This is a genomic window from Rhodococcus sp. P4_F3_2, assembly GCF_056401335.1.
This window is the reverse complement of the sequence record NZ_JBFUJN010000005.1, coordinates 1-115,343: the sequence shown is the minus strand read 5'-3', so window position 1 is coordinate 115,343 and position 115,343 is coordinate 1. Positions and strand designations below refer to the sequence as shown.

The 115,343-nt window shown below is 63.3% G+C and carries 97 protein-coding genes, 1 tRNA gene and 1 pseudogene (1 of these 99 running past the window's edge); 54 read left to right on the top strand and 45 right to left on the bottom strand.

What is annotated here, in order from left to right:
* Both AC1DWA_RS06885 and AC1DWA_RS06880 read right to left on the bottom strand, forming a co-directional pair.
* A protein-coding gene (locus tag AC1DWA_RS06885) for a ferritin (RefSeq protein WP_024487904.1) crosses the window boundary here: on the bottom strand, positions 1 to 370 show its 5' portion. 176 nt of this gene lie to the left of the window's left edge; only the first 370 of its 546 coding nucleotides appear in the window; the start codon lies at positions 368 to 370; its stop codon lies beyond the left edge, outside the window.
* Between the two features lie 154 nt (positions 371 to 524).
* Positions 525 to 1,451 carry a cation diffusion facilitator family transporter gene (locus tag AC1DWA_RS06880; protein WP_029254183.1) on the bottom strand — a complete coding sequence of 309 codons (927 nt, stop codon included), beginning with the start codon at positions 1,449 to 1,451 and terminating at the stop codon, positions 525 to 527.
* A gap of 179 nt (positions 1,452 to 1,630) precedes the next feature.
* Here AC1DWA_RS06880 and AC1DWA_RS06875 point away from each other — a divergent pair, with 179 nt between their 5' ends.
* The 3 genes from AC1DWA_RS06875 to AC1DWA_RS06865 are packed head-to-tail and all read left to right on the top strand — an operon-like array spanning position 1,631 to position 3,592.
* A complete protein-coding gene (locus AC1DWA_RS06875) occupies positions 1,631 to 2,260 on the top strand; it encodes a M23 family metallopeptidase (protein WP_477846177.1) in 630 nt (209 codons plus the stop codon).
* Positions 2,261 to 2,288: 28 nt separating this feature from the next.
* Complete coding sequence (locus tag AC1DWA_RS06870) at positions 2,289 to 2,648, top strand: BlaI/MecI/CopY family transcriptional regulator (RefSeq protein WP_019746375.1); 360 nt, start codon at positions 2,289 to 2,291, stop codon at positions 2,646 to 2,648.
* Positions 2,645 to 3,592, top strand: a complete 948-nt coding sequence (locus tag AC1DWA_RS06865) for a M56 family metallopeptidase (RefSeq protein ID WP_477846176.1) — start codon at positions 2,645 to 2,647, stop codon at positions 3,590 to 3,592. Before AC1DWA_RS06870 ends, AC1DWA_RS06865 begins: the two co-directional genes overlap by 4 nt.
* Here AC1DWA_RS06865 and AC1DWA_RS06860 read toward each other — a convergent pair whose 3' ends face one another.
* Positions 3,593 to 4,237, bottom strand: coding sequence for a DsbA family protein (locus AC1DWA_RS06860; RefSeq protein WP_021342427.1), 645 nt, complete (start codon positions 4,235 to 4,237; stop codon positions 3,593 to 3,595).
* 126 nt (positions 4,238 to 4,363) lie between these two features.
* On the opposite strand from AC1DWA_RS06860, the gene AC1DWA_RS06855 reads away from it, so the two are divergent.
* Positions 4,364 to 5,305: a cytochrome c oxidase assembly protein gene (locus AC1DWA_RS06855; RefSeq protein ID WP_283310317.1), complete on the top strand. Its 942-nt coding sequence runs from the start codon at positions 4,364 to 4,366 to the stop codon at positions 5,303 to 5,305.
* A gap of 11 nt (positions 5,306 to 5,316) precedes the next feature.
* Here the strand turns inward: AC1DWA_RS06855 and AC1DWA_RS06850 are convergent, their stop codons facing one another.
* The 5 genes from AC1DWA_RS06850 to AC1DWA_RS06830 all read right to left on the bottom strand — a co-directional run bounded on the left by AC1DWA_RS06850 (position 5,317) and on the right by AC1DWA_RS06830 (position 9,465).
* Positions 5,317 to 5,862: a ferritin gene (locus AC1DWA_RS06850; protein WP_020905744.1), complete on the bottom strand. Its 546-nt coding sequence runs from the start codon at positions 5,860 to 5,862 to the stop codon at positions 5,317 to 5,319.
* A 37-nt stretch (positions 5,863 to 5,899) separates the two neighbouring features.
* Positions 5,900 to 6,370: a hypothetical protein gene (locus AC1DWA_RS06845; RefSeq protein WP_019746380.1), complete on the bottom strand. Its 471-nt coding sequence runs from the start codon at positions 6,368 to 6,370 to the stop codon at positions 5,900 to 5,902.
* A gap of 99 nt (positions 6,371 to 6,469) precedes the next feature.
* A complete protein-coding gene (locus AC1DWA_RS06840; RefSeq protein WP_020968096.1) occupies positions 6,470 to 7,705 on the bottom strand; it encodes an LCP family glycopolymer transferase in 1,236 nt (411 codons plus the stop codon).
* A gap of 148 nt (positions 7,706 to 7,853) precedes the next feature.
* Positions 7,854 to 8,675, bottom strand: a complete 822-nt coding sequence (locus tag AC1DWA_RS06835; RefSeq protein WP_020905746.1) for a CPBP family intramembrane glutamic endopeptidase — start codon at positions 8,673 to 8,675, stop codon at positions 7,854 to 7,856.
* A 10-nt stretch (positions 8,676 to 8,685) separates the two neighbouring features.
* Positions 8,686 to 9,465, bottom strand: coding sequence for a DUF2470 domain-containing protein (locus tag AC1DWA_RS06830; RefSeq protein ID WP_019746383.1), 780 nt, complete (start codon positions 9,463 to 9,465; stop codon positions 8,686 to 8,688).
* Between the two features lie 139 nt (positions 9,466 to 9,604).
* Between AC1DWA_RS06830 and AC1DWA_RS06825 the strand changes: the two genes are divergently transcribed.
* Genes AC1DWA_RS06825 through AC1DWA_RS06815 form a run of 3 tightly spaced genes read left to right on the top strand, consistent with a single transcriptional unit; the run spans position 9,605 to position 11,854 of the window.
* The gene (locus AC1DWA_RS06825) at positions 9,605 to 10,243 is read left to right on the top strand and encodes a hypothetical protein (RefSeq protein ID WP_046377726.1); all 639 of its coding nucleotides are present in this window, start codon (positions 9,605 to 9,607) and stop codon (positions 10,241 to 10,243) included.
* 13 nt (positions 10,244 to 10,256) lie between these two features.
* Positions 10,257 to 11,189 carry a prephenate dehydratase gene (pheA, locus tag AC1DWA_RS06820; RefSeq protein WP_029254189.1) on the top strand — a complete coding sequence of 311 codons (933 nt, stop codon included), beginning with the start codon at positions 10,257 to 10,259 and terminating at the stop codon, positions 11,187 to 11,189.
* Positions 11,186 to 11,854: a histidine phosphatase family protein gene (locus tag AC1DWA_RS06815; protein WP_019746386.1), complete on the top strand. Its 669-nt coding sequence runs from the start codon at positions 11,186 to 11,188 to the stop codon at positions 11,852 to 11,854. The genes pheA and AC1DWA_RS06815 overlap by 4 nt, the downstream gene beginning before the upstream one ends.
* A gap of 9 nt (positions 11,855 to 11,863) precedes the next feature.
* Here AC1DWA_RS06815 and AC1DWA_RS06810 read toward each other — a convergent pair whose 3' ends face one another.
* From AC1DWA_RS06810 to AC1DWA_RS06785, 6 genes are all read right to left on the bottom strand, one after another.
* A complete protein-coding gene (locus AC1DWA_RS06810) occupies positions 11,864 to 13,966 on the bottom strand; it encodes an acyltransferase family protein (RefSeq protein ID WP_477846175.1) in 2,103 nt (700 codons plus the stop codon).
* 40 nt (positions 13,967 to 14,006) lie between these two features.
* Positions 14,007 to 14,825, bottom strand: coding sequence for an ESX secretion-associated protein EspG (locus AC1DWA_RS06805; RefSeq protein ID WP_020905749.1), 819 nt, complete (start codon positions 14,823 to 14,825; stop codon positions 14,007 to 14,009).
* The gene (locus AC1DWA_RS06800) at positions 14,825 to 16,093 is read right to left on the bottom strand and encodes a PPE domain-containing protein (protein ID WP_477846174.1); all 1,269 of its coding nucleotides are present in this window, start codon (positions 16,091 to 16,093) and stop codon (positions 14,825 to 14,827) included. Before AC1DWA_RS06800 ends, AC1DWA_RS06805 begins: the two co-directional genes overlap by 1 nt.
* A gap of 84 nt (positions 16,094 to 16,177) precedes the next feature.
* Positions 16,178 to 16,477 (bottom strand): PE family protein, encoded by a 300-nt coding sequence (locus tag AC1DWA_RS06795; RefSeq protein WP_029254193.1) that lies wholly within the window; start codon positions 16,475 to 16,477, stop codon positions 16,178 to 16,180.
* A 134-nt stretch (positions 16,478 to 16,611) separates the two neighbouring features.
* Entirely contained in the window at positions 16,612 to 16,962 is a 351-nt protein-coding gene (locus tag AC1DWA_RS06790; RefSeq protein ID WP_007736028.1) for a metallopeptidase family protein, read from the bottom strand.
* 3 nt (positions 16,963 to 16,965) lie between these two features.
* Positions 16,966 to 18,072, bottom strand: a complete 1,107-nt coding sequence (locus tag AC1DWA_RS06785; RefSeq protein WP_019746391.1) for a septum formation family protein — start codon at positions 18,070 to 18,072, stop codon at positions 16,966 to 16,968.
* Positions 18,073 to 18,142: 70 nt separating this feature from the next.
* On the opposite strand from AC1DWA_RS06785, the gene AC1DWA_RS06780 reads away from it, so the two are divergent.
* From AC1DWA_RS06780 to AC1DWA_RS06765, 4 genes are all read left to right on the top strand, one after another.
* On the top strand, positions 18,143 to 18,538 hold the full coding sequence (locus AC1DWA_RS06780; RefSeq protein ID WP_003945404.1) for an ankyrin repeat domain-containing protein: 396 nt from the start codon (positions 18,143 to 18,145) through the stop codon (positions 18,536 to 18,538).
* 65 nt (positions 18,539 to 18,603) lie between these two features.
* Positions 18,604 to 19,857 carry a serine--tRNA ligase gene (serS, locus tag AC1DWA_RS06775; RefSeq protein WP_007736032.1) on the top strand — a complete coding sequence of 418 codons (1,254 nt, stop codon included), beginning with the start codon at positions 18,604 to 18,606 and terminating at the stop codon, positions 19,855 to 19,857.
* Positions 19,858 to 20,221: 364 nt separating this feature from the next.
* Positions 20,222 to 23,146, top strand: a complete 2,925-nt coding sequence (locus tag AC1DWA_RS06770; RefSeq protein ID WP_477846173.1) for a beta strand repeat-containing protein — start codon at positions 20,222 to 20,224, stop codon at positions 23,144 to 23,146.
* Positions 23,147 to 23,397: 251 nt separating this feature from the next.
* Positions 23,398 to 26,589: a beta strand repeat-containing protein gene (locus tag AC1DWA_RS06765; protein ID WP_477846172.1), complete on the top strand. Its 3,192-nt coding sequence runs from the start codon at positions 23,398 to 23,400 to the stop codon at positions 26,587 to 26,589.
* 10 nt (positions 26,590 to 26,599) lie between these two features.
* On the opposite strand, the gene AC1DWA_RS06760 is transcribed toward AC1DWA_RS06765, so the two are convergent.
* On the bottom strand, positions 26,600 to 27,439 hold the full coding sequence (locus tag AC1DWA_RS06760) for a hypothetical protein (RefSeq protein WP_060939538.1): 840 nt from the start codon (positions 27,437 to 27,439) through the stop codon (positions 26,600 to 26,602).
* A 93-nt stretch (positions 27,440 to 27,532) separates the two neighbouring features.
* Here AC1DWA_RS06760 and AC1DWA_RS06755 point away from each other — a divergent pair, with 93 nt between their 5' ends.
* The 3 genes from AC1DWA_RS06755 to AC1DWA_RS06745 are packed head-to-tail and all read left to right on the top strand — an operon-like array spanning position 27,533 to position 29,901.
* Complete coding sequence (locus AC1DWA_RS06755) at positions 27,533 to 28,288, top strand: lysophospholipid acyltransferase family protein (RefSeq protein WP_020905757.1); 756 nt, start codon at positions 27,533 to 27,535, stop codon at positions 28,286 to 28,288.
* A gap of 3 nt (positions 28,289 to 28,291) precedes the next feature.
* Entirely contained in the window at positions 28,292 to 29,026 is a 735-nt protein-coding gene (locus tag AC1DWA_RS06750) for a lysophospholipid acyltransferase family protein (RefSeq protein WP_029254200.1), read from the top strand.
* Positions 29,027 to 29,079: 53 nt separating this feature from the next.
* Positions 29,080 to 29,901 carry a Cof-type HAD-IIB family hydrolase gene (locus AC1DWA_RS06745; protein WP_024488043.1) on the top strand — a complete coding sequence of 274 codons (822 nt, stop codon included), beginning with the start codon at positions 29,080 to 29,082 and terminating at the stop codon, positions 29,899 to 29,901.
* A gap of 37 nt (positions 29,902 to 29,938) precedes the next feature.
* Here the strand turns inward: AC1DWA_RS06745 and AC1DWA_RS06740 are convergent, their stop codons facing one another.
* Positions 29,939 to 31,948, bottom strand: a complete 2,010-nt coding sequence (locus tag AC1DWA_RS06740) for an N-acetylmuramoyl-L-alanine amidase (protein WP_477846171.1) — start codon at positions 31,946 to 31,948, stop codon at positions 29,939 to 29,941.
* A gap of 331 nt (positions 31,949 to 32,279) precedes the next feature.
* Between AC1DWA_RS06740 and AC1DWA_RS06735 the strand changes: the two genes are divergently transcribed.
* Positions 32,280 to 33,842 (top strand): SpoIID/LytB domain-containing protein, encoded by a 1,563-nt coding sequence (locus tag AC1DWA_RS06735; protein WP_264613756.1) that lies wholly within the window; start codon positions 32,280 to 32,282, stop codon positions 33,840 to 33,842.
* Positions 33,843 to 33,944: 102 nt separating this feature from the next.
* Here AC1DWA_RS06735 and AC1DWA_RS06730 read toward each other — a convergent pair whose 3' ends face one another.
* Positions 33,945 to 35,438, bottom strand: coding sequence for a PucR family transcriptional regulator (locus AC1DWA_RS06730; protein ID WP_019746400.1), 1,494 nt, complete (start codon positions 35,436 to 35,438; stop codon positions 33,945 to 33,947).
* Between the two features lie 170 nt (positions 35,439 to 35,608).
* Here AC1DWA_RS06730 and AC1DWA_RS06725 point away from each other — a divergent pair, with 170 nt between their 5' ends.
* The 17 genes from AC1DWA_RS06725 to AC1DWA_RS06645 all read left to right on the top strand — a co-directional run bounded on the left by AC1DWA_RS06725 (position 35,609) and on the right by AC1DWA_RS06645 (position 61,897).
* Complete coding sequence (locus AC1DWA_RS06725; protein WP_019746401.1) at positions 35,609 to 37,030, top strand: amino acid permease; 1,422 nt, start codon at positions 35,609 to 35,611, stop codon at positions 37,028 to 37,030.
* Between the two features lie 90 nt (positions 37,031 to 37,120).
* Complete coding sequence (locus AC1DWA_RS06720) at positions 37,121 to 38,302, top strand: thiolase family protein (RefSeq protein ID WP_007731825.1); 1,182 nt, start codon at positions 37,121 to 37,123, stop codon at positions 38,300 to 38,302.
* A gap of 2 nt (positions 38,303 to 38,304) precedes the next feature.
* Complete coding sequence (locus AC1DWA_RS06715; RefSeq protein WP_069146666.1) at positions 38,305 to 39,456, top strand: acyl-CoA dehydrogenase family protein; 1,152 nt, start codon at positions 38,305 to 38,307, stop codon at positions 39,454 to 39,456.
* Between the two features lie 108 nt (positions 39,457 to 39,564).
* Positions 39,565 to 40,488: an MBL fold metallo-hydrolase gene (locus AC1DWA_RS06710; RefSeq protein WP_092765755.1), complete on the top strand. Its 924-nt coding sequence runs from the start codon at positions 39,565 to 39,567 to the stop codon at positions 40,486 to 40,488.
* Positions 40,489 to 40,557: 69 nt separating this feature from the next.
* Complete coding sequence (gene glf / locus AC1DWA_RS06705) at positions 40,558 to 41,772, top strand: UDP-galactopyranose mutase (protein ID WP_007731822.1); 1,215 nt, start codon at positions 40,558 to 40,560, stop codon at positions 41,770 to 41,772.
* On the top strand, positions 41,769 to 43,682 hold the full coding sequence (locus AC1DWA_RS06700; protein ID WP_477846170.1) for a glycosyltransferase: 1,914 nt from the start codon (positions 41,769 to 41,771) through the stop codon (positions 43,680 to 43,682). The genes glf and AC1DWA_RS06700 overlap by 4 nt, the downstream gene beginning before the upstream one ends.
* Complete coding sequence (locus AC1DWA_RS06695) at positions 43,663 to 44,196, top strand: phosphatase PAP2 family protein (protein ID WP_003943893.1); 534 nt, start codon at positions 43,663 to 43,665, stop codon at positions 44,194 to 44,196. The genes AC1DWA_RS06700 and AC1DWA_RS06695 overlap by 20 nt, the downstream gene beginning before the upstream one ends.
* Positions 44,193 to 45,098 carry a decaprenyl-phosphate phosphoribosyltransferase gene (locus AC1DWA_RS06690; protein WP_003943808.1) on the top strand — a complete coding sequence of 302 codons (906 nt, stop codon included), beginning with the start codon at positions 44,193 to 44,195 and terminating at the stop codon, positions 45,096 to 45,098. Before AC1DWA_RS06695 ends, AC1DWA_RS06690 begins: the two co-directional genes overlap by 4 nt.
* The gene (locus AC1DWA_RS06685) at positions 45,076 to 46,995 is read left to right on the top strand and encodes an arabinofuranosyltransferase AftB family protein (protein WP_477846169.1); all 1,920 of its coding nucleotides are present in this window, start codon (positions 45,076 to 45,078) and stop codon (positions 46,993 to 46,995) included. The genes AC1DWA_RS06690 and AC1DWA_RS06685 overlap by 23 nt, the downstream gene beginning before the upstream one ends.
* Before the next feature lie 331 nt (positions 46,996 to 47,326).
* Positions 47,327 to 48,337: an alpha/beta hydrolase gene (locus tag AC1DWA_RS06680; protein ID WP_020905770.1), complete on the top strand. Its 1,011-nt coding sequence runs from the start codon at positions 47,327 to 47,329 to the stop codon at positions 48,335 to 48,337.
* 253 nt (positions 48,338 to 48,590) lie between these two features.
* Positions 48,591 to 50,474: an alpha/beta hydrolase-fold protein gene (locus AC1DWA_RS06675; RefSeq protein ID WP_020905771.1), complete on the top strand. Its 1,884-nt coding sequence runs from the start codon at positions 48,591 to 48,593 to the stop codon at positions 50,472 to 50,474.
* 106 nt (positions 50,475 to 50,580) lie between these two features.
* Complete coding sequence (locus AC1DWA_RS06670) at positions 50,581 to 51,132, top strand: DUF732 domain-containing protein (protein WP_019746408.1); 552 nt, start codon at positions 50,581 to 50,583, stop codon at positions 51,130 to 51,132.
* A gap of 9 nt (positions 51,133 to 51,141) precedes the next feature.
* A complete protein-coding gene (locus AC1DWA_RS06665; RefSeq protein ID WP_019746409.1) occupies positions 51,142 to 52,095 on the top strand; it encodes a cutinase family protein in 954 nt (317 codons plus the stop codon).
* A gap of 206 nt (positions 52,096 to 52,301) precedes the next feature.
* Positions 52,302 to 53,297 carry an LLM class F420-dependent oxidoreductase gene (locus AC1DWA_RS06660; protein WP_019746410.1) on the top strand — a complete coding sequence of 332 codons (996 nt, stop codon included), beginning with the start codon at positions 52,302 to 52,304 and terminating at the stop codon, positions 53,295 to 53,297.
* A 182-nt stretch (positions 53,298 to 53,479) separates the two neighbouring features.
* Entirely contained in the window at positions 53,480 to 55,369 is a 1,890-nt protein-coding gene (gene fadD32 / locus AC1DWA_RS06655; protein WP_003943899.1) for a long-chain-fatty-acid--AMP ligase FadD32, read from the top strand.
* Between the two features lie 37 nt (positions 55,370 to 55,406).
* A complete protein-coding gene (gene pks13, locus AC1DWA_RS06650; protein WP_477846168.1) occupies positions 55,407 to 60,359 on the top strand; it encodes a polyketide synthase Pks13 in 4,953 nt (1,650 codons plus the stop codon).
* Complete coding sequence (locus tag AC1DWA_RS06645) at positions 60,356 to 61,897, top strand: acyl-CoA carboxylase subunit beta (RefSeq protein WP_019746413.1); 1,542 nt, start codon at positions 60,356 to 60,358, stop codon at positions 61,895 to 61,897. The genes pks13 and AC1DWA_RS06645 overlap by 4 nt, the downstream gene beginning before the upstream one ends.
* On the opposite strand, the gene AC1DWA_RS06640 is transcribed toward AC1DWA_RS06645, so the two are convergent.
* On the bottom strand, positions 61,894 to 62,805 hold the full coding sequence (locus AC1DWA_RS06640) for a LysR family transcriptional regulator (protein WP_020968113.1): 912 nt from the start codon (positions 62,803 to 62,805) through the stop codon (positions 61,894 to 61,896). The genes AC1DWA_RS06645 and AC1DWA_RS06640 overlap by 4 nt on opposite strands.
* Positions 62,806 to 62,878: 73 nt before the next feature.
* Here AC1DWA_RS06640 and AC1DWA_RS06635 point away from each other — a divergent pair, with 73 nt between their 5' ends.
* The gene (locus AC1DWA_RS06635) at positions 62,879 to 63,829 is read left to right on the top strand and encodes a DMT family transporter (RefSeq protein WP_477846167.1); all 951 of its coding nucleotides are present in this window, start codon (positions 62,879 to 62,881) and stop codon (positions 63,827 to 63,829) included.
* On the opposite strand, the gene AC1DWA_RS06630 is transcribed toward AC1DWA_RS06635, so the two are convergent.
* The 3 genes from AC1DWA_RS06630 to AC1DWA_RS06620 all read right to left on the bottom strand — a co-directional run bounded on the left by AC1DWA_RS06630 (position 63,826) and on the right by AC1DWA_RS06620 (position 70,811).
* The gene (locus tag AC1DWA_RS06630; protein ID WP_477846166.1) at positions 63,826 to 67,128 is read right to left on the bottom strand and encodes an arabinosyltransferase domain-containing protein; all 3,303 of its coding nucleotides are present in this window, start codon (positions 67,126 to 67,128) and stop codon (positions 63,826 to 63,828) included. The genes AC1DWA_RS06635 and AC1DWA_RS06630 overlap by 4 nt on opposite strands.
* A gap of 73 nt (positions 67,129 to 67,201) precedes the next feature.
* Positions 67,202 to 70,492, bottom strand: a complete 3,291-nt coding sequence (locus AC1DWA_RS06625) for an arabinosyltransferase domain-containing protein (protein ID WP_477846165.1) — start codon at positions 70,490 to 70,492, stop codon at positions 67,202 to 67,204.
* Between the two features lie 49 nt (positions 70,493 to 70,541).
* The gene (locus AC1DWA_RS06620) at positions 70,542 to 70,811 is read right to left on the bottom strand and encodes a helix-turn-helix domain-containing protein (protein WP_003943854.1); all 270 of its coding nucleotides are present in this window, start codon (positions 70,809 to 70,811) and stop codon (positions 70,542 to 70,544) included.
* A 49-nt stretch (positions 70,812 to 70,860) separates the two neighbouring features.
* On the opposite strand from AC1DWA_RS06620, the gene map reads away from it, so the two are divergent.
* Entirely contained in the window at positions 70,861 to 71,625 is a 765-nt protein-coding gene (gene map, locus AC1DWA_RS06615) for a type I methionyl aminopeptidase (RefSeq protein ID WP_020905776.1), read from the top strand.
* Between the two features lie 9 nt (positions 71,626 to 71,634).
* On the opposite strand, the gene AC1DWA_RS06610 is transcribed toward map, so the two are convergent.
* Positions 71,635 to 73,467, bottom strand: a complete 1,833-nt coding sequence (locus tag AC1DWA_RS06610; protein ID WP_019746419.1) for a glycosyl transferase — start codon at positions 73,465 to 73,467, stop codon at positions 71,635 to 71,637.
* 335 nt (positions 73,468 to 73,802) lie between these two features.
* On the opposite strand from AC1DWA_RS06610, the gene AC1DWA_RS06605 reads away from it, so the two are divergent.
* Positions 73,803 to 74,474 carry an MspA family porin gene (locus tag AC1DWA_RS06605; protein ID WP_020968119.1) on the top strand — a complete coding sequence of 224 codons (672 nt, stop codon included), beginning with the start codon at positions 73,803 to 73,805 and terminating at the stop codon, positions 74,472 to 74,474.
* Positions 74,475 to 74,496: 22 nt separating this feature from the next.
* On the opposite strand, the gene AC1DWA_RS06600 is transcribed toward AC1DWA_RS06605, so the two are convergent.
* The 5 genes from AC1DWA_RS06600 to AC1DWA_RS06580 all read right to left on the bottom strand — a co-directional run bounded on the left by AC1DWA_RS06600 (position 74,497) and on the right by AC1DWA_RS06580 (position 80,046).
* Positions 74,497 to 75,129, bottom strand: coding sequence for a hypothetical protein (locus AC1DWA_RS06600; protein WP_019746421.1), 633 nt, complete (start codon positions 75,127 to 75,129; stop codon positions 74,497 to 74,499).
* Between the two features lie 99 nt (positions 75,130 to 75,228).
* Positions 75,229 to 75,837 (bottom strand): TetR family transcriptional regulator, encoded by a 609-nt coding sequence (locus AC1DWA_RS06595; protein ID WP_024487671.1) that lies wholly within the window; start codon positions 75,835 to 75,837, stop codon positions 75,229 to 75,231.
* Between the two features lie 73 nt (positions 75,838 to 75,910).
* Positions 75,911 to 77,764: a galactan 5-O-arabinofuranosyltransferase gene (locus tag AC1DWA_RS06590; RefSeq protein ID WP_477846200.1), complete on the bottom strand. Its 1,854-nt coding sequence runs from the start codon at positions 77,762 to 77,764 to the stop codon at positions 75,911 to 75,913.
* A 90-nt stretch (positions 77,765 to 77,854) separates the two neighbouring features.
* Complete coding sequence (locus AC1DWA_RS06585; RefSeq protein WP_019746424.1) at positions 77,855 to 78,616, bottom strand: decaprenylphospho-beta-D-erythro-pentofuranosid-2-ulose 2-reductase; 762 nt, start codon at positions 78,614 to 78,616, stop codon at positions 77,855 to 77,857.
* Positions 78,613 to 80,046 (bottom strand): FAD-binding oxidoreductase, encoded by a 1,434-nt coding sequence (locus AC1DWA_RS06580; protein WP_003943934.1) that lies wholly within the window; start codon positions 80,044 to 80,046, stop codon positions 78,613 to 78,615. The genes AC1DWA_RS06585 and AC1DWA_RS06580 overlap by 4 nt, the downstream gene beginning before the upstream one ends.
* Before the next feature lie 63 nt (positions 80,047 to 80,109).
* Here AC1DWA_RS06580 and AC1DWA_RS06575 point away from each other — a divergent pair, with 63 nt between their 5' ends.
* Genes AC1DWA_RS06575 through AC1DWA_RS06565 form a run of 3 tightly spaced genes read left to right on the top strand, consistent with a single transcriptional unit; the run spans position 80,110 to position 82,570 of the window.
* A complete protein-coding gene (locus AC1DWA_RS06575; RefSeq protein ID WP_073513418.1) occupies positions 80,110 to 80,586 on the top strand; it encodes a GtrA family protein in 477 nt (158 codons plus the stop codon).
* 54 nt (positions 80,587 to 80,640) lie between these two features.
* Positions 80,641 to 81,567: a PIN domain-containing protein gene (locus tag AC1DWA_RS06570; RefSeq protein ID WP_428690171.1), complete on the top strand. Its 927-nt coding sequence runs from the start codon at positions 80,641 to 80,643 to the stop codon at positions 81,565 to 81,567.
* A 19-nt stretch (positions 81,568 to 81,586) separates the two neighbouring features.
* Positions 81,587 to 82,570: an alpha/beta hydrolase gene (locus AC1DWA_RS06565; RefSeq protein ID WP_477846164.1), complete on the top strand. Its 984-nt coding sequence runs from the start codon at positions 81,587 to 81,589 to the stop codon at positions 82,568 to 82,570.
* Between the two features lie 13 nt (positions 82,571 to 82,583).
* On the opposite strand, the gene AC1DWA_RS06560 is transcribed toward AC1DWA_RS06565, so the two are convergent.
* Positions 82,584 to 83,210, bottom strand: coding sequence for a TetR/AcrR family transcriptional regulator (locus tag AC1DWA_RS06560; protein WP_124566830.1), 627 nt, complete (start codon positions 83,208 to 83,210; stop codon positions 82,584 to 82,586).
* 211 nt (positions 83,211 to 83,421) lie between these two features.
* Here AC1DWA_RS06560 and AC1DWA_RS06555 point away from each other — a divergent pair, with 211 nt between their 5' ends.
* The 4 genes from AC1DWA_RS06555 to AC1DWA_RS06540 are packed head-to-tail and all read left to right on the top strand — an operon-like array spanning position 83,422 to position 87,978.
* Complete coding sequence (locus AC1DWA_RS06555) at positions 83,422 to 84,213, top strand: cyclase family protein (protein WP_052740903.1); 792 nt, start codon at positions 83,422 to 83,424, stop codon at positions 84,211 to 84,213.
* Between the two features lie 53 nt (positions 84,214 to 84,266).
* Positions 84,267 to 85,199 carry a fumarylacetoacetate hydrolase family protein gene (locus AC1DWA_RS06550; RefSeq protein WP_019746428.1) on the top strand — a complete coding sequence of 311 codons (933 nt, stop codon included), beginning with the start codon at positions 84,267 to 84,269 and terminating at the stop codon, positions 85,197 to 85,199.
* The gene (locus AC1DWA_RS06545) at positions 85,196 to 86,434 is read left to right on the top strand and encodes a thiolase family protein (RefSeq protein WP_133728293.1); all 1,239 of its coding nucleotides are present in this window, start codon (positions 85,196 to 85,198) and stop codon (positions 86,432 to 86,434) included. The genes AC1DWA_RS06550 and AC1DWA_RS06545 overlap by 4 nt, the downstream gene beginning before the upstream one ends.
* A complete protein-coding gene (locus tag AC1DWA_RS06540; RefSeq protein ID WP_477846163.1) occupies positions 86,431 to 87,978 on the top strand; it encodes an AMP-binding protein in 1,548 nt (515 codons plus the stop codon). Before AC1DWA_RS06545 ends, AC1DWA_RS06540 begins: the two co-directional genes overlap by 4 nt.
* Here the strand turns inward: AC1DWA_RS06540 and AC1DWA_RS06535 are convergent.
* The 6 genes from AC1DWA_RS06535 to rfbA form a co-directional block, all read right to left on the bottom strand.
* Positions 87,967 to 88,827, bottom strand: a complete 861-nt coding sequence (locus AC1DWA_RS06535) for an ATP-grasp domain-containing protein (RefSeq protein ID WP_477846162.1) — start codon at positions 88,825 to 88,827, stop codon at positions 87,967 to 87,969. The genes AC1DWA_RS06540 and AC1DWA_RS06535 overlap by 12 nt on opposite strands.
* A 34-nt stretch (positions 88,828 to 88,861) precedes the next feature.
* A complete protein-coding gene (locus AC1DWA_RS06530) occupies positions 88,862 to 89,953 on the bottom strand; it encodes a S1C family serine protease (protein ID WP_387404082.1) in 1,092 nt (363 codons plus the stop codon).
* A gap of 69 nt (positions 89,954 to 90,022) precedes the next feature.
* The gene (locus AC1DWA_RS06525) at positions 90,023 to 90,853 is read right to left on the bottom strand and encodes a glycosyltransferase family 2 protein (RefSeq protein WP_046377751.1); all 831 of its coding nucleotides are present in this window, start codon (positions 90,851 to 90,853) and stop codon (positions 90,023 to 90,025) included.
* A complete protein-coding gene (locus AC1DWA_RS06520; RefSeq protein WP_020905791.1) occupies positions 90,850 to 91,320 on the bottom strand; it encodes a GtrA family protein in 471 nt (156 codons plus the stop codon). Before AC1DWA_RS06520 ends, AC1DWA_RS06525 begins: the two co-directional genes overlap by 4 nt.
* Complete coding sequence (locus AC1DWA_RS06515; RefSeq protein WP_223257871.1) at positions 91,320 to 91,931, bottom strand: dTDP-4-dehydrorhamnose 3,5-epimerase family protein; 612 nt, start codon at positions 91,929 to 91,931, stop codon at positions 91,320 to 91,322. Before AC1DWA_RS06515 ends, AC1DWA_RS06520 begins: the two co-directional genes overlap by 1 nt.
* Position 91,932: 1 nt before the next feature.
* Complete coding sequence (gene rfbA, locus AC1DWA_RS06510) at positions 91,933 to 92,808, bottom strand: glucose-1-phosphate thymidylyltransferase RfbA (protein ID WP_020905793.1); 876 nt, start codon at positions 92,806 to 92,808, stop codon at positions 91,933 to 91,935.
* Positions 92,809 to 92,915: 107 nt separating this feature from the next.
* Between rfbA and rfbB the strand changes: the two genes are divergently transcribed.
* Positions 92,916 to 93,923 carry a dTDP-glucose 4,6-dehydratase gene (gene rfbB, locus AC1DWA_RS06505; protein WP_024488303.1) on the top strand — a complete coding sequence of 336 codons (1,008 nt, stop codon included), beginning with the start codon at positions 92,916 to 92,918 and terminating at the stop codon, positions 93,921 to 93,923.
* Here the strand turns inward: rfbB and AC1DWA_RS06500 are convergent.
* Both AC1DWA_RS06500 and AC1DWA_RS06495 read right to left on the bottom strand, forming a co-directional pair.
* The gene (locus tag AC1DWA_RS06500) at positions 93,920 to 94,846 is read right to left on the bottom strand and encodes an NAD-dependent epimerase/dehydratase family protein (RefSeq protein WP_020905795.1); all 927 of its coding nucleotides are present in this window, start codon (positions 94,844 to 94,846) and stop codon (positions 93,920 to 93,922) included. The genes rfbB and AC1DWA_RS06500 overlap by 4 nt on opposite strands.
* A 2-nt stretch (positions 94,847 to 94,848) precedes the next feature.
* Positions 94,849 to 95,877 (bottom strand): glycosyltransferase, encoded by a 1,029-nt coding sequence (locus AC1DWA_RS06495; protein WP_223257872.1) that lies wholly within the window; start codon positions 95,875 to 95,877, stop codon positions 94,849 to 94,851.
* Positions 95,878 to 95,985: 108 nt separating this feature from the next.
* On the opposite strand from AC1DWA_RS06495, the gene AC1DWA_RS06490 reads away from it, so the two are divergent.
* Positions 95,986 to 96,666, top strand: coding sequence for a class I SAM-dependent methyltransferase (locus tag AC1DWA_RS06490; protein WP_078377455.1), 681 nt, complete (start codon positions 95,986 to 95,988; stop codon positions 96,664 to 96,666).
* Here the strand turns inward: AC1DWA_RS06490 and AC1DWA_RS06485 are convergent.
* Positions 96,621 to 98,840, bottom strand: coding sequence for a hypothetical protein (locus AC1DWA_RS06485; RefSeq protein ID WP_054188737.1), 2,220 nt, complete (start codon positions 98,838 to 98,840; stop codon positions 96,621 to 96,623). The two genes, AC1DWA_RS06490 and AC1DWA_RS06485, sit on opposite strands and share 46 nt — an antisense overlap.
* A 135-nt stretch (positions 98,841 to 98,975) precedes the next feature.
* Between AC1DWA_RS06485 and AC1DWA_RS06480 the strand changes: the two genes are divergently transcribed.
* On the top strand, positions 98,976 to 100,829 hold the full coding sequence (locus AC1DWA_RS06480) for a glycosyltransferase (RefSeq protein ID WP_092765768.1): 1,854 nt from the start codon (positions 98,976 to 98,978) through the stop codon (positions 100,827 to 100,829).
* 3 nt (positions 100,830 to 100,832) lie between these two features.
* On the opposite strand, the gene AC1DWA_RS06475 is transcribed toward AC1DWA_RS06480, so the two are convergent.
* The 6 genes from AC1DWA_RS06475 to AC1DWA_RS06450 all read right to left on the bottom strand — a co-directional run bounded on the left by AC1DWA_RS06475 (position 100,833) and on the right by AC1DWA_RS06450 (position 106,164).
* Positions 100,833 to 101,660 (bottom strand): TylF/MycF/NovP-related O-methyltransferase, encoded by an 828-nt coding sequence (locus tag AC1DWA_RS06475; RefSeq protein ID WP_279219039.1) that lies wholly within the window; start codon positions 101,658 to 101,660, stop codon positions 100,833 to 100,835.
* Between the two features lie 46 nt (positions 101,661 to 101,706).
* The gene (gene rsgA, locus AC1DWA_RS06470; protein WP_279219040.1) at positions 101,707 to 102,792 is read right to left on the bottom strand and encodes a ribosome small subunit-dependent GTPase A; all 1,086 of its coding nucleotides are present in this window, start codon (positions 102,790 to 102,792) and stop codon (positions 101,707 to 101,709) included.
* 155 nt (positions 102,793 to 102,947) lie between these two features.
* Positions 102,948 to 103,844 carry a galactofuranosyltransferase GlfT1 gene (gene glfT1 / locus AC1DWA_RS06465; RefSeq protein ID WP_069146654.1) on the bottom strand — a complete coding sequence of 299 codons (897 nt, stop codon included), beginning with the start codon at positions 103,842 to 103,844 and terminating at the stop codon, positions 102,948 to 102,950.
* On the bottom strand, positions 103,841 to 104,647 hold the full coding sequence (gene wzt / locus AC1DWA_RS06460) for a galactan export ABC transporter ATP-binding subunit Wzt/RfbE (RefSeq protein ID WP_020905803.1): 807 nt from the start codon (positions 104,645 to 104,647) through the stop codon (positions 103,841 to 103,843). The genes glfT1 and wzt overlap by 4 nt, the downstream gene beginning before the upstream one ends.
* A 10-nt stretch (positions 104,648 to 104,657) precedes the next feature.
* Positions 104,658 to 105,530, bottom strand: a complete 873-nt coding sequence (wzm, locus tag AC1DWA_RS06455; protein WP_020905804.1) for a galactan export ABC transporter permease subunit Wzm/RfbD — start codon at positions 105,528 to 105,530, stop codon at positions 104,658 to 104,660.
* 64 nt (positions 105,531 to 105,594) lie between these two features.
* Positions 105,595 to 106,164 (bottom strand): bacterial proteasome activator family protein, encoded by a 570-nt coding sequence (locus AC1DWA_RS06450; RefSeq protein ID WP_021342495.1) that lies wholly within the window; start codon positions 106,162 to 106,164, stop codon positions 105,595 to 105,597.
* Between the two features lie 132 nt (positions 106,165 to 106,296).
* Between AC1DWA_RS06450 and AC1DWA_RS06445 the strand changes: the two genes are divergently transcribed.
* Positions 106,297 to 107,499 carry a cysteine desulfurase-like protein gene (locus AC1DWA_RS06445; RefSeq protein ID WP_007731767.1) on the top strand — a complete coding sequence of 401 codons (1,203 nt, stop codon included), beginning with the start codon at positions 106,297 to 106,299 and terminating at the stop codon, positions 107,497 to 107,499.
* A gap of 15 nt (positions 107,500 to 107,514) precedes the next feature.
* Here AC1DWA_RS06445 and AC1DWA_RS06440 read toward each other — a convergent pair whose 3' ends face one another.
* A complete protein-coding gene (locus AC1DWA_RS06440; RefSeq protein ID WP_134998578.1) occupies positions 107,515 to 108,504 on the bottom strand; it encodes an NAD(P)H-quinone oxidoreductase in 990 nt (329 codons plus the stop codon).
* Between AC1DWA_RS06440 and AC1DWA_RS06435 the strand changes: the two genes are divergently transcribed.
* The 3 genes from AC1DWA_RS06435 (at position 108,503) to AC1DWA_RS06425 (ending at position 110,435) form a co-directional block, all read left to right on the top strand.
* On the top strand, positions 108,503 to 109,741 hold the full coding sequence (locus AC1DWA_RS06435; RefSeq protein ID WP_477846161.1) for a lactate 2-monooxygenase: 1,239 nt from the start codon (positions 108,503 to 108,505) through the stop codon (positions 109,739 to 109,741). The two genes, AC1DWA_RS06440 and AC1DWA_RS06435, sit on opposite strands and share 2 nt — an antisense overlap.
* 128 nt (positions 109,742 to 109,869) lie before the next feature.
* Positions 109,870 to 110,295 carry a MarR family winged helix-turn-helix transcriptional regulator gene (locus AC1DWA_RS06430; RefSeq protein WP_020968140.1) on the top strand — a complete coding sequence of 142 codons (426 nt, stop codon included), beginning with the start codon at positions 109,870 to 109,872 and terminating at the stop codon, positions 110,293 to 110,295.
* A gap of 50 nt (positions 110,296 to 110,345) precedes the next feature.
* Positions 110,346 to 110,435: transfer RNA gene (locus AC1DWA_RS06425), tRNA-Ser, on the top strand.
* An 81-nt stretch (positions 110,436 to 110,516) separates the two neighbouring features.
* Here AC1DWA_RS06425 and AC1DWA_RS06420 read toward each other — a convergent pair.
* Positions 110,517 to 111,011 carry a DUF1877 family protein gene (locus AC1DWA_RS06420; protein ID WP_477846160.1) on the bottom strand — a complete coding sequence of 165 codons (495 nt, stop codon included), beginning with the start codon at positions 111,009 to 111,011 and terminating at the stop codon, positions 110,517 to 110,519.
* A 252-nt stretch (positions 111,012 to 111,263) separates the two neighbouring features.
* Between AC1DWA_RS06420 and AC1DWA_RS06415 the strand changes: the two genes are divergently transcribed.
* The 5 genes and pseudogenes from AC1DWA_RS06415 to AC1DWA_RS06395 all read left to right on the top strand — a co-directional run.
* Complete coding sequence (locus AC1DWA_RS06415; RefSeq protein WP_223257880.1) at positions 111,264 to 112,115, top strand: glycoside hydrolase family 43 protein; 852 nt, start codon at positions 111,264 to 111,266, stop codon at positions 112,113 to 112,115.
* A 589-nt stretch (positions 112,116 to 112,704) separates the two neighbouring features.
* Complete coding sequence (locus AC1DWA_RS06410) at positions 112,705 to 113,388, top strand: MspA family porin (protein ID WP_029537404.1); 684 nt, start codon at positions 112,705 to 112,707, stop codon at positions 113,386 to 113,388.
* Between the two features lie 91 nt (positions 113,389 to 113,479).
* Positions 113,480 to 113,878 carry a hypothetical protein gene (locus AC1DWA_RS06405; protein WP_019746452.1) on the top strand — a complete coding sequence of 133 codons (399 nt, stop codon included), beginning with the start codon at positions 113,480 to 113,482 and terminating at the stop codon, positions 113,876 to 113,878.
* 62 nt (positions 113,879 to 113,940) lie between these two features.
* Entirely contained in the window at positions 113,941 to 114,279 is a 339-nt protein-coding gene (locus AC1DWA_RS06400; RefSeq protein WP_019746453.1) for a hypothetical protein, read from the top strand.
* A pseudogene (locus tag AC1DWA_RS06395) lies at positions 114,276 to 115,343 on the top strand (hypothetical protein); the annotation flags it as partial. The gene AC1DWA_RS06400 and the pseudogene AC1DWA_RS06395, both read left to right, overlap by 4 nt.

Below are 115,343 nucleotides of genomic sequence, written 5' to 3'. Positions count from 1 at the left end.
ACTGCTCGCCGAGGTAGTCGCCTTCTTCGCGGGCAGTGCTCGCGAGCTGGACGATCTGCTCGGTGACCGTCTTCTCCTGCGTCAGCGCGAGAGCGATGGGCTCACGGGCATCCTTGAAGTCGGCCTTCGCGGCGTCGACGCCGGTGAGTTCGACGTTGATGTCGCGATCGAGGAAATACTGAACGATCATCATGGCGTGGTTACGCTCTTCCACAGCCTGCTTGTAGAAGTGCTTTGCCAGCTGTGGCAGGTCCGCATTGTCGAAGTAAACCGCTGTCGCGATGTACTGATGCGAAGCGTTGAACTCGTTGCGAATCTGGTCTCGGAGTAGTGCGTGGAATTTGGTCATGTGAGTCTCCCCAGAAGTCATGAATTCCAAGATAGTGCAGGTCAGAGGCCCTGTCATCCCAGTCTGACCTTATTGTGGTAAGCGTTCCCAAACTAAAGAAGACCTAATTTCTTTTCGAATTCGGTGCGGTTATCCATTGGCCCGAAAGCGAATGTTTCATTTAGGAATGTCCTTTTCACCAGGCGAGTTCCGTGCATTTACCGTCACTTCCCTGGAGTTCCACCTGCACGGTGGCGTGCTCCAGGTCGAATACCTCGGCCAGCAAGGTTTGGGTGGCCGCGAGCACCGTAGTGGGATCGGCGTCACTGGCCGCGGTGACGTGAACGGAAGCAACTTCCATCCCCGAGGTGAGTGTCCAGACGTGCAGATCGTGCGCGTCGACGACTCCCGGGAGTGTGTTGATCTTCTCGAGTATCGAGGTGACGTCGATGCGATCGGGAGCCTGCTGGAGCAAGATGCGGACGGCATGGCGGCCCAGGTTGAAGGCGCGCGGCAAGACGAAAAGGCCGATGGCGACGCCGATGACGGGGTCGGCGTAGCGCCAACCGAAAGCGAGCGTGACCAAGCCGCTGACGAGGACGCCGATGGACCCGATCATGTCCGCCATGACTTCGAGGTAGGCGCCGCGGATGTTGATGCTTTCCTTCGCGCCGCTGCGGAGCATCAGGAAGGCGATGACGTTCATCGCCAAACCGACGACGGCGACTATCGCGACGGGGAGGCCCGGAACCTCGGGCGGATCCGAGAATCGGCTGGCAGCCTCGTAGAGCACCCACCCGGCGACTGCGAAGAGCAGGATCGCATTGGCCAGTGCCGCAAACACTTCCGTGCGGTACATGCCGAAAGTGCGATCCGGGCGCCGTGCTGCGCGCTGTGCGACGAGGATCGCGGCGAGCGCCATGAAGATGCCGAAGATGTCGGTGAACACGTGCGCCGAGTCCGAAAGCAGCGCCAGCGACGAGGTGAAGAAGCCGACCGTCACCTGCAGCACGAACGTCACCAACCCGAGGCCGGCGGCGATCCACAGTTTGTTGACATGCTTGCCGCTGTTGCTGGTCGCAGCCTCGGCGGGAGAGATTCCGTGCCCGTGTCCGTGTGACATCGAAGGTCCTTTCGTCGACGTCAGCCTAGACACATATGCATATATGCGCAATAGTGCATGTCTTAAAAACTATGCAACATAGTTGTAAGGTGGCGGCGTAGACCTTCATTTGTCATCGACGCGAGGACCGAGAAGTGGGAAGACATCGAAAATCCGAGCCGATCAGACCCGGCGGGCGCATGGCCGCGGTTTCCGTGGCGACGGGTGCAATCCTGGCGTCCGGCACTTCCATCGGGCACGCATCGCCGCTTCCAGTTGCAGCGGAAGGTCCAGCGCTGGTGTCGGTGCCGGAGATACTCGACCTTGTTCGGACGACGGATCTTGCCGGGATAGCCGAACAACTCGGTAAGACGAGACAACTCGAAGCCGAACGGGCGGCGTTGGCGTACGAGGCAGAAAAGCCGCTGGTGATGGCCCCCGTCAGCGGGACGATGACGTCCAACTTCGGTCCACGCTGGGGAACAACCCATTACGGTCTCGACATCGCAAACTCGATCGGTACGCCCATCGTCTCGGCGACCGACGGTGTTGTGCTCGAATCCGGTCCCGCCGCGGGATTCGGGCTCTGGGTCCGCATCCAGCAGGACGACGGGACCGTCGGCGTCTACGGGCACATCAACGAGGCGCTCGTGGTTGCCGGTCAGAAGGTGCGGGCGGGTGAACTGATCGCGACCGTCGGCAATCGTGGACAATCGACGGGACCGCACCTGCACTACGAGGTGTGGCAATCTGACGGGCAGAAGACGGATCCGCTCGCGTATCTGAATTCCCGGGGCGTGTCGTTCGGGGAGAAGGCCGCGAGCGGCTGAAGTTCTGTCACGACGCGATGGAGGAGCAATGCAGGGGCTGGGCGGACTCGAAGCCGAGGTCATGGATGTGCTCTGGCAGTCCGACGACGCGCTCTCGGTCAAGGATCTGGTCGAGATCTTGGGTGAGCGTCGACAACTCGCGTACACCACCATCCTGACCGTCGTGACTCATCTCTACGACAAGGGCTGGGTGAGTCGTGAGAAGAAGAGTCGCGCCTACTTCTATCGGCCGAGTCGCAGCCGTGAAGAGGCCACATCCAGGGCACTGCGCGAATTGTTGGACAGCAGTTCCGATTCCGCTGCCGTGCTGTTGCACTTCGCGAAGACAATGACGGACGCTGAGAACGAGGCCCTGCGCCGAGGACTTTCCGGGGAAGGCGCGCAATGACACTGGCCTTGCCGATGCTTCTCGGTGCGGTATTCGTCGGATTTTTGGTTCCGAGAGCGTTACGGGCCGTTTCCTCGACGTTGTCACCGACGGTGATGCTCGCGGCGTGGCTCGGCAGTATGGCGTCGGCTCTGTATCTCGCTCTCTCCGCGGTCTTGGTTCTGGTGTGGCCGAGCCACGCGCCGGTCGAGGGGCTGGTCGACGGTATCGCTCGGTGTTTCAGCGCCTTCGCGCACGGCACGAGTTCATGGGTGGGTGAACTGATCACCGGTACAGCCGTTGGTGTGGTGGGTTTGATCGCTGTTCGGATCGTGCTGGCCGGCCGCAAACAGGCACGTGAGCACGCGAGAGTCCGAGATTTCCATCGTGATGTTCTCTCGATCGTCGCGCGCCGCGACAACTCGGAGTCCGACGTGTTGTGGTTGGATCATCCGCTGCCGATGGCCTACAGTGTCGCCGGAAAGCCTGGATTTGTTGTTGCGACACAAGGCTTGTCATCCGCTCTTACCGGGGGCGAGCGTGACGCGGTCCTCGCGCACGAGCGTGCGCACCTGAGCGGCGGTCATCACCGAATCGTCGGTGCCTGTGAAGTCTTGGCCGCTGTTCTGCCGGGAGTGCCGTTGTTCGCGGCGGCACCTGCTGCCGTCGGCGCGATCGTGGAACTGTCGGCGGACCGGCACGCCGCTCGCGTCACCAGCCCGGCTGCAGTGCGTTCCGCCCTTGCCGTGGTGTCGAAATCGCCGCTGCCTCAGCCGGACTGGAGCTTGGGCGATCGGGGCGGCGCGACCGCAGTGCGATTGCGTTCCCTGGTCGACGGCGACGTGGCGTCGCCTCGGCGACTGACCTGCGCGGTTGCGGCGTGCGTGCCGGCGGCCATCACGACGGCCGTTGCCGCAGCCGTGACGGTGGCCGTCTCCGCCGGTATCTGCGCTGTTCTGACCTGATCATTGCTCCAAGGCTGAGTCGATCTGGGCTTTCAGATCTTCGTAGCTCGGCATCTGGGCCAGCTTCACGTCGTTGAGGAACAGCGTCGGGGTGCCCTGGACGCCAAGGCGTTTGCCCTCGTTGAAGTCGCGCTCGACCCGCTCGCGGACGCCGCGGCTGCTGAGGTCGGATTCGAATCGGGTCATGTCCAGGCCGAGATCTTGTGCGTAGGAGCGAAACAGTGCCTCCTGCGATTCGGCGGATTCACCCCACTGCGACTGAGTCTCGTACATCCGTTGATACATCTCGACGAACTTGCCCTGGCGAGATGCGGATTCGACGACCTGCGCCGCGAGAGTGCTGTTGGTGTGACTCGGAATCGGAAAGTATCTGATGCCGAATGTGATTCGATCCTCGTACTCGGCTCTGATTCGCTCCATCGTCGGGTACAGCGCGAGGCAGGCCTCACATTCGAAGTCGAGGAACTCGACAAGATTCACTTTGTCGTCAGCGGCCGAGGTCAATCGGTACGCGTCGTCGGTCAGGACGGCGGTGGATTGTGCTGCCCGATCGGTGCTCTCGTTGTCCGCCCTGATCGGATCGACGGTGATGAACGTGATCAGTGCTACCGCGAACAACGCGATCAGGGCGGCGGATATCTTCATGCTTCTGGACACTGCTGTGTACCTTGACCTTCCGTCGAATACTTAAATACTATTCAACATAGTATTTAGGTGTAGAGTCGACGGTACCCGAAAGGATTCGAAGGAGGGTTCGCCCGTGAATCGGAGGTGAACGGTCTGGCGCCGCCGTCGATCGGACAGATGTTGACCTGGGACTTCTCGTCCCTGTCGCCTATTGTTCTGCTGGGAGCTGTTCTGGCGCTTTGGTATTGGTGGTCAATGCACCGTGTGCGTGCGCGGGGACGGCTATGGCCCTGGTATCGAACTGCGTGTTTTCTGGCCGGATGCTTGCTGTTGATCGCCGTGACCGGTTCGAAGGTCGAAAGTTACGGGAACGAACTCTTCAGTGTCTGGATGTTCCAACATTTGACGCTCTCGATGGCGATCCCGCCGCTGTGGGTGCTGGGCTCGCCAGGACTGTTGCTACTGCGTTCGACGTCGCATCGAGGTCCCGGGAGAAATGTTCTGGCGCTTGCACTGTCGGCATTGCGCAGCCGTCCGGCACGGTGGATGTTGCACCCCGGGTTCACGATCCCGGTCTTTCTGTTCAGCTACTACGGGATCTACCTGTCGCCGATCTTCGACGCCGTCTCGGGATTGCCGGCCGGACACGTCTTTCTCGAAATCTTCTTTCTCGCCAGCGGTCTGCTCTTCATCATGCCCGTGCTCGCCACCGGACCACTGCCGGTGCGGCAAAGCTATCTCGGCCGGTGTTTCGACCTTTTCGTGGAGATGCCGCTGCACGTGTTCATCGGAGTCGTCCTCATGATGGCGACAAAGCCGCTGCTGACCACGTTCGTGAATCCGCCTCCCGAGTGGGGCGTGGACGTGATGCAGGACCAGCAGTTGGCCGGTGCCCTTGCGTGGTCGTACGGTGAGCCCGTCGCGCTGGTGGTGGTCGTGATCTTCGCGATGCGCTGGAACCGGGACGACAAACGGATGAATGCCGCCCAGGACCGCCGCGCCGAGATCGACGGCGACAGTGATCTGGAGGCATACAACAACTTCCTCAGATCACTGAGCGCCGCCGAGCGGCCGGAGACTCGGTAGACCGGTGGCCCTCAGACGCCGCCGCCGGCGGGTGTCGGCGCCATTGCGTCGGCAGCTGCCGGTGTGTTCATCTCGCGTGCGACAAACGTTTCGAGGTGGAAGAGGTTGTCGCCGGCGCGGTCGACGATGGTGAGAAGTGTTGTCATGCTTGCAACTTCCTCGACCTGCTCCTTGAGGAACCACTGCATGAACTGCTCGCCCAGGTAGTCGCCGGTATCGCGCGCGGTGCGCGCCAACTGCGTGATCTGCTCGGTGACCGTCTTCTCCTGCTCGAGTGCCAATTCGACCGGGGCACGGACGCTGTCGAACTTCGTCACGACGTCGTCGACACCCGGTACGTCCACGTCGAGGTCGTTGTCGAGCAGGTACTGGATCATCATCATCGCGTGACCGCGTTCCTCGGTGGCCTGGCTGTAGAAGCGCGCGGCCATCTGCGGAAGATCGTGTGCATCGAAGTACACCGCTACCGCGATGTACTGCTGCGATGCAGTGAACTCGTTACGGATCTGCTGACGCAGCAGAGTGGTGAATTCGCTCGAGTTCTTCGCCTGTGTCATCCCAACAGATTACTGGGTCGGCGGCACGGACAGGGAGCTACTTGTTGTCGAGCTGATCGATGATGAAGTCGAGAGTTTCCGGCCGGTATCCGTAGACGAACGAGTCCTTTTCGCCGACGTACCAGTCGCCGCACTGAAAAGAACTGCCCTTCTCGACCCCCGTCGGCCACCACTGTGCGGACAGCGATGCCGGACGAGTTTCGACGGTAGGTCGTGCGATGCAGCTGTTGTGATCTATCTCCGTGATGTTCGCAGTCATGCGCAGGATGCGTTCGTTGCCGGTGGTGCGGATGACCTCGTCGATACCCGTCGCGCCGGCGGGAACCCAACTCGGCAGTGTGTCGATTCCGTTGGATGCTTGTGCAAAAGAGAAGGTTTCGGTTTTCTTGTATGCCTTCGACTCGTCGAACTTGTCGAAGGTGCCCGAGCAGGACGTGGCCAGTAAAGCCGCTCCGGCCGAGGCGGCGATGACGGCGGCAGTGCGGAATCGGCGGTGTGCTGTGTTCATACCTTCACGGTATTTTTCCGCCGGCCGTTCCGCGTCCTGCCGGAAAGCGATTTGTTCGCTCGGCCTGTCCTCCCGGGGTACTACCGAAACTCAGGGCAATCACCCCGTGGTGATCAGATCCTGCGGAATCTGCTGATCGTTGGCCAGGGCGTCGAAGAATTGCGAAGCGCGTGCCTTGTCCCACAACAACACGTTGCCCGACCCGTCCACGTCCTCGAAACCGGCGACGGGAACCGTCGTGGTGGTCATCCCGCCGCGAAGCGCCCAGGCGAGTGAGGCCAGATTCCAGATGTGATCGCCCTCGTCGACCTGCAAAGACTTGGCCGTATCGGAGACGAGCGGCCACAACCGGAACGGATTGAGGAACGTACTCGGACTCGTCGCCTTCGACAGCAACGCCGACATGAACTGGCGCTGGTTGTTCATGCGGTCGAGGTCTGCGAGCGCGGTTGCTCGGGTCCGTACGAACCCGAGTGCATCCGAACCCTTCAAGTCTTGGCATCCGGCGGGGAGGTTGATTCCGGCCAGCGGATCGTCGATCGCCTGCGTCAGGCATACATTGACGCCACCGACGGCGTCGACGATGCCGGCGAACCCGCTGAATCCGATCTCGGCATAGTGGTCGATGCGAAGTCCGGTTGCCTCCTCGACGGTCTGCACCAGCAAGGGGGCACCACCGAAAGCGAAGGCGGCGTTGATCTTGTCCGAGCCGTAGCCGGGAATCGGAACGTACGAATCGCGAGGGATGCTGACCATGGTCGTCTTCCCGCTCTTGGGAACGTGGACCAAGATGACCGTGTCAGTGCGCTTGGGGCCGGTGTCACCACCTGTCGCAAGCGCTTGCTCCTGCTCGGGTGTGAGTCCCTCACGACTGTCGGAGCCGACGATGAGCCAGTTCGTGCCCGGAGTATCGGCGACGCGTCCCGCGTAGTCGGGCAGCGCGTCGATTCGATTGAGCGAACTGTCGACGTAATAGACCGCGCCGGCCAGCGCGAGCAGCAAGACCAACAACGTGATGCCGATACGTTTACCCCAGCTGCGACGCTTGCGTGGGCGTCGCTGCTTCGGGGGTTCAGGAGGGCGAGGCGGGGCGTTCGGCGGGGTTCGGCGCGGCGGCGCGGGTGCGTACTTCGCCTGGCGTTGCGGATCCTGACGCGGCGGCCCCTGCCTGCGGGGGTCGTCCTGGAACGGCTGCGGGCGTTGGGTCGGCGCCCAGTCCTCACGCCTGGGTTGCTGCGGCGCTTCTGGTGGGACCTGTGACCAGGCCTGATTGGCCGGATTCTGCTGCGGTGGACGTCCGTCGCGGCGAATGACCGTCGGCCCTTCGGGCGGCATCGGTGGGCGCCGCTGCGGGGGTGGGCCCTGACGGGGTGGCATCGGTCCACGCGGGGGCGGCTGGCGCCGCGGAGGTGGCCCTGGCGGCTGGCGCCGCGGAGGGCGCTGAGGATATTCGGAGTCGCCGGTCACCAGTTCACGGTACCGGTCACGGCAGCCAGGAGACGTGATCGCGCAGGAGGGCGTAACCGATGAACGCCACCATGTCGATGAGCGCGTGGGCGATGATCAGCGGCCACAGCTTGCCGGTGCGCTGCCAGTATCGACCGAACACGAGCCCCATGATCACGTTTCCCACACCGCCGCCGAACCCTTGGTAGAGGTGATAACTACCGCGCAGGAGCGAGGACGCGAGCAGAGATTTGTTCTCGCTCCAGCCGAGTGTTCGGAGGCGAGTGATCAGGTAGGCGACGACCAGTACCTCTTCGGCGCCCGAGTTCGCGATCGCGGACAGTACGAGGATCGGCACCCGCCACCAGTGGTCGTCGAGCGCGCTGGCTTGGACGGTGAGGTTGATGCTCAGTGCCTGAGCGACGAGGTAGAACAAGAGTCCGGGGAGGCCGATCACAGCGGCGAGGCCGAATCCCGGAGCTATGTCGCGACCGAATCGAGGTTTGGGAGTCAGGCCCGCAGCACGTGGACCGATCCCCGAACGCCACAGTAGATAGAGTCCCAGCGCTGCCCACGCGAGAAGCTTTGCAACGCCGAGTAATTGGCGCGCCAGGTCGATCCAGTCGATGGCAGCGCGCGACGGGTTGAGTGCAACCGTCTGATCCGAGAGCGCAACCGGCGTCGCCAAGGATTCGGCGAGCGAAAGGATCCCGGACAATCCGCTGAGCCCGAAGGTGACCAGCAGAACGATAGTGATCTCGATCCGGATTCCGCGTCTGGCGGCGGGATCTAGTTCCGGGTCCGTTCGAACGGGAGACGGCGGCCGTAACCAGGTGCGGACGGTTTCGCGGGCATTCACCCGCGCAACGCTAGCCGTTTGCAGCGCCACCCGATCGGAGGCCGTTGAGGAAAGGGCACCCGACAAGCATTCGGATGGCACGGCTCAGCGCGGGAGCGTCGTCGACGGGGTTGGCGAACGGCATCCACACGTCGCGGTCACCGGTGTGATCCTCGACCCGCAGGCGCAGTCCGTAGCGGTCGATGCCGAGTGGGCGAACGCGTCCGGTGCGCATGTACGGGGGAAGCTTGCGCACGAGCAGGTCCACGAGATCGCGGTGGTCTTCGTCGAGATGCTGCAGCCACGCCGTCTCCATTTCCCAGAAGGGATCGGGGCTGGCGTTCAGCAACTCGTCCACGGCGACGGGCTCTGCCCCCGTCGAGTCGGCGACAACGGCCGAGGCCAGGCTCAGGCGAAGGAGGACCGAGGTGTGGCCGATGTCGAGGAGCCCCGGGTGGGGATGTTCGGATGCGACGTCGTCGGCGAGAACGCGTGCCTCGTAGTCGGGCACGGCGTGCAACGAGCCGCGAAGCCACACGAGGGAGCGCACGGGCTCACGCAGCCGCAGTGGTGCGTGATCGGTGATCTCGAGGACGGCAGGCAGTCCGCCGCCGCCGGAGTTCCAGGCCAGGGCCGCAGCTGCGGAGGCATGTGGGACTGCAACGACGACGTCACCGTTCGAACGCAGGTGATGCACCGACGTGACGGTGGGATCGCTGCCTTCGATGGCGAGAACTGCGTCCTGTGCGCGCACACAGGCGCTGCGGACGCGTTCGGCGGTGGACGGGCCGGTGCTGGTCTTCGTTGCCATGCTGCCCCCTTGGCGGGTGTTCTCTCGAACTCCATCGGATGATGAGGTAACCCTAACCTAAGGCGCTTCGGTGTGAATCGCAAGACTTTTGCGCAACTCGCGTGGAATCCGCCGCCTGCGCCGGGGTTACGGTTTGTCTGTGGCCATTCCTCTTTCACTCGGGCTGCCCGCCCCGAGAAACTCGCGCGGACTCCTCGAAGCACTCTTTCTCCCGGTCGTTCCGGCGTCGGCGCTGATCGGTGGCGAAGCAGCAGGCCGGGTTGTCGTTCGCCTCGATATCGATCCGGAAGAACTGCGCGCGGACACGGATGCGTCGTACGAGGCCGTCCGTTTCGACGTCGACGTCACCACCGACCAGATCGACGACGCGATCGCGCTACGTCTGCCCGCTCCGCTCGCGGTGTACGTCGACGGCGGCGAAGAGGATCTGACACCCGCCGAAGCGGCGCTGCGCCTGTGCGAAGGTGGACGGATCCCCGGACTCGCCGCCGGTCTCGCGCCCACCGAAGTGGCTGATTTCCTGGCGGTGCTCGCGCACGAGTCCGTCGGTTTCGTAGCCCGCGCAGCCGACGGCGACGAGGTGATCGCCCTACTGTGTGGCACCGTCGCTGCACTACGCGGCGACGACGTGCGCGCCGCGATAGTCGATCCGAAGCCCGAAAAACTCGCCGCGCTGATCCCGGAAGCCGCGTCCGCGATGCGCGAGGTGCTGCTCACGATCGAGGTCGCGGATCTGCCTGCGGTGGAAACGGCTCTGCGTGCCGCGGGTTTGCAGTGACCGGCGTGGGTCGATGCGTAATCTTTTAGGCGTGCCAAGAATCGCGTATTTCGGTCCGTCGGGAACCTTCACGGAGATAGCTCTCGCCCAGTTGGAGGCTGAGGGCGCGTTCGGCGAAACCGTCGAGCGAGTACCGGCCGGCAGTCCGCCGGCGACTCTCGACATGGTTCGCGACGGTTCCGTGGACGGGGCCGTAGTTCCCTTCGAGAACTCGGTGGAAGGCGGCGTAGCGCCGACGCTCGATTCACTCGCTCTCGGTTCGCCCCTGCAGATCGTTGCCGAAACCGATCTGGACGTGAGTTTCTCCATCCTGGTTCGCGCGGGGACCACCGCCGACCAGGTCCGCACGATCGGGGCCTATCCGCATGCGGGCGCACAGGTCCGCGGATGGATCGCCGAGAACCTGCCCCAGGCCGAGGTGGTGTTGGCCTCGTCCAACGCCGGTGCGGCGCTGGACGTGCAGGCCGGAACGGTCGACGCCGGTGTCTCCACGGCTTTGGCCGGTCAGATGCTCGGACTCGACAGCCTGGCGGACAACGTCGCCGATGTGGGCGGCGCCCGTACACGCTTCGTGCTGGTCACCAAGCCGGCTCCGGTTCCCGAACGGACCGGTGCCGATCGGACCGCGCTGGTGCTTCACCTCGACAACGCTCCCGGCTCCCTGGTGCGCGCACTCTCCGAATTCGCCGCTCGCGGTATCGATCTGACTCGGATCGAATCACGTCCGATGCGAACGGAATTGGGTACGTACCGGTTCTTCGTGGACTGCGTCGGACACGTCGAGGACTCGCTGGTGGCCGAGGCGATGCGTGCACTGCATCGCAAATCCGGAGTCCGCTTCCTGGGGTCGTGGGCGACAGCGAATTCGACCGGGCCACAACCTCCTTCGGACGAAGAAGCGATTCGGTGGATCGACCAGCTCAAGCATGGAGGGGGAGAACGATGACCGGAAGGCTCATCCTCGTTCGGCACGGTCAGACGGAGGCGAATGTCGCCAAACGTCTCGACACCGCTCTGCCCGGAGCAAAGCTCACGCCGGAAGGGTTGGCGCAGGCCGAGACGTTGGGCATCGGTCTGGCTTCGGCGCCTCCTCTGGCGCTCGTATCGTCCTTGGCTTTGCGTGCCCGGCAGACCGCAGGTTTTGTGGAGCAGGCCGCCGGCGTATCCCTGGATGTGCGGGACGGACTGCACGAGGTCCAGGCCGGTGACCTCGAGGATCGCACCGACGAGGCCGCGCACCGACTGTTCATGGAGACGTTCCATCACTGGCACACCGGCAACCTCGGCGCTCGCATTCCCGGCGGTGAAACGGGATACGACGTCCTGGAACGGTACGTCCCCGTCGTCAATGCGCTGCGCGAAGAATTTCTCGAAGGCTCACGAGACGGCGGCGACATCGTCGTGGTGAGTCATGGTGCTGCGATTCGTCTTGTCGCCGCCCAGCTTGCCGGTGTCCCCGGACTGTTCGCAGCCAACAACCACTTGGCCAACACCGAGACCGTCGAACTGTTGCCCTCAGCTGATGGCGGCTGGGAGTGCCTACGCTGGGGAGCCGTCAACCCGCCGTTCGAGCACCGACTCATCCCCGGCGCCGACGACGTGATGGGCTGACGGACTGCTTCACCACCAACCGGTCTGGACGCTCAGTTGGCGCCCGAGTTCAGCGGAAAGTGTGCTCACGTAGCTGGCTGTCAGGTGGTGGGAATCGTGATACACCAACACATTTCCCTCTACGACGCGGCACAACTCCGGTCCGCACACACCGTCGCTGAGATCGAGTAGGCGGACGTTGGTCAGATCGGCAATTGCCGACGGCGCCGGATTGACGTCGCTGAGCATTTCGGACCGTGGCATCGCGCAGTGATCGGGTGACGTGGTTGTCGCCAGACAGTCGATCGCGCGGTAGGCGACGCCGTCGTGGTGCAGCCAGGGGGTATCGCGAATGGCGAGTACGTCGATACCGTCGCGCTCCAGTTCCTGCCATACGTGAACGTACGATTCGGGCGTCACGTCACCAGGGCCGTCGGAACTCGGCCTGGTTGCCGTCGTGAACACGAAATCGGGTGAGGCGTCGGCCAACTCGGTCAGCACTCCACGCGACCAGTCGACACAATCCGGATAGTCGTTGTCCGACAACGTCTGCATGGAGTCGACGGTGAGCGGGCAGCCCATCTTCAGATACGTGTCGACGCGGAACCCGTGACTCTTGCCGAGTTCGTCGAGCGCAGTGAGCCAGTGCTCGGAGTGCGAACCACCCGCGAGCGCGATGGTTCTGTCTGCATCGGCGTCGCCATAGGTGCAGTGGACGACGTCCCGCTCGAGAAAATCGGCGATACAGCCGTCGAGCGTGCTGGCCGGAAGGTCCAGTGGCGCATCGAAGATCGAGGGAACCATCGACGCCTTGGGTACTTCGGCACCGTCGGTGAGCGCGAGTGCGCCGGGATGGGTCGGGAGGTCGAGGGTGTCGACCGCCCGCTGGCCCGTCGTCTGGCTGCTCGCGTACGACTGCCAGGCGACCGAAGCGGCGAGGACCGCGGCAGCGGTGACGACGCATGCCAGGACGGTATACCGGCGCGAGCGGCCTCCGCGCTCCACCGGAACCTCGACCAGGCGCCGGAGTGCAAGCGCCCCCGCGACGGAGAGGGCGATGATCAGTGCCCCGCCGAGCAGGCCGGCTTCGGGGCGTCCGGAGATCACGAGTGCAAACACCAGAATCGGCCAGTGAATCAGGTACAGCGCGAATGCGAACGAGCCGAGCCACGTCAGTGCCGGATGGGCGAGCGTCTTCGACGTCCAAGGTGTGTCGTCGCCGACTCCGGACAGTATCAACGCAAGAGTGGCCAGCACCGGTACCAGCGCCCACGGGCCGGGGAACTGCTGGGCGCCGTCGAGCACTATGCCGCACAACAGGATCGACGAAAGCCCCGCCCAGCCGATCGTCGCTCTGACCGAGAACGGCAGGGATGCGATCTGCCGACTGCGCGTGCTGGTCATCAGAACGGCCAGCAGACCACCGAGGGCCAATTCCCACAACCTGGCGCCGGAGTCGTAGTACGCCCAGGCTTGGTGACGCGAAGATTTGGCGAGTGCGTAGAGAAAAGATCCTGCGGTCAGAACCAGAAGGGTGACCGCGAGTGACGGGCGGAAATAGTTGGGATTCACGCGTGAAGCCACATAAGCGATCACGGAGACGAGTGCGATGGCCAGGAGATAGAACTGACCTTGCACGGCCATCGACCACAGGTGCTGCAGGGGAGTGACCGAGCCGTCGGCGGCCAGGTAGTCGCTTGCGGTGCTGGCGAGCTGCCAGTTCTGGAAGAACCCGAGCACCGCGATCAGTTGATCGCCCAGATCGGCCCAGCGTGTGCGTGGCAGCAGCAACGCGGTCCCCAGTGCGGTCAAAATGCTGACCACCGCGATCAGGGGGAACAGCCGCAGAAACACCCGCCGCAGTGCCGGGACCGGGTTGAGTGAACCCCCGGCTTCGGCGCGTCGAACCAGTGAGCCGACGAAGAAGTATCCGGACAGAACCAGGAAGACGTCCACCCCGCCCGATACCCGTCCGAACCACACGTGGAATACGACCACCAAACCGATGGCGAGGCCACGCAGTCCGTTCAGGTCTTGTCGGTGCGGTGTTGTTGCCCGTACTTCGTTCGGCCGGTCGATCGTGGCGACCGAGCCTTGTTCGCCCGGTGACGACGGTTGACGCGAGAACTGCATGCTGAAGTAAGGCTCCGGGCGTTGAAGGGACGCCCCGAGGTTACCCGGAAGTCTCCGGCGTCGATTCCTCGAGTTCGGTTACCAGCGCGTTCACGGCTTGTCGCAGGCGATGGAGTGTTCCGGAACTGATGGACGTCCACTCGGTGCCGTCGGCAGCCCGAGTAGTCGAACCCACGAGCCGGCCGGCCAAGGTGTCGTACACAGTCACTGCGCCGGTCATGAGCGTCGTCGCTCCCAAACTGTGTGGTATTCCAACCAATTCGGCGAAGGCGGTGCATGTGACGATTGCGCTACCCAGTTGGCGCGCGTCGTCTTCGGGTATCCCGGCGTTGATCAAGGCCGAGGTCACGCTGTCTGCATCCGGGCCGGCGCCGAATGCCAGGCTGAGCATCTCGGTCGGTGCGTTGATCACGGCAATCGGCATTGCTTCGGCGCTGCCGAGCGCGGTGACAACGGGTGCAGCTGGTTCGGCGGTGACGCTGCACAATGCGAACGAAGAATCGGTTGAAGTTGCTTCGACGCAAAGGAACTCGCCCTGTGCGACGCAGAGACGTGAAATCCTTCCACCGACATGCCGACGCAGCGCCAACTCCCACTTGGGGTGGGTCAGGACGCGCAGGCGGGCACTGAGTTCGTGATGGATCTCCCCGCCGGGGAGGAGATCGCGCTCGGAGAGCGAATCTGCCGCGGACTGCATCGCCGTATGGTGAGCGCTCGCACTGGCGTGAACCGTCGCGCCACCGAGAACCACGGGAAGCGCATCGAGCCCGAGTCGCTCACGTACATAGTCGATTTCGTCCTGTGAGAGGGCGACGACAGGCAAATTCCACCCATCAGGTGAGGTGCCGAGGTCCACCATCAACGCTCTGCAGTTTCGAGTGCGCCACCGATCACGGACGGGATGACTGTTCGGCCGTCGGCGAAGTGCTCGAAGTGCTTCAGATAATCAGGTGTGTCGTGCTCGGTCTCGTCTTCAGATTGGGCCGCATGACGGCCGCCGGCGATCGGCGCAGATCCGCCTGCGGTTCGGGCCGGATCCACTTTGACGGTATCGACGGTGCCCTGAACCGGCGAGGTCACGGGGTTCTGGCGCGCGGCGCTCTGGCCGGTGGAGGGATCCGGAAGAGCGTGCCGGCCGGTGCTGCTGCTCGACGACGAGCCCGCGAATGCTCCGGCTCCGGTGGTCGCGGAAGCTGCGCTGACCTGTGCCGTTGCCCGACTTGCCGAGGGGGCGCCGAACAGTGATGGTGTGGAAGCGCCGAGTCTCGCGCCGCCGAGTCCTGCGCCACCGAGCCCTGCGCCGCCCAGTCCGGTGAGTCCTGCTCCGGCCGTCGCGAGAGTTGATGCGGCAGTGGTGGCGCCCGTGACGGCGGTGGTCGCGGCACTGACGGCGGCCGACGCTCCACCGGAGATGGCACCGGCCTGTGAGGCAGCGGCGGCAAATACCGGGTTGGAAGCTACGGATGCGACAGCAGCGGTTGCGGCGCGCACGGGATCCGCGATTACGTCAGCGAGCGTTGATGCCGCTTGCACGACGGACTGTCGTGCGGCGTTGCCTGGGCTTTCGGCCGAAGCGGATGCCCCAGCTGTGGGTTCCGCGATGGACGGTGGTGAGTCGAAGTTCTGCTGCACGGCCAGATGCGTCGTTGCGGCGTCGTACGTTTCCATCGTCACCGCCGCTCGAATTTTGAGAGCTTCTTCGGCAGCCTCGGCGGCAGCGGCACCGCCGACCAGGGCCCCACCGATGGAGTACGCGGCGACCTTGGCCGCTTGAACCGCCGCGATCTCCGCCAGGGACGGCATGGCCAGGGTGGCGACGGTGTAGGAACCGAACTGCACTTGGGCTTTACCAGCGGTTTCTCCCGCGAGCAGCGCGGCCGAGGCAGCCCATTCCTGGAACGGTGCGAACTTGCTCAACGCGGCATCCGCGGCTTCTCCTGACCACCCGGTGCGAAGGTCCGCCATCACGCGAGAGATGGACGCAGCGGTGTCGGTCAGTCCGGACGACACGGTGGACCAGGCCCCGGCCGCCACACCGAGAGGGACCGGCCCGGCCCCGGCGACCAGTGCTGCAGAGTTGGGTGCTGCGCCCCGTGGATACCAGATGACGCCGGTGATGCCGACCATTGTTCTTCCCCCCAGGAAGTGTGACTGTGTTGCCGAGTTGCCGAGTTGCCGAGTTGCCGTGTTACCGAGTTCGATTTCTGTCGATCAGATCGGTGCGGCTGCCAGGCTGGACTTGGTGAGCTGGTCTTCGAGCTCGTAGGCAGCTGCATTCTTGCGCAGAGCTGCCGCAGCCGCGGTGAGCTCCTCGATTGCCCGATCGGTGGACGAGGCAAGGCTGCCCGAGATGGTGTTGAAGTAATTTGCCGCGCTACCGGACACTTCTTCGGATCCGGCTGGGAGAACGCGTAGCGTCGGCTGCGCAGTAGAGACGATTCCGCGCAATCGCGTCGCCGCAGACTCGAGTTCCATTGCGGCGGCAACTAGGGCTTGAGGGTCGACGTACATAGTGCCGACCTCCTTCCTGACCAGGGCGGATAAGTGGTCGGGAGGTCGTGCACACAGCCGTCGAAATCCCCCCCGCACATAGTTTGATGCATGCCGGCCGCTTTTGGTTCCCCCGGAATCGGACGACTTTGCCCTCAGCCCCAGCCGAGTTCGTGCAATCTGTCTTCTTCGATACCGAAGTAGTGCGCGATCTCGTGGATGACGGTCACGGCAACCTCGTGAACAACCTCGTCCTCGGATGCACAGATGTCGAGTATCGAATCGCGGAAAATAGTGACCGTGTCCGGCAGGTACCCACCGTAATGAGAATCCCGCTCGGTCAGAGCGACACCCTGATACAAACCGAGCAGCCCCGGTTCTTCCTCGTCACGCGCTTCGACAAGCACCACGACGTTGTCGATGGCCTTGGCAAGTTCGGGCGGAATCAGATCGAGCGCCTCGCCGACCAGTTCCTCGAACCGGTCGGGCGTCATAGTCACCGTCATGGCTTACGACGGCGGAGCTGCGCCGGGCAACGGCGTCGGCAACGACCGACCTTCCGGTGCAGCGGGTGGCGGGACCGGAGCGGCGCCGTTGATCAGGATTTCGCCCTTGGCGCTTCCGGTGATCGCGGCAAACCCGCCGGTTTCGACCTCTTTGCCGATCGAACAATTGACTCGGCGGCTACCGGCCAACCAGCTTTCCAGTGAAATGTTGTCCCAGAACAGCGTCAGTGTCTTGTCGCGAAGCGCGTCTGCGGAACCAAGGTACTCGTTGGACGCCTGAGTGCAGACGCCCTCGAGGTAACGGTCCTGATCTTCGACAGACGGCATTGCGCCCGGGAATTGAGTGCCGAGGTCGATCACCGAAATAACCTCGTATGCATGCGGTTTCGCGCAATCGACCGGATCGGTCGGGAGGTTCTGGTTGATGCCGATGCACGTGCCGACGTCCCACACGTTCGACTGGTCCTGGTCCGCCACGCGGCCCACGAACGGTTGTAGTTCGCCGGTCGTGGTCGAGAACTGCAAGCCGCAACGCAGTGCGCGCTCGCCCGAAGCCCAACCCGATTCGCTCGGGAACATCAGGCCGACGCTGAACTTGCCCTTGGGATCGAACTTCGAATCGAGGTAGGACATGACGATGGGTGTGCAGTGCTCGTCGCGGAGTTCGGCGAATCGAAGGGCGCCCGGGTACCGGGAACCGGGGCCGAACTCGGCGCCGGGGAACACCGACAGGTCGAGTGGTCCGGCAACCTCGAAGCGGTGTTCAGTTCCGCACTGAACCTTTGACATGTCCGTGCGGTCCCCGCCCGACTCGGTCGCAGGCGTCCAGTTGAGGCAGTCGCCGGCCGCAGCCGCGGTGAAGGCGTCGTCGCGAGTAGATCCCGTCGCTGCTGGACCGCCACCACTGACACTGACCGAGGACGAGTCGTCCTTGTTCAATCCACCGGAAATCGCGATCGTTGCGATCGCGGCGACCACCGCACCTACCGCCACAGCAGCCAGGACCCGACGGGTGCGACTCGCTGAGACAGTTTTCTTCGCCGGCGTCCCCTGGGGATCTGCCGGATCTGGCGACTTCTCGATCTTGTCTTCGGACATCGATTCCATCATGCCTGTTGCCGTGGCGATATCGAACCTTCACTACAAAACTCACAAACGCGTCTGTGAGTATTTTGTAATCATGAGCGAAAACACCCCACTCGATCCCGAGGCTGTCGAGCTGGCGGGCCGGCTCTTCGACATGGCACGAACCGGCGACGCGGCCGGGCTGGCGTCGTATGTCGATGCTGGAGTTCCCGTCAATCTGACCAACGAGAGTGGCGACACGCTCGTCATGTTGGCGGCGTATCACGGTCACGCTGACGCCGTCGTTGCCTTGATCGAGCGCGGCGCCGACGTCAACCGGCCCAACGACAAGAACCAGACACCCCTCGCCGGAGCCGTCTTCAAGGGCGAGGATGCGGTGGTGAAAGCGCTGGTGAGCGGGGGAGCCGACCCGAAAGGTGGACACCCGACTGCCGTCGACGCGGCTCGGATGTTCGGACGCGAGGACTACCTGAGTCTGCTCGAATCGTGATCTCTCCCTCTCCGACATGGACGTGACCGTCGGCGAGCTGCGGTGAGTGGGTAAAGTTCGAAGTCGTGATTGACCTCAAGTTTCTCCGTGAGAACCCCGAAATCGTCCGCGAGTCGCAGCGCACCCGTGGAGAAGATCCAGGACTGGTCGACGCTCTGCTCGAAGCCGACGCGTCCCGACGCGCTGCCGTTCTGACCGGAGACAACCTCCGCGCAGAGCAGAAGGCCTTCGGCAAGAAGGTCGGACAGGCATCTCCGGAGGAGCGTCCCGCGCTGCTCGAGGGTTCCAAGGAACTGGCGGCCAAGGTCAAGGAAGCCGAGGCCGCGCAACACGAGGCGCAGGCCGCGCTCGACGCCGCACACCGCGCGATTTCCAACGTCGTACAAGAAGGTGCGCCGGCCGGCGGCGAGGACGATTACATCGTGCTCGAACACGTCGGTGAGATTCCGAAGTTCGACTTCGAGCCGAAGGATCACCTCGAGCTGGGTGAGTCGCTCGGCCTGATCGACATGGAACGCGGCGCCAAGGTTTCGGGTTCGCGCTTCTACTTCATGACCGGCTACGGAGCCATGCTCCAGCTCGGACTGCTGCAGTTGGCTGCGCAGAAGGCGATCGCCAACGGATTCACGATGATGATTCCGCCGGTGCTCGTACGCCCGGAAATCATGGCGGGTACCGGCTTCCTCGGTGCTCACTCGGACGAGATCTACCACTTGCAGGATGACGACCTGTACCTTGTCGGAACTTCCGAGGTACCCATGGCCGGCTACCACTCGGGCGAGATCCTCGAACTGAACGAAGGCCCGAAGCGTTACGCCGGTTGGTCCTCGTGCTTCCGCCGTGAGGCCGGCAGCTACGGGAAGGACACCCGCGGCATCATCCGTGTCCATCAGTTCGACAAGGTAGAGATGTTCACGTACTGCCGTCCCGAGGATGCCGACGCCGAACACCAGCGTCTCCTCGGCTGGGAGCGAGACATGTTGGCCGCCATCGACGTTCCTTACCGCGTGATCGACGTCGCCGGCGGAGATCTCGGTTCTTCGGCTGCGCGTAAATTCGACTGCGAGGCATGGGTTCCGACGCAGGGCACCTACCGCGAGCTGACATCGACGTCCAACTGCACGACTTTCCAGGCCCGCCGCCTCGGAGTTCGGTACCGCGACGAGAACGGCAAGCCGCAGACGGCTGCCACTCTCAACGGCACCCTGGCAACGACGCGCTGGATCGTGTCGATTCTCGAGAACCATCAGCAGGCCGACGGCTCGGTGCGAGTGCCCGAGGCATTGGTGCCGTTCGTCGGCACGGATGTGCTTCGCTGACACACTGAACAAACACAATCAGGGCCGCGACGGACTCCGTCGCGGCCCTGATTCGTACTTTCGTACTGGTAGGTTTGGAACTTTTTCTGAACTGGCGGAATATCAAATTTTTCCCGCCGATTGACGAGTTGACCACCAAAAGCGTTGTCGATAGACCGCTTTGGCGTTAGTTTTGCGTTCAATCGGGCTTCCATACCCTGCTTTTCCATCCCCCGTCAGGTGATGTGAGGGTGAGTCCGGGGTGAATTGGACAAGTGTCTTGCCAAAAGTAGTACACGTACTAGTTTTTTCGTTATGTTGTGACGGCGCGCACACGTTTTGTCCGAATCCACTGCTTATGTTTGCCCTTCCGAAGGAAGTGCCCATGCCCCAAATCTCTCAGTTGCGGCGATTCGCCGTGCCCATAACCGGAACCGCCATGGTCGCGGGGATGCTGCTGATCGGCACGCCCGCATCCGCCGCGATCTCGACCACCGGTTTCAAAACAGCGTGTGTCGCAGGCTCCATCATCGGAGACGTCCACAAGGTCACCGACAACCTCATCACGGTCGACGCACCCGCTTCTGTCCAACCCGGCGAGACTTTCACCTACCGAATTCAGCCGAGCGGAACGTCGTATCCGGACAAGGATTCCGGCGCGACGACTACGAACCTGTCACGTCTCAAGGTCGACTACGCAATCCCGGCCAACGCGACGTTCGTTTCCGCGGCCGTCGTCGCGGGCACCTCGGTCGGACTCGACAGCGTCGCACCGAACGTTCTCAGGGTCAACGACTCTGGCAACGTCGACGGTAGCGGCGGGATCCTTCGGCTGTCCGGAAACAACCAGGTGATCGGCAACAGTCCGACGACGAGTACCAACTCGGAGGGAGGTATTCGAGTACCGAAGTCCAAGAAGAACCTCGATGGCTCGACAAACGGCAACGGAGACACCTGGTTCCGGCTTCCCGCAGTCGACGTGACAATGGTCGCTGGTGCGACGGGAGTGATCCAACCGAAGGTGAGGACCGCGGGTACGGCCGGCAACCTCGGTGCCAGCGAAAACTTCAGCACTCAGCTCGCAAAGGCGAGTTTCCTTGGTACACAGTGGGCGCCGACCCGTTGCTCGCCCCGCGAGAACAAGGACACCACACCGCTCAATGCCGGCGCGGGTCCGCTCGCGACAATCAGCATTGCTTCGGCTCCGGTCGATGTCGAGACGACGACGTCGTTGTCGGTTCCGGCGACGGCGATCACGGGCAGCGCGGTTGATCTGACCGCTACCGTGGCTCCGAACAACGCTGTCGGTACGGTGCAGTTCAAGTCGAACGGCACTGCGATCGGTTCGCCGGTGACGGTTTCCGGTGGAACCGCGACGCTGTCACATTCGTTCGATGCTGCTGGCGCGCAGAGCGTTACGGCTGACTACACCGCTGGTGCAGGGTTTGTCAGTTCGTCGGCGTCGGCTCAGACGGTGACCGTTTCGGATCCGGCTCCGGTGGATGTGGAGACGACGACGTCACTCTCGGTTCCGGCGACGGCGATCACGGGTGCGGCTGTTGATCTGACTGCGACCGTGGCTCCGAACAATGCGGTCGGTACGGTGCAGTTCAAGTCGAACGGCGCGGCGATCGGTTCGCCGGTGACAGTCTCCGCGGGTGTTGCGACGCTGTCGCATGCGTTCGATGCTGCTGGCGCGCAGAGTGTTACGGCTGACTACACCGCCGGTGCTGGCTTTGTGAGTTCGTCGGCGTCGGCTCAGACGGTGACGGTGTCGGATCCGGCTCCGGTGGATGTGGAGACGACGACGTCGCTCTCGGTTCCGGCGACGGCGATCACGGGTACGGCTGTTGATCTGACGGCAACGGTGGCTCCGAACAATGCTGTCGGGACGGTGCAGTTCAAGTCGAACGGTGCGGCGATCGGTTCCCCGGTGGCAGTCTCCGCGGGTGTTGCGACGCTGTCGCATTCCTTCGATGCTGCTGGCGCTCAGAGTGTTACGGCGGACTTCACCGCCGGTGCAGGGTTTGTCAGTTCGTCGGCATCGGCTCAGACGGTGACGGTCTCTGATCCGGCTCCGGTCGATGTGGAGACCACGACGTCGCTCTCGGTTCCGGCGACGGCGATCACGGGTACGGCGGTTGATCTGACGGCAACCGTGGCTCCGAACAATGCTGTCGGGACGGTGCAGTTCAAGTCGAACGGTGCGGCGATCGGTTCCCCGGTCACGGTGTCCGGTGGGACTGCGACGCTCTCGCATTCCTTCGATGCTGCTGGTGCACAAAGTGTTACCGCTGACTTCACCGCTGGTGCAGGGTTTGTCAGTTCCTCGGCGTCCGCTCAGACGGTGACCGTTTCGGATCCGGCTCCGGTCGATGTCGAGACCACGACGTCGCTCTCGGTTCCGGCGACGGCGATCACGGGTACGGCGGTTGATCTGACTGCGACGGTTGCTCCGAACAATGCTGTGGGTACGGTGCAGTTCAAGTCGAACGGCACGGCCATTGGTTCGCCGGTGGCAGTCTCCGCGGGTGTTGCGACGCTGTCGCATTCCTTCGATGCTGCTGGCGCTCAGAGTGTTACCGCTGACTTCACCGCTGGTGCAGGGTTTGTCAGTTCCTCGGCGTCTGCTCAGACGGTGACGGTCTCCGATCCGGCTCCGGTCGACAAGGCGACGAAGACGGTTCTGAGCGTTCAGGGTGAAGCCAAGGTCGGACTGCCTGTTGATCTCTTCGCGACAGTGTCCGAAGATCCCTCGGACGCCCTGGTGCCGTCCGGCGGAACGGTTCAGTTCAAGATCGGTGGAGTCGATCAGGGTGCCCCGGTCGCGGTTGTTGACGGAGTTGCCAAGCTGCCGCACGTGTTCGGAGCAGAAGGCACCTTTGTAGTCTCGGCTGTATTCAGTGGCTCCGGCGTGTTCACGTCGTCCACCGCGGAATCCGTCGACGTCAATGTCACGGTTCCGACCCCGTCGGATGTCGAAAGCTCTACGTCGTTGACGGCTCCGTCTTCGGCAAAGGTCGGCACGTCGGTGCAGCTGAAGGCTGTGGTCAGTTCTTCCGGCGCGACGTCGGGAACCGTCCAGTTCTTCGATGGAACGACTCCGATCGGAACGGCCGTCGATGTTGTCGGTGGGCAGGCTGTGTTGAGCCACACCTTCACCACGACCGGCAACCATTCGATCACCGCGGTCTACAGCGGAGCCCAGGGCGTCACGGGTTCCACGTCGACTGCATCGGTTGTGAACGTCGGTAACGGGGGCGGTGACTTCGGTTCGCTCGGATCGTTGTCGCTGCCGTTCGGGTCCTGATTCTCCGATGATGTGATGCCCCTTGCACCCGTCGGGTGCAAGGGGCATCACTCTTCGCGAATCGATGATTGGTCGTTAGCAGAACTATCGGCAATTCGTGAATATTTGTCTGAAATAACTGATACAAGTACTACTTTCGACGGGTACTGTACGAGCGTCCAGCTCCATTCTGATTTCCGCTCTGTTCGAGTGACCTCCTTCCGTGCGGATCCCGATCCACGTCTGTTGCTAGCTGAGGAGAGTTCGTGTTGGTGAGAAGAAGTTCCGCGGTTGTGGTGGCGGCGTTGGTCGGTGGCGTGCTGGTGGCAGGTGGTGTTGCTTCGGCTGCTCCGACGTCATCTCCCGCGGTGGAGAACACGATCGGGTTCAAACTGGGTTGCGATGGTTACGAGCACCCTGGCTTGGGCAGCATCTCCGACGAATTCCACTCCACGGGCGTGACCATCTCGGCTCCGGAGAAGGTCGCGGCGGGGTCGACGTTCACCTACCGAGTCCAGCCAGGTGCGATGACTGTTCCCACGAGTGGTCATGCGGGGCGTTCGGCGATCAGGTGGACACGGATGAAGTACGACTTCGACATTCCTGCGGGGGTGTCGTTGGTCGATGCTCAGGTAGTGGCGGGTACGTCGTCGAATTTGTCGGGTGCGGCGCCCTCGGTAATTCGAATCAACGACGGTGGTTCGCCGGATGCTGCGGGCACTCACTTGCGTATTTCGGGGAACAATCAGACTGCTGACTCCAATGGCGGTGGTGGAAACGGTCCGAGTACAAGTAAGAACGATGATGGCGGAATCGGCGCGGAGGCTGGAAAGACTTTCCGGTTGCCGGCGATCGATGTGACGGTGATTGCGGGTGGTGCGGGTAGCACTGTGCAGCCGAAGTTAAGGGTGACGGATGGCAATTCGGGATCCTTTGATTCTCCGAAAAATGCCTTCACCTTCTTGCAGCGCGAGAAGGACGTCTTCACCGTCGCATACTGGGAGAGGTACAACTGCTCTCCGCATGACTCACGCAGCGCGGGATTGAATGCGGGTGGTCAGGCATTGGCCACCGTCAACGTCGTCTCGCAGGTGGCGACCACGACCGCAGTGACGTCCGGCGCGTCGGCAACGATCGGTCAATCGACGGATTTGATTGCGCAGGTCTCCCCGGCGCCGACAGGCGGCACCGTTCAGTTCAAGGATGGCGGGACTGACATCAGCGCCCCGGTGGCCGTCGTCAATGGCGTTGCCACACTGCCACATACATTCACCGCGGCGGGAGATCACTCCATCACCGCTGTGTACGACGGAGTTCTCGAGTTCTTGACCTCAACGTCACCGGCGCGCACAGTGAGCGTGGCTGCTGCCGATGTACAGACGACCACGGCGCTGACAGTTCCGAGCAGCGCCGTCGAGCAGACCTCGGTCGCGCTGACCGCAAACATCTCTCCGGCAGCTGACGGCGGAACGGTCCAGTTCAAGGACGGTGGCACAGACATCGGCGGACCGATCGCGGTGACTGCCGGCGGAGCGACCCTGGATCACACGTTCACTACGACGGGATCGCACTCGATCACTGCGGTCTACTCAGGCACTGCAGGTTTTGGTGGTTCGACCGCGCAAGCTCAGACCATCGAGATCTCGAGCTCAGCGCTGAGTACGACTACAACGCTTCAAGTTCCGGCTGCTGCGATCACGGGTACTGCGGTTGATCTGACGGCGACGGTTGCTCCTTCCAACGCTGTCGGTACGGTGCAGTTCAAGTCGAACGGCACGGCGATCGGTTCCCCGGTCACGGTGTCCGGTGGGACTGCGACGCTCTCGCATTCGTTCGATGCTGCTGGCGCTCAGAGCATTACGGCTGACTTCACCGCTGGTGCAGGCTTCGTCAGCTCCTCGGCATCGGCCCAGACGGTGACGGTGTCCGATCCGGCTCCCATCGATGTGGAGACGACGACGTCGCTCTCGGTTCCGGCGACGGCGATCACGGGTGCGGCTGTTGATCTGACTGCGACGGTTGCTCCGAACAATGCGGTGGGCACTGTGCAGTTCAAGTCGAACGGCACAGCCATTGGTTCACCGGTGACAGTTTCCGGTGGAACCGCGACGCTGTCGCATTCGTTCGATGTTGTTGGTGCTCAGAGTGTTACGGCTGACTTCACCGCCGGTGCTGGCTTTGTGAGTTCGTCGGCGTCGGCTCAGACGGTGACCGTGTCCGATCCGGCTCCCATCGATGTCGAGACCACGACGTCGCTCTCGGTTCCCGCTACGGCAACTACGGGTGCGGCGGTTGATCTGACTGCGACGGTTGCTCCGAACAATGCTGTGGGCACGGTGCAGTTCAAGTCGAACGGCACGGCGATCGGTTCCCCGGTCACGGTGTCCGGTGGGACTGCGACGCTCTCGCATTCGTTCGATGCTGCTGGCGCGCAGAGCGTTACGGCGGACTTCACCGCTGGTGCAGGGTTTGTGAGTTCGTCGGCGTCGGCTCAGACGGTGACCGTTTCGGATCCGGCTCCGGTGGATGTCGAGACCACGACGTCGCTGTCGGTTCCGGCTACGGCAATCACGGGTACTGCGGTTGATCTGACGGCGACGGTTGCTCCGAACAATGTGGTGGGCACTGTGCAGTTCAAGTCGAACGGCACGGCCATTGGTTCACCGGTGACAGTTTCCGGTGGGGCCGCGACGCTCTCGCACATCTTCGATGCTGCTGGTGCTCAGAGCATTACCGCGGACTTCACCGCTGGTTCCGGATTCAAGAACTCGGTTGCGAGTGCGAAGTCAGTTCAGGTGAGTGTTGCCGACCAGGAATCCGTCGTCGAACTGAATATCCCCACCGACGCCAAAACTGGTGTGGCGACCGACTTGTGGGCAACAGTCCGAACGTCGTCGGATGACGCTGTCGGCGTCGGAACCGTGCAGTTCTACGACGGTGGCGTCGCGATCGGCGGTCCTGAAGCGGTTACGGCCGGCGCTGCTGGTCTGTCGCATACGTTTACCTCTGCGGGTGCGCACAGCATCACGGCGGTTTACTCGGGAGGAGCCGGTGTAGTCGGGTCCTCGGCCCAGGCGCGGACGGTGAATGTAACGGACCCTGCGCCTTCGGATGTCACCACGGAGACTGTGGTGACGGTGCCTGCCGATGGTGTGGTGAACAAGTCGGTGACCCTGTCGGCGACTGTCAGTTCGGTGCAGAACGGTGGAACGGTGCAGTTCATGGATGGGGACACCCCGGTCGGTGACGCTGTGCCAGTGGTCAACGGGATCGCGGCGCTGAACCACACCTTCACCACAACCGGCGCGCATTCGATTTCGGCAATCTACAGCGGCGCAGCCGGATTCACAGGCTCCACCTCGGCGGCCCACGCAATTCAGATCAAGGCTGCAACCGGCGGTGGCACGGGCAGCCTCGGTTCAGGCAGCGCTGGCTCGAGCGATTTCCTTCCCTTCGGTTCCTGACCGAAGCAGTTCAGGTCGCGGCCCCGAGGCAGTATCCCTCGGGGCCGATCGACAGGGTGAACTGCATCGACCGTGAGTTACCGGTTCCGTCGCTGACGGGCAGGGTGACACGGACGTAGTCGCCGCGAACCGGAGTGACTGTTGCAGCGTCGGCGTCGAAAGACTTGATACCGGCCAGCTGATTCGGATCGAGCTTGAGTGGCGGCTGGCCGGTGGCGCCGGTGCCGTCGGGATCCCACGGGCTGTTGCCGGGGCAGATCAGTGGATAGAACGTCTCGACGTCGCGGGTATTGACCGGCCGTCCCGTGGCGCGTGAGAGAAACCGGACGACGGCGTGGGAAGCGTCGGCCGCGGTGTAGAAGTTTGATTGCCCCGCAGGGAAGACGAACGGGCACGCATAGCCGGAAGCGATCTCCGAGCGCTTGGCGGCGACGGAGAGTCCGCCTCCACTCCAGGTGACCGCGTACTGGCCGTCGACGCCTGGTGCGGCGATGGCCGTCAAGATGGCGGGCACATCCGAGTATCGGTCGGCAATTGTTGTGGGCGGCATCGTCCAGCATGCGTTCGTGAGCGCGTCGACGTCCAAAGACACCAGGTCCGTTGCCCAGGCCGCCAAGGCCGGCGCAGCAGCCGGATTACCGGGCACGTCACCAACCGGAGGTGGCGCGACCGGCGTGGCGGGCGCAGTGGTGGTCGTGGGCGCGAGAGTGGTTGTCGTCGTGGTTTCCGTCGTAGGCGGAGACGGTTCGTCCGTCAGGATTCCTGTCCGTCCGTCGTCCTCACATGCGGTTATCGCCAACGTCATGGCGAGTGCGACTGCCCCCACTGCCGCTCGTCCTGCCGACTTCATTCGTTCTTACGCCCCTTTTGCGACATTCTGACCAACATCCACCCCATAACTGCTGCGGGTCAGATCACGGATTCCCGTCTACGCTAGCGAACTGTGGATCCCGTTTACAGAACAGTCATCGGCATCGCCCGTACCGTCTTCGCTTTCGAGGGCCTGAAGTTCTCCGTCAAGGGAGAGCAGAACATCCCGGCGTCCGGTGGCGCCGTGATCGCGATCAACCACACCGGATACATGGACTTCACGTATGCGGGACTGCCGGCGCGGACCCCCAAGCGCTACATCCGGTTCATGGCGAAGAAGGAGGTCTTCGACAACAAGATCTCCGGACCGATCATGCGGGCCCTCAAGCACATCCCGGTCGACCGCGGCGCGGGCGCCGACTCCTACAAGGCGGCCGTAGATTTCCTGAAGCGCGGCGAATTGGTGGGTGTGTACCCCGAAGCGACGATCAGTCGGAGCTTCGAGATCAAGGAATTCAAGTCCGGAGCCGCCCGGATGGCGATCGAGGCGGGCGTCCCGATCGTTCCCGTCGTCATCTGGGGCGCTCAGCGCGTGTGGACGAAGGGTTATCCGAAGCGGTTGGGCCGCACCAACACTCCCATCTCCATTGCCGTCGGCGAGCCGATTGCACCTTTCGAACCGGCGAGTGAGCTGACGGCGAAGCTACGGTCGACGATGCAGGAGTTGCTGCTCGATCTGCAGAAGGACTACGACCATCCCGCCGGCGAGTACTGGGTACCGGCCCGCCTCGGTGGCAGCGCGCCGACGCTCGAGCAGGCCGACAAGATGGATGCCGACGAGGCCGAGGCGAAAGCCAAAGCACGTGAGGCGCGGAAGTCCGAAGGCTGACCCATGTCCTTCGAACCCGTTTACACCGCCGTCGAGGTAGTCGCGCGTGGTCTGAGCGGTTTCCAGGGCGTGAAAGTCACCCGCACCGGGACGGAACACGTCCCGGTGTCCGGCGGTGCCGTCATCGCGATCAACCACACGAGTTACCTCGATTTCATACCGGCGGCCCTGGCGGTCGGCACCGCGAAACGCAAGCTCAGAGTGATGGCCAAGGCTGAGCTGGCGGACAACAAGGTCCTCGGCTTCCTCATGCGTGGATGCGGCGTCATCGAAGTGGACCGCTCCGCCGGAGCGCAGGCGTATCGAGCCGGAGTCGACGCCCTCGAGCGTGGCGAATTGGTGGGCGTCTACCCGGAAGCGACAATCAGCCGGAGCTTCGAGATCAAGGAAATGAAATCCGGAGCAGCTCGGATGGCCATCGACGCCGGCGTGCCGATAATTCCGCTGATCGTCTGGGGCGCCCAGCGGATCGTCACCAAAGGCGGACCGAAAAATCTGGGCCGCAATCATTTCCCGATCTCGGTGGAAGTGGGCGCACCGATCGATCCGGTCGAACCCGCCGAAGCGCTCAGCGAGATCCTGCGCATCGAGATGGATGCGATCCTGCGCCACGTTCAGGACGGGTTCGTGCACGAGCCCGGGGCGTACTGGGTGCCTCGCCGACTCGGCGGTGGCGCGCCGACGCCGGCGGAAGCCGCGGCCATGGACGCACAGGAACGCGCGAAGCGGGCGCGCTGAGCGAGACCGTCGTACCGGGCAGGCACAATGGCGGTGTGAGCCCAGACCGTCGTATCAGCCCTGACCGCCCAACCTTGGTTGCGACCGATGTCGACGGCACCCTCATCGATCACGACGAGTTGGTCAGTGCCCGCACCCGCGCCGCCGTGCATGCCGTCGTCGAATCCGGCACGCCGTTCCTGCTGGCAACCGGACGTCCTCCGCGTTGGATTTCGCCCGTCGTCGAAGGTTTGGGATACGCGCCACTCGCGGTCTGCGCCAACGGTGCTGTTGTCTACGACAGTTACGCCGACCGCGTCCTCAGCGCCGCGACCTTGTCGGTCGACGCACTCACCGAACTCTCCGAGCTGGCTCTGGTTGCACTTCCCGGGTCGGGATTGGCCGCGGAACGGGTGGGGGAGAGCGCACACGACGCCGCCACCCCACAGTTCGTCAGCTCACCAGATTACGAACACGCCTGGCTCAACCCGGACAACACCGAGATGTCCGAGGACGAAGTGCTTGCGGCGCCGGCCGTCAAACTCCTGATTCGCCGTCCAGGCATGACCAGCACGGCGATGTACGACACGCTCGCCCCGCACGTCGGTGCGCTCGCCGACATGACGTACTCCACCGAGAACGGACTGATCGAACTCTCGGCGCCGGGAATCACGAAAGCGTCCGGCCTGGTTGCCGCGGCCGAAAGGTTCGGCTTCGACCTGTCGGGTCTGGTTGCCTTCGGGGACATGCCCAACGACATCCCGATGCTGGGGATGGCACGCCTCGGCGTTGCCATGGGCAACGCTCACCCCGAAGCCAAAGCCGCAGCCGACGAGGTCACCGACACCAATTCGGCGCACGGGGTCGCAAAAGTCCTCGAGCGCTGGTGGTCGTAGAACCCACCAGCGCCCGAGGACGTGTACTGCGCGAGTGTCAGCCGACAGGCGCGCTGTTGGCCATTTCCTGGGCAAAGGTCTCGTTGTAGGTCTTGAGGACCTTCGTGACCATGCCGGTGATCTGGTTGAAGATCAGCGAACCGTTCTCGAAGTCGCTGCGCAGGCCGTCCGGGATCGAGTATTCGTCCGAGATCGGCAATCCGAGTTCACCCGCGTCGGAACCGAAGCTCTGCCACGACTTGAAGATCTCGCCGAGCACGGTGAACACTCCGCCGTTGGGTGAGGTGTAGACAGCGCCGTTCTGGAACAACGCACCCTGGTTGCCGAGCTTCGCCTGCAGGATTCCGGACAGCGCCTGGCCGAGGCGTCCGAGGTCACCACCTTCGGCGATCCACTTCTGCGCGAGCGGTGAATTGTCGGTGATCTTCAGAATCTGGGTGACCAGATCCGGGATCGACGATCCGGTGCCACCGGTGACCGTGTCGACCGGAGTGGTCGGCTTGGGCGCAGGCGTCGACGGATTGGAGGGGTTCGACGGGTTCAACGATCCGCCGATATTCGCGGCCGCGATGTTCCGGATGTCGTTCATGTGTGCGTATGCGGCATCACCAGGGCAAGCCGTGTTTCCGACGTCGCGGTGGGCGAAGATGATCGGCAGATCCACTGCTGCGCCCTGCGGGTACGGAGTGAACTCCGTGCCCTCGGAGTACATCGTCGTTCGGCCCTTCGGGTCGAGGCCGGCCAGGCCGAGCTTCCATCCGAGGAACTTGCCGACGGCGTTGAGCGTCGCCTGCGAAGGCTCGACGGTGGAGTAGTCACCCATCATCGCGATACCGGTGGTGTTCTCGTTGAAGCCGCCGGCGTGCGCGCCCTGAACTGCTTTGTCGAGTCCGCCTGCGCGGCCTTCGAAGGTCTGACCGTACTTGTCGACGAGGACGTTGTATCCGACGTCGCACCAGCCGAGAGTCCGTGCGTGGTAGGCGTAGATCGAGCGGACGATGCCGGCCGATTCTTCCTTGGTGTAGTTGTTGCTGCCCGCGGTGTGGTGAACGGTTGCTCCACCGGTGAAGTCGTCGTACGTGGGGGAGTCGCAGCGAAGTGACTCGTCGGCTCCCCACTGTGCGCGGGTGATGACGGAGGGTCCACTGCCGCCGAGCGGTGCCGCGACTGCCTGCAGATTGCTGTCCGCGTCGCTGGTACCCGGATCGATCAACACTGCGGTAACGGCATCTGCTGCCGTCGTCGCCTGGCGAAGCGGCTTGGACACCGAAGCCGGGGTGTACCCGAGTTCGCCGGTGGCTGCGGGTGCTTCCGCAGGCGCAGGTGCTTCGGCCGGCGCTTCGGCAGGCACAGGCGCTTCAGCAGGTGCTTCGACAGGTGCGGGTGCGGCTTCCGGAGCCGGCACAGCTTCGGCCGCGGGGGCAGCGACACCCTGCGGGGTGAGGATCTGGATGGACTTGGTGGCGCCGACGAAGACAGGTTCGGTGGCGGTACCGGCGTTGGTGGCCTGATCCGAACTGGCGGAGTCGATGGCGTCAGGGGTGAACCACGGACCCCAGGTGCCGTCCTCGGCCAGGGCGCGGACCTTGGACTGCGCCGAGGCGAGCGTGTCCGAGGTCAACGCGACCATGCTGAACGGAGTGTCGCGGGTGACTTCCTTGACCACGGCACCTGGCTCTTCCTCGGAGGGAACCGGAGCGGTTTCGGTCGGGGCCCCGGGAGCAGCGGGTGCCGGGAAGAGCTCGGTCGGCAACGTGATCCCTGGAGGTAGCGGGATTTCGGTCGGGAGCTTGAGGTTTCTGAGATCGCCCAGGTTGATGTCGGGGAGATCGAGACCGGTCAGCTCCTTGACCGGAATGATGATGTCGGGCACCGACGCGAGGAGCACCTCTGCGATCTGGGTCGGCACTGCTACTGACGTCGTTTCGTTCGCGGAACGTACATCGGACGTAGTGCTCGTGAAGCCGTAGACCGCAAAAGGACTTGCGACAGCCACTGCGGCTACAGCCCCGAGTACGAGCGAGGGCTTCGGTCGACGGTGTGGCAAGGGATTACTCCTCGGTTGTAGTTACTTGCGAGCGAACTTCAGGGCCGATGACGGCCGTGAACGGAATCCTTCAAAACCGGATCCGAGCAGGTCGGATGCCATGTTCTGGGGTTGAACTCCAGTTTTCGGACGCGTACGTCTGCAACTCGTGATGCTGATGTGACTCGTGTGACTGGTGTTGCTAACTCCAAACACTCTTGCCACACTAGTCACAAAAGTCCATAACGCTCAACCTTAGGGTGAGACTTTAGTTAAATCGTTGTGGACTGGCCTGCGCGCGAAGTACCGACTTCGCGGACTCGTGAGGCCGGTAGCGATGAGGAGAGCATTGATGGCGAGAAGCGGAAGAAGCGGAACTGCAGGTAAGAAGCCTGTGTCCGGTCGCGCAGGTCGCTTTCTGGTGGGCGGACCCGGGAGGCGAACCTCGCTGATGCGGGTCTCGGTCCTCGGTCTCGTTCCGGCTCTTGCGCTCGGCGTCGCGATCGGAGGTTTCACGCAAATCCGCGCTGACGAGCCGTCGATCCTGCACGCCGTCGCCGCCGATACACAATTCACGCTCTCCGGTCACGGCAACGGACACGGCCGCGGAATGGGGCAGTGGGGCGCTTACGGCTACGCCAAGAACGACGGCTGGTCCGGCGAGCGAATCCTCAGTCACTACTACGGCGGAACCGTCCTGGACTCCTTGCCGCCCGCCCAGATGAGTGTGCGGCTCACGGCCCAGGACAACTCGACGCTCGACGTCTACTCCGACGCCGGCCTCGTGGTCAACGGTCAGCGCACCGCGCCGGGCGAGGCTGCCCATCTCACTGCACTGCCCGGTGGCGGTGCGCAGGTGGTTGTCACCAGCGGGTGTGGTGGCGGGGTTGTCTGGGAAGCGGTCACCGAGCATCCGTGGGTGGATCCTGTGGATCTCAGTCCCGATCGACCCGCCGACCAGTTCCTGAAGCTGTGCAACAACGACGCGCCCTATCGCGGCGCCCTCGGCGTAGTGCTCGACAACGGCTCGGCTCGGACGGTCAATCTCCTCGACATGGAGGACTACCTGCTCGGCGTGGTGCCGGTCGAGGCGAAAGCCGAATGGGCCGATTCCGGTGGGGCCGAAGCACTACGGGCGCAAGCCGTGGCGGCGCGCTCGTACGCTGCGACCGAGCATCGCAGCTCGTACGCCGACACGTGCGACACTCAGGACTGCCAGGTCTACGGCGGAGCTGGCAAGGAAGATCCCCGGACCACTGAAGCCGTTCGGTCCACCGCCGGCGCCGTTCTGTCGCGTGACGGCAAGATTGTTGCCACCGAATTCTCTTCGTCCACAGGAGGTTACAGCTCCGGCGGTGAATTCCCGGCCGTCGAGGATCTCGGTGACGCCCTTTCGCCCAATCACGACTGGACAGTGAATCTGACCGCGGGTGAGATTGCGGACGCCTTCGATGTGGGCGAGCTGCAATCGCTCAAGATTCTCTCGCGCAACGGATTCGGTACCGACGGCGGGCGAGTGACGGCAGTCGAGGTGGTCGGAACAGATGCAACTGTTGGCGCCACCGGAATGCAGTTCCGTCAGAAACTCGGCCTGAAATCGGACTGGTTTACCGTCGGCGACGGCGCTGGTGTGGTAGTGGCACCGGATTCGGAATCGACAGTGCCGGAATCCAATTCGCCATTCGGCGATCCATCGGGTACGGTTACGGAGACGCAGATCGAGAAGAAGTATCGGGAGCTCGGCGGTGAAAGCGGCTCTCTCGGTGCTCCTGCCGGCCCGGAGATGCAGTTGCCCTCCGAAGCAGGCACTTTCCGTGTCTACGAAAACGGAACCATCATCTGGACAAAGGTTTTGGGTGCGCAGGTAGTTGATGCCAACGTGCTCCGCGAGTGGATACCGACGGGCGGAAGCTAGGGGAAGGTCGGTCGGTAGCGACTCGCACGTATCGACTCTGAAGGGTCTCTGCCGTAACCCGGCGGAGACCCTTCAGGTCGTTCAGGGTTCGTTGCTTGTCGGTCAGATGGTCGGAGCGTCGCCGAGCAAGCGGTACTCGAGCCACAACTCCGCACGTTCTGTGGGGGAGCCGAGGTCCAGTTGGAGAAGGCTCTCGATCCGAGCGAGTCTGCTGCGCAACGTATGCCGATGAATATTCAGGGCTGTGGCTGCGGCGTCGCCCACACCGTTGTGTGCCAACCACATGGCCAAGGTTCGGTAGAGATCGCTACCGCCCTTCGCTTCCAGAAGCGGGCGCAAGTGTGCCGCCGCGAATGCCGTCGAGCGATCCTGGTCGAGAAATGCGGACAATCCGCTCTCCGAGAGTTCGGCGAACCGCATCGAAGGCAGGTTGCGGGCGCCGGCCTCGGCTGCTGCCTGCGCGGCTTGGCGTCTGGCGCGTGAGAGATCGTCCCACCACAGCATGTCCGACACGCCGACGGTGACGTCGATTTCGTTGACGCGGGCGAGGATTCGCCCGCTGTCGGTAGCCGAGACGACGGCAATCAGTGCACCGTCGGTGATGCCGAACGCCAGATCGCGGCTGAGACCGTCGAGCAGTGAGACGGACACGCTCTCGAGCAGGCCACTCGGGCCCGCTACGTGGAAGACCTGGAAAGGTTCGACCGGAAATCCTCCCCACAGTTCCCCGGAGATGTTGCGGGCGAGCGCATTCTGTCCTTCGAACAGCTGATGCATCGCCACGGTACGCAAATGGTTCATCGTCAACTGCGCATCTCGGGTTCGAGCCGTCATCAACGTGAGCAGAGACGCGGCGGCGATGACGATGCCCTGATTCAGAGAGCCGACGGCGCCGGGGCAGCCGGCGACGAGATACCCCATCAGCTTTCCCCTCGACGTCATCAAAGGGTGCGAGATGACGTCCTCGTTCTCACTCGTGAGGAAACTGACTTCCATCGGGCGGGCGTCGCGCTCGGGAGCCGTTCGCTCGATTCCTGCGGCAGCGGCGGTGTGTGAGATCTCGACGGTATGGCCGGCCGAGTCCAGCAGGGCCGCCCATCCGCCGATCAATTCCGCCACCCGTCGTACGACTGCCCGGGTGCCGTTGACCGTCACTGCAGCTTGAAGTAGTCGCCGAAGGCTCTGGTAGTTGCTGCGCAGCGCTTTCATGTCGTCGTCGGATTGCGCCTTCGACACCGCTTTGGTCAGGGCGATGAAAGGTGTTCGCAATGGGACGTCGAGTAGGGGCACACTGAAACGGGTGGCCGCATCCACCAGAGTCTGCGGCGCCTGCTCGTATCCGAGGCCGGTTCCGAAACCGATTCCGGCAATTCCGGCCGCCACCAGGGTCCGTACGAATCGCGTTGTTTCCGCGGCCGTCGTCGGTAGCGACACCCCGGTGATGAGTAGTAGTTCGCCGCCGTCGAGGAAGGGCGTCGGGTCGGGAAGTTCGGAGACATGTGCCCAGGTCAGGGTGCGATCGAGCTGGTCGTGCCCCGCCAGGACGCGAAGGCCGAACTGTTCGGTCGCACAAAGCTGGCGGAGCGTGATGGGCATGGGTCCAGTCTGACACCTCGAACTCGCCACTTTGTAGTGCCTGCGGTCACGTTTGTACAAAGTGGAGCCTGACGCGAGCTTGCCGAAGGTCCGACACTGGCGCTATCGAAAATGCGCTCCAGAAGAGCGTCACCGAGATCCACGTCCCGAACAGCCCACAAGGAGTACTGATGTCCAGTACAGACCAGCCGGCACTTCAGCACACGCTGAAGAAGCGGCATCTGTCGATGATTGCGATCGCGGGCGTCATCGGCGCCGGACTGTTCGTCGGCTCCGGTGTGGCGATCCAGGAGACGGGACCGGGTGTCCTGGTTTCCTACGCGTTGGCCGGCGTAGTCGTCATCCTCGTGATGCGCATGCTCGGCGAGATGTCGGCAGCGTCGCCGGAAACCGGCTCGTTCTCGTCGTACGCCGACAAGGCCATCGGCCGCTGGGCGGGCTTCTCGATCGGCTGGCTGTACGCGTGGTTCTGGATCATCGTGCTCGGCATCGAGGCCACCGCCGGTGCCCTCATCATGAATCGTTGGGTTCCCGGCGTTCCCCAGTGGACCTGGGCTCTGATTCTGATGATCGTGCTGACGCTGACCAACATCATCTCGGTCAAGTCGTTCGGCGAGTTCGAGTTCTGGTTCGCTTCCATCAAGGTCGTCGCCATCATCGCGTTCCTCGGCATGGGCATCGTGGCGATCTGCGGATGGATGCCCGGCGTCGAAGCACCGGGAATGACCAACCTGACCGGTCACGGCGGTTTCCTGCCGAACGGAACAGGAGCCATGCTCGCCGCAGTCCTTGTGGTCGTGTTCTCGTTCTTCGGCGCCGAAATCGCCACCATCGCCGCCGGTGAATCGGCCAACCCGCTCGAAGCTGTTCGCGCTGCCGTCAAGTCCGTCGTCTGGCGAATTCTCATCTTCTACATCGGCTCGATCGCGGTGGTCGTCACTCTGCTTCCCTGGGACAGCGCATCGGTCGCGCTCAGCCCGTACGTCGCCGTCATGGACTCCTACGGCATTCCGGCCGCGGGCAACATCATGGACGTCGTCGTCCTCACGTCGGTTCTGTCCTGCCTCAACTCCGGTCTCTACACCGCGAGCCGCATGATCTTCTCTCTCGCCGGCCGCGGCGACGCCCCCAAGTCGCTCTCACGTATCGAGAAGACCGGCGTCCCGATGCGCGCTGTCCTGGTCTCGACGATCGTCGGCTTCCTGACCGTCGGCATGAACTACCTCTCCCCGGACAAGGTCTTCCTGTTCCTGGTCAACTCCTCCGGAGCGATCGCGCTGTTCGTCTGGCTCGTCATCTCGGTGTCTCAGCTGCGCACCCGCCGCAAGCTCGAAGCTTCGGGCCAGGAGCTGGAGCTCAAGATGTGGTTCTTCCCGTACCTGACCTACGCGACGATCGCCGCCATCATCGCGCTCTGCATCGGCATGCTCACCCTGGACTCGACGCGCAGTCAGATGATCGTGTCCCTGGGGCTCGCAGCGATCCTCGTGGGCATCGGGCTCTACCGATACCGGAACCACAAAGAGACCGAGGACGCCGAAGGCGCCGACGCCGAGGTTGTACCCGTGTCCGAGAGCGCTCCCACACCCTGACACTAACGTCCCCATCTGCGAGATACTTAGATGTCCTAGTATCGGCCACGGACAGAGAAATCGACGTGAGCACAGCAGATGGGGACAATCATGACCACACCCGAACCGATCGTCATCGTCGACGGGGCCAGGACCCCCGTCGGTAGCTTCGGCGGCGTCTTCAAGGACGTACCCGCACACGAGCTGGGTGCCGCAGCAGCCAAGGCCGCGCTGAGCCGCGCCGGCGTTGCACCCGAAGACATCGACGAGGTCGTCATGGGCTGCATCGGGCAGGTCGGCCCCGACGCCTACAACGCACGCCGCGTGGGCATCGCCGCCGGACTGCCCGAGAACGTTCCCGCCTACACCGTCAACCGCCTCTGTGGCAGCGGCCTGCAGGCCGTGTGGTCGGCGGCGATGCAGATGCGCTGGGGCGCAGCTGCCATCACCCTCGCCGGCGGCGACGAGAGCATGTCCCGCATGCCGTTCTACGATTTCGCCGCCCGCTCGGGCTACAAGCTCGGCGATCGCAGCCTCGTCGACGGCACCGTCGCCATGCTCACCGACCCGTTCAGCAAGGCTCATATGGGCCGCACCGCCGAAGCCGTCGCCCGCAAGTACGGCGTCAGCCGCGAGCAGCAGGACGAGTTCGCAGTGGAATCTCAGCGCCGCGCTGCTACCGACGCAGCCAAGGCAGCATTCGCCGAGGAGATCACTCCCGTCGAGACCGGTGGTCGGCGCTCCGTCACCGTCACCGAAGACGAGCATCCCAAGCCCGGAACCACTGTCGAAACCCTCGCCAAGCTGCGCCCTGCATTCGAAGAGGGCGGATCCGTCACCGCCGGTAACGCGTCGGGCATCAACGACGGCGCCGGCGCACTCGTCCTCGCGACAGGCACCGAGGCAGCCAAGCGCGGCCTCACCGGACTCGTCACGCTCGAAACCGTCACGACGGCAGCCATGGAGCCCGGCCTGATGGGCTACGCTCCCGTGCTCGCTCTCGAAAAGCTTTTTGCGCAAACAGGATTGAAGCCGTCCGACATCGGCACCGCCGAGGTCAACGAGGCCTTTGCTTCGCAGGCCATCGCCGTCATCCGTGACAGTGGCCTGGATCCGGAGAAGACCAACCCGTACGGCGGAGCAATCGCCCTCGGACACCCGGTCGGCGCTACCGGAGCCATCCTCACGCTGCGCGCGGCACGCGACATGGTCCGTCGCGACCTTGAATTCGGCATCGTCACCATGTGCATCGGCGGCGGTCAGGCACTCGCTGCCCTGCTGAAGCGGGTCTGATCATGGTGACCAAGCGCAAGCCGTCGTGGCATGACGACGAGATCACCGCAGTAGCCGAACTGGCCCGTGGTTTCTTCGATCGGGAACTGATCGCCAAGCGTGAGCAGTGGGACGCTCAGCATCGCGTCGACCGGTCCGTGTGGCTCGAAGCCGGCAAGCTCGGCCTGCTGTGCTGCTCGATTCCCGAGGAATACGGCGGGGGCGGTGGAACTTTCGCGCACGATCTTGCAGTCTTCGAGGCGCAGGGCTACTGCGGGGACTATGCACTCGGGAACTCCGTGCACAGTGGCATCGTCGCCCACTACGTGCTCGAGTACGGAAGCGAAGAGCAGAAGAAGGCCTGGCTGCCAGGTATGGCGACGGGCGAGATCCTCGGCGCCATCGGAATGACCGAGCCGGGAACAGGTTCCGACCTCAAGGCCATCACCACGTCCGCGACCCGCGACGGTGACCACTACGTCGTGAACGGGTCGAAGACCTTCATCACCAACGGTGGCAGCGCAGACATGATCGTGCTTGCCGTCAAGACCGATCCCAAGGCGGGCGCCAAGGGTGTCTCGCTCCTGATCGTGGATCTGCGTGACTGCGAAGGCTTTGCGGTCGGCCGCGTCCTCGACAAAGTCGGTCAGCACGGCGCCGATACGTCGGAGCTGTCCTTCACCGATGTTCGCGTTCCCGTCTCGAACCTCCTCGGCGAGTCCGAGGGGCTCGGTTTCGGTCAGTTGATGGCGCAGCTGGTGCAGGAGCGTCTCATCATCGGCGCGCAGGCCATCGGCACCATCGAGCGTGCCGTCGAGGAGACCGTCGCGTACACCAAGGCGCGTCAAGCGTTCGGGCACAGCCTCTTCGAGTTCCAGAACACCGCCTTCGAGCTGGCCGAGTGCCAGACGATCGCGCGCACCTGCCGTGTCTTCCTCGACAACTGCATCGAGGATCACCTCAATGGCGAGCTGGACGGCGCAGACGCCGCGATGGTCAAGTACTGGCTGACCGAACAGCAGTGCGCCGTCGTCGACCGGTGCGTGCAGCTCTACGGCGGATACGGCTACATGCGTGAATACCCGATCGCGCGCATGTACGAGGACTCCCGCGTCCAGAAGATCTACGCCGGCGCCAACGAAGTGATGAAGGGCATCATCGCGAAGAGTCTTTGATCACCGGCGTCGAAAACCATTGACACCGACCAGGCACCCACCGAGCATTTCGGTGGGTGCCTTTGTGTGCCTACAAGCGGGATCGAGCTGTTCGGAAGGCAATCACTGATGAGCTTCACCATCGACGTCGGATCGGCGCGCGTCACCCAACTGACGGAGCTGGCGCACTGGCCGTTTCCGCCGCGAGAGCTTTTTCCGCACGCGGGTGATGCGGAGATCGAGGACGCGTCGGCGCGGCTGACACCGGAGTTCTTCGACGCGGGTAGCGGTGACCTCGTACTTGCCATCCACACCTACCTGGTGGAAATCGGCGGCAAGGCCATCGTCGTCGACACCGGCAACGGGAACAGCAAGCACCGGCCGAACCTCCTGCCGCACCACATGTTCGGTACCGACTACCTCTCGCGCTTCGCCGACACCGGCGTCGACGTTGGCGACGTCGATCTGGTGGTCAGCACACATCTGCACCCCGATCATTGTGGTTGGAACACCAACCTCGAGGCCGAAACCTGGCGGCCCACCTTTCCCCGCGCGACCTACATTTTCGACCGCACCGAACTGGCCGCGCTCGAACAACTCGCCGCCGACGGTCCACACGAAGGAGTGGTCTCGGATTTGGCGCAGACCTTCGAGGACAGCGTCCGTCCCGTTCTGGACGGGGCGAAGTGGGAGGCGGTCGACGACGGCCACGTCCTGGCCGAGTCCGAAGGCACACGCGTCGTCGTGCGCAGCGCGCCCGGTCACACGCCGGGCCACGTCGTGATCGAGATCCGCACTGCCGACGGCGGCGCCGTCATCGCCGGCGACGTGATCCACCATCCGATCCAGTTTCTGTACCCGGACCTCAGCCAGGGCGGCGACGCGGATCCCGAGATCGCCAGGGTCACCCGCCGCGAACTTCTCGAACGCTGCGCGTCGGAGGGGCTCCTTCTACTTCCCGCACACTTCCCCGTCGACGAACCGATCACCATCGAATTCGATTTGAACGGTGCACCGAGTGCTTCCGGTCTGATCGGTCTTGCAACGTCCTGACTTGCCGCATCGTCCCTGGTGACGCATCCAACCCTCGGCGTCCGAACAGGTCCGATACCCTGGTTCATCGTGACCGCTGCAAATTCAGAGACCGCCCGTGCCCAGTACGACCTGATCGTCGTCGGTTCGGGATTCTTCGGGCTGACCATCGCCGAGCGTGCCGCTACCCAGCTGGGTAAGCGTGTGCTGGTGTTGGACCGCCGTCACCACCTGGGGGGGAACGCATACTCGGAGGCTGAGCCGGAGACCGGCATCGAGGTCCACAAGTACGGTGCCCACCTGTTCCACACCTCCAACAAGAAGGTCTGGGACTACGTCACCCAGTTCACGGAGTTCACGAACTACCAGCACCGCGTCTTCGCGCTGCACAAGGGACAGGCGTACCAGTTCCCGATGGGCCTCGGCCTCGTGTCGCAGTTCTTCGGTCGGTACTTCACGCCCGAAGAGGCACGGGCCCTCATCGCCGAGCAGTCCAGCGAGATCGATTCGAAGGATGCCTCCAACCTCGAAGAGAAGGCGATCTCCCTGATCGGACGCCCGCTCTACGAAGCATTTGTGCGTGACTACACGGCAAAGCAGTGGCAGACCGACCCCACCGAGCTGCCCGCGGCGAACATCAGCCGCCTGCCGGTCCGCTACAACTTCGACAACCGCTACTTCAACGACACGTACGAGGGCCTGCCCGTCGACGGCTACACAGCGTGGCTCGAGAACATGGCAAAGGATCCGAAGATCGAGGTCCGCCTCGACACCGATTACTTCGACGTCCGCGACGAACTGCGCACCGCGAGCCCCGACGCACCCGTCATCTACACGGGCCCGCTCGACCGCTACTTCGACTACTCCGAAGGTGCACTGGGATGGCGCACCCTCGATTTCGAGACCGAGGTTTTGCCCACCGGAGACTTCCAGGGCACCCCGGTCATGAACTACAACGACGCCGACGTGCCGTTCACCCGTATCCACGAGTTCCGTCACTTCCACCCGGAGCGCGAGTACCCGACCGACAAGACCGTCATCATGCGTGAGTTCTCACGTGCAGCGGAGGCGAAGGACGAGCCGTACTACCCGATCAACACTCCGGAGGATCGTGAGAAGCTCTCCGCGTACCGCTCACGCGCCAAGAAGGAGACCGCGGAGAACAAGGTCCTCTTCGGTGGGCGTCTCGGCACCTACCAGTACCTGGACATGCACATGGCGATCGCCAGCGCGCTGACGATGTTCGAGAACACCCTGCGCCCGCATCTCGAAACGGGTGCGGAATTGGCAGGGGAGAGCGAATGAACGTACGTCATCTACTCGAAGGCGAAGAAGTCGTCACCGGCGACGAGGTGACCTACCTCGGCAAGTCCCTGCTCTCTCGGATCATCCTTCCCCGCGCCGGCGAACCTCTCGACGTCCGCACGCTGTACTTGGAGGAAGCTTCGACCAACAGTCGTCGGGCTCACTCCACCTCGCGGACGTCCGTCGCGCTCGGCGCCGAGACCGAGGTCTCGTTCGCCACGTACTTCAACGCGTTCCCCGCCAGCTACTGGCGTCGATGGTCCATCCTGAAATCTGTGGTCCTTCGACTCGAACTGTCCGGACACGGCCGCGTGGATGTCTACCGTTCCAAGGCGGACTCCTCGCGAATTCACGTGGAAGGCAAGGAATTTGCCGACGGTGATGCCGCGGTCGAACTCGAGGTGGAGCTGGCACCGTTCGAGGACGGCGGCTGGATCTGGTTCGACATCACCACCGATACGGCCGTAGTCGTCGAGAGCGGCGGCTGGTACGCGCCCGTCGAGGCTCCCGGCGAAGCGACGGTCGCCGTTGGTATTCCGACGTTCAATCGCCCGACCGACGCTGTCAAGGCGCTGGCTGCGTTGTCCTCGGATCCGCTGGTGTCGGACGTGATCAAGGCCGTCATCATGCCGGATCAGGGCACTCGTAAGGTGCGTGACGAGCCCGGGTTCGCCGAAGCTGCTGCAGCACTTGGTGATCGGCTCGCCATTCACGATCAGGGCAACCTCGGTGGCTCCGGCGGATACAGCCGAATCATGTACGAGGCACTCAAGACCACGCAGTGCCAGCACATCCTGTTCATGGACGACGACATCGAGATCGAACCCGACTCGATCCTTCGCGCGCTTGCTTTCTCGCGCTTCGCGAAGTCGCCGATGCTGGTGGGTGGGCAGATGCTCAACCTGCAGGAACGTAGCCACCTTCACGTGATGGGTGAAGTGGTCAACCGCGGGATCTTCATGTGGTCTGCCGCGCCGAACGTCGAATACGACCACGACTTCTCCAAGAATTCGCTGCGAGATTCGAAACTGCTGCACCGTCGCATCGACGTCGACTTCAACGGCTGGTGGATGTGCATGATCCCGCGCCAGGTCGCGGAAGAGCTCAAGCAGCCGCTGCCACTGTTCATCAAGTGGGACGACTGCGAATACGGTTTGCGCGCAAAGGAAGCCGGATACCCGACCGTCACGCTGCCCGGTGCCGCGATCTGGCACATGGCGTGGAGCGACAAGGACGACGCCATCGACTGGCAGGCGTACTTCCACCTCCGTAACCGTCTGGTGGTGGCCGCGCTCCATATGCCGGGCAACGGCCGCGGCCTTGTGGTCAACACGGTGAAGGCGACTCTCAAGCACCTGCTGTGCCTCGAGTACTCCACCGTTGCGATCCAGAACAAGGCCATCGCGGACTTCCTTGCCGGACCGGAACACGTCGCGAACATGCTGCCCACCGCACTCGGTGAGGTCCATGCCCAGCGCAAGGAGTACCCCGACGCCGTCGTGGTGCCCTCGGCAACCGCACTACCGCTGCCCTCCGGCGCCGAGGTCGGGGACGTCAGCGCGCCGACCAACCCCGTCGCCAAGATCGTCCGCGTCGGCAAGGCCGTGGTACACAACCTCAAGCCTGCGCACCCTGAGCATCACGAGCGTCCTCAGCTCAACGTGCCGACCATCGACGCCAGGTGGTACCTGCTCTCGCAGGTCGACGGCGTCACCGTCACCACCGCCGACGGCCGCGGCGTCGTCTACCGCAAGCGCAACCCCAAGCAGGCACTCGAACTGCTCAAGGAAGCCATGCGTTTGCGCCGCGAACTCGCCGCGCGTTTCCCTGAACTCAAGAAGCAGTACCAGGACGCCGTTCCTTCACTGACCAGCACGGAAAGGTGGGAACGTGTCTTCGGCATCTCCTGAAGTACAGATTCTGGCCGGAATTCAATCGACCGTCGGGCAGCTGCCGGGAGCCGTCAAGGTCGCCCGCGGTATGTCTCACTTCGGTGAGCACTCCCTCGGGTGGATCGCGATCGCTGCCGTCGGAGCTGCTGTGGACAAGCCGCGTCGACGTGAGTGGGCCGGAGCAGCCGTCGGCGCATTCGGTGCACACGCCGCCTCCGTGGTGATCAAACGAGTCGTCAGGCGCAAGCGACCTTCCGACCCTTCGGTGCAGGTCAACGTCTCGACACCGAGCAAGCTCAGCTTCCCGTCGTCACACGCGACGTCGACGACGGCGGCGGCTGTGCTGATCGGTCGACTCACCGGGCTACCCTTACCGGCGTTGCTGGTGCCCCCGATGATGCTCTCGCGTCTGGTCCTGGGAGTTCACTACCCGACCGACGTACTCGCCGGAGCGGCACTGGGAGCCGCATCCGCGGCGGTAGTTCGCCGGGTCGAAGAAGCCAGAGCCGAACAGAAATGTGGAGATAAATGAGCGAGGAACCGGCTACGGTCAGCGGACCCCCGAAGTCCCTGCCCGCCGGCATCGTCAAGGCGCTTCGCCCACGTCAGTGGGTCAAGAACGTCCTTGTGCTGGCAGCGCCCATCGCGGCCGGAACCGCCACCGAAGCCGACGTGCTCCTGCCCGTCGCGCTGGCGTTCGTCGTGTTCTGCATGGCGGCATCGGGCATCTACCTCGTCAACGACGCGATGGATGTCGAAGCCGACCGTGCTCACCCCACGAAGCGATTCCGTCCCATCGCGGCCGGAGTTCTACCCGTCAACATCGCGTACGGCATGGCAGTCGTGCTGCTTGCCGGTGCGATCGGGCTGTCCTTCCTGGCCAACTGGCAACTCGCCGTGGTCATGGGCGTGTACATCGTCATCCAGCTCGCCTACTGCTTCGGTCTCAAGCATCAGGCCGTCATCGACATCTGCATCGTCTCGTCCGGCTTCCTGCTTCGAGCGATCGCCGGTGGCGTTGCCGCCGAGATCGATCTCTCGCAGTGGTTCCTGCTGATGATGGCGTTCGGTTCACTCTTCATGGCGGCAGGCAAGCGCTACGCCGAACTGCAGTTGGCCGAGAAGACCGGCGCGAAGATCCGTAAGTCCCTCGAGAGCTACACGATGACGTACCTGCGTTTCGTGTGGACGATGGCAGCGACGACGCTGGTCCTCTGCTACGGACTGTGGGCGTTCCAGCAGGACGCCATCAAGGGCACCAACTGGTATGCCATCTCGATGGTGCCTTTCACCATCGCGGTGCTGCGATATGCGGTGGACGTCGACGGCGGCGAAGCCGGAGAGCCTGAGGAGATCGCGCTCGGTGACCGGGTGCTGCAACTCCTCGCGATTGCGTGGATCGGAGTAGTGGGTGTCGCTGTCTACCTCGTCTGAGCCACGCACCGAGGCCGACCCGCACGTCGACACTGCGGCGAATCGCACCACCCTCAGTCGAGGAGTTTTTCTCGGCGGGGTGGTGCTTGCTGCTGCCCTCATGTTCTGGGGGGCGTGGGAGCGTCGCTGGATCGCCGACGACGGACTCATCGTCTTGCGAACCGTCCGCAACCTGCTCGCGGGGAACGGCCCGGTCTTCAATGCGGGCGAGCGTGTCGAGGCGAACACGAGTACCGCGTGGACATACATCGTCTACGCGTTCAGTTGGCTCACGCAGATCCGCCTCGAATACGTCGTTCTGACGATCGCGCTCGTACTCTCGACTGCTGCCGTCGTGCTGGCGATGCTCGGCACCGGTCGTCTGTACCGAGGCGTTCGGCCGTCGGCGGGCGGAACGATCCTGCTGGTACCGGCAGGTGTTCTCGTCTACATCGCGGTTCCGCCTGCGCGAGATTTCGCCACTTCCGGGCTCGAGACTTGCTTGGTGATCTTCTGGATCGCGCTCCTGTGGCTACTGCTCGTTCGGTGGGCGCAGTCGTCGAAGCCGTCCACGGCGTCGATCCTGACTCTCTCGTTCGTGGCAGGCCTCGGACCATTGGTTCGACCCGAGATGGCAATTCCCGGTGCTGCCGCGTTGATGATGATCGTTCTCTCCGCAGGCCTGACCTGGAAGATTCGCGCACTGATCGTGGTCGTCGCCGGACTTGTGCCGGTGGGCTATCAGATCTGGCGAATGGGCTATTACGCCCTGCCGTACCCGAACACCGCGGTGTCGAAGGACGCCGGTGGCGCGAAGTGGGCGCAGGGTTTTGCGTACCTGTGGAACCTCGTCGGGCCGTACCTGCTCTGGCTGCCGCTGCTTTTCCTGCTCATCGGCGCGCTGCTGCTCGTGTGGCGAAGCCGAGCGGACGCACCTGCCACCGCCACCGATCAACCTGTACGCCCGCTGTGGGAGCGCTTTCAGCAGTTTCTGCGCACGCCGCGGGCGATTGTCACCTTCATTCTCGGCAGTGGGCTGATTCTCGGGATCTACTCTCTGCGCGTCGGCGGCGACTTCATGCACGGCCGCGTCCTGTTGCCGGTGTTGTTCTGCCTGCTCATCCCGGTCGCCGTCATTCCGCTGCGGGTTCCGGCGCGGGCAGCGTTCGGCAGTAACCGCGACACCGCGATCTTCGGAGTCTCGGCGGTGCTGTGGATCGGGACGATCATCTGGGCCTTCTTCGCCGCCAACACGACGGGCATGCCGGAAGGCTCCGTGGTGGGTCGCTCGGGAATCGTCGACGAGCGTGCGTTCTATGCACTCAACACCGGTCACAAGCACCCGATTCTTGCCGAGGACTACCTCGACTATCCGCGAATGCGTGCCATGGTGGAGACCATCGCGCGGACTCCGGAGGGTGGGCTGCTGTTGCCGTCGGCGAGTTACGACTCCTGGTTCGTCGTCCCACCGCCAGGGCCGCTCGAGGAGCCTGCCGAGCACGTCGTCTTCTTCCTCAACCTCGGAATGACGAGCATGAACGTGGGCCTCGACGTTCGGGTGCTCGATCAGATGGGGCTGGCGTACCCCCTGGCAGCACACACCGAGCGCCTCGAAGACGGCCGGATCGGGCACGACAAGAACCTTTACCCGGACTGGGTGGTCGCGGATACCGGAATGATCGACGTTCGCCCGTGGCTGCCGTTCTTCCTCGACGAGGACTGGGTTGCCGACGCGAAGCTGGCGATCACGTGCCCGGAAACGCAGGAGTTGCTCACGTCGTACCGCTCCGAGCTGACCTGGGCCAGATTCAAACAGAACTTCCAGCAGGCTTTCGACTTCGCGAAGTACCGATTCGACCGGGTTCCGGCCTACGAATTGGAACGCTGCGGGCTCGTTCCGCCGGAGCCGCCGAAGTGATGTGATCAGCATCACCGACGGTTGAAGGTTTGAATATTTCGATTCAGTAACACCGAATCGATTGGCCACGATGTACTCGAAGACGATTCACCTAACCTGAATCACTCCCTGCGGGTGATGACGGCGTCGCCCGCGGACTGAGACGTAACGGTCTGTCTATTTGTCACAGCTGAACCTGTGACATAAAGTCCAGCGAGCGCAGTGTGACTTGGAAGAGGTCCGCTGCCGACCCGAACTTGTTCGGGCTGGCAGAAAAGCCTGTTCCCCGACGGAATCCGCCGGAGCCACTCCACCGAGTGAGTGCCGCAGACGAAGAGAGAGAGCAGTATCCATGCGTTTTGCCAGAAAGAGGCTGACCCAGCGCCTCAAGCACCGAGCGTTGGCCATCGGTGCCGCAGCACTTGTGCTACCCCTTGCTGCAGGAGTTGCCGGTAGTGCTGTCGCCTCTGCTGCGCCCGCGCACACTGCTCCCAGCCACACCGCCCCCTCCGGCGGATACGACGAGCTGTGGGTGCCCTCCTCGATGGGCAACATCAAGGTCCAGGTCCAGTGGGCCGCACGCGGCGGAAACGCTGCCCTCTACCTCCTCGACGGCCTGCGTGCGCGCAACGACGCCAACGCGTGGAGCTTCGAGACCAACGCGATGGACCAGTACCGCAACGACAACATCACCCTCGTGATGCCCGTCGGCGGCGAGTCCAGCTTCTACAGCGACTGGTATGCACCGTCGAACTTCAACGGTCAGCAGATCACGTACAAGTGGGAAACGTTCCTCACGCAGGAACTCCCCAACTTCCTCGCGAACTACGGCGTCTCGCCGAACAACAACGCGGTTCTCGGTCTCTCGATGGGTGGCAGCGCTGCTCTGACGCTGGCTGCTTACCACCGCGACCAGTTCAAGTTCGCCGGCTCGCTGTCGGGCTACCTGAACATCTCGGCTCCCGGCATGCGCGAGGCAATCCGCGTCGCAATGCTCGATGCCGGTCGCTTCAACGTCGACTCCATGTGGGGACCGCCGTGGAGCCCGTCCTGGCTGCGCAACGACCCGTTCGTCTTCGCACCGCGTCTGCAGGGCCTGTCGATGTACATCTCGTCGGCAAGCGGCCTGCCCGGTGAATACGACCACCCGCGCGCACCGATCGATTACTACAACACGGCTAACGGCATGGGCCTCGAAGCTCTCGCCCTGGTCAACACCCGTGCATTCCAGATCCGCATGAACTCGCTGGGTATCCCGGCCACCTACAGCTTCCCGTCCAACGGCACGCACTCGTGGCCGTACTGGTCGGCAGAGCTGTGGAAGGCTCGCGGCCAGATCCTCGACACCATGAACGCTTGGTGATCGTGCGCCATCCCGTGACCTAGTCACTTCACCAGTGCCGTTCCGGACTCCCTCCAAGGGAAACCGGGACGGCACTTGTGTATTCAGGTGCTGCACGATCGCCTGAGGTCAGTAACAATTGCACCACCAGTAACAGCGCGGCTACCCCAAGCGGGGATCGTTTGCGTGTAGAAATAGTTTCAACGGGGGTCTGGCTGCTCAGGCGGCTACACGATCGACGCGCGGACCGAACGTAAGGAAAGAGAGTGAGCTCATGCGAGTAGGCCTTGCCACGGAGGACCGTCGCCGGTCCCGGGCAACCTTCCGGACAAAGGTCGTCGGCGCACTGGCAGCGATGCTGGTACTGCCGATCGCCGCGGGCTTGACGACGGCCGGAACCGCGGCAGCCGCGCCGGCACCTGCTCAGGCCGCACCGGCCGTGACCCAGAACCCCACCGGCGCAGCGGTCACGAAGGTCGACTGGCTCAGTGAGCGTCGCGTCGCGCTGTGGGTGAACTCTCCCGCGATGGGCACCCCGATTCAGGTGCAGATCCTCTTGGCTCGCGATTGGAACGTCAATCCGTCGGCCAGCTTCCCCTCGGTCTGGATGCTCGACGGTCTTCGCGCGACCGACAACGAGAACGCCTGGACCTACGAAACCGACGCTGAGTCCTTCTACGCGGACAAGAACGTCAACGTCATTCTTCCCGTCGGCGGTCAGTCCAGCTTCTACTCCGACTGGCTCGAGCCCGACAATGGCAAGAACTACCAGTGGGAGACGTTCCTGACCAAGGAACTGCCCCCGATCCTCGAAAAGGACTGGCGGACCACGCAGACGCGCGGAGTAGTCGGACTGTCGATGGGCGGAACGTCCGCTATGTTCCTCACGGCGCGTAACCCCGGCTTCTTCAAGTTCGCGGCTTCGCTGTCCGGCATCCTCACCACCACCTCGCTCGGCATGCCTCAGGCAATCCAGTTCGCGATGACCGACGCCGGTGGATACAACTCCGCCGCGATGTGGGGACCGCCGTCCAACGCACAGTGGGCTGCACACGATCCGTATGCGCTCGCCGAGAAGCTCAAGGGCGTCAGTCTGTACGTCTCGAGTGGTAGCGGTACGACCGGCCCGTACGACCAGCCGTCGGGAATTCCCGGCGTCAGCACCAACTACGCAGGTATGGGCCTCGAGATCCTCGCTCGCCTGACCTCGCAGACCTTCGCGACCAAGCTCAACCAGCTCGGCATCCCCGCGCAGGTCAATTACCGCCCGTCCGGAACCCACTCGTGGCCGTACTGGCAGTTCGAGCTTCATCAGCTGTGGCCGCAGTTGGCCAACGCCATCGGCGTCGAGGTCGAGAAGCCGGCTTGCGGCACGTCGGGTGAGATCGGTGCGACGGCTGCAGCCAACGGTTGGATCGGCGACTGCATCACCCCCGAGTACAGCGTCGCGGGTGGCCTGGCACAGGACTTCCGCAACGGTCGCATCTACTTCACCAGTGGAACGGGCGCCCAGCCTGTAGCCGGTCGTATCGCCGGCGCGTACATGAACACCGGAGCAGCGGCCGGCCCGCTCGGCTTCCCGCGTACTCCCGAACTCGGTACCCCCGACGGACGCGGACGCTTCAACCACTTCCAGAACGGCTCCATCTACTGGACCCCGCAGACCGGCGCTCACCCCGTCAGCGGCGACATCCTCGCCGAGTGGTCCGCACAGGGATGGGAAGGTGGCCCGCTCGGCTACCCGACCGCCGACGAGATCGCGACCCCCGGCAAGCCGGGCAAGGTTCAGGGATTCGAGATCGGCGCGATGTACAGCAGCGCGAACGGAACTCACGCGGTTCTCGGAATGATCATGGGCAAGTACGGCGAACTCGGTTGGGAAAACGGCTGGCTCGGATTCCCGAAGTCGAACGAGGTTCCGATCAAGGACAACGGACGCTTCACCGAGTTCGAGGGCGGCAACATCTACTGGAGCCCCGGCACCGGTGCATGGTCCGTCGAGAACGGCCCGCTCTTCGACGGCTGGAAGAGCGTCGGATACGAGGGCGGCCGCCTCGGATTCCCGATCAGTGACAAATTCGACATTCCCGGTGGTGTCCAGCAGAACTTCCAGTTCGGCTACATCACGGTGATCGGTGACAAGACAGAAGTTCACTAACTCACAGTGGTGCACGACGGGCGGGCCCGATCACGGATCGGTGCCCGCCCGCGTGCGTTGCGTAACCTGTTGATGGACTTTCGACTGAAGGCAAGGACGGACATTGATGTCGCTTTTCTCGGGTAACCGAAACACTTGTGCACGCGCGATCGCGGTCGGCGCCTTGGCGCTCGCCACGGGTGGTGCGCTTGTCGCGTGCGGTAGTGACGACTCCACTGCAACCTCCAATCCGGTCACCACGACGTCCGCTGCGGCTTCGTCCTCGAGTGGTTCGGCGTCTGCGTCCGCCTCTGCGACCACGACGGCGTCGGCTGCACCCACCAGTCCAGGAGCAGCAGCCACCGCGCCGCCGGAGCAGCCGCAGAGCATCGAAGGCTTCCCGGGCCCCACAGTCGTCGAGGTCAGTCCAGAGGCACAGAAGTTCCTCGACGGACTGAAGGCGAAGGGCATCACCCCAGCCGGTGACGGAAGCATCGCCGTCAACACGGCCAATTACATCTGCGCTGCCGGTCCTCAGACCGACGACGAGGTCCTGACCTTCGTGACTGCCTTCGTCGGCCAGGAAGCGTCGGCGGAAGGCAAGCAGATCACTCCCGAGCAGGCAGGTGCGAACGCTCAGATCTATATCGACGTCGCCAACACCACCTACTGCAAGTAGGCGCGGGTCATGGCGAGGTCTGGAAAGCGTCGTGGGTGCCTGATCCCGCTGCTGATCATTCTTGTGGTCGCAGCGGTCGTGATCGGCGGTTGGTACATCCTGGCCGGGCGGGTGCCTTCGCCGACTCCGATCCCGCCGAGTCCGGAGCCACCGGTCTCTCAGCCGGCCAGTTGCCCCGATGTCCAGGTAGTAGCCATACCGGGTACGTGGGAGTCGAGCGCTACCGACGACCCGTACAACCCGACGGCCAATCCGGCGTCGTTGATGCTGAACGTGACCCGCCCTCTTCAGGAGAAGTTCGATAGTTCGAGGGCCGACGTCTACACCGTTCCTTACGTCGCACAGTTTTCGAATCCGGTTGCGATCCCGCCGGACGGACAGCAGTCCTACAACAACAGCCGGGCTGCGGGAACTGCTGCCACTAACGACTTTCTGATGAAGCGGCACGCCGAGTGCCCGCTCACGAGCTACGTCCTGACCGGATTTTCCCAGGGCGCGGTGATCGCGGGTGACGTCGCCGCGAGTATCGGCGACGGTACCGGCGCGGTGCCTGCCGATCTGGTTCTGGGCGTGGGCTTGATTGCCGACGGTCGGCGCGATCCGGCGTTCGGGAACACGGTTGGCCCGAGCGTTGCCGGTGTCGGTGCCGAGCTGTCGCTGAACGGGCTGAAGCTTCCCGGTCTCACGATGACCGGCCCGAGGCCAGGCGGATTCGGCGACCTCAACGACCGGACTTATCAGATCTGCGCGCCGAGCGACGGTATCTGCGACGCTCCGGCCGCCGCCCTCAATCCGACCAACTGGTTGAGTTCGGCGCCGCGGCTTCTCGAGTACTACAACAACCCTGTGCACGCGATGTACAACTCCTTCCAAGTCGATCCGAACGGCACGACGGCCACCCAATGGATGGCACAGTGGGCTGCGGAGAAGATCGACGCCGCACCGACACCGCCCCACAGTTGAGTCACCGCCGCACTGTTGATTCGTCACAATCGGGCGTCTCGGGAGTTCGCTCGCGGGTAATCTGCTCGTTTGGTCCCGGTAGAGTGCTGCACGGTCCGGGGGCGTCCTCTACAGTGCTGTCACGTAAGTGACTGGCGAGTAGGTTCGATTTGTCCGGTTTCGAAGTCCGAGTACGACGTACGTGTCCATCACAGGAGAATCGCTATATGAGTTCCACCCACGGCAGCGATGCCCTACGCAAATTCCGGTTTGCGGCCGGTGGCGAGGGCAACGCCGAAGAGGGTGGTGCGCGACGTTTCGTCAAGCTTGCGCAGAAGGCCGAGGAACTCGGCTACGACTCGTTCATGATTCCGGACCACCTGGGTAATCAGGTCGGACCGATCGCCGCTCTGGGAGCGCTCGCAGTGGCCACGGACAAGATCCGTCTGGGCACTGCCGTGTTGGCCAACGGCTTCCGTCATCCTGCTGTGCTCGCGAAGGACGCGGCGACTATCGACGTGCTGTCCGGTGGCCGACTCGAACTCGGTATCGGCGCAGGCTGGATGAAGGAAGAGTTCGACAAGGGCGGCATCGCATACGAAAGCCCCGGCGTTCGCATCGAGAAACTCGAGGAGTCTCTGCAGATTCTCGACACACTGCTGCGCGGGCAGGAATGCACTTTCGAAGGCAAGCACTATCAGGTGCGTGGCCTCAAGGGCAGCCCGCGACCGCGGCAGGGCCCGCGGCCGCCGATCATCGTCGGTGGCGGCGGACCGAAGATGCTCGCTCTCGCCGCGAAGTACGCGGACATCATCTCGGTCGCCACACCGACCAACCGTGACGGGCGGCTTCTGCTCTCCGGAATCACGATGGAAAAGACCATCGAACGTGTCGAGCGGATCCGCGAAGCTGCCGGCGAGCGTTTCGATGAGATCGAACTCAACTGGACCATCACCATGATCATGATCACCGACGATCGAGAGCAGGCTGCCGAGATGGCAATCGCCGCTCTGGACCAAGGTTTTCCGCCGAACATCGAAGTGGATCGTAAGCTGAGCGTGGAGGAGTTGCTGAACTCTCCATACCTGGCTGTGGGCACTTTCGAGGAAATCGCAGACCAGATTCGACTGGTCCGCGAGAAGACGTCGATGTCGTACGTCGGGGTCTTCCCGACGCAGATGGAAGCGTTCGCCCCGATCATCCCGTTACTGGCGGGCGAGTAGGCCGGAGAATACGGACGATGCGAATCTGTAACATATCGATGGTTTGGGATCGATGAAGTGATTCAGGTGAGTTGCGCACAAAGTGCGATTCGATTGATCGAAGATGGACCCGAGAGAGCGAAGGAAGTCTGGGGCGCAGGCATGAAAGACAGTGCTTGTGTGATCGCTTCGGAGGAGATGGAATGAACGCGCTGTTCGATGGCTTTCTCGACGAGAAGGGCCAGATCCGCCTGCAACCAGGCTTCACGCTGGTCGACTACGTCGAGCAACACTCGCGTGTCAACGCGGACGAGCTCGCGTATCGGTACATCGATTACTCACGCGAGCGTGACGGTGAAGCCCTGGAGCTGACCTGGGAGCAGTTCGGTGTGCGTCTGCGCGCTGTTGCAGCCCGTTTGCAGCAGGTCACCAAGCGTGGCGACCGTGTCGCGATTCTTGCGCCGCAGGGGCTCGACTACGTCATTTCGTTCTTCGCCGCCATTCAGGCCGGTTCCATCGCGGTGCCGCTCTTCGATCCGGACGAGCCCGGCCACACCGACCGTCTTCACGCTGTTCTCGGTGACTGCAAGCCGACTGCGATTCTGACTGCCGCATCGTCGGCAGCCGGTGTTCGTCAGTTGTTCCGCTCGCTTCCCGCTGCCGAGCGTCCGCGCATCATCGCCGTCGACGCGATTCCCGACACCGTCGGTGAAACGTGGGTTCGTCCCGACATCGAACTCGACGACATCGCGTACCTGCAGTACACCTCCGGTTCGACCCGAGTTCCCGCCGGCGTGGAGATCACCCACCGCGCTGTCGGAACGAACGCGCTCCAGATGGTCGACTCCATCGAACTCAACGAGGACTCACGCGGCGTCACGTGGCTGCCGCTGTTCCACGACATGGGCCTGCTGACGGTCATCCTGCCTGCTCTGGGCGGCAAGTACATCACCATCATGAGCCCGCGCGCTTTCGTGCAGCGGCCGTACCGGTGGATCAAGGAACTGGCTGCGGTTTCCGACGGCGCAGGCACCTTCGCCGCCGCTCCCAACTTCGCCTTCGAGCACGCTGCCGCGCGCGGCCTGCCGAAGGACGGCGAGACCCTGGACCTGAGCAACGTCATCGGCCTGATCAACGGCAGTGAGCCGGTCACGACGTCGTCGATGCGCAAGTTCAACGACGCTTTTGCTCAGTACGGTCTGCCCAAGACTGCGATCAAGCCGTCGTACGGCATGGCCGAAGCGACGCTCTTCGTCTCCTCGACCAAGCATTCCGACGAGGCCAAGGTCATCTACGTCGACCGCACGGAACTCAACAAGGGCCGCATGGTCATCGTCGACCAGTACTCCGAGAACGCCATCGCACAGGTCTCCTGTGGGTACGTCTCGCGCAGTCAGTGGGCGGCGATCGTCGATCCCGAAACTCTGACCGAGGTCCCCGACAATCACGTAGGCGAGATCTGGTTGCACGGCGAGAACATCGGCATCGGCTACTGGGGTCGCCCCGACGAGACGGCGGAGACCTTCCACAACAAGCTGGACAATCGGTTGAGCGAAGACAGCCACACCGAGGGCACGCCTGCGGATGCCAACTGGATGCGTACCGGCGACTTCGGCGTCTACGTCGACGGCGAGCTGTACATCACCGGTCGCGTCAAGGACCTCGTGATCGTCGACGGTCGCAATCATTACCCGCAGGACCTCGAGGCTTCGGCTCAGGAAGCCAGCCCCGCCCTGCGCCCCGGCTTCATCGCTGCGTTTGCCGTACCGGCCAACCAGCTGCCTTCTGTCGTGTTCTCCAACACGCACTCGGGTCTGAAGTTCGACGACGACGATTCCTCGGAGCAGTTGGTCATCGTGGCCGAGCGTGCTCCCGGAGCAGGCAAGGCCGATCCGCAGCCGATCGCGGACACCGTGCGTGCGGCGATTTCTTCCCGTCACGGTGTTACGGCCCGAGACATCCTGCTCGTCCCCGCGGGTTCGATTCCGCGTACGTCCAGCGGCAAGATCGCTCGCCGCGCGTGTAAGGCGAGTTATATCGAGGGAACGTTGCGAGGCGGCTATCAGCAGACCGCATTCCCCGATAGCGTTTGAGGAGCAGTCCCTTCATGATCGGTGGCTTGGTGAGTTGATGGTTGAACAAGATGGTGTGCAGAGCAAAGACGTTGTGAGCGAGATGAGTGTTGCGCAGCTGCGTGAGTGGCTTCGCAATTGGATCGCGAATGCGACCGGTCAGCCGGCTGGGTCGATCACGGACGATCGCCCGATGGAAGAGTTCGGGCTCGCCTCGCGGGACGCAGTCGCTCTGAGCGGAGACATCGAGGATCTGCTCGGCGTCACGCTGAACGCCACGGTTGCCTATCAACACCCCACCATCGCTTCGCTGGCTACTCGGATCATCGAAGGTGAGCCCGAGGCGCCGGAGGAGACCGTCGACGCGTCGTACTACGTCTCAGGCGCCACGACGGACGCCCACGACATCGCCATCGTCGGACTGTCCACACGATTCCCCGGTGCCGGGCACACGCCTTCGGACATGTGGGAAATGCTGGCGGCCGGACGCGACGGCATCAGCGACCTCCCCGAGGACCGCTGGGCCGAGTTCATGTCGGATCCAGCCATCAGGGCCGCGGTCGAGAACGCCAACACCAAGGGCGGGTACCTCGACGACGTCAAGGGCTTCGACGCCGAGTTCTTCGCGATGTCTCCGCTCGAGGTCGTCAACGTCGATCCGCAACAGCGCCTCGCCCTGGAACTCGCGTGGGAAGCGCTCGAGCACGCGCGCATTCCGGCCAGCGGGCTCAAGGGCAAGCAGGTCGGTGTTTTCATCGGCAGTTCCGCCAACGACTACCAGTTGCTCGCGGTCAGTGATCCGACGACGGCGCACCCGTACGCACTGACCGGAACGTCGACGGCCATCGTCGCGAACCGGGTTTCGTACTTCTTCGACTTCCGTGGACCGTCCATCGCTCTGGACACCGCGTGCTCGTCTTCGCTGGTTGCCGTTCACGAGGCTGTGCGTTCGCTGCGCAGTGGTGATTCCAACATCGCGCTGGCCGGTGGCGTCAACATGCTGCTGGCCCCTCCCGGAACCCTCGGTTTCGATCAGACCGGGATGCTCGCTCCCGACGGAAAACTGCGTGCATTTTCCGCACACGCTCAGGGCATCGTTCGCAGTGAGGGTGGCGGACTCGTCGTGCTCAAGCGTCTCGAAGACGCCGAGCGTGACGGCGATTCCATCCTCGCCGTGATCGCCGGATCCGCGGTCAACCAGGACGGCCGTTCCAACGGATTGCTCGCGCCCAACCCTGACGCCCAGGCCGACGTGTTGCGTTTCGCGTACCGCGACGCCGGAATCTTGCCGACCACAGTCGACTACATCGAGGCGCACGGAACGGGTACCGATCTCGGTGATCCCATCGAGGCCGACGCGCTCAGCCGTGTCGTCGGTCGTGGCCGTGACGACGACAAGCCGGCTCTGCTCGGTAGTGCGAAGACCAACTTCGGGCACCTGGAAGCAGCTGCGGGCGCCGCCGGCCTGATCAAGGTCGTTCTGGCGATGCAGGAAAACAAGATTCCCGCGACGATCAACTACCTGGGCCCGAACCCGCACATCGACTTCGAGAAGTCGCACCTGCAGGTGACGCCCGAGGCCACCGACTGGCCGCGTTACACCGGCAAGGCCGTCGCCGGTGTTTCCGGTTTCGGTTTCGGCGGAACCAACGCGCACGTCGTGGTCAAGGAATACGTGCCCGCCGACGTGGCAGTCGATGAACCAGTCGTGGATGCCCCGGTACTTGACGAACCGGCAGCAGAGGACGAGAGCACCGTTGTGCTGGCTGTGTCCGGTGCGCTGCCTTCGCGTCGTCGCCGCGCAGCTGCAGATCTGGCCGACTGGCTCGAAACCGAAGAGGGAAGCAAGACGCCCCTCGCCGACGTTGCCCGCACACTCGCGCGTCGCAACCATGGACGCTCGCGCGCCGCTGTTCTGGCGAAGACGCGGTCCGAGGCCATCAGCTCGCTGCGCGCCGTCGCCGCAGGCAAGCCGGCTCAAGGAGTCTTCTCGGCCGACTCGCCGTCGCCCAAGGGCGCGGTGTGGGTGTTCTCGGGCTTCGGCTCGCAGCACCGCAAGATGGCCAAGCAGCTCTACACGGAGAACTCGGCCTTCAAGGCAGCCGTCGACGAGGTCGATGCGCTGATCCAGGACGAGGCCGGCTACTCGATGGTCGAGATGTTCCTCGACGATTCGATCGAGTACAACGTCGAGACCGCACAGGTGGGAATCTTCACCATCCAGGTCGGTCTGGCCGCATTGCTGCGTCACCACGGCGCTGAAGCCGAAGCCGTGGTTCCGCACTCGATGGGTGAGGCCGCTGCCGCATACGTGTCCGGTGGTCTGAACCTGGAAGACGCTGTGCGCGTGATCTGTTCACGTTCACGGCTGATGGGTGAGGCCGAGGGCGCACTCGTCGGTGACGACATCCGTCGGATGGCACTGCTCGAGTACAGCGCATCCGAGATCGAGGCGCTGCTGCCCACGTACCCCAAGCTAGAGGTCTGCGTTTACGCAGCTCCGACGCACACGGTGATCGGTGGACCGCAGCCGGACATCGAGGCGATCGTCGCGGCCGCCGAGGCTGACGGCAAGATGGCGCGTGTCCTGCAGACCAAGGGCGCCAGCCACACCTCACAGGTCGATCCGTTGCTCGGCGAGCTTGCCGCGGAGTTGGCCGGTATCGAGCCGACCACGTTGAAGCTCGGCGTCTACTCGTCCGTCGACAAGGACACCTTCTACCGTCCCGGTCACGAGCCGATCCATCAAGAGGCGTACTGGGTCAAGGGCCTTCGCCACAGCGTGTACTTCACCAATGCGGTACGCGGTGCAGTTGCCCACGGCCACACCACTTTTGTCGAGCTTGCACCCAACCCGGTGACGCTGATGTCGGTGGCGGCTACCGCGTTCGATTCGGGCCTGCACGACATGGAACTCATCCAGACGCTCAAGCGTAAGGAAGACGAGTCCGCGGGTGTGCTTGCCGCTCTCGCACAGCTGTACGTGCACGGCCATGCCGTGAACCTCGAGTCCTTGCTTCCTGCAGGCGATTTCGCCTCGGTTCCGCGTACTGCATTCCTGCGTAAGCCGTACTGGCTCGACATTCGCGTCAGTGCCGGCGGTTCGGCTCGCGTACCCGGTTCGCACGTCGCTCTGCCCGACGGCCGCCACGTGTGGGAGGTCGACGCATCCGCCGTCACCGATCTGGCTGTGCTCGTGAGCGCTGCTGCCGGACAGGTGCTCTCGGATGTCGCTCTCACCGCTGCCGTTCCGCACGGTGAACTGGCCGGCGCTGCGACCCTGACGACAACTCTCAACCCGCACCCGGGTGGAGCGTCGGTGCAGGTGCACGCACGCGAGGGCGCTACGTTCCGTTTGCTGTTCGATGCCGTCGTCACGTCCGGTGAGCCGCTGCCCGAGCTGGTCATTAGCGCGCCGGTCAAGACCAGTGCGCCGATGGAAACCCTGGCCGAGGTCGTCGAAGACGCCGGAGACAAGTGGGATCCGAACGGTTCGCAGAGCCTCGACGACCGCCTCAAGATCGTTGTGGCCGAGTCGATGGGGTACTCGCCGGAAGATCTTCCGGCCGAGGTTCCGCTCATCGAACTGGGTCTCGATTCGCTCATGGCGATGCGTATCAAGAACCGCGTCGAGTACGAGTTCGACATTCCGCAGCTCCAGCTCCAGGCAGTCAAGGACGCGAGCCTCAACGAGGTCAACAAGTACCTGCGCTACGCGATCGACAATCGCGAAGAGGTTCAGGCGATGGCCGACAAGCAGGCTGCCGAGAAGTTGGCGGCCGATGCTGCTGACGACGAGGACGTTGCTCCCGCCGAGGTGGCAGTGGAACTGCCGGCGACTGCTCCCGTTGCGGCGGCTGCCGCGCCCGCTGATCCTTCGCGTGCCGGAACTGCCGACGACGCAGGCTCGGACGTTCCGCCGCGAGATGCGGCCGAGCGCTTGACGTTTGCGACGTGGGCGGTTGTCACCGGGAAGTCCGCCAAGGGCATTTTCAACGATCTGCCGATCGTCGGTGACGAGGTCGCCGAGAAGCTTGCTGCTCGGCTTTCCGAGCGTGCGGGCGGCGAGATCACTCTCGACGACGTTCTCGATTCCACGACCATCGAAGAGCTTGCGGACGTCGTGCGCCAGTACCTCGAGGACGACGGCAAGATCGACGGACTCGTACGCACTCTGCGTGCTCGTCCCGAAGGCTCCACTGCCGTACCGGTATTCGTCTTCCATGCTGCCGGTGGTTCGACGGTGACGTACGAGCCTTTGCTCAAGCGCCTGCCCGCCGGCACGCCGATGTACGGGTTCGAGCGGGTCGAGGGCTCGATCGAAACCCGTGCTGCTGCTTACGTTCCGCTGCTGCGTGAGATCCAGGGCGACGGACCGTACGTACTGTGTGGCTGGTCGTTCGGCGGCGTGATGTCGTATGCGGTCGCGAAGTTGCTGCGTGAGCAGGGCGCCGACGTGCGTGTGGTCGGACTTCTCGACACCGTCATGGCCGGCGAGGTCGTGCCGGACACCGAGGCGGAACGACGCAAGCGTTGGGAGCGCTACGGCAAGTTCGCCAAGCGCACCTACAACCTGGATGTTCCGCTGCCGCTTGACGTTCTGGCCTCCACCGAAGCGGACGAAGATCAGATCCAGATCTTGATGGACATGATCAAGATGAGCGGCGCCAAGATTCCCGGCGGCATCATCGAGCATCAGCGGACGTCGTGGTTGGACAACCGCGCCATCCAGACGGCCGAGTTCAGCAGCTACGACGGCGACGTCGTGCTCTACATGGCAGACAAGTACCACGACGAGTTGATGACGCTCGAGCCTGCATTCAAGACCCGCAAGGCAGATGGTGGTTGGGGTGACTACGTGAAGAACCTCGAGGTCGTCTACATCGGCGGGGACCACCTGCAGATCGTCGACGAGCCGTACATCGCGAAGGTTGCGGCAGACCTCACCACCAAGCTGGCCCAGATCGAGACAGCTCAGACCAAAGCAGCGGAAACCGGAGTTCAGAAGTGACGACAACCACCGCGGAGAAGCTCGCTGAACTCCGCGAAAAGTTGGAGAAGGCAAAGGAACCCGGCTCGGCTCGGGCCATTGCGAAGCGCGATGCAGCAGGGCACAGTACGCCGCGCCAGCGCATCGACATGTTGCTCGATCCCGGTAGCTTCGTCGAGGTCGGCGCCCTGGTGAAGATGGCGGGCGAGGACAACCCGTACAGCGACGGCGTCATGACCGGTCACGGAACTGTCGACGGGCGTCCGGTTGCCGTGTTCGCGCACGATCAGACTGTGTTCGGCGGTGCCGCCGGAGAGATGTTCGGCCGTAAGGTCGCAGCCGTCAACGATTTTGCACTGAAGGTGGGCTGCCCGGTCGTCGGTATCAACGATTCCGGTGGAGCTCGAATCCAGGATGCCGTTTCCTCATTGGCCTGGTACGCCAACATGGGTTCACGTCAGGAGCCCTTGTCCGGCGTCTGCCCACAGATCTCGGTCATCCTCGGTAAGTGCGCCGGCGGTGCCGTGTACGCACCGATCAACACCGACGTCGTGGTCGCGACCGAAGAGTCGTACATGTTCGTCACCGGACCCGACGTCATCAAGTCGGTCACCGGCGAAGAGGTCAGCCTGGAGGATCTGGGCGGAGCGCGCAAGCAGGCGGAGTACGGAAACATCCATCACGTCGCTCCCGACGAGAAGGCTGCATTCGACTGGGTGCGTGAGTACCTGAGCTTCATGCCGTCCTCGTGCACGGAGAAGGCGCCGCTGATCAACCCGGGTCTCGAACCCGAGATCACCGAGTCGGATCTCGAACTCAACGCCTTCATGCCGGATGCCGACAATGCCGGCTACGACATGCACGACATCATTCTGCGGATCTTCGACGACGGAACCTTCCATGAAATCGGAGCCCAGGTCGCGCACAACGTGATCACCGGGTTCTCCCGCGTCGACGGCCTGCCCGTCGGTGTCGTGGCCAACCAGCCCACGTATCTCAGTGGCGCCCTCGATGCGGACAGCTCCGACAAGGCTGCCCATTTTGTGCGCCTGTGCGACGCTTTCAGCATCCCGCTCGTTTTTGTCGTCGACACACCAGGCTTTCTTCCCGGCGTCGATCAGGAAAAGGTCGGTGTCATCAAGCGTGGCGGGCGTTTCCTGTTCGCGTACATCGAAGCCACTGTGCCGAAGGTGACGGTGGTGGTTCGTAAGGCGTACGGCGGCGGTTATGCCGTCATGGGTTGCAAGCAGCTCGGTGCCGACATCAACCTCGCGTGGCCGACCGCTCGTATCGCCGTGATGGGCGCCGAGGGTGCCGTCAACATCATGGGACGTCGTCAGCTCGCCGAGGCGGGCGAGAACGCACCCGCGGTGCGTGCTCAGTTGATCAACTTCTACAACGAGTTCGTCGCGACGCCGTACATCGCGGCTGAGCGCGGATACATCGACGCGGTGATCGAGCCTTCGCAGACGCGTCTCGAAATCCGCAAGGCTCTGAAGTTGCTCAAGGACAAGACGATCTTCAAGAACCCGCGCAAGCACAACTTGATGCCGCTCTAATTCTTCTTGTCACCGAGGGCGTCGAACTGGCGGCGTAGCGCTTCTATCGCCGCCAGGACGGCAGGTCTTTCGCTGTCGGTCCGCCAGGCGAGGTAGATGTCGCGGCCCAGCGGCGGAAGGGTGTCGAGCATTCGAACACCTTCCGGTGGTACAACTCTCGCCAGGCGCGGGATCAAAGCGACGGCGAGGCCCTGAGCTACGAATTCGACCTGGGTGGGAAACTCGGCGACCTCGTACTCGATTCGTGGGTCGAACCCCTGCGCGCGCAGGGTCCTGACGGTGAAGGTGTGAAAGTCCGTTCCCCGGGTCCACGTCGCCCAGGCATGCTCGGACAGCTCGCTGAGCGCGACGACCTTGTTCTCCGCCAGCGGATGTGACGCGGGGAGAGCGAGCAGCGCCACGTCGTCGTACACGGGCGTGAAGGAGACTCCGTCGGGAAGTTCGACGGGCAGAGTGCTCCAACTGTCGACCACCACGACGTCGAGGTCGCGGCGAATCAGTGCGGGGAGGAGTTCTTCGGATTCGCCTTCGTTGAAGGTGATTTCGAGCTGGGGGTGCGCGTGCCTGATCTCGGCGATGGCTCGCGGCAGCACTGTCCTGCTGGGGGAGACCAGGGCCCCGATGCGTACGCGGCCCGTCACCTCGCTCTGCAGCGACGCGATTTCCGCCTCGGCCTGGGCGAGCGTCGAGAGAACCTCTGCGGTTCGGCGCGCGAGGATCCGGCCCGCTTCGGTGAGTCGTACACCGCGGCCCTGCGGTTCGAGGAGCGGAACACCGACCTCGCGCTCGAGCTTGTTCAACTGCTGCGAAATTCCGGAGGGTGTGACATGCAAGGTGCGGGCGGCAGCCGCTACTGATCCGTTCTCGGCGACAGCGTGCAGGGCGCGAAGTCTTTCGAGATTCAACACAGTAGTAATGCTACCGAATATACGGTCTGAACATTTGCTTGTGCTGAATAGTTAGCGGCAGGAACATTGTCGAGTGACCACTCTGACCTCCGTGACTGCGCAGACACCGAAACCCACCAGAACTCCTCGGGGGCGCATCGACCCTCGATTGCTGGTCGTCGGAGGCGCAGCCGCGATCTCGATCAGTTCGCTCCTCATCAAGCTGGCCGATGTCGGGCCCTCGACCGCCGTCTTCTTCCGTTGCTTCCTGGCCTTGCCGCCGCTGTTGTGGTTGGCGTGGCGAGAGTACCGCCGGGTGGGCAAACCGAGCCGGCGGGCAGTCGTTCTGCAGGTGCTCGGCGGTCTGTTGCTCGGACTGGATTTCGCGTTGTGGTCGCAGTCGATTCTGATGATCGGCGCGGGTATGGCGAGCGTCGTCGTGAACGTGCAGGTGATCGTGGTGCCCGCACTGTCCTGGTTGGTATTCGGCAATCGGGTGCCGATGCGCTTCGTCTTCGCCCTACCGTTCATGTTCACGGGAATCGCCTTGGCGGGCGGCGTGTTCGGGGGCGGGGGAACCGGCGACGACCTGCTGTGGGGAACGGCGCTCTCGCTCGTCTCCGGAATCGCGTACGGCGGTTACATCTTCGTGGTCGGCCGTACGGGCGAGGCGGATCGGGCCGCGAGCCAGGTGTTGATCTCGACGACGTCCGCGGGCATCGCCGGCTCCGTCATCGGATCACTGTGGGGCCGGATCGATTTCGTCCCGGGTTGGGAAGCGTTCGGCTGGCTCGCGGCACTGGCGCTGGTCGGCCAGGTGTTCGGCTGGATGCTGATGGGGCACTCGCTCCCTCGGCTTCCCGCCGAGGTGGGCGCGACGCTCCTGCTCATGCAACCGGTTCTCGCCGTGCTGCTGGCGGTTGTGCTGCTCGGCGAACGGCCAGGCGTTGGGCAACTACTCGGGTGCGTCGTCGTTGTCGGAGCGGTCTCGGCCGTCTCCGTACGTCGCACCCGAGCAGTCACCCGAGTAGGTAGCGCAGGCTAGTGCACTCGCATCTCGCCGGGCATCCACATGCCCGAGCGGGTTGCGGTGCCCGTCTCCACCTCTGCCGGAACAGCATTCGGGAAGTGCCGGTCGTAGCGCTCGAGTGATCCCCAGTCCCGTGCCCAGTCGTCCTTCAGGTACGTCGGAACCGTCGTAGCACCGGCGAGGACCTCGGTGAATCCGAGCGGTCCACCGTTGTCCGCGGACTGCCAGGTATCGGTGGAGCTGACGGCCAGGGGACGGTCCGGGAGGATGCGGAAGTTCGGCATCTCGGCCACACCGTTCTGATGTGTGAACGGACGTTGGCACGGGAACTGAAGGCCGACAGCCCAGTCCAGGAGGACCGGCTGCTCGCTGCCGATGTACGAGTCCAGGGACTCGAGCTTGGGCACGCGAGGCGGCGTGAACGCCATCCACTGATCGCCCGTGAGGTTGGGATCGAACGCGACCACCCGAACGGCGTCGGCGTCCGGCGCGAGTTCGTCGATCGGGATACGGACGTTGCGCCACGACGGCGCCGGGCCGATGTCTCGCGGCATGTACGAACCCTGAACCTGCACTGTTCCGTCGGGCTGAGTCTTGCCGTACTCGACCAGAAGCGACTGGCCGTACGTGATCGCACCGGTGTTGTCGACGGACCACACGCGGCCCGCCACGGACATGACCACCAGCGGTGATTCTTCACTGCGAGTGGGCAATCCGTACCAACTCGAGATGAGGGAAGCAGGTTCCTGCACGCCGGGCTGGTAGCTGCCCATGACCGGCGTCTTCGACGGATCGAGGCCGAAGGGGAGCTTGGCCGTGCTGCCGTTGACGCCGAGGTTACCGGTGCCGCCGCTGGTTCCGGCGCCGGAACCGGTGGCGAAGGTGGGGCCGACACTCTGGCTGTCGGTATTACCCATGCCCTGCTTGACTTCGATGTAATCCGCAGTCAGATCGCTGGGGACCCCATTGGGGGAGAAGCCCTTCGAATCGACTCCGGACAACGGATCCTCCGCGTTGAATCCGGGAGCGGGCAGAGGCCGCAGATTCCCGGAATTGACGTCGGTCTCGACCAGAACGTCCTCGGCCATGCCGCAGGTCTTGCCCGCGAGTGCCTCGATGTTGCTTCGGCCCAGCGAGTACGCCGGGTACTGCGACACCGCCCCCTTGAGTAGTGAGAGCACCTCGAACAGGACCATCAGACCGGCAATCACGGTGAGCGGAGCAGCCGCGAACTTGCGAATTCGTCTGCCCTTGGCCGTGTTCGGCTTCTCGGGCGGGGCAGCAAATCCCTCACGCAGGTACTGCCAGGCGGCAAAGGCCAAGGCGAGAGCAAAGAGCGCGAGGAACAGTGTGTTGGATTCACGGCCGTCGTAGGAGATGGTCTTGTCGAACCACGGAACGCCGTAACTCGAGACGTACCAGTAGCCGTTGATGCCGGCGAACGTCAACGCGAGCATCAGGAGCAGTCCGGCCACGAACACCGATCGGTTACGACGCGAGCGCAGGGCAGACGCGGACACAGCCACGGCGGTCAGCGCGGCGAGAGAACCGGCGATGCCCGCGTACGCACCGAAGTGGTGAGTCCACTTGGTGGGGTTGAACATCATCAGGAACATCGTGCCGAAGACGACGCCGACCAGGCGCCACGACGGACCGGTTGCCGCGCCGGGGACGCGGCCGCGCCGCAACAACACGAAGAGCGTCGTGAAGAGGCACAGGATCATCGTCAAGAACGCGAAGCGTCGGGCAACCGAGCCGTCGACCGTCTGGACGAAGAGGTAGTAGTAGCGCAGGAAGTCCTGGTACCACTCGAGATTGGGCCCGATGATCGTTCGGACGCGCGTGGCTTCCATGACGCCGGCAAAGGTCTGGTCGGCGAAGATGACCACCAGCACGATGGTTCCGGCAGCGGCGATCGGAGCGAGAAGCGGCAGTGTGCCGACCAGTCGGTGACGCTTGACGACGATGCGCACCAACGGGCGCACACCGGCGAGAAGGGCTGCGATACACATCAATCCGGTGGGTGCGGCGGCAAGAGTGAAGGCGCCGATCAAAATTGCTGTGGCCGCGGGCAGCAGACGTCCGGTGGCGATGGCGCGCTCGATGGAGCACCAGGTGAGCAGTGCGCCGAGAGCCACGATGGGCTCGGGGCGAAGACCGTTGTTGTACGCCAGCCAGAAGGACAGGAATACCAGACCGCCGGTCCAGAGGGCGACGTTGCTCCGGCGAACCGCCCGGCCGAGACGCGGGACGACCTCGCGGCTGATCACCATCCAGCAGAGGATTCCGGCGAGCAGAGCGGGCAGACGCATGAACGGGCTCGCCGTCGAGATCTTCGCCATCACGGCCAGGACTTCGTAGTACCAGCCGAACGGGGCCTCGGGAACGCCGAACCAACGGAAGTAGTTGGCCATGTATCCCGCGTCCGGCGAGACTCGGGCCATGGTCAGGAGATAACCGTCGTCGGCGGTGTTCGCGCCGATGAAGTGCCAGACGACCAGCGTGCCCACCACAACTCCGTCGATACCGGAGAACTTCCACCAGCGTTCGGGCAGGAAACGTCGGTGCTTGCGGCCGTCGGTGCCGTCGAGGCGAGCCAGGGCGACCAGCGCGACGATGGTCGAGAGCACTGCCACGATCATCGCGACCAGCTTCAGGACGCTGGGGCTCGACGAGAAACGTGAGTCGATCGTCATCGAGAAGCCGAGGCCCTCGGGCGCAGCGCCGTCGGGCAGGTCGCTGAAGACGCCGACCACCTGCGGGCGGAAGTCGCCGTCGAGCTGGCCACGAATCGGGTTGCCGTCGGGATAGGTCAGGCCGACGAACTCTGCCGAGGTCCGGTTGACGTCAGAGCTGAACGCGATGGCGCCGCAGCGACTCGACTCGACGTCCTCGCGCGCTGCCGAAGCGACGACGACGTTGCGATCGAGCACGTCGACGCTGGTAGCGGACACGCGGACGAACATCGACGAGAGCGCGGCACCGTCGCCCTGAGCAGGTGCCGTCGACATCAGGATGCCGCCGCCCTCGGGGAGTGAGCTGACCGCGGTGCAGGGGATCGACGCGTTGACGTCGATGGGAACCTGCGCCATCAGCGGTGCCTCGACGTCGCCGATCACGCCGTTCTGTGGCCAGTTGACCGTCGCCGTCGTCTGCACGACAGGAAGCAGAGGAGTTGCCAGTGCGAGTACGAAGCCGAGCAAGCCGGCGATGATCGCAACCCATCGAGTGCGATGGAAACGCTCGCGGGCATCCTGACCAGCAGGAGGCGGCGAACTCGAAGTCTGGGGTGAAGCTGTCACGGCGTCGGGCACGGCTACCGATGGTATGTCAGGGCTGAGCGTGGACCTACCGTGACCGGGTGGTTGGTAGGTCCACGCGTAACAGTTACGACTGGTAACGAATCGGGCCCGGTGTCCAGGTGCCCGAACGGGTCTCGGTGGTGACGTTCATTTGCGCGGGAATCGCGTCCGGATCGAGCGGTGTGTACTGCTCGAGCGAACCCCAGTCACGATCCCAGTCGTTGTCCAGATAGGTGGGCAATGCCCTGGCCGAGAGCAGTTCGCTGGTCCAACCGAGCGGTCCGCCGCCGTAGTGGTCCTGCCAGGCGTTGGTGGACTCCGCGCCGATGCGGTCGGGCAGAATGCGCCACTCGGGGATCTCGGCGACGCCGTACAGATGATCGACCGGGCGTTGACACGGGAAGGCGAGACCGACGGCCCAGTCCATCAGCACCGGATCGGTGGATCCGACGACGTCCTGCAGCGTGCGCATGGTCGGCACTCGCGGCGGTGTCACCGCCAGCCACTGGTCGGCACTGATGTCGGTGTCACTGGCCACCAGACGCACGGTGTCGGCGTCGGCGGGCAGTTGATCCATCGGAACGCGCAGGTTGCGCCACGACGGCGACGGGCCGATGTCGATCGGATCGACTCGTCCCAGCGCGTCGACGCTTCCGTCGGCCTGCTTCTTGCCGTACTCGACCTGCAAGACCGCGCCGGGGGTGACGATGCCGTCGGAGTTGACGTAGCGGATTCGTCCGGCCGCGGCGACCGTGAGGAGCGGTGCGGCGTCGTTGCGCTCGGGCAGTGAGTACCAACCTGTGGTCAGCGACGCGTTCTGGGGCGCTCCGTAACTACCGAGCACCGGCGTTTTTGCGGGGTCGAGCCCGAACGGGAGCGCGACGTTGCTGCCGTTGACGCCCGAGGTCGACTGCGAGCCGCCAGCGGTTCCGGATCCGGTTCCGGGCGTGCTGGTGGTGCCGGACTGAGAGGTCGTGTTGTCGAGGCTGTTTGCACTGCCCGCCGTCGAGTCCTCGGCGTCTGCGGTGAGGTCGCCCGCGACTCCGTCCGGCGAGAATCCGGTCGATTCGCTTGCACCGAAAGCTCCGGCGCCGGCGAGGTCGGTGGGCCTGTCCACCAATTGCAGGACGCCGGTGTTGGGATCGGACTCCACGAGTACCTCACCCGCGAGACCGCAGCTTCCGCCGAAGACGGATTCGATGTTGGACTTGCCGATCGAGTACGCGGGGTACTGAGCGACCGCTCCCTTGAGTAGGGACAGCACCTCGAAGAGCACGACGGCTCCGGCCGCGATGGTCAACGGTGACGGGGCGAGAAGGCGAAGTCGCCTTGTCTTCTTGACGCTGTCTTCTGTGCCGTTTCGCTCGCGCGGCTCCATGACGTGGTACCAGGCTGCCAGCAGCAGGGCGAGGATCGTGAGGCCGAGGAAACCCGTCGAGAATCCCTTGCCGGCGATTGACGGCGGCTTGTCCCACCACGGCACGCCGTAACTCGAGACATACCACCAGCCGTTGGAGCTGGTGAACGCCACAGCTAGGATGAACAGGATGCCCGCGGCGAACAGCGCGCGGTTTCGTTTGGAACGCATGCTCGACGCACTCACGCCGACGGCGGCGAGCACGGCAACCGTAGCGGCCAGACCGGCGTACACACCGAAGTGGTGAGTCCACTTGGTGGGGGTGAACTGCATCAGGAGCAGCGACGCGAACACGATGCCGAGGATTCGGCGCGAGGGCCCGATCGCGGTGCCGGGGATCCGGCCCTTGCGCAGGATCATCATGACGCAGAAGACGAGTCCGACGATCATGACGAACATGCCGAAGCGGCGGGCCAGTGAGCCGTCGGGGGAGATGGTCATCAGTGCGTCCCACCGCAACCGCTCCTCGAACCACGGAACGTTCGGCCCGACGGCGGTTCGCACCCTGGTGGATTCGAGAACTGTCGCGAGGGTTTGATCTGCGAAGACTGCGACAAGAACCACGGTTCCGGCTGCGAGGATCGGCATGACCTGGGACAGGAAGCCGACGCGTTTGCCGCGGGCGATCAGGATCTGCAGGATCGGCCTGGCTCCGGCGATCAACGCGCCGATGGCGATCAGCCCCGAAGGTCCGGCGGCCAACGAGAATGCGGCGATCAGCACGGCCATCGCGGCGGGCAACAGACGTCCGGTGGCGATGGCGCGTTCGATGGAGCACCACGTGAGCAGGGCGCCGAGGGCAATGATGGGTTCGGGACGCAGGCCGTTGTTGTACGGCAACCAGAAGGCCAGGAACACGAGCCCGCCCGTCCAGATGGCAACCTTGTTGCGGCGCACCGCAACACCGAGTCGCGGTATCACCTCGCGGCTGATGACCATCCAGCACAGAATGCCGGCGATCAACGCGGGCAGGCGCATCCACATGCTCGCGGTGCTGACCTTCGCGAACAGCGCCAGCACGTCGTAGTACCAACCGAACGGCGCTTCGGGGACGCCGAACCAACGGAAGTAGTTCGCCATGTACCCGGAGTGCTCCGAGACTCTGGCCATGCCGAGCAGATAACCGTCGTCGGAAGTGTTGGCGCCGAACACATGCCAGAGCGCCAGCGTGCCGATCACCAGGGCGTCGATGCCGGTGAACTTCCACCACCGTGCCGGAAGGAACCGCCGGGCACGACGGCCGTCGACGCCGTCGATCCGGTGCAGTGCGTACAGCGAGACGATGGTCGAGAGTGCCGCGACGATCATCGCGAACAGTTTGAGAAGTGTGGGGCTGGACGAGAACCGCGAGTCGACGTCCATGTGGGCGGACAGTCCGGCGGGCGCTGCGCCCTGCAGGTCGGTGAAGATGCCGACAACCTGTGGGCGGTAGTCACCGGTCAGGGTGGTGCCGACGCCGTCGATTCCGGTGACCGCCGCGACGGTCTGCTCGGAGTTGGTCGTGATGGTGATCGCCGTGCACCCGCTCAGTTGATCGAGCGGAGCCGAGATCAACACCGAATCGCGAGTGAGTGCTTCCAGGCGGTCGGCAGTGGTGCGGACGGTGAGGCCGCGGGCGTTTCGGTCCGGCGCACCGTTCGGCATGGTCGAGAGCAGTGTGCCGCCGCTGCCGCCCAATTGGTCCAGGGTGGAACAGGGAATGCTGATGTCCAGCGATGTGGGCGAGTAGGAGATCAGCGGCGACGAGACGCTGTTGACGGTCCCACCCTGCGGCCAGTCGATGCTCGCGGCTTCCTGCTTGACGGGCAGGAACGGCGTCGCGAGTGCAAGAAGCAGGCCAAGAAGGCCGGTGACTATCGCGATGAGTCGTGCCGTCCGGACTCTCTGGGAATCCGATTCTCGGGGAGCTTCGGGGCCAGTGGGCACGGGTTTCGGGGGCACTACTACTTCAGACGGCACAAGGAACGATGTTAGGCGAGTGCGGGCCCACACATCCTGAGAGAACTACTCAGGATGCAACTTCCTGTTCGGATTGTGGTGTTTCAAGTGTTCGGGCGATGGTGTCGAGTGAAATACCCAACACTTCCGCGACCGCGCTGATGGTGAAGAAGGCGGGTGTCGCGATGCGTCCGGTTTCGATCTTGCGCAGCGTTTCGACGGAGATACCGGCGTCGAGCGCTACCTGAACCATGCTTCGGTCCCCCCGCGCCGATCGCAGGAGTTCACCCAGTCTTAGTCCTCGTTCGAGTTCTTCCGCCGTCAGCGGCACGCGCACCATGTGCTTATAGTAATACCGGTATAGTTATTCGACAAGGAAGGTGTTCGAGATGGTCGAAATCAAGACCGCAGGGGAAATCGACGCGATGGCGGCGGCGGGGAGAATCACCGCGCAGGCGCTGGCTGCGGCGCGTGAGGCGGCGAGCGTCGGAGTGACGTTGCTCGAATTGGACGCCGTTGCCGCGGAGGTCATTTCGGCTGCGGGCGCCTCGGCGCTGTTCTTGAATTACCGGCCGGCGACGGCGCCGATACCCTTTCCCGGTGTCGCCTGCATCAGCGTGAACGATGCTGTGGTGCACGGTATCCCGAATGGGTACCGACTCCGTGACGGTGACCTGGTCAGTATCGACTGCGGTGCGAGACTCGACGGCTGGTGCGGCGACTCCGCCATCAGCTTCACCGTCGGACAGGGAAGTAGTGAGGATCAGGCACTGATCGACGCGACCGATGAGGCACTTGCCCGTGGCATTGCCGCCGCCCAGCCCGGAAACCGATTGGGCGACATCGGTGCCGCGATCGGACAGTACGCGCGCGGCCTCGGATACGGAATGCTCGCCGATCACGGTGGGCACGGCATCGGCCGCGAGATGCACGAAGGGCCGGACGTGCCCAACGAAGGTCGAGCAGGCAAAGGCTTCCGGTTACGGCCCGGCCTGGTCATCGCCATCGAACCGATGCTCATCGCCGACGGAACCGACGACTACCGGCACGACGCCGACGGGTGGACCCTTCGCACCGTTTCGGGCGCCAGGGCTGCGCACAGCGAGCACACTGTCGCGATCACCGAAGACGGTCCGGTGATCATGACCCGCTGATCAACCCGCTCAGCTCTGGTTGGAGGTCTTGCCGCTCACGAGGTCTCGTACGTCCCACACCCACACGTCGTCGACGCGCTTGGCGTCGAAGCCGACCAGCTCGTCGACCGTGTGGCGCAGGGCGTCGTCGCCGGAGAATCGGGGAAGCACCAGTACATCGGCGTGCCAGTACCGCAGGTCGGTCAGTGCGTTCGCCCTGGTGCCCACGTCGATCAACGGGACCTTGCCGGTTTGTTTGGCATTGACCAGCAGGGTCGAGGTGGGCCGGGACTCGGCGCCGTAGATTCCGGCGCGGGTCTTCGAATCCGGGCCGACGAAGTACCCGCCGGCAATGGGGAAGCCGAAGTCGGCGTCGACCTGCCAGCTCAGTGCGCGGGCGTCCTCGGCGCTCGCGACAGGGACCGTCACCAGAGTGCCGTCGCTGACGTAGTTCTCCCACGAGCCGCTGGTGATGAATTCGGGCGTCGCAGATCGCTGATCGGCGTCGATGGGGGTCGGGATGAGGGGAATCATCGCGACGGCGAGCGCCACCAGCCAGACACCGGCTGCCGTGCGGCGCGGTCCACGAAGTTCGACAAAAGCGCGGTAGGTGCCGAGGGTGAGCAGCAGCCCGATCGCCGGAATCGCGCCCATCGCGAATCGGGATTCGAGCACCGATTCGAACAACGGCAAGTCGGCGAGGAGTTTCCACGGCAGGGTGATGCCGGTTTTGTCACCGTCGATGGTCAGTTCGGAACCGAGCGAGAGCACACCCATCACCACGATCACGGCGGCGGCAGCGCGGGTCAGACGGATGCGCCACAGCCACACCGTTGCACCGAGAAGCAGGAGCACCAACGGCCATCCGAAGTACGCATTCTCCTCGGTCGGGTTCATCCGGAACTCCGCGCCCTCGGGATCACCCGCAACCGATTCGGTCGGGAACGTGGTGAGTGCAGCGGTGTCGTTGCCTGCCTGACCGTGTGAGACGCCGTCGTAGCTCGCAGGGCCGAAGAACTGCGACCACAGCGGCACCGCGGTGATCAGGAGTGTGACCGCGCCGCCGATCACGAGACCGGGCATCGCGCGCTTGATCGCCTGGCGCGACTTGGCCAGGTCAGGCAGTGCATAGGCGGCGCCGAACACCATGGCTGACATCGTGAAGATGAGGAGCGGCTCTTCGCCGAGGAAGATCTGCCACGCGACGAGTAGGCCGAGAACGATTCCGTCGCGAACCGGACGCTTGCCGTTCGAGATGCGCACTACCTGCAAGAAGATGAAGGGGAGTACGAAGAAAGCGACGAAGTTCGGATGACCGTTGGCGTGCGAGATCATGGCGGGCGCGAATCCGCAGAACCCCGCTCCGACGGCGGCGGCGATCTTGGAGCGGACGGAGACACCGGTCAGCACGTGCCGCGAGAATGCCCAGTACCAAGCGATGGCGGTGCCGCCGAGTCCGGCAGTCAGCCCGATCGCATACGTGGCCGTCGGTCCGAAAATCAGCGTGATCGGGGCGAGCGGGATGCTGATGCCGAACATCGCGGTATTGGCCATCAGGTTCACGCCGAGCGGGTAATTCTGCAGGTCACTGAACAGCGGGCTGCGGAACTGGGCGAGGGCGTGAGCGGTATCGGCGAAGAACCATTCCCACATGGCCTGGTCGCGGCCCGCGTTGAACAGATAGCCGGACTGCAGATCGCTCCACAGGTTCGACATCACGTAGATCGCCGCAACGGTGAACGTCGCCATGATCGCGAGGTCGACAAGACGCCCGCGCTGGACGACCGAGCGCCGCACTGCTGAACGGACTCGCCCTGGACGTGCTTCTTCGAGCAGTTGGACGTCGGGCAAGGTCTCGGTCATGCAGTCGGTGCCTTTCGGTTCTGGCGCCCATCCCTGAAGTGGCAGTTCTCAGAAGTTCGGGGTGGCCTATTTAGGTCTCGATTCGATAACTTCCTCTGTCAGAGTAACGAACAAAACGGTTCGCGTCCGCGAGCGGGCGCAGTCGACGGGACAAACCGGGCCACCCGACTTGTCCGGAAAGTAATGTTTTCGTGCATCGTTTGACGGGTTCGTGACCGGGGTATCGCAACAAGGATCTTGCTCGCGTTTGTTCAGGCAGCCCCGACGAATCCCATCCTCGACGAAGAGTTGGAACCTACGTCCGGGGCCTATACCGGATGGGATGGTGCTTGTGCATGTCGAAGACAGCAGTTCGCAGTAGCGCAGTGGGAGCAGTGGCCTTACTGGCCGTTGTCCTGGGGGGTGGGACGGCGTCGGCAGGCGTCGACAACACCAGTTCGATCACCGACGTCAAAGGAAATCGGATAGAGGTCTATCAGGCTGATACCGCTATCCACGTCTTTCCGCCTCTCGACAGCTCACCGCTGAGTGTCGAGTTCTTCCACGACGGGGTTGCCGGCGTGAAGATCGACGGGCCGGACGCAGCAAGTTTCACCGGCACGAAGCTGACGATCGGTTATCAAATCGGCTATCCGATCGCGTTGACCGGTGCGACGGTTGTTCTCAACAGTCCCGGCCTCGACTGGGCAGTCGAGAGCGGAACGAACCTCGGTATCGGTCTGGTTCCGGACTTCGAACTGGGCCTGGACATTTCGAACGGGTTCGCCATCGGCGGCGACATCATTCCTTCACAGGAACTGGACGTCGATCTGGCGCCGGGCGGTATCACCGACGTCGCGCTACTCGAAGACCAGGAATTCGACGGACCTGAAGCAGCCGTCCGGCTCTCCGGAGTTCACGGATACGTACAGGGAGCAATCGGGCCGGTAACCATCAGGCCCTACGCGAAGGCTGTCACGTCGAATGGCGATACCGTCGTCACTTACGGTGTGCCGCAACGGTTGTAGTGCAGTACCGGCGCTCCCGCCCTCACGCTGCAACAGCGTGGTGGTGGGAGCGTTCCGCGTTGTGAGTTGTCGAATCGGTGCCACGAATAGGCTCGGCGTCCGCCCAATGGGCACTGCGGGACACGCTGACGAGTTTCGCGACCAGCCGTGCCGCGATCCATACGAGGTACACGGCGGTGATCAGAAGCAGAAGCGCCCAGTCGTGCGCGAAGAATCCGACTATCCCGCCGATCGTGAACGCGAGGGCGACGAAGACGACGCGTCCTCCCACGTCGGTCTCGACCAGATACTCCGGCTCGATCGGATCGTCGAAGTCGTTCGTTTCATCGGCGTCTCCAGCCGATTCGGCTCTGGACTTCTCGTGGTGTTCGGTCGGGATCTCGAGTAGCTCACCCCATTCGAGCACCGCAACGGTGTGTGCGGTGTCGGTCGGGATCGCGCGGTAGTCGCGGGACTCGGAAACGTCGATGAGAGCCCTTGCCAGAGTGAGTACTTCGATGCGATTGCGAATCGCGACGCTCAACACTTCGTGGAAGGCCTGCTCGCGCCCGAACGGTTTGCCGCGCGCAATGACCAGAACATGTTCTGCGGAATCGAGAACTGCACGATGCGGTACAAGCTCGCGGCTTTGCGTAACGAGTTCGCTCACTGTCATCACCTACCCCGCCGGTGGTTGATGCGGCCGTTTGCTCGACTGCGCTTGGAGGGGCTGAGTACCCCGGCAGTTTCGGAAACAAACTCGCCGGACAGCGTGTCAGATTTGCGCAGCCGGGGCCGAGAGTGCTCCGAGGCAACTTTCGATCAGGTCGGCAACAATCACGTGAGCACGTTCTCGGCTGTCGACGCGACCCTCCCACGTGGCAAAAGTGACGACGGCGAGCACGGTCAGAGTTGCCGCCCGAAGTTCGGCGATCTCTGCCGGCAACGAGGACGCAGTGACTATCCGCCGCTGAACTTCGCGGAAACTCTCGGCCTGCATGTGATCACGGATGGTCGACGACATGGCCGGGTCGAAGATCGACTGCACCAGGAACCGTGCGTACAACGTGCCCTCGCGGTAGATGGTCTGTTCCGCCAACGGCAGGACGAGAGCCTCGACGAGGGCACGCATCGTCGGTGGATTCGCGTCGAGATCGATCGTGTCGAGCAACTCGCGTCGACGCTCACCGGCAGGTCGCATTCTGGACTCGACGACGGCCGCCAGCAAACCTTCACGTGAACCGAAGTGATACTGCGCAGCCGATTTGTTGGCCTGTCCGGCTTCGGTCTGAACATCACGAAGCGTCAGAGCGGCCAGACCTCGTTCGGCAACCAGACGCTCGGCTGCATCGATCATTGCCGCTCGGGCATCGGTTCGGGTCACGGTATGAAGTTAGGGGTGCGTCGGGGTCGCGTCAACGACCCCGACGGTAAGCCTTTTGTGACGTATCTCCTGGTTAGATCGCGTCAGAGCGGGTAACGACCACAAACGGGCCCTGCTCGGTGACTGTGAAACGAGGATCGTCGAACAGTTCCTTGGGGAACGTGACCGTGTAGCGGCGGACGTTCGGGTCGTTGGGGTAGACATCCTGGGCCAACCGCAGTGTGTACCCGTCGGCGCCCTGGCGGAAGACGAAGGCGTCGGGACTGCGCCACGGCGACGCGTCCAGCGCAGCTATCAGTTCGTCAGGGGTCTTCAGTTCCGACCACTGCTCGATCAGTGCGGCGCGGGCACGGAAATCGGCGAGGGGGTTTGCGTAGTGCGACGTCAGCCCTTGGAAACCGAAGTACGGGTAGAAGCTCAGGAAGCCGATGTCGGCGGTGAGTACCACCGTGTCATGGGGTTCGCGTCCCAACTGTTCGCGGATGATCCGGTCGATGTCCGCGTAATTGGCTTCTGCTCCTGGAGGTCGCTTGTCCCCGCGCTCGCCGTTGCCGTCGGTATCGCTGTATGCCACAGCGATATCCGGCGCCAGCACCTGCGGGATGTTCTGCGCGAAGGCGATGGCTCCGATGACACCGAGTGCAACCAGTACCGCTTTGACGCGGGGATTTTCGCTGGTGGCCAGGACGATCCAACCGGCGAACTCGAAGAATCCGAACACGCCGGCGGCGGCAAGGAGTCCGATCAGAACCGGCTCCAGTCGGAAACCGAGGAGCGTACTGCCGGCGACGGTGAACGTCATCGACAGCAGTGCCCACAGGTACACGGCAATGACACCGATACCGAGTGCCCGGGCGCGGCGGGAGAAGAGGAAACGAGAAATCAGCCAGACCGTGCCGAGTAGGCACAGTCCGCCGACGAGGGTGAAGCTCAGCATCGGGAAGGGCAGTACCGCACCGGAATCGGGGAGGTAGTGCATTGCCGTGCCGGATTCTGCAGTGGCACCCGAGAGTGCCTTCAACAGGTAGGGCGCCCAGACCGTCAGAGCGACCAAACCCGAGATCATCGCGATTGCGGCGAGCCTGACAAGGGGACCCAGTGCGGCTTTCCACGTGTTCTGAGCGCGGGCGGCAAGTACTGCGGCAACGATTGCCATCAGAGTCACGGCGAATGCGGCGAATCCGAGGTACAGCGTGTAGACGGTTGCGGCGAAACCGAGGAACAGGCCCGTCCCGAGAATTGCGCCGGCTCCGGCAAATCGAGAGGCACCCGGGCGATCGAGAGCCCCCCACGCCAGGATCAGCACCGGCGGGATCAGGAGGTTGATGACGGCGCCGTACGCCTCGGGGGAGTTGTACGCCAACACGACGGCAGTGACGGCCAACGCTGCGACTACGGCCCAATCGCGTCGAATCAGCTTGGTCCACAACACGAGTGCAACGACGGCGACGACAGCCAGCGAGCCGATCGCGTAGGGCTTGAAGGCTTCCCAACCGTCCATGCCCAGCAGGTTCGCGACGCGTCCACCGATCCAGAACCAGCCGGCCGGGTAGAACGGCGGCAGATCCACGTACGTCATGTCCTGCAGCGCAGCCGAATCCGTCAGCCGGGTCAGGTACTCGGTCCGGAACTGCTGATCGACCGAGACGCCGTGCAGATACAGACTCGTCGCGGCCAGGGGAAGTCCGAGCGTCGTGGTGACGAAACCGGAGAGCCCGGCCCACGAGAGGAGTTTTGCGACCCGCTCGGCCTTGCGGGCGCGGAACATCAGAACCGCAACACCGACCACTGCGATGCAGAGCACCTGCAGCACCGTCGTGACGGCCTGCGTGACGTTGGAAGACGTGAACGCCGGCCACTGCACTCGGCCGAAAGCAAAGAGCCCGACAGCGGCTACAACAGCGGCGACCAGCGCTCCGAGGGCCATTTCCACCACCGTCGCCGCGGCATTACGCCACGGCGACGGGGTCGAAAGTTCTGTACTCGGAGCAGTCGTTGTTTCTGGCACGGGAGGAGCTTAAACCGGCAACTTCCGGAAGATCGGGCGCGGCACGTGGCGCAGACCCATCATGACGAAACGCCACGGGCCGGGAGTCCAGACGATTTCCTTGCCCTTGTCCGAGGCGGCAACAGCGAGCTTCGCGACGATGTCCTTGTTGACCGTCAGCGGAGCTTCCTTGACGTGGGCACTGAACTGCGTGCGCACCATGCCGGGGCGAACGACGGTGACCTGCGGTCCGAATTCCGCGAGAGCCTCGCCGAGTCCGAGGTAGAAACCGTCGAGGCCTGCCTTGGTGGAGCCGTAGACGAAGTTGGCACGCTTGACGCGCTCGCCGGCAACCGACGACATCGCGATGATCTTGCCGAAGCCCTGAGCCTTCATCTTCTCGCCGAGAAGTACACCGACCGAGACGGACGCTGTGTAGTTCACGTTTGCGACCAGAACCGCCTTGCGCTGGTTCTGCCACAGCTCTTCGGAGTCACCGTCCAATGCGAAGGCGACGATCGCGACGTCGACGTCCCCGTTCGAGAACGCCTGGTCGATCACCTTCGGGTGCGATTCGAAATCAACGGCGTCGAAGTCGATGAGCTCCACCGAGGTGGCACCCTTCGCTTCGAGCTGCTTGACCGCAGCTTCGCGTCCCGGATCGCCGGGAAGTGCCGCAAGAATGACGCGGAGCGGCGCCTTCTTCAGGTATTCCTCACAGATGGCGAGGCCGATCTCGGAGGTTCCACCGAGAAGCAAAACGGTTTGCGGGTTACCTACAGCGTTGATCACAGTTCCAGCCTTCTGGACATATCGGAGGCGAAAACGCCTGTGGGGTCGTACTTGCGGCGCGTCGCGATCCACTCGTCGATGCGCGGGTACATGGCGTGGAAAGTTTCCGCGGACGTCCGCGAATCCTTGGCCGTGTACAGGCGCCCACCGAATTCGAGGACACGCTTGTCGAGTTCGGTGACGAACTCGTTCAGGCCCGGCTTGATGCGGAAGTCGACGCAGATGTTCCAGCCCGGGATCGGGAAGCTCAGCGGCGCCTGGTTGCCCTCGCCGAACAGCTTGAACACGTTGAGGAACGAGTAGTGCCCGCTGCGCTGGATGTCGACGATGATCTTCTTGAATTCGTCGACGGCCTCCGGCGGAACCACGAACTGGTACTGCAGGAATCCGTTGGATCCGTACGCCCGGTTCCACTCACCGAACATGTCGAGCGGGTGGTAGAACTGCGTCAGATTTTGGACCTTGCCGCGGTACTTGCCGGACTTGCGGAACCAGACCTCACCGATCGCGGTGAAGTTGAACTTGTTGGCCAGCCCGTTGGGGAAGACGTCGGGGAACGTCAGCAACTGCGGCGCATCGAAGGCGAGCGGGTTCTTCTGCAGCTTGGCCGGAAGCTGGTCGAGCTTCGCCAGAGATCCGCGCGAGACTGCCGCACGGCCGAGCTTCGGGGGCGCGGAAATCGCGTCGAACCAGGCGCTCGAGTACTCGTAGTTGGCCTCGCTGCCGTCGCTGTGCAGCGCGATGGTCTCGTCGAGGCTGTTGGTGACGTCGCCGTCGGCGATGAAGTACGCCGTCTCGGTCGGTGTCATCTTGATGGTTGCCCGCAAGATGATGCCCGTCAGGCCCATGCCGCCGATCGTGGCCCAGAACAGTGCGGCCTTCGGGTCGTTGCGCCCGCCCTTGGGGGTGAGCGTGCGAACCTTGCCGTCGGCCGTCAGTAGATCCAACGACACGACGTGGTTGCCGAAGCTACCTGCGCTGTGGTGGTTCTTGCCGTGGATGTCCGAGCCGATGGCGCCGCCGATCGTGACCTGGCGAGTACCCGGCAGGACCGGAACCCACAGGCCGAACGGCAGAGCAGCCTTCATCAGCTGATCCAGATTCACACCGGCGTCGACGTCCACCAGAGCGGTGTCGCGATCGATGCGATGAATGCGGCTGAGTGCATTCATGTCGATGACCAGCCCGCCGGCGTTCTGCGCCGGGTCGCCGTACGAGCGGCCGAGGCCGCGCGCGATGACGCCGCGTCGCAGATGCGATGGCTTGGAATCGTTCTGTTCCGCAACCTGGGCGACCGCGTTGGCGATCACTTCCACGTCGGGGGTGGACAGCACCTGTGCGGTGGTGGCGGCGGTGCGTCCCCAACCGGTGAGGGTGCGGGCTTGGGTGTGGAGAGCCGGCTGCGGCGTCTCTTCTGCTGTCGTGGACATCAAGGTAGAGGTTACCTGGGAGTAGTGCCGACGGCTCCGACTCGAGTGGTTACTCTCGTCGTCGTGCCCGAAACACCTGCAAGTCACCAGCACGAACCCCACGTCCCGCTGCCCGTCGAGATTCCTGTCACGACGGACATCGCCGACGACGCGTTGGACCTGAAAACGCAGATCGTCCGGTTCGTCGCGACGGGTGGGCTGTCGGCGGTCGTGGACTACGGGCTGTACGCATTCCTGTTCAAGGTCGTCGGCCTCGATCTGAGCGTGGCCAAGTCGATCAGCTTTATCGCCGGCACTACGACGGCGTATCTGATCAACCGGCGGTGGACGTTCAAGGCCGAGCCTTCTCGCGCCCGCTTCATCGCTGTTGTCGTGCTGTACGCGGTCACTTTTGCGGTTCAGGTCGGGCTCAACGCGCTGATGGTGCATGTGCTCGCCGACGAGTGGTGGCGCATGCCGCTGGCCTTCGTCATCGCGCAGGGCACCGCGACGGTTATCAACTTCATCGTTCAGCGGGCAGTGATCTTCAAGATCAAGTAACGGTTCGGGGTGGATTAGCGCATTCGTCCGGTTTCTCGAGAGAGAATCGAGCCCATGATCATCGTTCTCGATTCTTCGGCCCTGACCAGGGGCGCACGGTTCGACGCCGCCATCGCCGACGCTCGCGCACTCGGACACCGCGTCGTCGTGCCTCGATTGGTCGTGCTCGAAGTTGCGAGCCGCTACCGCGAGGAATCGGCGGAGATGATCGCGGCCCTGAGCGTCCAGGCGCGCATGTACGACCGACTGGGGTTGCGGCGCGACCTCACGAGGTTCGTCGACGCGGCTCACGACAAGGCCGACGGCTACGTCGACGACGTGATCGAAGACCTCGTGGCGATCGGCGTCGAAGTGGTCGATCCAGTCGACGTGTCGCATCTCGAGGTGGCCGAGAGGGCGATCTCGCTGCGTCGGCCCTATACCGACAAGAAGAAGCGAGACGGCTACCCGGCGACGCTGAACTGGCTGACCGTGCTCGATCTCGCCGACCGCAACCCGGAGGTCGACGTCATCTGGGTCAGTTCCGACGCACGGGCATACGGCGAAGGCGAAGACGGGGTCTGGCACGCGGATCTCGCGCGTGAACTGGCATCGCGCGGCCTCGAGTATCGGGTCCGCTGGGCGTCGGACATCCCGGTGATCGACGGACCGGTGCAGGTGGAGCAGGTGGCTGAGGTCGCTGAGGTCGCGCCCGAGGCGCCGGTTGCTCAGGGCTTCGTGGAGCCGGAAGCGGTCGTTCCAGCAGAGATTCCCGAACCCGCGGTTCCGGCGGCGCCCGTCGTTCCGGAGGCACCGGCATCAGCTCCCGCACCCAAGCCCGTACAGCGTGCAGCGCGGACGAGAGTTGCGCCGCAGCGCATCGAGCCCGCCCCGAAAGCTCAGTCCGGTGGACTGCGTGGTCTGGGCAAGGTCATCGGCGGGCGGAAACGAAAGGTCACGATCGTCGACGATCTCGACGAAGTCGACCTCTTCGGTGCCTGATCGCTTCTAATCTGGACAGATGTCTCTGTTGCCGACAGTCAGTCGTAGGACCGGAACTCGATACGGCAGGCCGAGTATCGAATCGCAGGTCCTCTACAACGCGTGTCGATGGATGCTTCGGCCCGTAGTTGGGATCGCGCCGCTGACGCCTGGCGCCATGCGCCGCGCCGCAGTTCTGGACTCGGCCGCGGGTGTACGCATTCCGTCCGGGATCGATCGGGAAGCGATTCGTTTTCCAGGATTCGACGGTGAACTCGTCCGGACGGCAGGCTCGACGGCTGATCTGCGCGAGGGTGTAGTTCTCTACCTGCACGGCGGCGGGTTCATGTGCTGCGGGCTCAACACGCATCGGCCGGTCGTTGCCGGCATCGCCAAGCGAACCGGCCTTCCGGTCCTGCACATCGCGTATCGGCAGTTGCCGAGCACGAGCATCAGCGGGTCCGTCGACGACTGTCTGGATGCGTACCGGTGGCTTCTCGAACAGGGAGCCTTGCCGGAAAAGGTTGTCTTCGTAGGTGATTCGGCCGGAGGTTTCCTGGTCTTCGCGACGGCGCTTGCGGCAGTTTCCGCGGGGCTCGAGGTTCCGGCCGGTCTTGTCGGCCTCTCACCGCTCCTCGATCTCGATTGCACCACCAAATCGGTCCATGCCAACGCTCGACGCGACGTGATCGCCCCGGTGTCGGCATTGATGGCGATCGGAAAGCTTGGCGGACAGACGAACTCGCCCGTCGACGGCGATCTTGCCGCGTTGCCGCCGTCGTTGCTGATCGCCGCCGAATCCGAGGTGCTCAGAGTCGATTCGGAGGTGATGGCGCAACGGCTCGCCGCCGCGGGGGTGCCGTGCTCGCTGCAGATCTGGAACGGCCAGGTTCACGCGTTTCCCGCCGTCTGGCCTGGCTTGCCGGAGAGCCGGGCCGCGCTACGTGACGTTGCCAGGTTCATTCGCGCCAGGCTCGATGCGGTCCCGCCCCAGGCTGCGGGCGAAAGTTGTTCGGGAAGTTGAACTTCCGGTTCGCCTATGGATTCTCGTGTGCTGCCGGATTCTCGTGCCCTGACGTTGCGGTAGATGCCATCGCGCGGGCATAGATCGATTCGAGTTCGGTTACCGCCGAACGTCGATCGACGTTGTCGGGATCGAGGCGATGTTGGAGGTTGATCCCGAGAGTGCCGGCCAGAAGGGTGACGGCAACCAACTCCGGATTGGCGACCGGTGTGTCGATCGAACGCAGGTAGTCCGCGTACAGCGTTCGCATTGCGACGTACTGCTCTGCGTAGGTCTCGCGGATGGTGGACCCGGGAATCACGGCTTCGATCAGGATGGTCGAGAAAATTCGTGCCTCGGGGTACGACATCAACACGAAGTTGGCTTCGATCAATGCTTCGATTCCGGTCGCCGAGGATGATGCCAACTCTGCGCGCAACTTCTCCATGCCCCACCGGAATGCGTCTTCGACGACGGCTCGTAGAAGCCCGTCTTTCGATCCGAAGTGCCAGGCCACAGACCCTCGGCTGATGCCGGATCTTTCCGCCACGGCTTGTACGGACATAGCGGCCGACCCGCCTTCCGCAGCCAGTTCGGCCGCGGCCTTCACCAGTCGCCGTCTGGTTTCCTCGGAAATCTCCTGCTTGCGTGTCGACGCCATTCGGTGTTCCTGCCTTCTTTCGTTCTCGAGTGCAGCCAATTCCGGCACGCGGTGACGTCGACGTGCCCGTCGGGGCCGAGACCTGCGCACCGGCACTCATGCTACGAGGCCGGTCATCGGACGGCCGTATTCCTCTCGCGACACCCTCTTGCCTATGTTGATCGTCCAGTTCTATGCTGAGCGTCCAATAACTTAACGGAAATGGGCGGACATGGAACTCATCGATCTGACTAGAACTCTCGATCCGGCCGATCGGGAACTGCTCCCCGAGGGTTTGAAGGCACTGGCTTCCGTCGTTGCCCCCTCGGTGACCTACTCGCACCCCGCAGGTGCCGGACGCGACGAGTTCGCGGCAGCACTGCAGTGCGGAATTCATGATCTTCCGGACGGTGAGGGGTGGGGATCGGAGATGTTGAGTGAGTTCAACAGCCATCTGGGCACACACGTCGACGCGCCGTTGCACTACGGATCAACCTCGGAGGGTAAGCCTTCTCGCACGATCACAGACATCGCGTTGGATGAATTGTTCTGCGAGACAGTGGTGCTCGACCTGCGCGGCCGGTGCGAGGCGAATCAGCCGATCTCGGTGGACGCGCTGAAAGCTGCCCTGGCGGAAAACGGTGCGTCCGTTCCCCAGGGTGGTGCCGTGTTGCTCCGTACCGGACAAGAGAGCTTCACCTTGGCCGATCCTGGGTTCTTTCAGTATCCAGGGATGAGTCGCGAAGGCACGCTGTTTCTCGCCGAGCAAGGCGCGAAGGTGCTGGGCACCGACGCTGCCGGCTGGGACTTGAGCTTTGCAGTCATGGCGCAGAAATTTCGTGACACCGGCGACAACTCGGTTCTCTGGGACGGGCACCGGGCCGGACGCGCACGTGAAGTATTCATCGTTCAGCAACTGGCGAACCTCGCCGCGCTTCCGCCCTCGGGATTTCACGTGGCGTTTTTCCCGATCAAGCTTGCGCGAGCCAGCGCTGCCCCGGCTCGTGTGGTCGCGTTCGTCTGAGCAGAATTCCCGCCTCACCTAACGAACAATTCAGTGAAAGGTATTGATTCACAATGAAACTTGCGACCGTCGAGTACGAAAAGACCCAGCAGACGGCTCTGGTGACGGGCAGCGGCGAGCAACTGTTGTTACTCGAGCGAGCTCATCATGATGTGACGGGAAAACCGGCTCCAGAACTGGAAACCATGCAAACCATCATCGAAGGTGGTCCGGCGGCACGGGAGATCCTGGATCGGCTCGCAGACGAGCAGCCGGCAAGTGCGATCGTCGACGCGGGTGATGTGCGCTGGATGTCGCCGCTTCCTCAGCCGGTCCAGATCCGAGACTTCGGCTGCTTCATGGATCACTTCCGCAACGCTCGCGCCCGAATTCAAGGGGTCGCACTCGAGGACGTCGAACTGCCGAAGATCCAGTTGGAGCGCCCGCTGTATTACATAGCGAACCGATTGGCGGTGACCGGACACGAATCTGAGGTCGTGTGGCCCGAGTACTCGAGCCTGCGCGATTACGAACTCGAATTCGCCTGTGTGTTGGGGCGCGGTGGAAGCGACATCTCACGAGCGGATGCCCCTGCGCATATCTTCGGTTACACCATCTTCAACGATTTCAGCGCCCGCGATACTCAGCTCGAGGAGATCTCCACCGGACTCGGTCTCAGTAAGAGCAAGGACTTTTCGAACGCGAATGTCCTCGGCCCCTGGATCGTGACGGCCGACGAAGTCGGTGACCCGTACCAGCTCGAGATGACCGCGAGAATCAACGGAGACGAGGTGAGCCGAGGAACCAGCGCCGACATGGACCATCGTTTCGAGGACGTGATTTCGTTCGCCTCGACTTCCACGCGGCTGTACCCGGGTGAAGTCTTCTGTTCCGGCACCGTGCCGAGTGGATGCGGCTTGGAACACGGGCGGTTCCTCGAACCGGGAGACGTAGTCGAACTCGAGGTCGCCGGCCTCGGTGTATTGAGGAATCGAGTGGTGGCGTGAGCGGCGAAGTCATGGTTCTCGGTGTCGGCGCGACTCCCTTCGGGCGGCACGCGGATACCTCGGCCTCGGAATTGGCGGGGCGTGCAGCGATCGACGCCGTCGAAGACGCGGGCCTGACCCGCGGTGACGTCGGTGCAGTCTTCTACGCGACCGTCAGTCAGAAGGCGATCGACCGGCAGCACATGATCCCAGGCCAGATTGCCTTGAGGCCTTACGGTTTCGGTGGAGTCCCGGTCGTCAATGTCGAAAATGCCTGCGCCGGCGGGGCAACGGCACTCTGGCTGGCGATCGCCCACGTTCGCGCCGGTCTGTCCGAGGTCGCATTGGCGGTCGGGGTGGACAAGCTGGTGTGCTCGGATCCCGCTCGAAGTCTGGAGGTGTTCGACGGTGCACTCGACGTTGCGCATCGCGACGAGACGCTCGCCGGCCTTGCCTCACTCTCCGCTCCGGTGCCGGGTGAACTCGGATCGCAGGGTGAGCGGTCGGTGTTCATGGAGATCTACGCTTCTCTTGCTCGGGCGCACATGGAGAGATTCGGAACGACCGAGTTCGAACTCGCGTCCGTAGCAGCCAAAAATCATGCGCATTCCGTGCACAATCCGTGGTCGCACTTTCGCAAACCCTTCACTGTCGACGAGGTGCTTGCCGCGAGGCGAGTCGCGTGGCCTCTGACCGTTCCGATGTGTTCGCCCGTCAGTGACGGTGCGGCGGCAATTGTTGTGACCACTGCAGACTTTGCGCGAAGGCATGATTCCTCTCGGCGGGCGGCGCGGATACTCGGTTGCAGCTTGGTGTCAGGCACGGATCGGGCCGCAGATGACGTGGAGAGTCACATCGGTCGCCGAGCGGCAATGAGCGCATACGAGGAAGCCGGAGTCGGGCCAGGCGATGTGGATGTGGCAGAGGTCCACGACGCCACGGCCTTCGGTGAAGTACAGCAGGTCGAGAATTTGGGGTTCTGCCCGATCGGTGAGGGCGGCGCGTGGTCTGCGTCCGGTGCGAGTTCATTGGGAGGCGTGCGTCCGGTCAATCCGTCAGGTGGGCTCGAATCCCGTGGTCATCCGGTCTCGGCAACGGGACTAGCGCAGGTCTTCGAACTTGTCACGCAGTTGCGTGGACAAGCAGCGCGGCGACAGGTTCCCGGGGCTCGAATCGCGGTCGCAGAGAACGGCGGAGGTCTCTACGGCATCGAGGAAGCCGTCGCCGCGGTCACGATCTTGGGAGGGCCACGATGAACGCGGACATGATGAACGATGAACCGATGGCGCCAGGCTTGCACGAGCAAGCGGGATATGCGGATCTGATTCTGTCGGCGCTGCGACGCCGACCAGACCACATCGCGTTTCGATTCACGGATCGGAACGGTGATCGGGCCGAGCTGACGTATCGGCAGACCGCTGAACAGATAGAGCGGATTGCAGGTGTCCTCAGTAGCCTCGCTCTGCCGGACGGAGGCGGGGTAGCCCTGCTTGCGGGTCCGTGTCCTGAAGCATTCACGGTCATGGCCGCGGCGTGTCTGGGAGGCGTGCGCTACACGGCCCTCCATCCGCTCGCGACCGAAGAGAACGACAGGATGGTGCTGAAAGACAGTGGTACCGATCTCCTGTTGGTTGCCGACGGACAGTTCCAGGCGCGCGCCGAAGCGGCGCAGACTCGAGTGATGTCACTGTCAGCCCTCGAATCAGCGTGTGAATTGGCTACGGCGGGAACAGGTTCAGGCTTCGGCGGTCAGGGTCGAGCTTTGTATCTCTTCTACACCGGTGGAACTACCGGTGAGCCGAAGGGCGTCATGCTCAGGGACCGATCTTTGGTCGCCAATGCCTGGGCCTGCACCACGTGGGAGTGGCCGGCTGATACCACCATGCTGCTCACCACGCCGATGTCTCATGCTGCCGGTCTGCTCGTCGCACCCGGTCTGCAGCGAGGTGCAAGCTTCGAGTTGCACAGGTCGTTCGACCCGGACAGGGTTGTCGACGCAATCGAAAATGACGGAGTCACAGCCACATTCGTCGTTCCTACGATGCTCTACGCCTTGCTCGACCATCCACGCCTGTCGGATGCGAATCTGTCCGGGCTGAACTGGATGCTTTACGGTGCTGCACCCATCGACCCCACCAGGCTCGCGCAGGCAGGGGCGGTGTTCGGGCCGATCCTGAGCCAGCACTACGGTCAGGCCGAAGCCCCGAATGCGTTGACGGTGCTCGATACACGTGAGCACACGGACGATCCCGCGGTTCTGGGGAGTTGTGGGCGCGCGATGCCAGGTGTCGAAGTGGTGTTGTTCGACGAGCAGGGAAACGAGACCGCGACGGGCGTACCCGGCGAGCTTTGTGTGCGAGGTCCGCTCGTGATGGACGGCTATTGGAACAAACCTGAACAAACCGCTGCAGCGCTCGCGAATGGGTGGTTGCACACCGGCGACGTTGCTCGGATCGACGAAACTGGGCTCATCTCGATCGTCGACCGCATCAAGGACACGATCATCAGTGGTGGATTCAACGTCTACCCGCGCGAAGTCGAGGACTCACTCGGACATCATCCCGCAGTGGCCGCCTGTGCAGTATTCGGTGTCCCCGATCCTCAATGGGGAGAAGCGGTTACCGCGGCAGTCGTACTGAAGACGGGATGGTCGGTCACGCCCGAGCAGCTCGTCGCACACGTGAGATCACACAAGGGCCCGATCTGGGCGCCCAAGGAGATTTCAATTGTGGAAGCGTTGCCGCTCACTGCTTTGGGGAAGGTCGACAAGAAGGCACTCCGAGGCGCTTCACAGACCTAGAGACGCGACAACTGCCCGTGCGAGGGCGTCGGCAGATCCCGGGGCGAATGGCAGAAAGAGTTCGGGCTCGATCAGTTCCACTTCCATGAGCAGTGGTTGATCCACCGGCCCCACGACGTCCACACGCGCGTAAAGCAATTCGCCGGGGCCGCATGGGGTCGCGGCCAGTGCCGCGTCGGCCACCGCGAGTTCGGCGGCGGAAGGCTCGTGGAGGTAGTTGGTTCCGCCGTGGAATTCCTGCACGCGGAAGTCGTTGGTGGCCGGGATCTTCCGGACGGCGTGGGAGTAGCGTCCGCCGAGGTGGATGATCGAGCGCTCGCCGTCTACGACGTCCGAGATGAAGGGCTGGACCAACGCGTCGTTGCCACTCTCGAGGATTGAGCTGAGGTGAGCGTGGGCCTTCGCGGACCCGGCGGCAAACTTTCCCACTCCGACAGCGCCGGCGGACACTGCAGGCTTGACGATGACCTCGGCACCCTCGAACGAAGGGAGGGTGAGTGTTTCGCGCTTTCCGGCAGCGATCACAGCGGTTGGGACGATAGGTACGCCGGCCGCGGCAAGTTCGGTGAGGTATCCCTTGTGGGCGTTCCACTCGACGATCGGGAGCGGGTTGGCGATCGGGGCGGTCAGCTGATCGAGAACGGCAAGAAATTCGTCGAGGCGCTGGGTGTAGTCCCAGGTCGACCGGATCAGAACCAGGTCGGCGTCGATATCGAGGAGGGACCGGCTCGACCACGGCGCCATCGTCGACGCGATGCCGTAGGAGGTGAGAGCTTCCATGACGAGTTTGCTTTCGACATCCGCCTCGCGGGCGGCGCCGTCACAGGTGAGCAGGAGAACCGTGGTCATGCCACGATGCTTTCACGGCTGGCGCCTTGTCCGACTAGCGAGGTGGCCCCTCGTCGAGGACCAGGGAACCGGTCCCGGGTTGCCCCGTTGCGTCCACCCACGTCACCGCGACGGTGTCGCCGGGGCGGCGCGAGCTCATCGCCGCGTTGAGATCAGCGGACGACGCGATCCGGCTGCCACCGAACTCGGTGATGACCGCACCTTTGGTCAGCCCCACCCGCTCGGCCGGCGAATCGAAGCTCACGGCAACAACTTCCGCGCCGGCCGGCATCTCCGCGTGATCCTTGACTGCGACACCGAGCACGGGTGTCGGTCCCACACGCACGGTTTCGGAGGAGCGGCCACCGAGTACCTGCTCGACGATCGGTAGCGCGGTGTCGATCGGTATCGCGTAGGACTGAGGCGCCGGCGAGGTTTCGGTGCGGTCGGTGACGGCGTTGCCCGCACTGCTGACGCCGATCAGCTCGCCAACGGCGTTGACCAGGGGGCCACCGGAATCGCCAGGCCGGATATCCGCGTCGACCTCGATGAGGCCCTTCAACTGGTTTCGCGATCCGTCGGACACGTTGCGGGTGTTGACGGTGACACCGAGGTTGGTGATGACGCCGGGAGCTGGGACGGGTACTCCGCCGCCTTCCGCATTTCCGATTGCGGTGACGGCATCCCCACGAGTGGCTTCTGCTGATTTGCCGACCACAGCCACCGGCAGATCCGTGGCGCCCGTGAGTCGAAGGACGGCAAGGTCGCTGACGCTGTCGTACCCGAGGATCTCGGCGTCGTAGATCAGTCCGTTGGACATGCTGACGGCAGTGACGTCCGAGGCTCCGCTGATGACGTGGTGATTCGTGAGCACAACTCCGTCAGGGGAGAGCACGATCCCGGTTCCGGCGGTGGTGGTGAATCCGGCCGGCGCGGTGATGGTGACGATGGTGGGGACCACCTGGGCCGAGAGCTCCTCCGGGGTGAGCGGAACAACCGGCGCCGGTGGGGTGGTCGTGATGACGGTGACGGGGGCGGACTCGATCGTGCCAGGCGTCAGAGGCGGTGCGACCAGTGCGAGGGCGCCGAGTCCGGCTGCGAGAACGGCGGCCGTCCACAGACCGCGTCTGCCCGCACGTTTGGTCATCCAGCCGTCCGTCCCGCCGGTCGTCATCCCATCGAGTGTGAAAGGTGAAGATTACCCAACCGGCAACGATCAAGACATGCGATGGCGCAACAGCATGTAGACGCCGCGACGCATGAAGGAGGTGGCGAGTGCGCGTGCGTCGCCGATTCGGACGTCCATTGCGGAGACGAGAGTCGGATCCGATTCCCGGAGATCTTTGTGGAATGCCGCTGCCTGGCGTGCCTGATCCTTGGCCAGACGCACACTCCACTGTCCGGCGTTGACGCGGAAGGACGCGAGGGGCTTGGCGATCGCATAGACGTCGCCTTGGAGTGCGACGGCGGTGTACGTGGCTTCGTCGATGACGTACGGGTTGGTGTCGTCCCACCATCCGATGGCCTTCAAGGCGGATCGCTTCATGAGTACACATCCGGGCTCGCCGAAGATGTTCGCTCCCGCCGTTACCGTCTTGCGGGCCGCGTCGCGCCCGGTGACCAGTCCCTTCAGCCCTGCAAGTCCGCGCGCGGAGAGGATGGTCTTTCCGTTTGCATCGACCAGTTTGCGTTGCGAGGCCACGAGTACCACCGAGGGGTGCTCGTCGAAAGCCGCGACCTGTTCCGCCAAGCACTCGGGGTAGATGGTGTCGTCACCGCACACCAGTTTCAGGAGCTCTCCGTTCGCGGCTTCGCTGACCCGGTCCCAGTTTCGCTTCGCTCCGCCGCCGGCCTCGGTCGACAGGATCTCGATCCGCGGATCGTCGGCGTATCGCGCCAGGACCTTGACGGTGTCGTCGGTCGACGAATGATCCGAGATGATCAGTTCGAAGTCCTGGTAGGTCTGATTCAGGATCGAGTCGATCGTCTCGGCAATGTAGTCGGCATTGTTGTAAGCCGGGACGACGACGGAAACACGCGGAGTCATGAGTTGCCTGTTCTCTTGTTTCGACTGAACGAGAAATCGCGGTAACCGAAGAAGCTTGCTGTTGCGGTTACCGCAGTGATGACGAGTTGTGACGGGATGGGAGGAAAGTGCAGGACCGAGACCGCGACGGTCATCAGCGCGAGGTTGATCACGAAGGCTCCGAAATTGACGACGACGAATCGCCAGAAGTCACGGAGGAAGTGACCGCGAACTTCGAAGACCAGGTAGCGGTACATCGCAAAAGCGCACAGCAGGTTGCAGACGTACCCGGCAACGATCGCGAAGTGGTAGCCGAATTGATCGCCGAGCGCGATCTGCCAGGCAATGAACCAGGCGGTTCCGAGCGCCGTGTTGACGCCACCGACGAGCAGAAAGGCAAGGGCCTGATTCTTGACGACGCGCATCAACGGACCCGGCCTGCCGGTCATTCCGGCGGGGGGTGTTGCAGTCGAATCCGGTGAAGCCATCAGCCTTCGCCGAACGTGGGCAGCAGCCCTGCCGACACGGCATCTTGAAGCGACGGTGCCGCTGTGTCCTTCGCGGAGAGCGTGATGTTCAGGGGCTCACCGCTGCGACCCACGGTGGGCCAGTCGATCGCTATGTCGGGATCGAGGGGGTGAACTTCGTGCTCACGTTCGGGGGCGTATCCCGTCGAGCACAGGTAAACCACTGTCGAGTTGTCCTCGAGGGACAGGAAGGCGTGCCCGAGCCCTTCGGACAGAAAGATCGCTCGGCGGTCGACGTCGTCGAGAAGGACCGAATCCCACTGGCCGAAGGTCGGCGATCCCACGCGGAGGTCGACGGCGATGTCGAGTATCGCGCCTTTGACACACGTGACGTACTTGGCCTGTCCGGGAGGGACGTCGGCAAAATGGATGCCTCGTAGGACGCCGGCAGCCGAGACCGAGCAATTGGCCTGCTGAAGGTCGAGGGTGCGGCCGGTGATCTCGGAGAATCCGGGTTCACGGAACCACTCGAGGAAGACTCCACGGTCGTCGCCGAACTGTTTGGGTGTGAATTCCCAGGCCCCTGGCACTTTCAGTTCGCGATACTGGCTCATCACGTGAGTATCTGCCATGTCACCAGTCCTTGCCGCGGTCGAGAAGTTCGAGAAGGTATTTTCCGTATCCGGATTTGAGGAGCTTCTCAGCACGAATGCGTAGCTCGTCGTCGGTGATGAATCCGTGCCGCCACGCAACTTCTTCGGGCGCGCCGATCTTGAGTCCCTGACGCTCCTCGATCGTGCGCACGTAGTTCGATGCGTCGAGAAGCGAATCGAAAGTTCCGGTGTCGAGCCACGCGGTGCCGCGAGGAAGTACTTCGACCTGGAGGCGACCAGCTTCGAGGTACGCACGGTTGACGTCGGTGATCTCGTACTCGCCGCGTGCCGATGGTTCGAGGTCCTTGGCGATGGCGACAACGTCGTTGTCGTAGAAATAAAGGCCAGGCACCGAATAGTTGGAGCGCGGGTTCGCCGGCTTCTCCTCGAGCGAGACGGCTTTGCCTTCGCGGTCGAACTCGATGACTCCGTAAGCCGTGGGGTCCGAAACCCAATACGCGAATACGGCGCCACCGTCGATGTTCTCGAAACGCGTGAGCTTACTGCCCAGACCTGGGCCGTAGAAAATGTTGTCGCCGAGGACCAGGGCCGCGGATTCCGAACCGATGTGGCCGGCTCCGAGTACGAAGGCTTGTGCGAGACCATTCGGCTCGTGCTGGATCTGGTAGGTCAGGTCGACGCCGAACTGCGAGCCGTCGCCGAGCAACCGCTGGAACTGCGGTGCGTCGTCTTCTGTGGTGATGATCATGATGTCGCGAATCCCGGCCAGCATCAGGGTGCTGAGTGGGTAATAGATCATCGGTTTGTCGTAGACGGGGACCAGCTGTTTGCTCACGCCGAGCGTGATGGGGTGCAACCTCGACCCCGTGCCGCCCGCCAGAATGATTCCGCGCATGCCTCGAAGTGTTCCAGTGTTCGCTGGAGAAACAAATCTCGGGCGCACGGTATCGTGCGTGGCCGGTAGATAGATCGGTTCGATTCGGTGATCGTGGAGGCGCAAACGTGAGAGTTCTCGTGACTGGCGGTGCAGGCTTCATCGGCGCCAATTTCGTCCATCAGACGGTGGCAGAGCGCCCCGACGCCGAGGTCACGGTGCTCGATGCGCTGACCTACGCGGGCAACAAGTCTTCGCTCGATTCGATAGCCGACCGCATCACGTTTGTTCACGGCGACATCACCGACGCAGTTCTCGTCGACGAACTGGTGGGCGCTGCCGACGTCGTCGTTCATTTTGCTGCCGAGTCCCACAACGACAATTCGCTCGCTGATCCGTGGCCGTTCGTGCAGACCAACATCGTGGGAACCTTCACGCTCCTGCAGGCTGTGCGCAAGCACGACGTCAGGTATCACCACATTTCCACCGACGAGGTGTACGGAGACCTCGAACTGGGCGATCCGGACCGTTTCACGGAGTCGACCGCGTACAACCCGTCGAGCCCCTACTCGTCGACGAAGGCATCGAGCGACATGTTGGTGCGCGCGTGGACCCGTTCGTTCGGCGTCCGGGCCACCCTGTCGAACTGCTCGAACAATTACGGCCCTTATCAACATGTTGAGAAGTTCATCCCGCGGCAGATCACCAATGTTCTCGCCGGATTGCGTCCCAAGTTGTACGGCGACGGCTTGAACGTCCGTGACTGGATTCATGTCGACGACCACAACAGCGCGGTCTGGGCGATCATCGACGGTGGCCGGATCGGTCAGACCTACTTGATCGGCGCTGACGGTGAGGTGAACAACCGAACTGTCATGGAGTCGATTCTGCAGATATTGGGCCGTGGCGCCGACGAGTTCGATTTTGTCACCGACCGCCCGGGGCACGACGTGAGGTACGCGATCGACTCGAGTCTGCTCCGGAAAGAACTTGGCTGGTCCCCGCGCTACGAGGACTTCCGCAGTGGTCTGGAAGCGACGATCGACTGGTACCGCGACAACGAACAGTGGTGGCGTCCGCAGAAGGACGCGACCGAGCAGGCATACGTGGCAGCCGGCGAGAAGACCACTTCCTAGCGTGCAGCCAGATTGCGGCGGATGGAGTCGAGGGTCGACGCTATCCCGGCAGGCAACGGGCGATGTGTGCGCTGGTCCAGATCAGTCCACACGATCGATCGCAGCCGTAGGTCTCGGGCTTGCGCCGAAGCGAGTGGAGAACTGGCGAGCACAACGTTGGGGCGTTTTCTGAAGACGGTGTGGCACGCGCCGAGGATCGCTCCGATGGTGACGCTGCGTCCGGACGCGTAGATCTTGGTGACCGTCGGTTCCTGCGACGCTTCCGCTCGGGTGAAGCTGTCGACCACCATTTCGGCCGCGTCGGAGACGTAGACGTAGTCCCGAAGCGTGTCCATGGGAACGTAGATCGAAATGGGCATCGACAGCAGATAGCCTCGGCAGAGGTGCGAAATCAGGCCTTGGGGTTTCGCCAGATTCTGACCCGGGCCGTAGAGATTTGCGAATCTTCCTATGACAGTGCGGGTTCCGCTTCTGGAGCCGAATTCGCGAACAATGGATTCGGCATCGAGCTTTGCTCGCCCGTAGTCGGCCAGTGGATTGGTCGCGCTTGTTTCGGTGTGCGGTGCTCCGGGAGCTCCGGCGTAGACGCCGCCGGCAGACGAAGCGTGGAAGACGGTCCCGACGCCTGCGTCCGCCGTCCCCAGCTCGTCGAGAACGTCCTTCATGAGTTGGTTCTCGCGAGCGAATTCGTCACTGCTCGTACCGTTCACACCTGCACCGGCGCACCACGCCATTCGCCACGGGCCGCCGGCGGCGTCAGTAACCAGTTTCCTGGCATCGGCGAACAGGATTTCTCTGGCCAGAGCGGGTTCGCCCCACGGGACGCGGCTGGTGCGGATGTCGGCCCCACGGCGCTCGAGTTCGCGGGCCACGGAGCTGCCGAGGAGGCCGCCGCTGCCGACTACCCACGTGGGGACATTCATTGTTACGCGGGTGGCTCGGTGGCGTTCCGGCGCCCCAACGGGCCTGACGCGGGGTCGCTGACGATGAGGTACGGCGGCTTTCCCATTGCCGTCTTGACTGCGACACCGATGTATTCGGCGATCACACCCAACGAGAAGAGCACTGCCCCGAAACCGAACAGCATCACGATCATCGTCGACGCCCATCCCCGCACCTCGACGCCGGCGTCGAAGAACACGTACGACGCCAACACGTAGAGGACGATGACGAGACCGCCGACAGCGAACAGGAAGCCGATCAAGCTGACCATTCGCAGGCCCTTGGTGCCGCTGGAGAGAACCATTCGCCAGAAATGCGACAGCAAGCTTCTGAGGTGATATCCGGATGCGCGTCCGCGTTCCTCACGCAGTTGAACCGGGCTGGTGGTGACCTCTCCCGCGATCCAGCCCAGAGCCACGTCGAGGTACGCCTCGGATCCGGCGTATGCGGCGACCGACCGTCCGACCTCTCCGAGGACCAGTCGGAAGCTCTGATACTTCACGGAGTTCTCGGACGAGAGAATTTTGGTGGTCAACCATTTCGACGACTTCGACGCCGCGTTGCGTAGCGCACCGTGGGGTGCCGCGTTCACGGGCTGCGCGTAGACGAGGGTGGCCTGTTGATCCAGTGCAGTGTCGAGGAGTCCACCGATGTCGGCCGGGTCGTGCTGGCCGTCTTCATCCATGGTGACAACCCATTCGCCACCACTCGACGCCATTCCCGCCAGTGTTGCCGGATGTTGGCCGAAGTTGCGCGAGAGCCAGATGGGTCGGATGAAGTCATGTTGTCTCGCGAGTTCACGGATGACCGCAGCTGATCCGTCCGGACCGTGGTCGAAGACGAGAAGGACTTCTTCGACGACCAACGGCCGCCCGCCGGGAGTGGTCTGGGTTTTCGTCAGGGGAAGTATCTCGTCGATGAGTGCATTGAGAGTGTGTTCGCCCTGGTAAACCGGCACGACGACGGAAATTCGGTGCGGTTGCACCGACTCGGGTGTGCCATCGGTCTTCACAGGCGGGGAGTGTATACGTCGCCGGGGGTCGGCTTCTCGGCGTGGGGGCGTACATGTCGGAGAATCGTGAAGTTATGATCCGGATCACTCGACGAAAGTGAGTCTCCAGTGGCCGAGTTCGAAGATCACACCAACGATCGACGCGAGAACAATCGCGAGAACACAGGCCTTCCTGGGAGAGCCGATACGGGTAGCGGTGATACCACCGACACCGAGTACACGGCTCGGTTGCGTGAGCTTCAAGGCGCCAAATGGAAGCGCGTTCTGAACGTGCAAGCGCCGTATCAGTGGAATATCCGACGTTTCCTCGGCGGCCGGAAGGTGCTCGACGTCGGCTGCGGGATCGGCCGAAATCTGCGAAATCTTCCCCCTGGCAGTGTCGGGGTGGACCACAACGAACATTCGGTGGAGTTCTGTCGATCGCTCGGGTTCGAGGCGTACTCTTCTGCGGAATTTCACTCCGAAAGCGATCAGCGAACCTTCGACGGAATGCTGATGGCGCATCTCCTCGAGCACCTGCCGGCGGGAGAAGCTTCCGGCATCGTCGCCGAGTACCTTCCATTCCTGGAACCGGGTGCGACCGTCATGCTGATCTGCCCTCAGGAACGTGGCTTCGCCAGCGATCCCACGCATACCGTCTTCCTCGACGGCGTCGACCTCGAAAAGATCTGTGCGGACAACGGTCTTGTAGTCAGGCGCTCGCTGTCGTTCCCGTTTCCGCGGTGGATGGGAAAGCCGTTCATCTACAACGAGTCTGTGGTGATCGCGGAGGTCCCGTCCCGGCTCTGACGCCTGTCGCGGTAGTAGATCACGGAGAGGCCGGCAAGGATAACGAGCCCGAAGCCCATACCGACATAGCCGATCCTCTGTCCTGGGGAACGGAAGTTGATCACCAGTTCCGCGTTGTCGGTGCCAGGCGGCAGATCGACGTAGAGGTACGTTCCGCCAAGGCCCTTGGTCGGGATGGGTTCGCCGTCGAGGGTCGCGGTGTAGCCCGGCCATGCCAACCGTGCGAATACCACGCTGCCACCGCCCGGTGAGCTGACTCGCACACGCTCGTTCTTGACGCTCATGTACTCGGACTGTGCGTCGGCATTGACAGTTGCCGACACACGGCCCGGTTGACCGGAGATCGGGCCGGCGTCGCGTTCGAGGACGTAGATCTGGTCCTGGGCGACCTCGGGCACTTCTGCCCAGTGCCACCCGGGTGGGGCGGGTTCGTTGTCAGCGCCCGGGTACTGCTTCCGTTGAAGGACGACGCGGTCGAGCAGCATCAGGTCTGCGCTGGTTCGACCGGTGTATTCATCCGGCCTGAACACGTTTCGGTAGGCGTCGTCGCACGTCGACCCGTCGAATCCCATACACAGAAGCGAAGCGAAGTCCGCGTGGCCGACCGGGGTGTACGCGTTGACGTAGTCGAGATCGAGCACCTTGGCGTAGTTTCCGTACACCTGCGAAGTCCACGGGAGTTCTGTTGTTTCGGCGTCGATTCGGATCAGCGCGCGATTGCCGAGCTGAAGGGTCGTGCCCGGGAAATCCGGAAAGTTCGCCTTGGCTTCGGATTGGCTGGTCGGCAGGTACCACTTGTTCAGCGCCTGGGGATACGCGATCACTTGATACAGAGTCACCGGAGCGATGGTGAGAATCAGTAGACCTGCGATCGCCGGGGCGCCGTATCTACGACCGAGGTAGATGGCGAGTGCTCCGACGGCGATGATCACGACAGCCCAGGTGAGATGTCGGATGAAGTACTGCGGACCCGAAGAACTGGCACGAATCATCAAGACGAACACGATCAACGATGCAGCGATGACGCGTGATCGCAGTTTGTCCAAAGTCCCGAATCGGCTCAGCAGCACACCGAGTAGTACCAGGGAGAACACCGCGACGAAGGGAAGTAGTCGTGCCGGCCACCGAATCTGGCCGATGTCGCTGGGGCCCGCGGTGAACAGCAGAATGAAGGCCAACAGCAGCAGCGGGGTCACCAACTCTCGCAGCGAACCCTGTGCTTTCCGCCAGCCGATGAATGCCAGTGCCGGTATCGCGAACCAGGCGATGTAGGTGATCGGTGCGTAGGTGGTTTCGCCCGTCCAGGACTCGATGCTCGAGACGGACGACGGAATACTCGCCGTCAGTGTTTCCGACCACGGTGCCGTCAGGAAATTGTCGTTGAACGTACCTTCTTCGCCGGTGCGCCATGTGACGGCCGAGGAGAGCAGCCCGGGAAGAAAGGTGATCGCGCCGCAGGCTGCGGCCGAGACGCCGACCAGTCCGAGCTTCACTGTTGTCCGCCACTGCGGACTGCGGACGTATTCGCCCACCATCAGTGCCCCGACGGTCACTCCGGCCATCAATGCCGCATGGACGTATCCGACGCTGATCGCGAGATAGAGGAAGACGAAGACGGGTATCGGCCCCGACCGGCCGCGGGCATAGCGAATTCCGCTGGCCCACGCCTGCACCACCCAGGCCATTCCGATCACCGACGTAACCCACGACGGGTACTCGAAGTACAGGGTGAACCCGGCAAAGGGCACTGCGCTTCCGGCGACGGCCGCCCAGTAGGGGCGCGCGCCGTATTCGAGGCAGACTCGATAGACGCCCCATCCGAGGATGATCGCGAATGCCAACTTCACCAGCGTGGCCAGCAAAGCGAGATTGTCGACGGACGGTGCGATGTAGTTGATGAAGATCTGGACCGGGTTCCACAGCCCACCCTGACCCTCGACCGGATAGTTTCCAGCCATCCACTGATCCAGAACCAGCGAGGGGAATTGTCCCTCTCGCATCAGATGGCCCAGCTGAACCCAGTTGCCGACCGCACCGGATTCGGTGTCGTCGACATAGAAGTAGCGAGGGTCCACCGTGACGATCGCGAAGAATGCGAGGCACACGACTGCTGGGATCACAGCGCCCCAGCTCCAGCGTTCCCGACGGGTGGGAGCGGGTAGTTCGAGTGTCAAGGGATCTCCAGGTCGCACGGGTGGATGCACCAGAGACAGTAGCCGAGGCTGTGTTTTCGAGTTTCGGGGGTAATTCCACCTCGGATACCCTGCGAGTGACAGGTACAGCTTTTTCAAGATTCACGTAGGAGTCATATGCCCGAGCAGGTAAAGGTGGGGGTGCCGGAGAACGGGCAGGTCATGGCTCGCCGTTTGGTGGTCCAGCGCGGCGTGTTCGTCGGAATGTCGCCGATAGTCAACGACGACCTGTACGTCGAGTTCCGGAAGGGCTCCGGTGAGCGGACCCGGCACCGAGTCGCTCTGGACAAGGGCGCACGTATCAGCACCAACACCTATTTCGGGCGTTTCGCTGCCAGCTACTGGCAGCGGTGGACGACTGTCACAGAGGTCGAGGCTTCGCTGCGGATCGAGAGCGAGGGTCGGTTCCGCGTCCGGATGGTTGCTTCGGATATCGCCGGGCATCGCCGTATTCTCGAGACCCGCGACGGATCGGGGTCCTCAGAGGTCACGTTGACCACATCGTTGGACAAGTTCGTCGACGGCGGCGCCCTCTGGCTCGAGGTGGATTCTGTCGACGCTCCGATGACGATCGACCACTTGGAATGGACCGTGGCCGCTCCGGAGACGGTTCGCCCGGTCTCGGTGGCGATCTGCACCTTCAATCGGGCCGACGATTGTGCCGAGACTGTTGCTGCACTGGCTTCCGATGCCACTGTGCGTGACCTCGTCAGCTCCGTGTACGTCGTCGATCAAGGTAACGACCTGGTGAAAGATCGGGCGCGCTTCGTCGAGGCGGCAGACAAGCTCGGTGAGAAGCTGAAATATCTGCAGCAGCCGAATCTCGGCGGAGCGGGCGGTTTTTCACGTGGGCTTTTCGAGGCTACATCCGAGGGGGCAGATCTCGCCGACGTCATCCTGATGGACGACGATATTCTCTGTGAACCAGAAACAGTGTTGCGCCTCAACGCTTTTGCGAATATGACGGTGGAACCGACATTGGTGGGTGCGCAGATGATGTATCTGCTCAATCCCGATTTCCTCAATGTCGGTGCCGAAGACGTAGATCTGAAGACTCTCCATCACGGGCAACGAGTGCCCAAGGCTCTCATCAACACGAGCATGCTCAAGAAGCGTCAAGAGCGTCGAGTCGATGCGGGATACAACGCCTGGTGGACGTGCCTGATCCCCGCCGAAGTTGTCGAAGCCATCGGGTTACCCGTTCCGATCTTCTTTCAGTGGGATGACGTGGAGTACGGAATCAGGGCCCGGAAAGCAGGGTTTGTCACCGTCACGTTGCCCAACGCCGCTGTGTGGCATGCCGATTTCTATTGGAAGGACTTCGACGACTGGGCCCGCTACTTCAGTACGCGTAACTCCCTCGTCGTCGGGTCTTTGCACAGCGATCTCGACACCAAGGGACTTTCACGTCAGTTCTTCCGCCAGATCTCCGAATTCCTCGTCGGAATGCAATACGGCCTTGCCTTCACGACGTTGAAGGGCATCGAGGATTATCTCGACGGTCCGGAAGCGTTGCGGGACGGCGGCATCGAGGCCATGGCAAGCATCCGTGCCGGCCGAGCGCAGTATGCCGAGACGATCAAACACGATGCGGCTACTGCCCCGATCGCCTCGAACGAACTCCACACCGAGCGTGCCGGTGGTGAACCGAGCCTGATGCGAGTGATTCTGGCCAAACGTGGGTTGAATCAGTGGCTGGGGCGCACCCGTGGCGGTTTGGTCAATATTCCGCGCGAGGATGCGCACTGGTGGCACATCTCGCAGTTCGACCATGTAGTCGTCACCGATGCTTCGCAGTCGGGGGTACGTATCCGGCAGCGAGACAAGGCTACGGCGCGTGCTCTCTTGACCCGAACGGTGAAGCTACTGCGTCGATTCCAGAAGGAAGCACCTGCCGTGTCGGCGAAGTACCGCGCTGCGATGCCGGAACTCACGAGTCGAGAGAACTGGGCACGTCTGTACGAGAAGTGATTCTCAGCTGGTGATCTCGACGATGACCTGCTCGTTGTCGACGGTGTAGCCGAGGTATTCGAACGAGATGCCGGTGCGTGTGACGAACTCCGTCCACGCCCGGTATTCGTGCTGCTGCCATCCGGGATAGTTGAAGAACTCGTCGAAGACGACAATTGATCCGGGTACGAGTCGGTCGCCGAGGAGATCGAGCACCGTCTTGGTGGACGAGTAGAGGTCGGCGTCGAGGTGCAGGAACGCAACGGGGCCGGATTTGTCGTTCAGGAACGAGGGCAAGGTGTCCTCGAACAGGCCTGGAACAAGTTGCGCTCCAGGTACTTCGGGGATGGATTCCTGAGCGAACTCGCCAACCGGGAACCCGGTCCGCCACGTTTCCGGAAGGCCGGAGAACACGTCGAAACCCGCGACGGTTCCCTCGCGTTCGGTGAATGCCTCCGTGATGATCCTGAGCGTGGTTCCGCTGGCAACGCCGAATTCGAGTGCCATGCCGGGTATTTCGATCTGGCCCAGTGCATGGCGCAGCGTGTCGTGTGGGTGGCCGAATGTGTCGGTGACTCGAAGGTGTTCGAGGATGAACTCGGCAGTCGACGCTGTCGCTTCCAGATCCACGGCGTAGGCCAGATCCCGACGCTGGCGAAATTCCAGCTCGTCGATCCTGGACCGGAGGCCCGCGATGTCACCGCGGGCCTCGGCCAGTTCGTCACGTGAGAGTGCCAGCGCGTCGAGGATCTGCTGCGTGCGATCGGCGTTGCGACGGTCGGCGGTCTCGACCACCTCGGATACCGCACGCTGAAGCTTGGTCCTGGCGCTGGAACGTAACCGCTCGAACATGGCAACCTCTCGTCGGGATCACCTCCATGCTGCCAGGCTTTGTTCGCTACCGGTTCCGACCGCGGTAGTGACTCTTGAGATGTCGGGAGATCACCTTGATCTCCCGCGTCCTCTCTGCCTGCAGACGAGCATCGCTTCGCGCGGCGTTCCACGCGTTCTCTCGCTGTAGTTTCCGGTAGCTCGCGAGTCTCCGCTCATCGATCTCACCACGCCCGAGTGCGCCCAGGACTGCGCATCCAGGCTCGGAGTTGTGTGCGCAATCCGAGAACCGGCACTCTGCAATCAGTTCCTCGATCTCGGGGAACGTCTTGTCGATCCCCTCCGCCGCATTCCACATGCCAACCCCTCGCAGGCCGGGTGTGTCGATCAACGTCCGGGCGCCGGAGAAGGGGATCAGTTCTCTCGTGACTGTGGTGTGGCGTCCCTTTCCGTCGCCGGTTCGAACGCGGCCGGTCTCGAGTCGATCGGCGCCTGTGGTGTCCGCGAGGAGTGCGTTCGCGAGCGTCGACTTACCGGCGCCGGATGGACCGAGTATCGCCACGGTGCCGTCCAGAACTGCATCGAGTACATCCATTCCTTCGTTGGTCTCGGCACTGACGGCCAGCACTGTTGCGCCGGGCGCAATGGCAGAGACCTCAGCTAGAGTGTCGGAGATATATTGAGCTGCATCCGATTTGGTGAGTGCGACGACAGGTGTTGCGCCACTTTCCCAGGCGAGTGCGAGTAGTCGCTCGATGCGCCCGAGATCGACGTCGCCGTCCGAAGCCGTGGCGATGACGACGGTGTCGACGTTCGCAGCCAGAATCTGGCCTTCCGATTTTCCGGACGCCGAGGATCGAACGATGCTGCTCGATCGGGGGAGTATTGAAGTGACCGTGTGCATCTCGGGTTCGCGTGAGTTCAGTACCTCGGCGACGGCCACCCAGTCACCCGTGCACAGTTGGCTGGTAGCGAGCGGATCACTGCCGGTGAGTGCGCGAACTGTGCCTTCGGCGACGGCCACGTCGCACCGGCCGCGGTCGACGCGAAGAACGCGCCCGGGTGCGGAGTCCGGTGGGGCCAGGGTAGTGAATGTGTTCGAGAGTGTTGCGTTCCAACCGTATTCGGTCAGGAGCGTGTTGTTTTCCGGCATGGTGATTGTGTCCTCGAGTACGAAGAAGTGTGAACGTTGACGGCGCTGAAACTGCGGAACACGACAGTCATCAATACTCACTCCTCGTAATTCTCAGGACGCACCATGCGTCGGATCAGAATCGTCTCAGCCGCGGGCGCGACTGTGCAACTGATTTAACTCGGGCGTTCGAACTTCTCTTCCCGGCCGAGTTTGCGCAGTCGCATCCACTCGCGTAGTCCTGCCGGATCGCGGCGGGTGATCAGGAAGTACCAGCCGAACCGAACCCATTCCTGCGGAAGCAGTTTCCGCATTCCCGGTTGGGCGAGGATGTATCCACGGTTGCGGTACGTGAAGTAGCGCTTCGTGTCGTTGTCGGGGTACTGCGTGTGCATACGTCCGCCGAGAATCGGCTTGAACTCGTCCGCGCCGTTGGGGTGGACGTAAGCAGTTTGCAGGCAGGTACCGAACTTCAGGCCGGAGCGCACGAGGCGACGATGTACCTCGACCTCGTCGCCGCGGACGAACAGGCGTAGATCCGGAACTCCGACAGCATCGATCGCATCGGCGGTGAACAGTGCACCGTTGAAGAGGGACGCGATGCCTGGCAGGAGATCCTCGTCGCCGAGTTCGGAACGCAACCGGCGCCACGACGTGCCGCGGCGCAAGGGGAACGCGAGGCGGTCTGGGTTGTCGATGTCGCAGACGACGGGGGAGACCTCGGCCAGGTCGTTCCGAATTGCACAGTCGAGCAGGGTTTCCAGGACCTCGGGGCCCTCCGGACGCCCGTCGTCGTCGGCGAGCCAGACGCGGTCGGCGCCGAGCGAAAGTGCGTAGAGAATGCCCAGAGCAAATCCTCCGGCACCGCCGAGGTTGTGCTGAGAACCGATGTAACTCGTCGGCAGTGGAGCGTTGTCGACGAGGTCTTTCACATCGGCTTCGTCGGCGTTGTCGACGACAACCAGGTGATCGAGCGGCCGCGACTGGGTGCTGAGGACCTTCAAGGATTCGGCCAGCAGTTCACGACGCTTGTGCGTGACGACAACCCCGATGATCTTCTCGGGTGCGCTCACAGGGTGTTCTCCCGTTCCATCTCCTTGATGACGTGGCGCACGTGTTCGGCGGCGTCGTCGCCTTCGTAGGCGCGCACGACATCCTCGATGTCACCCTGCATGCGGATCTGGCCGTGGTCGATCCACATCGCGCTGTTGCACAGCTGAGCGAGGAATTCGTTGGAGTGGCTGGCGAATACCAGGATGCCGGAGCGTTCCACCAGCTTTTGCAGCCGAACTCTGGCCTTCTTCATGAATTCGGCGTCGACGGCACCGATGCCTTCGTCGAGTAGCAGGATCTCGGGATCGATACTGGTGACCACGCCCATAGCGATGCGCACGCGCATGCCGGTGGAGTACGTGCGCAATGGCATGTCGAGATAGTCGCCGAGTTCGGTGAAGTCGGCGATTTCATCCATCTTCGCGAGCATCTGCTTGCGGGTCTGACCGAGGAACAGGCCGCGGATGATGATGTTCTCGTAGCCGGAGATCTCGGGATCCATGCCGACTCCGAGGTCGAAAACAGGTGCGACGCGCCCGCGAATGGTGGCGGATCCCCGGGTGGGTTCGTAGATCCCGGAGAGCAAGCGCAGCAGGGTGGACTTTCCGGCGCCGTTGTGGCCGACCAGCCCTACACGGTCGCCCTCTTTGAGCGTCATCGTGATGTCTTTCAGGGCTTCCACGACCACAACGTCGGAACTGTTGCGGCCGATGGCGCCACCCGCTTTACCGAGGAATGCCTTCTTCATCGACCGGGACTTCGCGTCGAAGATCGGGAAGTCGACGCAGGCGTTGTGCGTTGAGATGTTCACATGTTCGGTCATTGCGATGTCCCTAAACCCAGTAGGGCACGCGGGCCCGGTATTTGCGAAGCGCCAGCAATGCGACGGCCCAGCCGACCACCGTGATCGTGATGACGATGTACCAGTGGTAAAGCTCTTGCGGCTGCCCGATCATCGGCGCGCGGACGATGTCCAGGTAGTGGAACAGCGGATTGAGTTCGGCGATCTTTGCACGATCTCGGACCGCGCCGCCCTGAGCCTCGAGGCTTTGTGTTGTCCACATGATCGGTGTCAGCACGAAAAGCAGCAGCGTCAGCGAAGACAGAATCGGTGCGATGTCACGGTATCGAGTGGCGAAGATTCCGAACACGATCGAGACCCACAGTGCGTTGAGCACGATCAGTCCCAACGCCGGGATCGCAGCCAACGACGCCCAACTCAGGTTCCGCCAGACCCCGAACGCGATCACCATGATCACGTAGATCAGCAGGTTGTGTGCGAAGAACAACATCTGCCGCCACACCAGTCGATAGATGTGCACGCTCAAGGCTGATGGCAGCTGTTTGATCAGGCCTTCGTTGGCGACAAAGACTTCGGAGCCTTCGATGATCGAGGCATTGATGAGGTTCCAGACGATCAGGCCCACCGTCACATACGGCAGGAACTCCTGGAGTGGCATGTCCAACAGGGCCGCGTACAGAATGCCGATGGCGGTGGCCTGGACGCCGGTGGCGATCGTGATCCAGAACGGACCGATCACCGACCGGCGGTAGCGCTGTTTGATGTCCTGCCAGCCGAGGCTGAGCCACAACTCACGCTGATTCAGACCGTCGCGAAGGTCTTTGAACGCACGACGGAACGTCTGGGAGTCGGACACGGGCGCAGGTGCGTCCGGCGTCTCGGATTCGATTGCGGATGCTGACACGGAGGTCGAGCCTACCGGCCTGGCGTCGGCGCCGGATTTCCCTCGGACCTAGTGGTGGTCCGGGTTACAGATACTGGCCGGTTCCTGGGCTCTGTTGGTCCGGATGTGCAGGCGAATGCGGAGCCCCGATGCTCATGCCGGGAGGCAGTGCGCCCTGACGCATTTGTTCGAGCTGAGCGCGCGCTGCCATCTGCTGCGCGAACAGTGCGGTCTGAATTCCGTGGAACAGTCCTTCGAGCCAGCCGACGAGTTGGGCCTGCGCGATTCGCAGTTCGGCGTCCGAGGGAATGGAGTCGTCGGTGAACGGGAGGCTCAGTCGCTCGAGTTCTTCACGGAGTTCGGGTGCCAGGCCTTGTTCCAGTTCTCGGATGGACGAGGTGTGGATGTCCTTGAGGCGCTTGCGGCTGGCGTCGTCGAGCGGTGCGGCGCGCACTTCTTCCAAGAGTTGTTTGATCATCGTGCCGATTCGCATGACCTTCGCCGGCTGCTCGACCATCTCGGCGACGGACTCGGCTTCTGTTTCCGCGCCTTCGGTGGTGCCGGAGGTGGCGGCTTCTGCCTCGGCCGCCGGCATCGCGACGGGTCGACCGTCGGGTCCGATAACGAGTACCTGCTCTTTGTCGGGGTTCGTCATGCTTCCATCTTGTCGTGTGTGGGCGACAAACGCCGCGTAACCCCCAAAAAGTTAGCTATGGAATAACTGTACTGACGGGTAATTGGGTGACTGCCTTCGACTAAGCGGGCGTCTGCACCTAGAGTGTCGAGCATGGCTTACGACGTTGCCCGCGTACGGGGGTTGATTCCCTCACTCGGTGACGGCTGGATCCACCTCGATCCGCAGGCCGGAATGCAGATCCCGGACGCCGTCTCGCGGACGGTCTCCACCGCGTTCCGTGCCTCTGCATCTTCTTCCTCCGGTCGCCACGTCTCGAACCGTCGTAGTGCTGCCATTCTCGAGAGTGCGCGCACCGCGGTCGCCGATCTGGTCGGCGGAGATCCTGCGGGAGTCGTTCTCGGATCAGACCGAGCGGTACTGTTGGCTTGGCTCGCCGAGTCGCTGAGTTCGCGGTTGGGACTCGGAACCGGTCTCGTGCTCTCGCGCCTCGACGAAGAGGCCAACGTCGCGCCCTGGCTTCGTGTGGCCAGTCGCTACGGCGCTCAGGTGCGATGGGCCGAGGTCGAAATCGAAACGTGTGAGCTCCCGAGTTGGCAGTTCAACGATCTCATCACCTCGACGACTCGCTTGGTGGCCTTGACGGCCGCATCACCGGTCGTCGGTTCGGCTCCGAACGTCCGTGCCGCAGCTGATCGTCTGCACGAATTCGGCGGACTGATGGTGGTCGACGCCGTCGGTGCAGCGCCATATGCGCATGTGGACATGGCTGATCTCGGGGCGGACATCGTTGCCGTCAGCGCGCCGTCGTGGGGCGGTCCACAGGTGGGCGCACTCGTCTTCCGCGATCCCGGACTGCTCGACCGGATTCCGGCCGTGTCGCTCAACCCGTACGCGCGTGGCGCCGAGCGACTCGAGGTGGGCGGTCATCAGTTCGCGCTGCTGTCCGGTCTCACGTCGTCGATCGATTTCCTGGCGGGCTTGGACGAATCGGCAACGGGAACCAGGCGTGAGCGCCTCGAAACCTCGATCAGCTCGCTGCAGGACTATCAGGACGGTCTGTTCGATCACCTCATGCGTTCTCTCGCAGCCCTGCCCAACGTGATGGTGATCGGCGGCGCACCCACGCGGGTGCCGACGCTCAGCTTCACGCTCGAGGGGATGGCGGCAGACAAGGTCGCCGCGCACCTGGCCGACAAGCGCATCGCAACGGTCAGCGGTACGCATGGTGGTTCCAGGCTGCTCGACGCCCTCGGTGTCAACGACGAAGGCGGCGCGGTCACCGTCGGCCTTGCGCCGTACACGACTCGGTACGAGATCAATCAGCTGGTCGCCGAACTCGGCGCCCTGGGCTGATCGATCCCGCTCGGCTCACTTCACGGTGAGGATGACCTTGCCTACGGTTTCCGGCGAATCCAGCAACTGATGGGCTAATGGCGCCTCGGTGATCGAAAGTTCGGTCGACACGATCGGTTGAACCGATCCGTCGGCGATCAACGGCCACAACTTCGCACGGACGTCGGCGACGATGTCCGCTTTGCCGCCGGGGCCGGTGAGCGGACGCCCGCGCAGGCCCGTCGACGTGATGTTTCCGCGCTTTCCCATCAGCTTGGCGATGTCGACCTCGCCCTTGCGGCCACCCTGCATTCCGATGATCACGACGTGGCCATCCATCGCGAGTGCGTCGACGTTGCGCCCGAGGTACGACGCTCCCATGTTGTCCAGAACCACATCGGCGCCGTGGTTGTCGGTGGCTTCGGCGAGTGATGCTACGAAGTCGCTGTCGCGATAGTTGATGAGAATATCCGCGCCCAATTCGCGGCAGCGGTTCAATTTGTCCTCCGAACCCGCGGTAACTGCGACGCGGGCACCGAGGGCTTTGCCGACCTGGATGGCGTGGGTGCCGATTCCGCCGCCACCGCCATGGACGAGTAGTACCTGTCCGCGTCGTAGTCCGCCGCGCATCACGACGTTCGACCACACCGTGCACGCAACTTCCGGCAGAGACGCTGCGACACGGAGATCGACGCCCGCGGGAACGGGGAGAAGTTGTGTTGCCGGGACCGCAACCTTCTCGGCATAGCCACCGCCGGCCAGCAATGCGCAGACTTCGTCGCCGACGGACCAACCGGTGACGTCTTCGCCGAGTTCGGTGATCACACCCGAGCATTCGAGGCCGAGAATGTCACTCGCGCCTGGCGGCGGCGGGTAGAAGCCTTGACGTTGGAGCAGGTCGGCGCGGTTGACGGCGGTCGCGGCGACCTCGACGAGTACGTGCCCGCGAGGTAGTTCAGGATCGGGCTGCTGCGCCCATTTCATGACCTCGGGACCGCCGGGCTGATCGATCGTTATGGCGTACATGGATACGACGCTAGCGAATCTCCCCGCTGACGGATGTTTTGCCGCTACCGTCGCGGACGTGACTTACTTCGGGAACATGCAGAACGAGATCTATCTGACGGGACTGAGCGGCGCGAAGCCGGCTTTGCCGATGACTGCGGCGGGCTTGGAAGATGCCGCGCGCGAGCAACTCTCACCGGAGGCCTTCGGGTACATCGCTGGTAGCGCGTCGACCGAACGAACCGCGGAGTCGAATCTGCGTGCGTTCGACAAGCATGCGATCGTGCCGCGGATGTTGCGGGGGACTGCGGCGCCGGACGCACGCGATCTGAGCGTCGAGGTGTTGGGGACGCGGTTGGCTGCACCGATCCTGACGGCTCCGGTGGGCGTGCTCGGCTTGGTCCACGACGACGCCGAGGTTGCGGTCGGTTCGGTCACTGCCGAGTTGGGGATCGGATCGATTCTCTCGACGGCGGCATCCTCGACCATCGAAGACGTAGCGGCGGCCTCCGGCGAGAACTGGTGGTACCAGCTGTACTGGCCGGCCGACGACGAGCTTGCCGAGTCGTTTGTCCGCCGAGCGGAGACGGCGGGCGCGAAGGCTATCGTCCTGACTGCCGACACTCCCGGTATGGGTTGGCGTCCAAGGGATCTCGAGCTCGGCCACCTTCCGTTCCTGCAGGCGAAGGGTATTGCCAACTATCTGTCGGATCCGGTGTTCCGCGCCAAATTGGCGACGCCTCCCGAGGAGAGTGCAGAAGCCCTGCAGATCGCGGTTCTCACGTGGGTGTCGTTGTTCGGCAATCACGCGGTGCGGATCGCGGATATCGCGAAACTTCGCCAGTGGACGACACTTCCGATCGCGGTGAAGGGAATTGTCCACCCCGACGACGCACGTGAGGCCGTCGCGGCCGGCGCCAACGGCATCGTCGTGAGCAACCATGGTGGGCGTCAGGTCGACGGGTCGATTTCGGCGCTCGACGCTCTCGGTCCCGTCGCTGATGCGGTGGGGCATGAGGTGGACATCCTGATGGACTCCGGAATTCGTTGTGGCGCAGACGTAATCAAGGCTCTGGCCTTGGGTGCCGATGCAGTGCTGTATGGGCGACCGTGGGCGTACGGATTGGGATTGGCCGGAGCTGACGGAGTGCGTCATGCGCTCCGAAGTCTCCTGGCCGACCTGGATCTGACGATGGGGCTGGCGGGCCTGGCATCGGTCGCCGAAATCGACCGTTCGATCCTGATGTCCAATTCGTGACTTTAGGGTGAGTCTTACTGTGACGGGCGGACACAGGTCTAAACTTGGAACCTGTGACAGCTGAAGCGACAACCGAGGAGACATCGCAGGCGGCGCACGGTGAGACACCGTGGCTGACGCCGTGCGAGATGCGTGCATGGCGCGGCTACATGGACGGCAATCAGCGCCTCATGGAGGTTCTCAACCGCGAACTGCAGGATTCACACGACCTGTCGTTGGCTGATTACCGCATTCTGGTCATGCTCTCGGAGTCAGCTGACGGGTCGTTGCGGATGAGTGACCTGGCAGACGGCGTGTTGTCTTCGCGTAGCCGCCTGACGCACCAGATCAGGCGGATGGAATCTCAGGGCATCGTCGTGCGCGACACTTGCGTCGAAGATGGTCGCGGCGTGCTCGCGCGGATCACGGAAGAGGGTAGGCGTCGCCTCGCCGAGGCGGCACCTACTCACGTGGCCGGGGTTCGGAACAATCTGGTCGATCTGCTGACTCCCCAGGAACTGGACGTGCTGGCAGACGTCTTCGAGAAGGTCGACAAAGCCATCGGCGAGCGCTGACGTCGGAGCCGTTTTCGCGGTCCGCGGGAACACCCGATAGGATCGCCCACGGAAGCGTGGCAGAGCGGCCGAATGCACTCGCCTTGAAAGCGAGCGTGGCGTTAAACCCACCGGGGGTTCAAATCCCTCCGCTTCCGCCAAAGCAAAGGCTCTGACCTCGGACTTCGGTCCAGGTCAGAGCCTTTACTGTTTTCGGAGTCACACTGCTTGGGTAGTGGGCGTCAGAACCGCACGGTGAACACCACGTGGTGATTCTCTCGGGCCGCGCGCTGGAAAAAGTCCGCCACTTCCTGCAACCAACCCCAGGCGTACCGGCGCTCGTCGGGACCGTACTCGGGGTCGCGGTCGTCGAGCGGCATCGCGTCGTAGCGCACGCCGAACTCGGATTCGGTGATTTCCGCCAGGTACGAGGAGACTTCGGCGACCCGATCGGGTGCCAGGTAGGTGACGAGTTGGTCGTCGGTGTCGGTGTTGAGGTCGTCGTCCCCCAAGATCACGCCGTAGGCCGGCCAGTTCTCGGACACGCGCTCGTACCCCGTGCTGGAGAGGGCGCACAGGATCGGATCCCACGCCTTGTCCGTGTCGCACGAGAACTCGGATCGGCCCGTCTCCTCGATGTCCTCGACCACTGCGCCGAGTTTGTCGTCGTCGCCGCGTGCGTCCAGAAGTTCCGCTGCCACGCTGTCTGACAGCGCGAAATGCACCCCAAGTTCCATGGCGTGATGCTAACGGCTGACCTTGCCGGCGTCCCCGTCCTCACTACAAGGCGAATCGACTTAGGTAACGATCCTGCTCTACCTACCGCCGAAGCTACCCATCGTGCGCTAGCTGTCATACATACTGCATCGGTGATTCCGACAAAACGGACCGGCCTTTCTGCTGTATCGCTGGTGATCCTCGTCGTCGCGGGGTTGCTGGTCGCAGCCCCTGCCAGCAGCGCCGCGCCGCCGCCTGACTGGAAATACACAATGGTGGCGTTCAGCAACGCCAGCGACCGTGACATGGATGTCTACGAGTCGGCCGACGGCACCGGCTTTCAGCTCGTCCAGCAGTCGGCGTACAGGCCGCCGTCTGGGCTCGTGCGTGATCCGAGCATCTTCCGGAACACGGACGGGCTGTACTACCTCACCTACACGACGGGTGGTGGGGCGAACATCGGTTTCGCACGCAGCAGCGACCGCATCAATTGGACACCGCTGGGGAACTATCCGGTTCCGTTTTGCTGCGCGTTGATGCCTGGAACGGGAGATGGCACCGGTTCTGCGAGCCCGCCGGGCTTCTCGGGTTCGGCCGGTTTCAGCGACGGACCGTCGCTGTCACCATTCGTTACCAAGGCCTGGGCGCCTGAATGGTTTGTGGACGGCGATCGTGTCAACGTCATCCTGTCGATGTCGACCGGTGGAGGATTTGTGCCGTATCTGATGACGGCGTTGGAACCGTCGCTCCGGTTGTGGAGCCCGCCTGTTCCGCTCGCCGGGATCGGTGCGGACCACATCGACACCACCGTGGTCAAAGTCGGATCGACCTATCATGCGTTCACCAAGAACGAGACGAAGAAGGTCGTCGAGCATGCGGTCGCTCCTTCGGTGACGGGACCTTATTCGTTTGTCCCGCCAGGGAATTGGGGTTCGCTTGTCGAAGGTCCGGCCGTAGTTCAGTTGCCGAGCGGCGACTGGCGGATCTATCTCGACGCCTATACCGAAGGTAAGTATCTCTACTCCGACAGCACGGACGGGCTGAATACCTGGTCGCCTGTGCAAGAGGTTCCTGGGGTGTCCGGGACTGCACGGCATCTCGGCATCATGAGAGAACCGGCATAACTTTCGACTCCGAGTTGGTAGGGCTCTGATCAAGGACTGCGGTCTTGGTCAGAGCCCTTTCTCGTACATGCGTACTACTTCTGCGCGTCGTCTGCACGTATCAGTGATTGACAAGCTAACGGTGCGACGCAAGTGGGTCTTGCGAGTTCGCGCCGACCACGAAGTGAACATCTCCGCGTGAACCATGCAGAGTTGCGCTCCTAGGCCCCGCTCAGGTGTCTTGATTGCGATCGATTGCCAAGTAGTGCCTGTTGGTTGCACATTCAAGTACGTGCACTGGCTGGATGTCCGCACTTTCGGCCTTCAAATGCCCTGAGGCCCACGAAACGTGGGTTCAGTTCGGTTTGCCACACCGTTTCTGAGGGTTCTTCTTACCTTCAAACCGTGACCTTGCTCATAGTGGGACCTAGGTCCTTTTTGCTGATGATAAGCCTGTCGATATATATCTGTTACCGAAAGTTCACCCTAAATCCAAGATGGCGGAGTCGGCGCGCTGGCGGGCAAACAGGACGATTGGTACCGTCCGGTAACCAATTCAGTTAGTTGTCGGCTACCGCTCTGGTTGCTGTGTCACGTGGAGGAGCAGTTCATGTCGCTCGAATCGCAAAACGGCCTATCCCATCGTCGATCGAGGGTCGCAGTGGGGCTCGCGACGTGTGCGGTTGCCGCGCTGTCGTCTGGTGTGGTCTTCGCAGGGAGTGCATCGGCAACGCCGACGGCGTTGGCGGACAAATTCGCGAGCACTGTCACCGATGACGGTTGGTCGTTGGATCTTGCCGCCACGAAACTGTCGGCGAACCCGGTGCCGAATCTGGCGACGACGGCGTTCACCCGTGAGGGGTTCGTGTCGGCGAAGGTGACCGGCACGATCGGTGGTCAGGGCGATTCGGCAGTGAAGACCGGTTATGTCGAGCAGGGATTGCAGATCGGCTGCCAGATCGATGTTTCCTCCGGACTTGGCTTGGGGCTTGGTTTTTCGCTCGGCCCGTCTGTCGGTGTGAGTATTTCGGGTGTCCCGTCGGCGAACGTGGGTGTGAATGCGTCGGTGAATCCGAGTATTCAGTCGACGATTGCGCCGGGCACGATCACGACGATTCCGTTGGGGAAGAAGGATCTCGAGTCGTCGAAGGCGTCGATCACGGCAGAGAACGTGCACGTGAAGGTTGATGCGTGCATGGGGCCGGTGACGATCCGCTCGTACGCACAACTGTCGGTGTCGACGGCGACGTCCGACAACACGTTGTTCGTGTACTCCGATCCCGCCTGGCTCTGACCCTCGCAGACTTCGCCGGCGCTGCTGGCGAGTAATTCCTGATCCGTCCCGTCCCGGGGTGGTTACTCATCACGCTCACAAAGGAGAAATCATGAAGATTCGTACCTTGGCCACTGCCGGAACCCTCAGCGCAGGTATCGCCCTGATCGGTGTTCTCGGCGCCGGCGTGGCATCTGCTGCAACTCCGATCGTCGAACCTGAGCAGGGTCGGATCGGTCTGTCGCTCTCGAATGCGGAAACCGCGGCGTTGGCGGCGAGCCCGATCCCGGACGCCATCTCCGACATCGTTCCAGGCTCGCAGCGGTGGATTGAGCTCGCACCGGGCTCGGCGCTCACCGTCGGCCCCGATGGCAAGCTCAGCGCCCCCGACCGCGTAGTGATCGGCGAAGCCGCTGCACATGCTGGTGGCTACGTCGATGTCTACCTGGCTGATCCGAACAACCCGGCCAACGCCGGGTACGTCACCCTGGCCTACCAGTACTGGAACTGATACCGCGCCCAGTACCGGCGACTCGTTGTCCCCGCTCTCCCTTCCTGTTTGGAGTTCCAGCCATGACCGTCAACAACGCCGAACGTCGCAGTGTGCAAACGGAACCCGCTGCCGTCGACAGCAAAGACGTTGCAGACGTTGATGACTGGGATCCGGACAGCGAACTCAGTCCACTTTCCAAGGCTGTGATCGCCACCGCAGTCGGACTGGGGTTGCTGATCGCGGCATTCGCGGTGATCGGGAAGCTCGCCGGCTGGGCGAACGACTACGGGACGATCCTGGTTTACCTGGCATTCTTCTTGTGGATGTCGATCTCCGGACGGTTGTTCTGGTGGGGCGCAGACAAACTCATCGCGCTACTCCGAACGAAGAAGAGTGACAATCGTGGTGCGCACCGGTGAAGTCCGGTAGACGACTTCGCCGGACTCTCGCGGGAGTGCTTGCCGCCGGGGCGCTGTTGACCGGAGCGGCCGGAGTGATCGGTGCGGGAATCGCACTCTCCGCCGCTCCGGCGAACGCGACGCCGGAAGAAGACTGCGCGGCGGTGCGGGCACGTGATCATCAGATCTACCTGAATCTCATTGCGTCGCTGCCACCTGGTGCGCCCATCCCGCCAGAGATCATCAACCCGTGCCTGAGTGCGCCGTCCACGACGTCGACAGCTGCGCCGACGACCACTGTCGGGCTCCCCGGTGCGCAGGCTCCAGGCGGTGGCCCAAATGTCGGGGCCAATGCTCCGACGAACTTTCCCACCTACAACGGCACCCCCATCGTCCCTGTGCCGACGATCGAGGTTCCGCCCATTACTTCCGAGTCCCCGGCCTCGGAAACTGGTGTCGGTGCATTCCCCAATGCATCGGCATCAGCGGTTCCCTCACCCACACCCACCCCGGGTGAGGGAACCACCACCGATCGCGGTCCAGGACCGATCCCCGCGGATTCGGATTCGGATTCGAATATCGCACCGGCCCAAACGGTTCCGGATCCGGCAGCAGATGTTTCCACAACCGGGGAGGACTCGGGCCGTGACAGGTATCTCGAACTGGTCCTCGTCGGGGCCGCGGCGTTCACCGCTGCGGGTATCGGAGTGCGCGGGCGGCCGGGACCTTTCAGCCCCCGCACGCCCGAATCAGTACTCTCCCAGGCGGTCGGGACTGTCGCGTCGCCGTTGACTGCGTACGCACCTGGCGGGCAGTCCTCGTTGCGGGTGTTCGATCCGATCACCGGCGGAAGCCGGTTCTTCTTCCTGATCCACGACGAAACGTCGTCGCACGAATCCGTGATTCCGGTGACGGTGCCGCCCGGCGGTCACATGAGTGTCAACCCCGATGGCACGGTCACCGTCTTCGACGCCGACGGGAATCCGGTCTCGACAATCGATGCCCCGTGGGCGTACGACGCCAACGGCACTCCTGTTCCGACGCATTACGAGATCCGGGACGGGCAACTCGTTCAGGTCGTCGAC

Coding starts and splice junctions, on each gene's coding strand:
- AC1DWA_RS06880 (WP_029254183.1), bottom strand. CDS start 1,451: ATGTCACACGGACACGGGCACGGAATCTCTCCCGCCGAGGCTGCGACC.
- AC1DWA_RS06875 (WP_477846177.1), top strand. CDS start 1,631: ATGGCCGCGGTTTCCGTGGCGACGGGTGCAATCCTGGCGTCCGGCACT.
- AC1DWA_RS06870 (WP_019746375.1), top strand. CDS start 2,289: ATGCAGGGGCTGGGCGGACTCGAAGCCGAGGTCATGGATGTGCTCTGG.
- AC1DWA_RS06865 (WP_477846176.1), top strand. CDS start 2,645: ATGACACTGGCCTTGCCGATGCTTCTCGGTGCGGTATTCGTCGGATTT.
- AC1DWA_RS06860 (WP_021342427.1), bottom strand. CDS start 4,237: ATGAAGATATCCGCCGCCCTGATCGCGTTGTTCGCGGTAGCACTGATC.
- AC1DWA_RS06850 (WP_020905744.1), bottom strand. CDS start 5,862: ATGACACAGGCGAAGAACTCGAGCGAATTCACCACTCTGCTGCGTCAG.
- AC1DWA_RS06845 (WP_019746380.1), bottom strand. CDS start 6,370: ATGAACACAGCACACCGCCGATTCCGCACTGCCGCCGTCATCGCCGCC.
- AC1DWA_RS06840 (WP_020968096.1), bottom strand. CDS start 7,705: ATGCCGCCCGAAGGGCCGACGGTCATTCGCCGCGACGGACGTCCACCG.
- AC1DWA_RS06830 (WP_019746383.1), bottom strand. CDS start 9,465: ATGGCAACGAAGACCAGCACCGGCCCGTCCACCGCCGAACGCGTCCGC.
- pheA (WP_029254189.1), top strand. CDS start 10,257: ATGCGTAATCTTTTAGGCGTGCCAAGAATCGCGTATTTCGGTCCGTCG.
- AC1DWA_RS06815 (WP_019746386.1), top strand. CDS start 11,186: ATGACCGGAAGGCTCATCCTCGTTCGGCACGGTCAGACGGAGGCGAAT.
- AC1DWA_RS06810 (WP_477846175.1), bottom strand. CDS start 13,966: ATGCAGTTCTCGCGTCAACCGTCGTCACCGGGCGAACAAGGCTCGGTC.
- AC1DWA_RS06805 (WP_020905749.1), bottom strand. CDS start 14,825: ATGGTGGACCTCGGCACCTCACCTGATGGGTGGAATTTGCCTGTCGTC.
- AC1DWA_RS06800 (WP_477846174.1), bottom strand. CDS start 16,093: ATGGTCGGCATCACCGGCGTCATCTGGTATCCACGGGGCGCAGCACCC.
- AC1DWA_RS06795 (WP_029254193.1), bottom strand. CDS start 16,477: ATGTACGTCGACCCTCAAGCCCTAGTTGCCGCCGCAATGGAACTCGAG.
- AC1DWA_RS06790 (WP_007736028.1), bottom strand. CDS start 16,962: ATGACGGTGACTATGACGCCCGACCGGTTCGAGGAACTGGTCGGCGAG.
- AC1DWA_RS06785 (WP_019746391.1), bottom strand. CDS start 18,072: ATGATGGAATCGATGTCCGAAGACAAGATCGAGAAGTCGCCAGATCCG.
- AC1DWA_RS06780 (WP_003945404.1), top strand. CDS start 18,143: ATGAGCGAAAACACCCCACTCGATCCCGAGGCTGTCGAGCTGGCGGGC.
- AC1DWA_RS06770 (WP_477846173.1), top strand. CDS start 20,222: ATGCCCCAAATCTCTCAGTTGCGGCGATTCGCCGTGCCCATAACCGGA.
- AC1DWA_RS06760 (WP_060939538.1), bottom strand. CDS start 27,439: ATGAAGTCGGCAGGACGAGCGGCAGTGGGGGCAGTCGCACTCGCCATG.
- AC1DWA_RS06750 (WP_029254200.1), top strand. CDS start 28,292: ATGTCCTTCGAACCCGTTTACACCGCCGTCGAGGTAGTCGCGCGTGGT.
- AC1DWA_RS06735 (WP_264613756.1), top strand. CDS start 32,280: ATGGCGAGAAGCGGAAGAAGCGGAACTGCAGGTAAGAAGCCTGTGTCC.
- AC1DWA_RS06730 (WP_019746400.1), bottom strand. CDS start 35,438: ATGCCCATCACGCTCCGCCAGCTTTGTGCGACCGAACAGTTCGGCCTT.
- AC1DWA_RS06725 (WP_019746401.1), top strand. CDS start 35,609: ATGTCCAGTACAGACCAGCCGGCACTTCAGCACACGCTGAAGAAGCGG.
- AC1DWA_RS06720 (WP_007731825.1), top strand. CDS start 37,121: ATGACCACACCCGAACCGATCGTCATCGTCGACGGGGCCAGGACCCCC.
- AC1DWA_RS06715 (WP_069146666.1), top strand. CDS start 38,305: ATGGTGACCAAGCGCAAGCCGTCGTGGCATGACGACGAGATCACCGCA.
- AC1DWA_RS06710 (WP_092765755.1), top strand. CDS start 39,565: ATGAGCTTCACCATCGACGTCGGATCGGCGCGCGTCACCCAACTGACG.
- AC1DWA_RS06700 (WP_477846170.1), top strand. CDS start 41,769: ATGAACGTACGTCATCTACTCGAAGGCGAAGAAGTCGTCACCGGCGAC.
- AC1DWA_RS06690 (WP_003943808.1), top strand. CDS start 44,193: ATGAGCGAGGAACCGGCTACGGTCAGCGGACCCCCGAAGTCCCTGCCC.
- AC1DWA_RS06680 (WP_020905770.1), top strand. CDS start 47,327: ATGCGTTTTGCCAGAAAGAGGCTGACCCAGCGCCTCAAGCACCGAGCG.
- AC1DWA_RS06675 (WP_020905771.1), top strand. CDS start 48,591: ATGCGAGTAGGCCTTGCCACGGAGGACCGTCGCCGGTCCCGGGCAACC.
- AC1DWA_RS06670 (WP_019746408.1), top strand. CDS start 50,581: ATGTCGCTTTTCTCGGGTAACCGAAACACTTGTGCACGCGCGATCGCG.
- AC1DWA_RS06665 (WP_019746409.1), top strand. CDS start 51,142: ATGGCGAGGTCTGGAAAGCGTCGTGGGTGCCTGATCCCGCTGCTGATC.
- AC1DWA_RS06660 (WP_019746410.1), top strand. CDS start 52,302: ATGAGTTCCACCCACGGCAGCGATGCCCTACGCAAATTCCGGTTTGCG.
- fadD32 (WP_003943899.1), top strand. CDS start 53,480: ATGAACGCGCTGTTCGATGGCTTTCTCGACGAGAAGGGCCAGATCCGC.
- pks13 (WP_477846168.1), top strand. CDS start 55,407: ATGGTTGAACAAGATGGTGTGCAGAGCAAAGACGTTGTGAGCGAGATG.
- AC1DWA_RS06620 (WP_003943854.1), bottom strand. CDS start 70,811: ATGGTGCGCGTGCCGCTGACGGCGGAAGAACTCGAACGAGGACTAAGA.
- map (WP_020905776.1), top strand. CDS start 70,861: ATGGTCGAAATCAAGACCGCAGGGGAAATCGACGCGATGGCGGCGGCG.
- AC1DWA_RS06610 (WP_019746419.1), bottom strand. CDS start 73,467: ATGACCGAGACCTTGCCCGACGTCCAACTGCTCGAAGAAGCACGTCCA.
- AC1DWA_RS06605 (WP_020968119.1), top strand. CDS start 73,803: ATGTCGAAGACAGCAGTTCGCAGTAGCGCAGTGGGAGCAGTGGCCTTA.
- AC1DWA_RS06600 (WP_019746421.1), bottom strand. CDS start 75,129: ATGACAGTGAGCGAACTCGTTACGCAAAGCCGCGAGCTTGTACCGCAT.
- AC1DWA_RS06590 (WP_477846200.1), bottom strand. CDS start 77,764: ATGGCCCTCGGAGCGCTGGTCGCCGCTGTTGTAGCCGCTGTCGGGCTC.
- AC1DWA_RS06580 (WP_003943934.1), bottom strand. CDS start 80,046: ATGTCCACGACAGCAGAAGAGACGCCGCAGCCGGCTCTCCACACCCAA.
- AC1DWA_RS06570 (WP_428690171.1), top strand. CDS start 80,641: ATGATCATCGTTCTCGATTCTTCGGCCCTGACCAGGGGCGCACGGTTC.
- AC1DWA_RS06565 (WP_477846164.1), top strand. CDS start 81,587: ATGTCTCTGTTGCCGACAGTCAGTCGTAGGACCGGAACTCGATACGGC.
- AC1DWA_RS06560 (WP_124566830.1), bottom strand. CDS start 83,210: ATGGCGTCGACACGCAAGCAGGAGATTTCCGAGGAAACCAGACGGCGA.
- AC1DWA_RS06555 (WP_052740903.1), top strand. CDS start 83,422: ATGGAACTCATCGATCTGACTAGAACTCTCGATCCGGCCGATCGGGAA.
- AC1DWA_RS06550 (WP_019746428.1), top strand. CDS start 84,267: ATGAAACTTGCGACCGTCGAGTACGAAAAGACCCAGCAGACGGCTCTG.
- AC1DWA_RS06540 (WP_477846163.1), top strand. CDS start 86,431: ATGAACGCGGACATGATGAACGATGAACCGATGGCGCCAGGCTTGCAC.
- AC1DWA_RS06535 (WP_477846162.1), bottom strand. CDS start 88,827: ATGACCACGGTTCTCCTGCTCACCTGTGACGGCGCCGCCCGCGAGGCG.
- AC1DWA_RS06530 (WP_387404082.1), bottom strand. CDS start 89,953: ATGACCAAACGTGCGGGCAGACGCGGTCTGTGGACGGCCGCCGTTCTC.
- AC1DWA_RS06525 (WP_046377751.1), bottom strand. CDS start 90,853: ATGACTCCGCGTGTTTCCGTCGTCGTCCCGGCTTACAACAATGCCGAC.
- AC1DWA_RS06520 (WP_020905791.1), bottom strand. CDS start 91,320: ATGGCTTCACCGGATTCGACTGCAACACCCCCCGCCGGAATGACCGGC.
- AC1DWA_RS06515 (WP_223257871.1), bottom strand. CDS start 91,931: ATGGCAGATACTCACGTGATGAGCCAGTATCGCGAACTGAAAGTGCCA.
- rfbA (WP_020905793.1), bottom strand. CDS start 92,808: ATGCGCGGAATCATTCTGGCGGGCGGCACGGGGTCGAGGTTGCACCCC.
- AC1DWA_RS06500 (WP_020905795.1), bottom strand. CDS start 94,846: ATGAATGTCCCCACGTGGGTAGTCGGCAGCGGCGGCCTCCTCGGCAGC.
- AC1DWA_RS06480 (WP_092765768.1), top strand. CDS start 98,976: ATGCCCGAGCAGGTAAAGGTGGGGGTGCCGGAGAACGGGCAGGTCATG.
- AC1DWA_RS06475 (WP_279219039.1), bottom strand. CDS start 101,660: ATGTTCGAGCGGTTACGTTCCAGCGCCAGGACCAAGCTTCAGCGTGCG.
- rsgA (WP_279219040.1), bottom strand. CDS start 102,792: ATGCCGGAAAACAACACGCTCCTGACCGAATACGGTTGGAACGCAACA.
- wzt (WP_020905803.1), bottom strand. CDS start 104,647: ATGACCGAACATGTGAACATCTCAACGCACAACGCCTGCGTCGACTTC.
- AC1DWA_RS06450 (WP_021342495.1), bottom strand. CDS start 106,164: ATGACGAACCCCGACAAAGAGCAGGTACTCGTTATCGGACCCGACGGT.
- AC1DWA_RS06445 (WP_007731767.1), top strand. CDS start 106,297: ATGGCTTACGACGTTGCCCGCGTACGGGGGTTGATTCCCTCACTCGGT.
- AC1DWA_RS06435 (WP_477846161.1), top strand. CDS start 108,503: ATGGATACGACGCTAGCGAATCTCCCCGCTGACGGATGTTTTGCCGCT.
- AC1DWA_RS06440 (WP_134998578.1), bottom strand. CDS start 108,504: ATGTACGCCATAACGATCGATCAGCCCGGCGGTCCCGAGGTCATGAAA.
- AC1DWA_RS06430 (WP_020968140.1), top strand. CDS start 109,870: ATGCGTGCATGGCGCGGCTACATGGACGGCAATCAGCGCCTCATGGAG.
- AC1DWA_RS06420 (WP_477846160.1), bottom strand. CDS start 111,011: ATGGAACTTGGGGTGCATTTCGCGCTGTCAGACAGCGTGGCAGCGGAA.
- AC1DWA_RS06415 (WP_223257880.1), top strand. CDS start 111,264: ATGGTGGCGTTCAGCAACGCCAGCGACCGTGACATGGATGTCTACGAG.
- AC1DWA_RS06410 (WP_029537404.1), top strand. CDS start 112,705: ATGTCGCTCGAATCGCAAAACGGCCTATCCCATCGTCGATCGAGGGTC.
- AC1DWA_RS06405 (WP_019746452.1), top strand. CDS start 113,480: ATGAAGATTCGTACCTTGGCCACTGCCGGAACCCTCAGCGCAGGTATC.
- AC1DWA_RS06400 (WP_019746453.1), top strand. CDS start 113,941: ATGACCGTCAACAACGCCGAACGTCGCAGTGTGCAAACGGAACCCGCT.